This window comes from Sphingomonas naasensis, assembly GCF_004792695.1.
In the GTDB taxonomy this organism is placed as follows: domain Bacteria; phylum Pseudomonadota; class Alphaproteobacteria; order Sphingomonadales; family Sphingomonadaceae; genus Sphingomonas; species Sphingomonas naasensis.
This window is the reverse complement of the sequence record NZ_SRXU01000004.1, coordinates 280,248-394,456: the sequence shown is the minus strand read 5'-3', so window position 1 is coordinate 394,456 and position 114,209 is coordinate 280,248. Positions and strand designations below refer to the sequence as shown.

The following is a 114,209-nucleotide window of genomic DNA, read 5'->3' as shown; positions in this document are numbered from 1 at the left end:
TTGTTGGTTCGCGCCTCGCCTGACACGAAAACTGGATCATTTAGCCCGGTGGTCAGGCGGCGGAGGCGGATGCCCTCACGATCGTTCGTGACCGTGACCTGGAGATTGAGAGTCGCCGACAGGCTGGCGTCGCTGACGCGGAGCTGGACCAGATAGACATTGTCGCGATTGGCATCGCCCGGCAGCTCGAAATCGGGCTTGGCGACGAAAGTCAGGGCGCCTGCGGCGGTGATGGCGAAGCGCGCGGCATCGTCGCCGCCGGCAATCGAGAAGGTCAGCGGGTCGCCGTTCGGATCGGTGGCAGTGGCCTGGTAGATCGTGGTGGCGACCGCGCTGTTCTCGGCCACGGCTGCGGCGGCGGCGGAAGTGAAGCTCGGTGCCGCATTGGGGGGGGCCGGCGTGGGCGTCGGCGTAGGTGTGCCTCCCCCGCCGCTGTCACAGCCGGAAAGGAACAGCAACGTGGCAAGAGCGGCGCGCCGCATGAACCGTCTCCTTTATTTCTTCTGTGTTTAGCTGCGCGATCTTTGTGACGCGTGCAAGAAGCGAGGTGCGTGTTCTACCACCCAACGCACCCCCGCGGGCGTGCCGCTCCAACCGCGCACTGCCGATGCGCCTCCCCTTCCCCTCCCCCGCCCCCCTTGCTAAGGGCCCCCTCGAATCTCGCATTCGCACACTCCGGCGCGCCCGCGCGGTCTTTGTGACCTGCGTCCCCCGAGCGCCCGGGCCGGACAGTAAGAAAGGACCCCGCGCCCCATGACCGCCATCGGCAACGATACGCTCGGCACTCGCGATACGCTCACCGTCGGCGCGCGCAGCTATGATTTCTACTCGCTGCCCAAGGCGGCGAAGAAGCTCGGCGACATCAGCCGCCTGCCGTTCTCGATGAAGGTGCTGCTCGAGAACATGCTGCGCTTCGAGGACGGCAAGACCGTGACGAAGGACGATGCCCAGGCGATCGTCGATTGGCAGAAGGACGCGCGCTCGAACCGCGAGATCCAGTATCGCCCCGCGCGCGTGCTGATGCAGGATTTCACCGGCGTGCCCTGCGTCGTCGATCTCGCCGCGATGCGCGACGCGATCACCAAGCTCGGCGGCGATCCCGCCAAGATCAATCCGCAGGTCCCCGTCCATCTCGTCATCGATCACTCGGTGATGGTCGACGAGTTCGGCACGCCCAAGGCGTTCGAGGACAATGTCGTCCTCGAATATGAGCGCAATTCGGAGCGCTACGAGTTCCTGAAATGGGGCTCGAAGGCGCTCGACAATTTCTCGGTGGTCCCGCCGGGCACCGGCATCTGCCACCAGGTCAATCTCGAATATATCTCGCAGTCGATCTGGTCGTCGGCGGCCACGGACGGCAAGACGATCGCCTATCCCGATACGCTGGTCGGCACCGACAGCCACACCACGATGGTCAACGGCCTCGGCGTGCTCGGCTGGGGCGTCGGCGGGATCGAGGCCGAGGCCGCGATGCTCGGCCAGCCGGTGTCGATGCTCATCCCCGAAGTCGTCGGCTTCAAGCTGACCGGCGCGCTGCAGGAAGGCATCACCGCCACCGATCTCGTGCTCACCGTCACCCAGATGCTCCGCGCCAAGGGCGTGGTCGGCCGCTTCGTCGAATTCTACGGCCCCGGCCTCCACGCGATGACGCTCGCCGATCGCGCGACCATCGCCAACATGGCGCCCGAATATGGCGCGACCTGCGGCTTCTTCCCGATCGACGACAAGACGCTCGATTACATGCGCCTCACCGGCCGCCCGGACGAGACCGTCGCGCTGGTCGAGGCCTATGCCAGGGCGCAGGGCATGTGGCACGATGTCGACAGCGCCGAGCCGGTGTTCACCGACACGCTCGAGCTCGACATGTCGAGCGTGCGCCCGTCGCTCGCCGGCCCCAAGCGCCCGCAGGACCGCGTCAGCCTCGACAGCGTCGACGAAGTGTTCAACGCCGATCTGCAGAAGGTCTATCACAAGGACCGTCCGGAGCGCGCCGCGGTCGAGGGTGCCGAGCACGGCATCGGCGACGGCGACGTGGTGATCGCCGCGATCACCTCGTGCACCAACACCTCGAACCCGTCGGTGCTGATCGCCGCCGGCCTCGTCGCGCGCAAGGCGCGCGCGCTCGGCCTGACCCGCAAGCCGTGGGTCAAGACCTCGCTCGCGCCGGGATCGCAGGTCGTCACCGACTATCTCAACAAGGCCGGTCTCTCGGAGGATCTCGACGCGATCGGGTTCAACCTCGTCGGCTATGGTTGCACCACCTGCATCGGCAATTCGGGCCCGCTCGCCGAGCCGATCAGCCAGGCGATCAACGGCAACGACATCGTCGCCGCCTCCGTCCTCTCGGGCAACCGCAACTTCGAGGGGCGGGTGAGCCCCGACGTCCGCGCCAACTTCCTCGCCTCGCCGCCGCTCGTCGTCGCCTATGCGCTCAAGGGCACGGTGACCGAGGACATGTACGAGACGCCGATCGGCGAGGGCACCAACGGCCCGGTGTTCCTCAAGGACATCTGGCCCTCGAACGAGGAAGTCGCCGGGCTGATCGCCGCCAATATCGACGACGACATGTTCCGCGCGCGCTACGGCAATGTCTATCAGGGCGACCGGCACTGGCAGGGCATCACCGTCGAGGGTTCGGACACCTATCGCTGGCCCGCCGGCAGCACCTATATCCACAACCCGCCCTATTTCGAGGGCATGACGATGACTCCCGCCCCGGTGCAGGACATCATCGACGCCAAGCCGCTGGCGATCCTCGGCGATTCGATCACCACCGATCACATCTCGCCGGCCGGCTCGATCAAGGCGGACAGCCCGGCCGGAAAATTCCTTCAGGAACATCAGGTTAGCAAGAAGGACTTCAACAGCTACGGCGCGCGCCGCGGCAACGACGAAGTCATGGTCCGCGGCACCTTCGCCAACATCCGCATCAAGAACGAGATGGTCCCCGGAATCGAGGGCGGCATGACCAAATATCATGATCAGGTCATGCCGATCTACGACGCCGCGATGCGCCACAAGGCCGATGGCACGCCGCTGGTCGTGATCGCCGGCAAGGAATATGGCACCGGCTCGTCGCGCGACTGGGCGGCGAAGGGCACCAATTTGCTCGGCGTCCGCGCGGTGATCACCGAGAGCTTCGAGCGCATCCACCGCTCGAACCTCGTCGGCATGGGCATCGTCCCGCTCCAGTTCGCCGAAGGCGTGACGCGCGAGACGCTCAAGCTCGATGGCTCGGAGACCTTCACGATCACCGGCGTCGGCAATCTGCGCCCGCGTCAGGATGTCGAGGTCACGCTGACCCGCAAGGACGGCAAGACCGAGACCTTCCAGACCCGCTGCCGCATCGACACGGTCAACGAGCTCGAATATTTCCTCAACGGCGGCATCCTGCACTACGTGCTGCGCAAGCTCGCCGCATAAGAGGCGCCTTCGGGACAAAGCAAAAGGCCGCGGTGGCATCCCACCGCGGCCTTTTTTGCTGTGCGCTCGACGCGCGTGCCCTTCAGATTCCTCTCCCTGCCAGGGAGAGGCAAGGGGTGGGTTAGCGAAAGGCGAGGCCCGATGCCTCGCCTTTCGCTGCGGTGCCTGGCAAATGAGCCTTTGGGCGCGCAGACGCGCGCGCCCACCCCCTTCCCCTCCCTGCGAGCAGGGAGGGAGAGATAAATTACTGCCCCTCGATCCCCAGCAATTCGATCTTGAACAGCAGCGTCGCTCCGCCCGGGATCGGGCCCTTGCCCTCGGGGCCATAAGCGAGGTCGGAGGGCGAGGCGATCTCGATCGTGTCGCCCACGCCCATCATCGGCACCGCCAGCTGCCACGCCGGAATCAGCGCGCCGAGCGGGAAGCTCGCCGGCTCGCCGCGCGCGAACGAGCTGTCGAACTCGGTCCCGTCGATCAACGATCCGGCATAGTGGATCTTGACCACGTCCTGCACAGTCGGGTGCTTGCCGCGGCCGTCGCCCTTGATCCGCCGCCAGCGCAGCCCGCCGGGCAGCGATTGCCAGCCATCGGCCGGCTTCAATTGCGCCAGCGCCAGCATCTGCCGGTTATGCCAGGCGGTATCCTGCGAATGATCCTCGCCGCCGCCGACCTGCATCGCCACCGCCGCGGTGCACACGAATGCCGCGGCGATGCCGAACCCGATCCATTGCATCTTCTTCAAGCTGATCTCCGTCCCGAAAGCTTCGGGGCAGCGCATAGCGTGAAGCGCGGCTAGTTGAACAGCGCCTGCAGCATCGCCTTGCCGCCCTTGTCGCTTCCCCGGCTCAGGAACAAATCGATCGTCTCGCGCGACGGATGGGTGACCGCATAGGTCAGCTGGCCGGCGGGCGCGGCGCGCGTGTCGGTCTCGAACCACAGCGTGAAGGGCTGGAAGCGCGCGAGTTCGGCGGGGCGCTTCGGATCGCTGGCGGGGCGTACCACCGCGGAGAGCCTCGCGACGACCTTGCCCGCCTCGCCGGCGATCAGGAAGCTGGCGCCGACCTGGCGTTCCCATTCGGCGACTTCGCCGCGCGTGCCGATCGCAGGCGCGCCGCCTTCGCGCGCGGGACCTGCCTCGTGCCGGGATTGCGCCACTGCCAGCGGCGCGATGCAGGCGGCCGCGGTCCCGCCCAGAACGAACGCACGCCGCGAACTGCGACTCGAATCTGCCATGATGATTTCCCCCCGATCGGCGAAAGCTACCGCGATCGACGTCATGGCGCCAGAATCTTATCCGTTATGGAGCTTCCCGATCTCGAACACCTCAGCCCAGCGCGCGCCCCGCGACCGCGTCGAGCTTCGCCAGCAACGCCGGGTCGCGCGCCGCGGGTGCGGTGATCAGCGCGGTATCGAGGCAGGTGTCGATCGGCGAAGCTGCGCGCTCGGCGGGCAGGTTGCGCAGCAGATGCATCACCAGCCTGCGCGCCTTGGCCGCGTTGGCCGAGAGCTGCGCGATCACCTGCGCGACATCGACCGCGGCTTCGTCCTCGCGCCAGCAATCATAATCGGTGACCATGCCGACCAGCGCATAGGGAAGCTCGGCCTCGCGTGCGAGTTTCGCCTCGGGCATCCCGGTCATGCCGATGATCTGGCAGCCCCAGCTGCGATAGAGATGGCTCTCGGCGCGCGTCGAGAATTGCGGCCCTTCCATCGCCAGATAGGTGCCGCCAACCTGCGTGTCCGCGCCCGCCGCCCGCGCCGCCTCGGCCGCGAGGCCCGACAGGCGCGGGCAGACCGGATCGGCCATCGAGACATGCGCCACCAGCCCGCTGCCGAAAAAGCTCGACGGCCGCCCCTTGGTGCGATCGATGAATTGGTCGACCACGGTGAAGCTCCCCGGCGGCCGATCCTCGACAAGGCTGCCGACCGACGAGATCGCGAGCACATCGGTGACGCCGAGCCGCTTGAGCACGTCGATATTGGCGCGCGCATTGAGCTCGGACGGGCTGATCCGGTGCCCGCGCCCGTGCCGCGGCAGGAACACGACCCGGACATGCCCGACCCGGCCGACGAAGCAGGCGTCCGACGGGGCGCCCCACGGGCTCGCCATCTCGATCCATTCGCCGTCCTCGATCCCTTCGACGTCGTACAGCCCCGAGCCGCCGATGATCCCGATCGTCCAACCGTTCACATTGCCACCTTGTCCGCGTTGCGCCGCGCCCAGCCGAAATAGAGCAGCAGCCCGATCAGGTTCCATGCCCCGAACAACAGCTGGGTCTGATGCGGCAGGCTTATGAAAAGATAGAGACAGCCGAACGCCGCGCCGAGCCCGACCAGCCACACCGCCGGCGCGCGGAACGGCCGCACCGCGTCGGGCGCGCGCCGGCGCATCACCAGCATGCAGATGCCCACCGCCGCGAACGCGGTCAGCGTGCCGGCATTGGCCAGCGCGGCGATCTGGTCGATCGGGAAGAAGGCCGCGAAGAAGCTCACCACCGAAGCGGTGAAGATCGTGATCCGCACCGGCGTGCCGCGCCGCGACACGGTGGCGAGCTCGGCGGGCAGCAGATGGTCGCGCGCCATCACGAAGAAGATGCGGCTCTGGCCGTACAGAAAGGCGAGGATCACCGTCGGCAGCGCGATGATCGCACTCCCGGCGAGGAACGCCGCCACGCCGGGCCGGCCGATCTCGCGCAGGATCAGCGCCAGCGGCTCGGGGCTGTCGGCGAAGCGCGAATAATGAAGCGCCCCCACCGCGGCGATCGCGACGATCATGTAGATCGCGACGCAGACCACCATCGATCCGACGATACCGATCGCAAGATCGCGGCCGGGATTCTTCGCCTCTTCCGCCGCGGTCGAGATCGCGTCGAAGCCGTAAAAGGCGAAGAAGATGATCGCCGCCGCGGCCATCACGCCACGCTCGACGCCGTCGGCGCTCATGTGCTTGGCGAAGCCGAACGGCGCGAACGGCTCGAGATTGGCGTTGTTGAAATAGGGCAGCGCCACCGCGACGAACACCGCGAGCGCGATCAGCTTCACCACCACGAGGATTGCGTTGAGCGTCGCGCTCTCGCGCGTGCCGAGGATCAGCAGCCCGGCGACGAGCCAGACGACGAACAGCGCGGGCACGTTGACGCCCCATTGCACGACCTGCCAGCCGTCCATCTGCGGGCCGTGGGTCAGCATGCCCGGCACGCCCATCCCGGTCAGGAACGGCGTCGCATAGCCCGACCAGCCGACCGCGACCGTGCCGACGACGAGGGTGTACTCGGCGAGCAGGCTCCAGCCGATCACCCAGGCGACGATCTCGCCGAGCACGACATAGCTATAGGTATAGGCGCTGCCCGAGGCGGGGATCATCGTTGCCATCTCGGCATAAGCGAGCGCGGCGCAGGCGCAGATCGCTCCCGCGACGACGAAGGACAGGATCACCGCGGGCCCGGCGCGATCGGCGCCCACGCCGATCAGGGTGAGGATCCCGGTGCCGACGATCGCGCCGACGCCGAGCGCGACGAGATGCGGCCACGACAGCGTGCGCTGGAGGCGGTGGCTCTCCGGCCGATCCTCCTCCGCGACGATCCGCTTCAGGCGAAACAGGCTGGCCATGGAATCTCCCCTCTTGTTGGGAAGCGGTGATAGCGCCGCCGGTGACGCGCGCAAACGCGTTCATCGCCCGTGCAGGGCCGATGCACGACGCTGTGCACCAATCCTCCCCCGCGAAGCGGGGGAGGGGGACCACGAAGTGGTGGAGGGGCGTCTCCGCAGACGCGTCGCTTGCGGCCAAGCCCCCTCCGTCACGCTACGCGTGCCACCTCCCCCGCTTCGCGAGGGAGGATTTGATGGATATGAAGGAGTATCCCATGCTGCTCCCCGCCCTCGCCCTGCTCTTCGCTGCCCCAGAGGATCGCGCCCCCAATCCGCAGATCGACTATGCCGGCTTCGCCACGCTCACCGGCGACGTTCGCTCGGTGCGCGCGCGGAGACTGCTCGATCTCGCCGCGTTCACGGCCAAGGCCGGGGAGAAGGGCGCGCTGATCCTCGACGCGCGCTCGGCGGACAAGTTCGCCGCCGGCCATATCGACGGCGCAGTCAACCTGCCGCTCACCGACTTCACCGCCGAGGCGCTCGCCGCCGCGATCGGCCCGAATCGCGACCGCCCGATCCTGATCTACTGCAACAATAATTTCTCGAACCACCGCGCCCCGGTGCCGCTCAAGAACCCCGCGCTCGCGCTCAACATCCAGACCTTCATCAACCTTGTCGGCTATGGCTATCCGAACGTCTGGGAGCTGCGCGACGTGGTGGATTTCAACGATCCGCGGGTCGGCTGGACGGCGGGCGCTAGCTCAGCGGGTCGTACATGAACGCGCGCAGCTCCTGCGCGCAGCGGCAGGCGACCGCGATCTTGCGCGCCCATTCGACCGCGTCCTCGCGGGTCGGCAATTCGAGCACGGTGAACCCGCCGTCGAGCCGGCTGCCCGGATAGATTTCGGCCGCGACCGCTCCGTCGGCCGAGACGAGTACCGGATCGACTCCCTCGTGGATGCCGCCGGCGAAGACATAGACGCCGGCCGCCTTGGCTTCGACGATCACCGCACGCGCCGCGTCGCCGACCGCCGGCAGTTCCTCGGGCGTGACCATCATCGCTTCGCTCGGAAAGGAGATGAGGTATTTGGTCATGCCGCGATGTTGCCGCGTCGGTCCGCAATCGGCAAGTCGCAGGCGCGCCGAGGCCGCGGATGGCTTTCGGCATTCGCCGAGCGACCCTATAGGTGCCTGACACGCCACCCGCGCTCGCTCCGGGCGCAATCTCCGCGGATCCGATGCAGAACATCCTCCCGATCATTCTCGCGCTCATCGCCGGCCTGTGCGTCGCGGTTCAGACCCCGAGCAACGCGATGCTGGCGCGCAGCACCGGGTCGCTGTGGCTGGCGGCCTCGATCTCGTTCCTCGGCGGCACCGCGGTGGTCCTCACGACATGGCTGCTGATCGATCGCACGCCGCTCGCCACGGTGCGTCAGGCCCCGCCCTGGGCGTGGATCGGCGGCCTGTACGGCGCCTTCTTCGTCGCCGCGGTCGCCTTCGCCGCGCCGCGGCTGGGGCTGGCGCTCACCCTCACCCTGACGATCGGCGCGCAGCTGACCACTGCGGTGATTCTCGATCATTTCGGGCTGCTCGGCCTCGATCGCTCCCCGATCACCCTCGCACGCGTGGCGGGCGTGAGCTGCATTCTGCTCGGCGTGTTGCTGGTCCGCCGCTGATCGGGGCAAGCTGCCCGGATGCCGGCACTCTCTCTGTGGCGGCTACGGCGCGCGCTGAAGCAACATGCCGTCAAAGAATGCGACGCAGGCGATCGAGTAATTCCGACGTTTGCGCATCGCTCCCATCCCGTTCCCCCAGCATGGCGCCTGCTGCTTCCTTGAGGTCGAAGTCCTCCGGATTGGCTTCCAGCATGGTTATGAGGGGCGACAGCGCTCGCCTGTCCAGCTTGAGTGCGAGGCCGCAGGTCGCCTCATGGCGGACCACGTCATCGTGATCGTCGAGCCGCGCGGCGAGCGCGTCTCTGATCTCGGATGTGTCAGCGTTCGACTGGCGACCAATGCCAAAGACCGCCCAGTCACGGACGACATCGTCCGGATCATTCGTGAGCTGCACCAGCGCTTCGAGTGCTTGCGGGTTCGTGGCTACGCCCAGCACCATTGCAATGCCAAGGCGAATTCGCGCATCCGCATGGGTTCGCAACAGAGCGACGTATCCGGCAGCTCGATCCCGATCGAGGTGGCCCAATGCGGAGATCGCGGCATCGACGACGGCAAGGTCGCAATCTTCGAGCAAGGGCAGGACCGCCCCGAAGCATTCAGCCGGGAAGGTTCTTCCCGGGCACCCGAGCTGGCCGAGAATATCTGCGCCGCGCATACGCAGGAAAGCGTCGTCGGAATGGGTCAAGCTCACCGCTCGATCGAATACCTCCTTCGACCCTCGCCGATGAAGCTCTGGAATAGCGCTCCATGCCGCGTCGTCATCGGCTTGAAGCGCCAGCTCGAACAGGTCAGGTGTCGAGCGCGGATCGTTCGCGGGACTTGCCATATTTCTCAGCTCAAATGGTGGCTACCGACGTCCGCCATCGGGCATTCCCGCTTTCACGCCGACGTCCACACAAGGCCGGAGCCGCCAGCAACCCGCTTATCCCGCCGGGCACTTCGCCCCGCTCGCCACCCAGGCACGGGTCAGCTCGCCGAACTGCGCCTGCGTCCCCGGCACCGGGGTGCGTCCCGGCCCGGGGTTCCAGCCCCAGCCGACCAGCGAATCATGCGCGTTGTGCTCGGCGATCTGGTCGAGGCTCTTGCCGCCGTTGCGCTTGCGGTCCTTGATCTGCTGGCAGATCTGGCCGAGCGTCTTGCCTTCCCACGCCATCGCGATCGGCGCGGCATGCCATTCGGGATGGCCGGGAACGCTTCCCTTGCCGTTGGCGAAGGCGACGTTGCGCGGCCCGTGGCAGGTGCCGCATTCGAGCCCCGCCATCCCGCGATCGGCGGGCCCGCGCGACACCGGCGGATCGTGCGGCAGCTGCGCGTCGCCCTGCAGCGGGCGATCGGTGCGCGGATGGCAGTTCACGCAGCGCGGATGCTGGATCACCTTGCCCATCTCGGTAAAGATCGCGACCGAGCGCGCGCCCGGATCGGCGATGCCGGCAAAGGCGCTGACCGGCCTGAGCCCTTCCACCTTCTGCTCGCGCGCCTGTCCGGCGATGGCGATCCCGAGCGTCAGCGCCGCCGCGCCCAGCGCGAGCGCACCCGCCTTCATGCCCGGCCTCCCACTGCGAAGGGCAATCGCCGCACCGCCTTGCCGGTGAGCTTGCGCCACGCATTGGCGACCGCGGGCGCGATCGGCGGCAGGCCCGGCTCGCCCACCCCGGTCGGGTTCGCGTCCGAAGCGAGGATCGCCACCTCGACCGCAGGCATCTCGGCGATGCGCAGCGAGCGATAGGAGTCGAAATTCTCCTGCTTGACGATCCCGCCCTCGCCGAGCTCGACTTCCGAATAGAGCGCATGGCCGAGGCCGTAGCCGATCCCGCTCTCCATCTGCGCACGGATCACATTGGGATTGACTGCGATCCCGCAATCCACCGCCACCCAGACCTTGTGCACTTTGGGCAGCCCGTCGGCGCCCTTCGACACCTCGGCGACCTGCGCGACATAGGAGCCGAAGCTCTTCCACGCCGCAACGCCGCGCGCGCGGCCGGCGGGCGGCTTGCTGCCCCAGCCGGCGATCTCGGCGGCCCTGGCGAGCACGGCTCTGGTCCGCGGGTCCTCCATCAGTTCGAGCCGCCCCGCGACCGGATCCTTGCCCGCCATCTCGAGCAGCTGATCGACGAACGTCTCGACCGCATAGGCGGTATGGGTGTTGCCCACCGATCGCCACCACAAGGTCGGCACCCCGGCCTCCATGATGTGCTGGCCGACATAATGGTTCGCGAATTTGTAGCTCTCGGCGATGCCCTCGGTGAGCGCATCGTCGATACCCTTGTTCTTGAGCTCGGGCCCCTCCATCGGGGTGCCCTTCATGAAGCTCTGCGCCGCGACGACCTGATCCCAGGCGACGATCTTGCCCGAAGGATCGAGCCCGCCGCGCACGACATGCACCGCGAGCGGACGATAGCGCCCGCCGCGGATGTCGTTCTCGCGCGTCCAGACATGCTTGACCGGGCCCTTGCCCCACGCCTTGAACGCCAGCGCCGCCTCGACTGCGAACTCCATCGCCGGAGTCACCCGCCGCCCGAAGCTGCCCCCGGCGAATTGCTGGTGCAGCGTCGCCTTCTCGAACGGCACGCCGAGCGTCGCGGCGATCGCGGTGAGCTCGCCGACCTGAAACTGGCTGCCCAGCCACACGTCGAGCCGGTCGCCGTTCATCTCGAGCACCGCGTCGAGCGGCTCCATCGGCGCGTGGGCGAGATAGGGGAATTGATACACCGCCTCGAGCTTCTTCGCCGCGCCGCGCAGCGCCGCGGCGGTGTCGCCGGTCTTCTCGACCGGCTTGCCCGGGGTCTCGGCCGCCTCGGCGAACTGCGCATAGAGTTCTTCGGTCGTGCGCTTCTCGGCTTTGGACAGATCCCAGGTCACGTCGAGCGCGGCGACACCCTTGCGCGCGGCATAGCTGTCGCGGGCATAGACCACGACGCCGTGCGGGATCGTCTTGACCGCCAGCACGCCGGGCACCGCGAGCGCGGCGCTGTCGATCACCGATTTGACCGTGCCGCCGAACGCCGGCGGATGCGCGATCGCGCTGTGCACCATGCCCGGGCGCTGGATGTCCATCGTGAACATCGCGGTGCCGTTGGTCTTGGCGACGCTGTCGACCCTGGGGGTGTCGCGGCCGATCAGGGTGAACTGATCGGGAGTCTTGAGCACCGGCTTCTCGGGCGGCTTGAGCTGCGCCGCGTCAGCGGCCAGTTCGCCGAAGCTCGCCTTGCGCCTCCCACTCGACACCACGCCCTTCGACACCTTGATCGACGCCGCCGGCACGCCCCAGCGCTTCGCCGCCGCCTCGACCAGCATCGCTTTCGCCGAAGCCCCGGCGCTGCGCATCTGCAGCCAGCTATTGCCGATCGCAGTCGATCCGCCGGTGCCCATCGTCCCGAAAGCGAGGTTCTTGTAGAGCGGGTCGTTGGCCGGGGACATCTCGACGCGGATCTGGCTCCAGTCGGCGTCCATCTCGTCGGCGACGAGCGTGGCGAGCCCGGTCGCCGGCCCCTGGCCGAACTCGACATGCTTGATGATCACGGTGACGAGATTGTCGGGGCTCACCCGGACGAACGCATTGGGCGCGAAGGGCAGCCCGGATTGCGCAGGCGCGGCGCTCGCCGCCTTGCCCAGCGGCAGCGTCATGCCGAGCACGAGGCTCGCCGACTGGAGGAAATTGCGGCGGGTGGGCGTGATCGCGTTCATCGCTCAGGCCTCCAGCGCATGCGCGGCGTCGTGGATCGCCTGGCGGATCCGCACATAGGTGGCGCAGCGGCAGATATTCCCCGCCATCGCCGCGTCGATGTCCGAATCGCTCGGCTTCTTCTTGATCCTGAGCAGCCCGATCGCCGACATCACCTGCCCCGATTGGCAGAAGCCGCATTGCGGCACGTCGATCGCCACCCATGCGTTGTGCACCGCCTCGGCTTCCTTGCCCGCGACGCCCTCGATCGTGGTGACCTGGCGGCCCGAGACCATCGACACCGGCGTCACGCACGAGCGCCGGTTCTTGCCGTCGAGATGCACCGTGCACGCGCCGCACTGGGCGATGCCGCAGCCATATTTGGTGCCGGTCAGCCCGAGATGGTCGCGCAGCACATAGAGCAAGGGGGTTTCGGGATCGCCGTCGAACGATGCGGGCTTGCCGTTGAGCGTGAAATCGGTGGCCATGATCCCTCCGTTGCCCTCGCTGCGGAGTGGATCATAGGCACGTTTCCGAAACGGAATCTACGGTGCCCGATCAGATCCTCCCCCGGAGGGGGAGGGGGACCGCGTAGCGGTGGAGGGGTAGGTGCCGCGAGCGACGTCGCCCGAGGAGAATACCCCTCCGTCAGCCTGCGGCTGCCACCTCCCCCTCCGGGGGAGGATCTTGCTATTTCACCGCCTTGAACCGGATCGCCACGCCGCCGCCCGGTGCCAGCCGCAGCGTCATCGCGTCGGCGGCCGTCACGCGCCGCTTCTCGATCATGATCGCGTGCCGCTTCTCGGTGCGATAGTCGGCATCGTCGCCGTCGCGATAGATCTGCGCCTCATAGGCCTTGCCCGGCGCGAGGAAGTCGAGCTTCACCTCCATCGACCGCGCCTGCTCGTCGCCGACCGCGCCGAGATACCAGTCCTGCCCGCCGCGCTGCTTGCGCGCGAAGGTGACGTAATCGCCGACTTCGCCGTTCAGCACCCGCGTGTCCTCCCAGTCGGTCGGCACGTCCTTGATGAACTGGAACGCCGCCATGTGCTTCGCGTAATTCTCGGGCAGGTCGGCCGCCATCTGCACCGGCGAATAGAGCACGACATAGAGCGCCAGCTGCTTGGCCTCGGTCGACAGGATCGGCGTGCCGCCCTTGCCGGTCAGGCTCAGCACGCCCGGGGTGAAGTCCATCGGCCCCGCGAGCATCCGGGTGAACACCATGTTCGCCTCGTGCTCGGGCGCGTTCTTGGGCTCGCCCCATGCGTTGTATTCCTGTCCGCGCGCGCCTTCGCGGCTCACCCAGTTCGGATAAGTGCGCCGCAACCCGGTGTCCTTGATCGGCTCGTGCGCGTCGATCGCGATCCGGTATTTGTGCGCCATCTCGAGCACGCGCAGGTGATGCTGCGCCGAGAATTGCCCGTCATGCCATTCGCGCAGCGGCTCGCCGTTCGGCCCGACGCGCTCGAGCTGCCCGGCATCGGTGACATAGCCGGTCTTGACCACGCTCTCGCCGTGCGCCGCGGCGAAGGCCATGCCGCGCTCGAGCTGATCCTCATAATGGCTCGGCGAGCCGCCGGTCTCGTGATGTCCGATGATCTGGACGCCCTTGTTCTTCGCATAGGCGGCGAGCGCCTCGGCATCGAACCACGGCGCCGGCGTGTCGAACTGGAAGCCCTTGCCGTTGGCGAACCATTCGGTGTCCCAGCCGACATTCCAGCCTTCGACCAGCACGCCGGGAAAGCCGTGCTTCGCGGCGAAGTCGATATAGCGCTTCACATTGGCGGTCGCCGCGCCGGGCTTCGGCGTCGAGCCCCAGCCCGCGGTGCCGAGGTGCATCTCCCACCACACGCCGACATATTTGGACGGCTTGAAATAGCTGACGTCGCCGAGCTTGTTGGGTTCGTTCAGATTGAGCTCGATGTGCGACATATAAAGCCCGGGCGCGTCGTCGCTGAGGATCATCGTCCGCCACGGCGTCACGAACGGCGTGCCGCGCACCACCTTGGCCCCGCCGGCACTCGGGATCAGCACCGTCTTGAACTTCGTCCCCTCGACCCGCTGGAGCCACGTCCCCGAATAATCGACCAACGCCGCCTCGTGGAACGCGATATGGGTGCCGTCCTTCAGCTTCACCGTCAGCGGGGTGTGCGCGAGCGGCACCGACGAGATCGGCGTGCGGTTCCACTGATATTCGTCGCGGTTCCATTCGGAGCCGGGGATCCACCACGCCTCGCCGTCCTGCGTCAGCGCGAACTCGGTCATCTCGTCGGCGATGTGCGCGGTCTTGAGATTGGGCTGCTCGGGCAGCTCGTAGCGGAAGCCGACGCCGTCGTCGAAGACACGGAACACCACGTCCATCACCCGGCCGAGATCTTTGCTCTCCTTGAACCGCACGCGCAGCTCGTTGTGGCGATCGCGGATCGTCTTCCATTCGCCCCAAGGCTGCTCCCAGCTGGTGTCGACGCTGCTGCTGGCCTTGCTTTCGATCCGGAAATTGCGCTGCATCTTCGCCGCGTCGGTGAACAGGAAACCGAGCGCCGAGGGGGCGATGATCTGCTTGCCGCCGCGGCTGACCGAATAGAGCGGCCGCCCGTCACCGTCGGTGGTGACCGAGACGCTGATCCGCCCGTCGGGAGAGGCGATCGTCGGCGCATTGGCGTCGGCGCGCGCGGTCGTCGATTGCTCGACCTGCGCTGCGGCCGGAACCGCAACCAGCAGAGCGCACAGCGCCCATAGCCCACGCAGCATGATACTCTCCCGCAAATCGACTCTGTAACCGTTTACAGACTACGATAGCGGCAGGCCGCGCAGCCTGACAAGCAAAGCCGCCGCCGCGCCGTTACGAATACGAATGCAGCGCCCGAATCAGCCGAGCAGCGCGTCGGTCACCCGGCTTGCGAGGGTCTGCAGCTCGGTGCGCGCCTGGGGGAGCAGCTGCGCGCGCGGCAGCGTATCGATCGCGCACAGCGCGCCCAGCACCTCGCCGGTCGGCGCGATCAGCGGCGCGCCGACATAGAAGGCGATCCTCGGCTCCCCGCGCACCAGCGGGTTTCCCGCGAAGCGGCGGTCGAGCCCGGCGTTGAAGATCACCATGACATTGTCGGGGTTGAGGATCGTGTGCCCGCAAAACGAGATCGCCCGATCGATTTCGTCGAGGTCGCTGCGATAGCGCGAAGTGACGATCATCTTCTCGCGATCGATGATCGTGGCGATGCCGAACTTGGCGTCGAACAGCGTCGCCGCCTCGGCGACCAGCGCATCGGCGGCGCGCGAGCGCTTCTTCGCCGCGCCATAGCGGTCGACCGCTGCCTGGCGCTCGGCCTCGTTCGCGGGGTTGGCAGGCCTCAGGAAGGACAACACGTTGAAAATTCCAGATTTCTGATCGTACTCCGCGCTAGGCGAAAGACTCCCAAGAAATCGTAACGCGCGCCCTACGCGAAAGAACCGCTCGCCGCCGCATCGGTTCAGCGACGGCGAGCAGGATCGTCAGAAACGCAGCCGCCCGCCGAGCGACAGCACGAACGCATGCGCGTCCTGCAGCTCGCCCGAAGTCAGGATCGGGGTCTGCGCCGCCGTGCCAGCATAGGCCGCGGTGACGCGATCGATCGTCGCATCCTTGAAGTCGACATAGTTGGCGCCGGCATCGAGCGTGAAGCCCGGGGTCAGCGCATAGGAGGCGCCGACGCCGTAGTTCCAGCGGTCCGAATCGGGCACGCGCGCGTCGCGCTCGCCGTCGCGGGTCGGGGTCTGGGCGTGCTGGACGCCGGCGCGCAGCGTCAGCTTCTGCGACGCCGCATAGTCGAAGCCCGTCGCGAGGCTCCAGCTGTCGCGATAATTCTGCGGCAGCGCGGCGTTGACCGGCGCGCCGAGGCGGATCGCGTCGAACTTGTTCCAGCCATAATGGACGACCTGACCGTTGAGCGTGAACCGATCGGTCAGGCGGAAGCGCGCGCCGACGATCACCTGCGCCGGCGTGTAGAAATTCGCCTCGATGTCCGACAGCGACATGTTCGAGCCGGCGAGCGGGCCGACCAGCCCGCTGACCTCGAGGTCGCCCTTGAGGTTGTGCTTGATCGCCGATTTATAGGTCACGCCGATCGTGGCGAACGCGTTGTGCATCTGGAAGCCGGCGCTCCAGCCCAGATCCCAGCCATTGCCCTTCAGCTCCTGCCGCCCGTCGGGCAGCGCCGCACTGACGTTGGGCAGCGCGTTGGCGAGGCTGGCATCGGTATATTCGACGTTCACGCCCGCGCCGACGCGCAGCCAGTCGGTCACCGCCACCGCCAGCGTCGGCTGGATGTCGATCGTGCGCAGGCTGGTCTTGAGCGCGCTGTAGCGCGCCCAGCTCGTATCGGGATAGTCGGTGGTGAAGCTGTAGGGCGAGGTCACCGACAGGCCGACCGCGACGCGGTCGCCGAGCGGGATCGCGATCGCGCCCGAAGGGAGCACGCCGTTGTTGATCGGGTTGCGCGTCGCCGCGTCGCCGCCGACCGGCGCGAAGGTGCCGCCCGGACGGCGGATCAGCGTGCCGGTATCGGCGACTTCGCCGCGCGGCAGGATCAGCGAGGCATTCACAGTCGCCTCGGCGTCGGTCATTCCGGCGATCGCAGCGGGGTTCCACCACAAGGACGCGGCGCCGGTATCGGCGGCTTCGCCCGAAAAGGCGCGGCCGGCGGCGCGGGCGGACTGTTCCTGGAGGTAGAAGGCCTGGGCATTGGCCGAGGCGGCGAATCCGAACGCGCTCCCCAGCGCGGTTGCGGCGACGAGCGAAAGCTTGAGATACGACATTTTGGGGTCCTTGTACGCAGATACTGAAAAGCAGCGGGGCGCGCGCGGGTCAGCGCACGCGGGTCCAGGTCTGGGTCTTGCAGAACGGCTTGAACACGCAGCCGCGGACCTTGAGCGTGTCGGGGCCCGCGGGGGTCACGTCGGCGCCATAGGTCTTGCCGTCCTCGGCATTGTAGATCTTGCCGCCGGTCCAGCCATCGCCGCTGCGGGTGAAGCCGGCGAGGATCTGGAGCCCGCGCAGCGGCCGGCCGCGCAGCGCGGCATTGCTGTTGTTGGCGTCCTTCAGGTTGGGATCGGTGCGGATCTTGTCCGAGGTGAGCAGCCGTCCGCAGATCGAGGCGCCGCAGCGCTGGATCTCGACGATGCCGCCGCGCGTCTCGGTGCGCCAGCGGCCGATCGCGGAGTCGGTCGATTGCGGGGCAGCCGCCGCGATCGACAGGCCAACCAGGGTAAGCAACATATACGTCCTCTCGAAACGCCTCCGGGCTTTAGCCCTGTGAGGACTGGAGTGCAGCCGGGTGAAACCCGGACCCGCACGCGCAACCGCGGGCGGAGCGCGCTGGTTCCAAAGGAAACCGACCGCATTATGTCCTTTTGTGTCCGGAAAGTTGCGCCCGCGGCCGCTCAGTCGCCCGCGAAACCGAAGGGCGTGACGCCGCTCTCGCGTTCGTTGAGCAGCAGCGCGCGCCCCGCCGGCGGGGCCGATCGCTGCGGACAATCGGGGCGCGTGCACGCCCGGCAGCCGAGCCCGGCGGGCACCGCCCGACCGGCGAGGTCCTGCCCGGACGCTACGGCAAGCCCGCCCGCATTGTCCGCCGCCAATCCGAGCCCGATCGCGAAGCGCGCGTGCAGCCCGCTGCGATCGCCCTGCGGCCGGACCGCGTGCGCCAGCGTGAACCAGCGGCTGCCATCCTCGAGTTCGAGCAGCTGGACCAGCAGTTCGTCGGGACGCGCAAAGCCCGCAAAAATATTCCACAGCGGACAGATTCCCGGCCCCTCGACCAGCGGCGAACCGCTCGCGCCCGCATATCGTTTCGATACCTGCCCCGCGCGATCGACTCGAATCAGGAAGAAAGGCAGCCCGCGCGCGCCGACGCGCTGGAGCGTAGTCAGCCGGTGCGCGACCTGGCTGAAGCTCGCCCCGAAGCGGCGCTGGAGCAGTTCGAGATCATAGCCGCTCGCCTCGCATGCGCGCAGGAAGCGTGCATAGGGCATCATCACCGCCGCGGCGAAATAGCCGGTGAGGTGCCGCCGGTAGAGCCGCTCGGCAGCGCGATCGAGCCCGGCCCCCTTGGCCAGCGCATCGATCTCGCCGCGCGCTTCCTCGGCGAGCCGCCCCGCCAGCGCGAAGCTGCGCGCCGATGCGTCGAGCAACTCCGACAGCTGGATCTGGCGCGCGTGGAGGTCGAGCCGCAGCGTCCGGTCGGGCATCACATCGGCGGGGAGGATGCGCACCGAGAGCTGGTGCCGCACCCGCAGCCGCTCGGCCATCGCGCCGTAGAGATCGCCCGCCGCCAGCCGCAATTCGTCGGCCAGCGCCTCGGCCGCCGCGTCGAGATCGGCGAAATGGTTGCGCCAGCGCTCGATCTCGCGGCGCACCTGCCGCCCCGCATCGTCGGGCTCGGTCTCCGCCGCCCCGCCCCCGCCGATCCGGTCATAGGCGCGCGCGAACGCCTCGGCGCCGCCCGGCGCGCCGGCCAGCCATTCCTCCATCTGGTGCCGGTCGATCTCGAGATCGGCGAAGATCGGATCGGCGAGCCGCCGCCGGATCGCCTCGGCGCCACCGCCGGGCTCGCTCGCCGCCAGCGCGCGGGGATCGAAATCATAGGTCTCGACCAGCCGCAGCAGGAGCGTCGCCGAGACCGGCCGCTGGTTGCGCTCGACGAGATTGAGATAGCTGGCCGAGACGTCGAGCGCCTCGGCCATCGCCGCCTGGGTGAGCCCGAGCTGGCGGCGCAGCCTGCGCACCGCGTGCCCGGCGAAGAGCTTGGCATCGGCCATGCGCCAAGTTTGTATGATTCTTTACAGCCACACAAGCCGAACTTGGCCTGAGGAGCACCTGAACACGCCAAAATAGGCGTTTTGGCCTCACCTTCCCGCACTTTCCGCGCCAAACAGATTGCATCCGCTGCCGCTTGTGAAGGATCACACAGATGACCACGCCGTTCGACGATCTCGTTTCCGCCCCCGCCGGCCGGTTCGACGGCATCGTCCGCCCCTATTCGGCCGACGACGTGACCCGGCTGCGCGGCTCGCTGCCGATCGAGCACAGCCTCGCCCGCCGCGGCGCGCTCAAGCTGTGGGAGCTGCTCAAGAGCGAGGACTATATCCACGCGCTCGGCGCGCTGTCGGGCAACCAGGCGATGCAGATGGTCCGCGCCGGGCTGAAGGCGATCTACCTCTCGGGCTGGCAAGTCGCCGCCGACGCCAACACCGCCGGCCAGATGTATCCCGATCAGTCGCTCTACCCGGCCAATGCCGGCCCCGAGCTGGCGCGCAAGATCAACGCCACGCTCCAGCGCGCCGACCAGATCGAGCATATGGAAGGCGGCGCCACCCGCGACTGGTTCGCCCCGATCGTCGCCGATGCCGAGGCCGGCTTCGGCGGGCCGCTCAACTGCTTCGAGATCATGAAAGCCTATATCGCCGCAGGCACCGCCGGGGTGCATTATGAAGACCAGCTCGCATCGGAGAAGAAATGCGGGCACCTCGGCGGCAAGGTGCTGATCCCCACCCAGGCGCATATCCGCAATCTCGACGCGGCGCGCCTCGCCGCGGATGTCTGCGGCGTGCCGACGGTGATCTGCGCCCGCACCGATGCGGAGTCGGCTCGGCTGATCACCTCGGACGTCGACCAACGCGACCACGAATTCCTCACCGGCGAGCGCACCGCCGAGGGATTCTTCCGGCTGAAGGAAGGCACCGGCGTCGATCACTGCATCCAGCGCGGGCTCGCCTTCGCCGCCCATGCCGATCTGCTGTGGTGGGAGACCTCGAAGCCCAATCTCGACGATGCCCGCCGCTTCGCCGAGGCGATCCGGCGCGCGCATCCGAACAAGATGCTCGCCTATAATTGCTCGCCGAGCTTCAACTGGGAGAAGAATCTCGACCGCGACGACATCGCCCGTTTCCAGCGCGAGCTGGGCGCGATGGGCTACAAGTTCCAGTTCGTCACGCTCGCCGGCTTCCACCAGCTCAACTACGGCATGTTCGAGCTCGCCCGCGGCTATCGTGACAGGGGCATGGCCGCCTATTCGGAGCTCCAGCAGGCCGAGTTCGCCGCCGAGGCGAACGGCTACACCGCGACGCGCCACCAGCGCGAGGTCGGCACCGGCTATTTCGACGCGATCGCCCAGGCCGTGGCCGGCGGCGCCAGCTCGACCACCGCGCTCGCCGAGAGCACCGAGACCGCCCAGTTCAACCAGCAAGCTGCCTGAAAGGAGGCACGACCATGACCGAACCCCAACGCAGCCGCGCCGTCTTCTCGACCGAGGATTTCCGCCTGCTCCGCGAAGCCGTCGGCACGCATCTCCACCAGATCAAGGATCGGCCGGAATCGACCAAATACGCCAATCTCTATCACCGCCTCGGCCGCGTCGCCTGAGGCCAGACTTTCCTGGGGAGGAAAGGATGCTCGCCGGGGTTCCGCCCCCGGCGGGCATTTCCTGCACCCCGTGCTGCGGACCCCGAACGCCCCTTCGCGCTGGGGCGACTATCCTTGCGACGCCAGCCGCGCGACCCGCGCGAGATGCTCGTCCTTGCCGAACGGGAAGCGCCGGTAGAAGAACGCCGCCGCGAAGCCGAGCCCGAGATAGAGCCCGGCGAACAGGATCGTCAGCCGATCGACCGTCGCCACCGGCACGCTCCCCGGCTTCGCCGCCTCGGGAAAGCCGGCGATCGCGAGGATCGAGCCCGCGACGAAGATGCCGAGCCCGCTGGTGCATTTCTGGATGAAGAACGCGCCGGCGAAGAACACGCCCTCCGAGCGCCGCCCAGTCTCGACTTCCGAATGCTCGACGACATCGGCCATCATCGACGCGCCGAGGATCGTCGACGAAACCGAGCAGGTCGCATTGATCGTGAAGATCGACAGCAGCAGCGGCACGAGGATCGGGTTGCCCGGGGTGGGAAACACCCCGGCGAGCCGCAGCCAATAGGGCAGCGTCAGCAGCAGCGCCGCGGCGAGCATGAACCCCATCGCCGCCACCGGCTTGCCGGTCCGCTTCGCCACCCGCGGCGCGATCAGGAAGGCGCCCACCACGCCGAGCAGCAGGATCACCCCGAGCCACTGGAAGTCGGCGCCGCGAAATCCCCAGACATGCGCGTAGAGATAGTTGGACAGCGCGTAGCTGATCCCCTGCGCCGAATAATAGCAGATCCCCGCCGCCATCAGGATCAGGAAGGCGCGGTTGCGCACGCTCTCGCGCAGCTCGCGGAAATTGGCGCCGAGCGACTGACGCGCGATCTCGGGGCGCGGCAGCCGCCCGATCTCGCGGTGCGTGCCCAGCGCCGAGACGAGGATCGCGACGAACATCGCCGCCGCCCCGGCAAAGGCGAAGCCGACATAGCCCTGGCGGTTGAGCAGCCCGGTCACCTGTCCCGGCTCGGGGGCGAGGAAATAGCTGTACGACGCGATCAGCATCGCCATCCCCCCGGCCCAGCCGAACAGGTAGCGATAGGCCATGATCCGGGTGCGCTCGTCATAATCGGCCGAGAGTTCGGGGCTCAGCGCCTGCGACGGCACCTCATAGGCCGAGACCGCGGTGCGCACGAGCACCGCGCTCGCGAACACCCAGACCAGCATCGCCCCCTGCGACCAGGCCGGCGGGTTCCATAGCAGCAGCCAGCCCAGCGCGATCGGCGCGGCGGAGGCGTACATCCACGGATGCCGCCGCCCCCAGCGACTGCGGGTGCGATCCGACAGGAAGCCGATCGCCGGGTCGATGAACGCATCGAGCAGCAGCGCGCACATGATCGCGAAGCCGACCTGCGCCGAGGGCAGCTTGAGCACCTGATTGTAGAAGAGCAGCAGGAAGGTGGAGAAGCAGAAGTCCTTCACCCCATAGGCGACCGCGCCGAAGCCATAGGCGAGCATCGTGCCCTGCCGCACCCGACGCACCGGCGGGATCGCCGCGGCACCGCTGCTCGCTTGCTCTGCCGCCATCGGACGATCCTCTCACGCTCACGATTGCACCGACCAGCATAGGTGGTGTCCTAGCCCAGTCAATCACGCGTATTGGAATATTCGGTACGGCTTGCAGCATACGAATAGGGAGCTATAGCTTTCGCCTTCGAACAGCAGGAACGCTTCACGATGGCGCTCGACCCCGAAATCTTCGACACGCTGATCGACACGATCCGCCGCTTCGTGAGCGAGCGGCTGCGCCCGCTCGAAGGCGAGGTCGAGGCCGCCGATGCGATCCCCGACGCGATCGTCGAAGAGATGCGCGGCCTCGGCCTGTTCGGCCTGTCGATCGCCGAGGAATATGGCGGGCTCGGGCTGACGATGGTCGAGGAATGCAAGGTCGCGATCGAGCTCGGACGCACCACCCCCGCCTTCCGCTCGACCTTCGGCACCAATGTCGGGATCGGCAGCCAGGGGCTGGTGATGGCCGGCAGCCCCGCGCAGAAAGCCGAATGGCTGCCGCGCATCGCCAGCGGCGAGGTGATCACCAGCTTCGCGCTCACCGAGCCCGATGTCGGCTCCGATTCGGGCGCGGTGAAGACCCGCGCCGTCCGCGACGGCGATGTCTATCGCCTGTCGGGCACCAAGCGCTTCATCACCAATGCCGACAAGGCGCAGCTGTTCACCGTGATGGCGCGCACCGGCGACGAGCCCGGCGGGCGCGGCGTCTCGGCCTTCCTCGTCCCGCGCGATCTGCCCGGCCTGTCGATCGGCGAGCCCGAGAAGAAGATGGGGCAGAAGGGCGCGCGCGTCGCCGATGTCGTGTTCGACGATACGCCGGTCCCCGTCGCCAACCGGCTCGGCGAGGAGGGCCAGGGCTTCAAGATCGCGATGCAGGTGCTCGATCGCGGACGGCTGCACATCTCGGCGGTGTGCGTCGGCGTCGCCGAGCGGCTGATCGCCGATTGCGTCGCCTATGCCAGCGAGCGGAAACAGTTCGGCAAGCCGATCGCCGAGCACCAGCTGATCCAGGCGCTGATCGCCGATTCGAAGACCGAGGCGATGGCCGCGCGCGCGCTGATGCTCGAGACCGCCGCGAGGAAGGACGCCGGCGAGAACACCACGATGGAAGCCGCCGCCACCAAATATTTCGCCAGCGAGATGGTTGGCCGCGTCGCCGATCGCGCGGTGCAGATCTTCGGCGGCGCGGGCTATATCGCCGATTACGGCATCGAGCGGCTCTATCGCGACGTCCGGCTGTTCCGGATCTACGAAGGCACCAGCCAGATCCAGCAGCTGATCATCGCGCGGGAAGTGCTGAAGCGCGGCGGCTAGAGCCGCATCCATTCCCCCTCCCGCTCGCGGGAGGGGTCAGGGGAGGGTTCAGCGCAATGCACTCTCGAACCGCATCCCGCTGAACCCTCACCCCGACCCTCTCCCGCAAGCGGGAGAGGGAGAAAAAACAGGAGAGATCAATATGGACACCACCAACCTGTTCCGCCTCGATGGCCGCGTCGCTCTGGTCACTGGCGGATCGCGCGGGATCGGGCGGATGATCGCCACCGGCTTCGTCGCGCAGGGGGCGAAGGTCTATGTCTCGTCGCGCAAGCCCGAGGCGTGCGAAGAGACCGCCGCCGCGCTCGGCGCGAATTGTATCGCGCTGCCACACGACATCGCCACCGTCGAGGGGTGCCGCGCGCTCGCCGCCGACCTCGCCGGGCGCGAGCAGCGGCTCGATATCCTCGTCAACAATGCCGGCGCGGCGTGGGGCGAGGATTTCGATACCTTCCCCGAAAGCGGCTGGGACAAGGTGATGAACCTCAACGTCAAGTCGCCCTTCTTCCTGACGCAGGCGCTGCACGATCTGCTCAGGGCGGGCGCCGCTGCCGGCCGCCCCGCCAAGGTGATCAACATCACCTCGATCGACGGCCAGCGGGTCAATCCGTGGGAAACCTACAGCTATCAGGCGTCCAAGGCGGCGCTGATCCACTTGACCCGGCGCATGGCCGCGCGGCTGATCCGCGACCATATCGTCGTCTCCTCGCTCGCGCCCGGCGCGTTCCCGAGCGACATGAACAAGGCCGCGCGCGATCACGGCGATGGCGTCGCCAGGCGCATCCCCGCGGGCCGGATCGGCGTCGACGAGGATATGGCCGGCGCGGCGATCTATCTCGCCAGCCGCGCCGGCGACTATGTCGTCGGCGAGACGCTCACCGTCGATGGCGGGCTCGTCAACGCCTCGCTCGGCGGCAGCATCGACGGCTAGAGCCGCCGGCCCGACACGCCGGCCTCGCGCAGCGCCTGCCGATAGGCATTGCGCACCGCGCGCGGCATGTCGGCGACCAGCGTCGAGCGGACCTGCTCGAAGCAATAGAAGCGATCGCTCTGCAGCAGCTGCGGCGTCACGTCGTCCTCGTGCTGCCGGCAGAAGCCGCGCGCGGCGGTCGCCACCCGGCCGCGCAGCTCGGCCCGGCCGGCGGCATCGTCGAGCGCCAGGTCGCCATAAGCGAGACGCGCCGTCGGCTCGAGCGGCTGCGCCGATGCGCCGGACGCGCAGGCGCCGAGCAGCGCGAACGGCAGGAAGATCAGAGTCCGCATGGCAAGTCTCCTTGATCGCCGGGCAAGCCGGCTCCGTGGCGCGAAATCGCGCGGTTGCTTTCGGTCCTCGCTTGAAGTGGGCGGGCGTCAGATCCCGCTGAGCTTGCGCCTCGCCTGTCTGTCGAGCCGCTCCGCCTGGCTGCGCAACGAGCCCGCCGCCCGCGCGTGCGCGAGGCGGATCTCGTTCGCGACATCGCCGTCGGCGGCGACGCGCTCGAGTTCCTGCGCTCGCAGGCGCAGCCCCTTCGCCGCCTCGGTCATCCCGCCGGCGACGACGCGCGCCTCATCCGCGTCGGTCCAGCCCGAAGACCGCGGAGGGTGCGGTGCGATGGCGCGCGCGCGGCGCGGTGCCGGCGGCTTGTAGTTCCCCGCGAGCGCCGCCTGCCACGCCGCAGCCTCGCTGTCGGGTGCCGGTGGAGTGGGACTCGCATGTCCGGCGTGCAGCTGCAGCACGAGGCTCGGGGCCACGGGCGCCTCGCGCGCCGGCGCCGCTGCCACCGGCCGAACCGGGCGCGGCGCGGCCGGCCGGCGCACCGCGGCGCGCGGTTGCCGCAGCGCGGGCACCGCCGCCGCCGGCGCGGTCGGGAGAAAGCTCGCCGGCGCGGGCGCGGCCACAGAGGTCGCCGGCGGCGCCGCCACCGCAGGTGCCGGCACGGTCGCGGGCACCAGCTGCATCGCGGCGAGCGGCGCCGCGGCAAGCGGTGCGGCGATCAGCATCGTCGCGCAGACCCATCGGCGCGCCGGCCGCGCCGCGCCCGCCTCGAGCACGCAGCAGATCCGCCGCCCCAGCGCGCTGTGCCCGATCGACATGCCGCACGCCGATCGATGCGCCGTGCCGCCGGCCAGCGCGAGCAGCGTCTGGGCATAGTCGGCGCGGCCGACATGCCCGAGCGCCTCGGCATCCGCCGCCAGCTCGGTCTGCCGCGCCAGCTCGCGGCCGAGCAGCCACACCAAAGGATTGAACCAGAAGACGAGCGTCGCCAGCTGCGCCGCGATCAGCACCGGCCAGTCGAAGCGGCGGATATGCGCCAGCTCGTGCGCGATCACCGCCTCGGCCTGCCCCGCCGCGCGCTCGGTGGCGGGGCTGATCAGCACCCAGGCCGGCGAGATCCCCCAGCTCACCGGCGCGGCGACGCGCGGGGTGACCAGCAGCCGCGCCGGCCGGCGCAGCCGCGCGGCGCGCATCGCGGCAAGCCAGCGCGCGTCGCTGGCCGGCACTGCCGCGCGCGTCCAGCGCCACAAGGTGCCCAGCCCGGCGGCGAGGCGCAGCAGCAACAGCCCCGCGCCCGCCGCATAGAGCGCGGCCAGCCAGTCGAAGGACGCCACCGGCGTCGCGTCGACCATCACTCCTGTCGCGGGAAGCGCCAGCGCCACCGGCGCCGCTTCGATCGCCGGGAGCACCGCGAGCTCGAGCTCGGGCCCGGCGAGCGCCAGCACGGGAAGCAGCAGCAACGCCGCCAGCGCCGCGCGGAGCAGCGCCACGCGCTCCCCCGCCGGGCGCCGGCGCAGCAGCCGGTTGGCGAGCAGGGCGAGCGCGGCGATCAGTCCCGACTTCCAGCCGAGATCGAGGAGCAGCTCGAGCATCACTCGGCCTCCTTCCGCGCCTTGTCGATCGCGCGCTGGAGCATGTCGATCTCCTGCGCGTCGAGCCCCGGCTCCATGCCGAGCAGCGCCGTCGCCGCCTGCGCCGCCGATCCCTGGAAGAAGGTCTGCACCAGCCGCTGCAGCGCGGTCTCGGCGACCTCCCCGGCCTGCGCGACCGGCGCATAGACATAGGCCTGGTTGACCGTGCGATGCGCGACCAGTCCCTTGGCCGCCAGCCGCGACAACAAAGTCCGCACCGCCGAGTCGCTCGGCGGCTCGGCCAGCGCGCCGCGCACCGCCGCGGCGGTGCCCTCGCCGAGGCTGCACAATATTTCGAATACCTCGCGCTCGCGGCGCGGCAGCGACTCGATCACCCGGACCCTCCTGCGACTGATATCCCAGCCTGCTACATTTGTAGCATGCTACATTTGTAGCAGCAAGCGGCGATTATGGTCCGGGCTTGCGCCGTCGGGCGCGGCCCGTCAGCGCGCGATCCCGCCCGCCGCCAGCACCGCCAGCGTCACCAGCTCGCTCGCGCTGGCGGTCATCGGCGCGATCTGGACCGGCTTCTCCATCCCGATCAGCATCGGCCCGATCGTCGAGTCGCCGCCGAGCTCGCGGAGCAGCTTGGCCGAGATGTTGGCCGATTGGAGCCCCGGCATGATCAGCACGTTGGCCGGGCCCGACAGGCGGCAGAACGGATAGTTCGCCATCTGGCGCGGATTGAGCGCGACGTCGGGCGACATCTCGCCTTCATATTCGAACTCGACCGTGCGCCCGTCGAGCACCTTGATCGCGCCGCGGACATTGTCGAGCCACTGCCCCTCGGGATTGCCAAAGTTCGAATAGCTGAGGAACGCCACGCGCGGCTCGTGCCCCATCCGCCGCGCGACCTGCGCCGCGCCCTCGGCGATGTCGGCGAGCTCCTCGGCATTGGGGCGCTCGTTGACCGTGGTGTCGGCGATGAACACGGTGTGCGACTGGCCGACCAGCACGTGCATCCCGAACGGCGTGCGCGCCGGCTGCGGATCGATCACGCGCTTCACCTGCCGCATCGATTCGGCCCAGGTGCGCGTCACGCCGGTGATCATCGCATCGGCCTTGCCGAGCTGAAGCAGCAGCCCGCCGAAGATGTTGCGGTCGCGATTGACCATGCGCTCGGCGTCGCGGCGCAGATAGCCGCGGCGCTGGAGCCGCGTGTAGAGGAACTCGACCATCTCGGGCACCAACGGCGAATTGACGCTGTTGTGCAGCTCGAACTCGTCCGGGTTGGCGCCGAGCGCGCGCAGCCGATCGTGCACCGATTCGCGCCCGACCAACACCGGCGTGCCATAGCCGCCTTCCTTGAACGCGATCGCCGCGCGCAGCACCACTTCCTCCTCGGCCTCGGCGAAGATCACCCGCTTCGGATTGGCGCGCGCGCCTTCATAGGCGAGCGTGAGCACCGAGGTGGTCGGGTTGAGCCGGGCGCGAAGCGACTGGCGATAGGCAGCGAAATCCTCGATCGGCTTGGTCGCCACCCCCGAATCCATCGCCGCCTGCGCCACTGCGGCGGGGACGATCTCCATCAGCCGCGGATCGAACGGCGCGGGGATGATATAGTCGGGGCCGAAGCTGTGCTGGACGCCATAGGCGAGCGCGACTTCCTCGGGCACCTGCTGGCGCGCCAGCTCGGCGAGCGCGCGCGCCGCGGCGATCTTCATCGCGTCGTTGATCGTCGTCGCACGCACGTCGAGCGCGCCGCGGAAGATGAACGGGAAGCCGAGCACGTTGTTGACCTGGTTCGGATAGTCCGAACGCCCGGTCGCGATGATCGCGTCGGGGCGCGCCGCCTTGGCGAGCGGCGGGCTGATCTCGGGATCGGGATTGGCCATCGCGAAGATGATCGGGTTGGGCGCCATCGTCTTGAGCAGCTCGGCGGGCAGCGAATTGGCCGAGGCGAGCCCGAAGAACACGTCGGCGCCGTCGAGGGCATCCGCCAGCGTGCGCTTGTCGGTGGCGACGGCATGCGCCGACTTCCACTGGTTCATGCTCTCCTGCCGGCCCTGATAGATCACCCCGGTCAGATCGAGCATCAGCAGATTGTCGTGCGGCAAGCCCATTGCCTTGATCAGCTCGGCGCAGGCGATCGCCGCCGCGCCGGCGCCGAGCATCACGCACTTCGCATTCTTGATGTCGCGCCCGGTCAGATGGAGCGCGTTGATCAGCCCCGCCGCGGCGATGATCGCGGTGCCGTGCTGGTCGTCATGGAACACCGGGATGTTCATGCGCTCGCGCAGCGTCTGCTCGATCACGAAGCATTCGGGCGACTTGATGTCCTCGAGGTTGATCCCGCCGAAGCTCGGCTCCATCAGCTCGACGGCGTCGATGAAGCGGTCGACATCCTCGGTCTTGAGCTCGAGATCGATCGAATCGACATCGGCGAAGCGCTTGAACAGCACCGCCTTGCCTTCCATCACCGGCTTGGAGGCGAGCGCGCCGAGATTGCCGAGGCCGAGGATCGCGGTCCCGTTGGAGATCACCGCGACCAGATTGCCCTTGGCGGTATAGTCATAGGCGAGCGCCGGATCCTCGGCGATCGCGCGCACCGGCACCGCGACGCCGGGCGAATAGGCCAGCGCGAGATCGCGCTGGGTCGCCATCGGCTTCGAGGCGATGATCTCGATTTTCCCCGGCCGGCCTTCGGAATGATAGAGAAGCGCCTCGCGCTCCGAAAACTGGACGTTCGATTCCTCAGCCATGCACCTCTCCTGATACCATTCCTTTAGGAGCGGCATCCGGGGGCCGCAACTCGTCCGGAAACCGGCGTATACGAAAATATGATAGCGCTACCAGCTTCTCCTTGCCCCTCCCTGCCAGGAAGGGGTAGCGGGTGGGTGCGAGCCGAAGACGCGCCCGCCGGGATGCCATCGAGGTTCGGTCCCGCCCGACCAGATCCGTCATCCCGGAAGTTAGGCTTTCCCGGAAAACCGCCAGGTTTTACGCTGGAAAGCCTTACTGTCCGGGATCCACCGCTCCACCAGCCATTGCCTCCCGGTGGATCCCGGACAGCGCAATTTGCTGGCCAAATCGGAGATTTGGCGAAAATTGGCTTCCGGGATGACGTGATCAGAGACAGGCTTCGGTCGCAGCCTTCCCCTTTGTCCCCAGGAAATCCACCGCACGGGTGTTGATCGCCCGGCCGCTTCGGCTAACCCGGGGCCGCATGTCCTCCGCGGCTCCCACTCCGATGATGGCGCAATATCTCGGTCTCAAGGCCGAGGCCGGCGACTGCCTGCTCTTCTATCGGATGGGCGATTTCTTCGAGCTGTTCTTCGACGACGCCAGGATCGCCAGCGCGGTGCTCGACATCGCGCTCACCGCGCGCGGCGAGCATGACGGCGAGCGCATCCCGATGTGCGGCGTGCCGGTCCATGCGATGGACGGCTATCTCGCCCGGCTGATCAAGGCCGGGCACCGCGTCGCGGTCGCCGAGCAGACCGAGACGCCCGAGGCCGCGCGCAAGCGGATGGGCTCCAAGGCGCTGGTCAACCGCGCGATCGTCCGCGTCGTCACCGCCGGCACGCTCACCGAGGAGGCGTTGCTCGACAGCCGCAGCGCCAATTGGTGCGCCGCGATCGGCGAGGCGGCGACCGGGGTGGCGATCGCCTGCGCCGATATCTCGACCGGCCGGTTCGAAGTGATCGAGACCAGTCCCGATCGCGTCTCCGCCGAGCTCGCCCGGCTCAACCCCGCCGAGACGATCGCCTGCGACGGCACCGGCTTCGCCGAGCTCGCCACCGCGACGCGGCCGAAGCCCGATTTCGACAGCGCCGGGGGCGAGGCGCGATTGGAGCGGCTGTTCGGCGTCGCCACGCTCGACGGGTTCGGCGGCTTCTCGCGCGCGGCGCTCGCCGCGGCGGGCGGGCTGGTCGCCTATCTCGACCACACCGCCAAGGGATCGCTCCCGTTCCTGCGCCCGCCGCGCCTCAGCCGCACCGACGCGGCGATGGCGATCGACGCCGCCACCCGCGAGAGCCTCGAGCTCAGCCTCAGCCAGGCCGGCACGCGCAAGGGCAGCCTGCTCGACGCAGTCGACCGCACCGTCACCGGCGCCGGCGCGCGGCTGCTCGGCCTCGACATCGCCGCGCCGCTGATGGACCGCGCCGCGATCGAGACCCGGCTCGATCTGGTCCAACGCCTCCACGACGATTCGGGGCTGCGCGATCTCGTCCGCGGCGCTTTGCGCGCGCTTCCCGATATCGGCCGCGCGCTCGGCCGGCTCGCCGCCGGGCGCGGATCCCCCCGAGATCTCGGCCAGCTGCGCGACGGGCTCGACGGCGCGTGGCGGCTGGGCGAGCGGCTCGACGCGATCGCCGAGCCTCCGCGCCTCCTCGCCGAACTGGCGCCGCAGCTGCGCGGGCACGGCGCGCTGATCGACCTGCTCTCACGCGCGCTCGTCCCCGAGCCGCCGATCGACGCATCCAATGGCGGCTATATCGCCGAAGGCTATGACGCCGCGCTCGACGATCTGCGCGATGCCGGCGCCGGCGGCCGCCGCGCGATCGCCGCGCTCGAGGCCGAATACCGCGCGCGCACCGGCATCGCCGCTCTCAAGATCCGCCACAACGGCGTGCTCGGCTATCATATCGAGGTTCCGGCCCGCGCCGCCGATCCGCTGATGAGGCCTGAGAGCGGCTTCACCCATCGCCAGACACTCGCCGGCGTGGTGCGCTTCAACGCCCCCGATCTCCACGACGTCGCGCTCAAGGTGACGCAGGCCGGCGCGCATGCGCTCACCGCGGAGGCGGCGCATCTCGAGGATCTCACCGCCAAAGCGCTCGAACGCCGCGAGGCGATCGCTGCCACCGCCGACGCGCTCGCCCGGATCGACGTCTCTGCCGGCCTCGCCGAGCGCGCCGCCGAGGGCGGCTGGGCACGTCCGGCGCTGGTCGATCATGGCTGTTTCGAGATCGAGGGCGGGCGCCACCCGGTGGTCGAGGAAGCGATCGCGCGCACCGGCGGGCGCTTCGTCGCCAATGACTGCAAGCTCTCCGAGGAGTCGCGGCTCTGGCTGGTCACCGGCCCGAACATGGGCGGCAAGTCGACCTTCCTGCGCCAGAACGCGCTGATCGCGGTGCTCGCCCAGGCCGGCAGCTATGTCCCCGCCGCTTCGGCGACGCTCGGGCTGGTCGACCGGCTGTTCAGCCGCGTCGGCGCGTCGGACAATCTCGCGCGCGGCCGCTCGACCTTCATGGTCGAGATGGTCGAGACCGCCGCGATCCTCGCCCAGGCGACGCCGCGCAGCTTCGTCATCCTCGACGAGGTCGGCCGCGGCACCTCGACTTATGACGGGCTCGCCATCGCCTGGGCGGTGGTCGAGGCGATCCACGAGGACAATCGCTGCCGCTGCCTGTTCGCGACCCATTATCACGAGCTCACCCGCCTCGCCGAGCGCTGCGACGCGCTGACGCTGCACCATGTCCGCGCGCGCGAATGGAAGGGCGATCTCGTCCTGCTCCACGAAGTCGCCGAGGGCCCGGCCGATCGCAGCTACGGCCTCGCCGTCGCCCGCCTCGCCGGGTTGCCGCCGCTCACGATCAAGCGCGCCAAGGCCGTGCTCGACAAGCTCGAGGCCGGCCGCGCGAAGACCGGCGGCATCGCCGCGGGGCTCGACGATCTGCCGCTGTTCGCCGCAGCGGCGGAGGCCGAGGAGGAAAAGGTCGACGCGCTGCGCACCGAGCTCGACGGCCTCGACATCGACGCGCTCAGCCCGCGCGAGGCGCTCGAGACGCTGTACCGGTTGAAGGGGCTGGCGGCGGACGGGGCGTGAGGGCCGCTCCCGCGCGCGGCGGGGTGACGAACGCGAACTGTCCTACACGCGCGGCCGATGTCACAATCCCGTCGGCTCTTTGACATCGTCGATCCGTTTTGTTGGATTTTCCGACGCAACAATATTTCCAATCCGCGCAACGCAAGAGTCGTTTGATCGCGACTCTTGCGACTCCAGGCCCCGCAAATCCTACGCGACTCGCGCAGCGGCGTAGGATTTCGGTCCGGCGCATCCTATAGCCGCCCGCGATGACCGACCCGATGACCCGCATCGCCGAAGCGCTCGAGCGCCTCGCCCCGCCGCCCGCGCCGCCTGCCGATCCGCTCGCCCATCCCGCCTATGTCTGGCGCGGGCACAGCCTCGCCGCCGCCCGCGCCTTCGCGCCGCTGCCGCTCGCGATGCTCCGCGGCATGACGCCGCAGCGCGATGCGCTGGTCGCCAACCTCGGGCGCCTGGCCGGGGGGCATGCCGCGCAGGACGTGCTGCTCTGGGGCGCGCGCGGCACGGGCAAGTCGGCCCTGGTCAAGAGCGCGGTCGCCGCAGTCCAGGCGGCGGGCGGCAATCTCGCATTGGTCGAGGCGGTCACCCAGCATCTCGACGCGCTGCCCGAATTGTTCGCGCTGCTCGCCGCATCGGCGCGGCCGTTCGTGATCTTCCTCGACGATCTCGGCTTCGACGCCGCCGGCGACGCCCGCGCACTACGCTCGCTGCTCGAGGGCGGGGCCGAGGCGCGGCCGGCCAATACAAGGCTGATCGTCACCTCGAACCGCCGCCATCTGATCCCGCGCGACATCGCCGAGCAGGCGAGCGCGATCAATCCGCGCGATTCGGTCGACGACAGCCTCGCGCTTGCCGACCGCTTCGGGTTGAGCCTCGGCTTCCACGCGATCGATCAGGACATCTATGTCGACATCGTCCGCGGCTATGCCGAAGCGCACGGCCTCGAATTCGATCCGGCCGAGGCGATCAATTGGGCAACGCGACGCGGGAGTCGGTCCGGGCGGGTCGCATGGCAATATGTTGTCGATCTCGCCGGAAGATCGGGCAAATCGCTGTAAAAATATTGATGGAGATCAACTTCGCCGTCACCGATGCTTGACTTGCCGCCCGCGCAGCCGCCTCATCCCGCGACTATGGGGCGCCTCGGAGAACTTGATCTGCCCGACTGGCTGGCGCCCTGGGTGCCGCGCTGGGTCACGTCGATCGCGATCGGGCTGCTCGCCACCGCCTGCGCCGCGCTGATCCGCTCGCTGCTCGACGCGCTGGTGCCCGGCGCCGCGATCTTCACGCTCATCTTCCCCGCGGCGATGATCGCCACGCTGTTCGCGCGCGGGCTCGCCGGGGTGACGACGAGCGCGGTATCGATCGGGTTCGGCTGGTATTATCTCTATCCGATCAAGGGCGCGTTCCGCTTCGAGAATCCCGAACAGGCCGTGACACTGGCCTCGGTGGTGATCTCGGCCGCGATCACCGTGGCGCTCGCCGAGATGTTCCGCCGCTCGGTCCGCCGCGCCGCGCACGAGCGCGACCGCCAGATCGCCGATCGCGAGCTGTTTCTCGAGGAGTTCGACCACCGGGTGAAGAACAACTTCACGCTCGTCGCCTCGCTGCTCGACATGCAGCGCCGCCGCGCCGGCGACGGCGAGACCGCCGATGCGCTGGGCAGCGCGCTCGCCCGGGTCGAGAGCATCGCCCGGGCGCACCGCCATCTCTATCGCGGCGGCGCGACGCCCGGGGCGGTCGACATGGCGACCTATCTCCACGAGCTGTGCGCCGCGCTGTCGGAGGCGCTGTTCCTGCGCGGGGCGATCACGCTCGACTGCGCTTCGGATCACGGCGCGCTGCCGCGCGACCGCGCGGTCTCGATCGGGCTGGTCGTCAACGAGCTCGTCACCAACGCCGCCAAGCATGCCTTTGGCGGGCGCGAGGGCGGCCTGATCGAGGTGCGCTTTGCCGCGCAGGCGCCGGGCTGGCGGCTGACGGTGACCGACAACGGCATCGGGATGAGCGCGGAAACCCGCACCAGGGGCCGGGCCGGCGGGCTCGGCCAGCGGCTGATCGACGGCTTCGTCCGCCAGGCGCGCGGCACGATGCGAGTAGAGACCGGGCCCGAAGGGACCACGGTCACCGTCGATCTCGAGGCCTAGCCCAGCGCCTCGACCTGCTCGGCCAGCTCGAGCCAGCGCAGCTCGGCGGCGTCCTTCTCGTCGCGCAGCTTGCCGATCGCGTCGCCCAGCTTCGCGAACCTGCCGGGATCGCGCGTGTAGAGATCGGGATCGGCGAGCGCGGCTTCGTCCTTCGCGATCTGCGCCTCGATTTCCTCGATCCGCTTCGGCAGCAGATCATAGTCGCGCTGATCCTTGTAGCTGAGCTTGGTCGCCTTCGCCTTCGGCGCCTCGGCTGGGGGCTTGGGCGCCGTCGCCTTTTTCGGCTCCACGCGCTGCGTGCGGCGCGCCTCCCAATCGGCATAGCCGCCCGCGACGACATCGACCTTGCCGCTGCCGTCGAGCCCGAGCGTCACCGTCACCGTGCGGTCGAGAAAGTCGCGGTCGTGGCTGACGATCAGCACGGTGCCTTCATAGTCGGCGATCACTTCCTGGAGCAGATCGAGCGTCTCGAGGTCGAGATCGTTGGTCGGCTCATCGAGCACCAGCAGGTTCGAAGGCCGCGCGAACTCGCGCGCGAGCAGCAGCCGCGAGCGCTCGCCGCCCGAGAGCGTGCCGATCTTCGCGTCGGCGAGATTGGGCTCGAACAGGAACTCCTTGAGATAGCCGTGGATGTGCTTCTTGACCCCGAGCACCTCGATCCACTCGCCGCCTTGGGTCAGCACGTCGCGCACCGACTTCGTCGGGTCCATCAGGCTGCGCTGCTGGTCGATGATCACTTCGTCGAGCGTCTTGGCCAGCCGCACGCTGCCTTCGTCGGGGGCGAGCTCGCCGGTGAGCAGCCTGAGCAGCGTCGTCTTGCCCGCGCCGTTCCTGCCGACCACGCCGATCCGGTCGCCCTTCGTGACCCGCAGCGTCAGATCCTTGATGATCGTGCGGTCCCCGAAGCGCTTGGTGATGTTCTTGGCGTCGATCACCACCTTGGTCTGGGCATCGTCGGAACCGATCGCGAGCTTGGCGGCGCCCTGCGGCCCCATCATCGCGGCGCGCTCGGCGCGCATTTCCTTGAGCTTGGAGAGCCGGCCCTGGTTGCGCCGGCGGCGGCCGGTGACGCCGCGAAGCAGCCAATGCTCCTCGATCTTGAGCTTGGCGTCGAGCCGCTGGGCGTTGCGCTCCTCCTCGGCATAGACCTGATCGGTCCACGCCTCGAACCCGCCGAACCCGATCTCGGCGCGGCGGATCGTCCCGCGGTCGAGCCACAAAGTCTGTTTGGTCAGCCGGGTAAGGAAGGTGCGATCGTGGCTGATCGCGATGAACGCGCCGTTGTAGCGGCTCAGCCAGCTCTCGAGCCAGTCGATCGCGGCGATGTCGAGATGGTTGGTCGGCTCGTCCATCAGCAGCACGTCGGGGTTCTGCGCCAGCGCGCGCGCGATTGCGGCGCGGCGGCGCTCGCCGCCCGAGGCGGTGGCCGCCTCGCGCCCGAGATCGATGCCGAGCTGGCCGGCGATCGCCTCTGCCTCGTGACGTTCGGGGGCGTCGTCGCCGGCAAGGACGAAATCGAGCAAGGTGGCGAAGCCGGTGACCTGCGGATCCTGCTCGAGCAGCACGACATGCGTCCCCGGCTGGATCGTGCGGCGGCCCTCGTCGCAATCGATCCGCCCGGCGATCAGCCGGAGCAGGGTCGACTTGCCCGCGCCGTTGCGCCCGATCAGCGCCAGCCGGTCGCGCGCGCCGATATAGAGGTCGAGCCCGCGGAACAGCCAGCCCGAGCCCTGGATCAGCCCGAGGCCCTCATATGCAAGTACAGGTGCAGCCATGGCGGGCCACCTAGGGCGCGGGCCGATGCACCGCAAGTTACAGTCGGCTGACACCGGCGTTCAGGGGCTATTCAATGGCCGGACCCTATGCCATGCGGATGAAGATGCTGGTTAAGCCCGTTTTCTGCGCGTGCCTGGCAGCCCTCTCGCTGGTCGGGGGTGCCGACGCGCGCGTGCCGCCCGAGGGGCAGGACAGCAACCAGCAAGCCGCGAGCCAGCGCCGCCTCAAGGGCCAGAATTTGCCGGTGCGCGAGATCGAGCGCCGCGTCGTCCCCCGCATGCCGGGGGCGCAGTATCTCGGATTCGACTATGATCCGGCCACGGACATTTACACGCTCAAGTTCCTGCGCAATGGATCGGTGATCTGGGTCGACGCGGACGGGCGGACGGGGAACATCATCCGGCGCACGGGCGATTGAGCGCGGGAAGACGCGCGAGGGAGCAGGAACTAGAATGCGGCTATTGATCGTCGAGGACGAACCCAATCTCGGACAGCAGCTTCGCAACGCGCTCGAGGGCGCGGGCTATGCGGTCGATCTCGCCACCGATGGCGAGGAGGGGCATTTCCTCGGCTCGACCGAGCAATATGACGCCGTGATCCTCGATCTCGGCCTGCCCGAGATCGACGGGCTCACCGTGCTCGACCGCTGGCGCAAGGAAGGCAAGACCACGCCCGTGCTGGTGCTGACCGCGCGCGACAGCTGGTCGGACAAGGTCGCCGGGCTCGATGCAGGCGCCGACGACTATGTCGCCAAGCCCTTCCAGACCGAGGAGCTGATCGCCCGCCTCCGCGCGCTGATCCGCCGCGCCTCGGGCAATGCCTCGGCCGAGCTCATGGCGGGCGACATCCGGCTCGACACCCGCTCGGGCAAGGTCACCAAGGCGGGCGAGCCGATCAAGCTCACCGCGCAGGAATACAAGCTGCTCAGCTACCTGCTCCACCACAAGGGCAAGGTGGTCAGCCGCACCGAGCTGATCGAGCATATCTACGATCAGGATTTCGATCGCGATTCGAACACGATCGAAGTCTTCGTCACGCGGATCCGCAAGAAGCTCGGGCCCGATGTGATCACCACCATCCGGGGCCTCGGCTACAGCCTCGAGGAACCCGCGGGCGCCTGACATGGCCGAAGCCGGGGACAGCGTCCCGTCCCCCGACCATGACGCGGTGACCGAGCCGCCGCCGCGGCACTATGCCCCGCGCGCGACCGGCTCGGTGAGCCGGCGGATGATCGTCATCGCCGCGGCGTGGATCATGATCCTGCTGGTTGGCGGCGGCGTCGGACTCAACCGCATCCTTACCGACGCACTCGAACGCAATTTCGACGAGCAGCTCGAATATTTGCTCAACTCGATGATCGTCACCGCCGAGCTGGGTCCGGACGGCGAGGTGGTGAACAACCGCGAGCTCGCCGATCAGCGCTTCCTCGAGCCCGGATCGGGTGCCTATTGGCAGATCAGCGGCGAGGGGTTCGAACCCTATAAGTCGCGCTCGCTCTGGGACCGCAGGCTGCGCGTCAACCAGCGCCACGACGACCGCGACCTCCACATCTACAACAGCGACGAGTTCGTCGACAAAACCGCACGCGCCGACCGCGAGAGCGACGATTCGGGCAACCAGATGCTGCGCATTGCCGAGCGCGACCTCAAGCTCCCCGGCTCGGCGGTGCGCTGGCGGTTCCAGATCGCCCAGAGCCGCGACGGGCTCGACGCGCAGATCGCCACGCTGCGGCGGACGCTGGTGCGCAGCTTCGTGCTGCTCGGGCTCGGGCTGATCGTGATGGTCGGCCTGCAGACCTGGTACGGCCTCCTGCCGCTGCGCAAGGTCCGCAAGGAGATCGCCCGGCTGCGCGCCGGCAAGGCCAAGCGGATCGAGGACCGGATGCCCGCCGAGATCGCTCCGATGGTCGAGGAATTGAACGCGCTGGTCGAGCACAACGACCGCCAGGCCGAGGAGGCACGCCGCCACGCCGGCAACCTCGCGCACGCGCTCAAGACCCCGCTCAGCGTGATCATGAACGCCGCGGCGGCGGCGCAGGAAGACCTCGCCCCCACCGTGCTGCGCGAGGCGCGGACGATGCGCCGCCAGATCGACCACCATCTCGCCCGCGCCCGCGCGGTCGGCCGGCGCGGCAGCGCGCACAGCCGCGCGATGGTCTGGCCGTCGATCGAGGCAGTCGAGCGCGCGGTGGCGCGGCTCTACCCGGCGGTGCGGATCGACATCGACGGGCAGAAGGATCTCGTCGCGCATATCGAGCGGCAGGACCTCGACGATCTGCTCGGCAACCTCGTCGAGAACGCGGCCAAATATGGCGGCGGCAGCGTGTTCATCACCGCACGGATCGAAGCGGGATTCGTCGAGATCCTCGTCGAGGATGACGGCCGGGGCATTCCCGATGCCGATCGAATCCGCATCTTCGATCGCGGGGTGCGGCTCGACAGCGGCAAGCCGGGTACGGGGCTCGGGCTCGCGATCGTCCGCGACGTCGCCGAAATCTATGACGGCACCGTCAGCCTCGAGGAGAGCGAGGATCTCGGCGGGTTGCTCGTCCGGCTGCGGCTGCCCGCCGCGAGCTGAACCTAGAGCGCGCCGGCGAGCAGCGCGACCACCCGCCGCTCGCCATCCTCGCCCAGATCGGGCAGCCGCCCGTCGAGCGCCAGCATCGCCAGCCCGTGCACCGTCGCCCAGCTGAGCGTCGTCGCCGCCTGCGGATCGCGCGCACCGAGACTGGCGACCCGATCGGCGAGCGTCGCGAAGGCACCCGAATCGTCGCCGAGCGTGAGCGCGAAATCGCTCGCGAACATCAGCCGGAACAGCGCCGGCCGCGCCCGCGCGAACGCGATATAGGCGAGCCCCTGCCCGATCAGCGCCGCGCGGGGATCGGTATCGACGTCCGCGGCGACCAGCGCCACCGCCAGTGCGGCGAAGCCCTGTTCGGCGACCGCCGAGAGCAGTGCCGCCTTGTCGGCGAAGTGCCGGTACGGCGCCATCGCCGAGACGCCGGCGGCCCGCGCGACTGCGCGCAGGCTGGGCTCTTCGCCCTGCTCGAGCATATCCAGCGCCGCCTTGACCAACGCATCCCGCAGCATGTTTACACCGTAAGCAGCTTCCGCTAATGTTTACACAGTAAACAAGCGGAGACATGCAATGCAAGCCAAGGTGGAGCGGCGGTCGGTCGATCTTTCGGGCTATCCGGATCTGGTGATGGTGCTGCTCGGCCTGCGCATCCGCAGCGTGCGCGGCCTCTTCTCGGTGCTGCGGATCGGCCGGGGCCTTACGCAAATTCAGCGCGACCCGCCCGAGGGGCTGCTCGGCCACGACAATTTCCTGTGGAGCCTCAACCATGTCGGCATCCGGCAATATTGGCGCGACCTCGAGAGCCTCGAGGCGTTCACGCGCAGCGCGCCGCATTCGGGCTGGTGGAAGAGCTTCCTCGCCGACAATGGCGGCGCGGGCTTCTGGCACGAGGCCTATTCGCGAAACGGGATCGAGGCGGTCTATCTCGACATGCCGCCGGTCGGGTTGGCGCGCTTCGCGTCCGAACGCACGCCGGTGGGGCCGTTCATGAGCACGCGCGAACGCATCGACCGCGATCGCGAGGCGATGCAGCCCGTCTGATCCTCCCTCGCGAAGCGGGGGAGGGGGACCGCCGCGGAGCGGTGGTGGAGGGGGCACTTCCGCGGGCGACGTCGCGGGGAGAGGCCCCCTCCGTCGCGCTGCGCGCGCCACCTCCCCCGCTGCGCGAGGGAGGAGCTTATAGAGACTGCATCGCCTCCGCGGCGATCGTCAGGCTCTTCTTGCGCGCGGCATGATCGAACATCGCGCTGGTGAGGATCAGCTCGTCGGCGCCGGTGCGCGCGATGAAGGCGGCGAGCTGGTCGCGGATCGTGTCGAGGCTACCGATCGCGCTCGCCGAGAGCACCTGATCGAGCATCGCATTGCCCTGCGCGCCGAGGCTCTCGCGATAGCCGGGCACCGGCGGCGGCAGCTGGATGCCGCGCCCGGTGGTGCGGATCGCGACGAACGCCTGCTGCTGCGAGCTGGCGAGGAGCTCGGCCTCCGCATCGCTATCCGCGGCGAAGACATTGAAGCCGAGCGCCAGATAGGGCTGGTCGAGCACCGCCGAGGGGCGGAAATTGCGGCGATAGACCGAGATCGCCTCGTCGAGCAGCCCCGGCGCGAAATGCGAGGCGAAGGCATAGGGCAGGCCGAGCGCGGCGGCGAGCTGCGCGCCGAACAGGCTCGACCCGAGGATCCAGATCTTCACGTCCGCCCCCGCCCCCGGGGTCGCGCGGATGCCGGTCTGGCCGTCATCGGCGAAATAGCTCTGCAACTCGACGACGTCCTGCGGGAAATCATTGCCGTCGCCGCCATAGCCGCGGCGGATCGCGGCGGCGACGCGCTGATCGGATCCCGGCGCGCGCCCCAGCCCGAGATCGACCCGACCCGGGAAGAGCGCGTCGAGCGTGCCGAACTGCTCGGCGACCTGCAGCGGGGCGTGATTGGGCAGCATGATCCCGCCCGAGCCGATGCGGATCGTCGCCGTGGCGGCGCCGACATGCGCGATCACCACCGCAGTGGCGGCGCTGGCGATCCCTTCCATGCCATGATGCTCGGCGACCCAATAGCGGGTGAAACCGAGCGCCTCGGCATGGCGCGCGAGATCGGCGGCATTGGCGAGCGCCTGCGCGGCGCTGCCGCCCTGGACGATGGGAACGAGGTCGAGCAGCGAATAGGCGGTCATGGCAGGCAGATGGGTGGCGCCCTGCCCAAGCGCCACCCGAAGCTTTGCTTTGCGGCCGACAAGCCGGACTGACTTGGCGCCCCTACCAGCCCAAAGTGAGCCGCACCGCGCCGCCCTTGTCGCTCGGGAAGGAGGCGAAATTGCCCGGGTTGCGGCGCAGGAACAGATTGCTGCTGAGCATGCCGCCGGCGAGCGGCCACGCATAGCGCAGCTCGTAATCGAGCTCGCGGCCCTGCGGCGTGAGGTTGATGAAGCCGCGATCCCACGCGCTCACCGCCATGGTCGCGTAATCCCAATCGGCGGGCAGCGCGATGCCGATGCCGCCGCTGGCGACGCGTAGCGGCTGGGCGATGCGGAAGCCGAAGCTGTCGGCCGGCGCGAAGATACCGTCCTTGCCGATGTCCGCGGCGAAACCGTTGGTGCGGATCACGCCCCCGCCCTCGACGCCGCTGCGCAGCGTGGCGTGGGTCCAGCCCTGCCGCATCGCACCGCCGAGCGACCAGCCTTCGCCGAGGTCGTAGCGCAGCCCGAGATCGACGAAATTGCTGTCCGCGCGCGCGGCCCCGAGCCCGCCGCTGAAGCGCGCGCCGAGCACGGTGTCGCGCTCGCTGAGCCGGGTGAAGGACAGGCCGGCGCGAAGCCCGCCAAAGCGCCGGTCGATCCCCAGCGTGGTGCGCCAATAGCCCGAGCGCTGCGCGTCCCAGCGGAGCGCGGCGAATTGCGTGTCGCGCCGGCTGAGCACCTGCCCCTGCTCCTGCGCGAGCGTGACGCCCCAGCGGCCGAGCGACTGGCGGACCGCGACCGATCCGCGCACATCGACATCGAAGCCGGCGCTGTGCAGCGGATCGCGCGCGACGAGGAAGGCAGGCTCATCGCGGCCGGCGAGCCGCGCGGTGAGCGTGTTGCCGCTCTCCGACGCGCCGATCGCGAACTGCGCCTTGCTGCCGAGCCGGCCGCTGACGGTCGCGGCGAGCATCCGCGCGACATTGGCGTCGCGCGTGCCGATGCCGAGCCGCTCGATGCGGATCGTGTCGCGCGCGGGGATCAGCGAGACCGCGACGCTCAGGTCGCGCACCCCGGCCGAGAAGCTGCGCTGGCGCGTCGCCATCAGCGCGGGGAGCCGACGCGCGGGCCCCTGACGGACGATCGTCCGCGCGAGCTCGGTCGCGAAGGCACGATCGAACGAATCGAGCACGACCGCGCCGAGCGGCCCTTGGCTGGCATCGCCCATCGGCGCCGACAGCGCGCCGTTGACGCCGCTCGACACCACGCCCGTCGAGCCCGCCAGCGAGGTGGTGCCGACCGGCTGGAACGCGCGCGTGAGATCGAGCACGCCGCGGCCATAGACCGGGTCGACTCCGGCGGCGCCGACGTCGCGCGCGGTGGCGTAGAGCAGCTGGACGATCTGCGCGCCGCTGAGATTGGGAAAGGCCTGCGCCAGCAGCGCGACCGCCCCGGCGATCTGCGGCGCCGAGAAGGACGTCCCCGACCAAAGCAGCGGCGTGTTGGTCTGATCGGGCGCGCGTACGCGCTCGCCGACCGCGGCGAGATAGGTGCTGGCGCCGGTGCCGGCGCGATTGCTGAAATCCGAGATCGTATCGGCGGTGTTGACCGAGCCGGCGATGATCACCAGCCCGCGCGCGCCGGCGCTCGCGGCCGCACCGCCGGCGAACGGATCGGGATTGACGCCCTCGGGCTCTTCGCCGTCGTTACCGGCGGAGATCACGATGACGATCCCGGCCGCGGTCGCGTTGCCGATCGCCTGGAGCAGCCGGGCATTGGGCGCGTCGCCGCCGAGCGAGATGTTGACCACCCGCGCGCCGCCCGTCCGCGCCGCGTCGAGCCCCGCGGCGATGGCATTGTCGCCGAAGCTGCAGCCGCTGTCGGGATCGCTCGGGGTCTCGGTGGCGCAGCTGCCCGGGCTGTCGGCACGCGCGACGATCAATTGCGCGTCGAAGGCGACGCCGTGGGTGCCCGCGTCGTTGCGCCGGCCGGCAATGGTGAACGCGACCGCGGTGCCATGGCCGCCTTCGTCATCGAGCGTGCCGTTGCCGGCGGTATCGCGCGACGCAGCGAGGATGCGGCAGGAGCCGGTGCCGATCCCGCCCGAGCAATCGCCGAACTCGGCGCTCTGCAAGTCGATCCCGCTGTCGATCACGCCGACCCGGATGCCGGCGCCGGTGCCGCCATGGGTATAGGCGATAAGCGCGTTCATCGAGATCGCGCCGATCGTCGCGCGATATTCGGCGGTGTCATAGCTGGCGGACGGCGTTGGAGTGGGCGTCGGCACCGGAGTCGGCGTCGGCGTCGGGACCGGCGTGGGAGTGGGTGTCGGAACGGGCGCGGGGGTCGGCACCGGCGCGGGCATCGGCGCCGGCCTGCTGCTGCCACCGCCGCACGCCGTGAGCGCAAGCAACCCGCCGATCGCGGCGCCCTGCATCAATCGCGCGTGGAAAACCGCCCGCATACCGCTCACCTCTGCTGAAACCGCCCGGCAGCGCGTATAGAATGTGCAGCCTTTACCGTGCGTTAACTGTAATCCTCCCTGCCGCCTTGCGGCTGTGGCGTCCACTCCGTAGAGCCCCGGTCCGATGCTTCCCGAGCTTAGCCATATCCGCAACTGGATCTTCGATCTGGACAACACGCTCTACCCGGTGAGCGCGAATCTGTTCGCGATGATAGACGCGCGGATCGGCGAATATGTCCGCGCGTTGCTGAACTGCTCGCCCGAGGAAGCGCATCGCATCCAGAAGGGCTATTTCCACGCCCATGGCACGACGCTGTCGGGGCTGATGGCCGAGCATGGCGTCGACCCGCATCACTATCTCGCCGACGTCCACGACATCGACATGAGCGTGCTCGATCGCAACGAGGCGCTGATCGAGGCGCTGGCGCGGCTGCCCGGCCGCAAGCTGGTCTTCACCAATGGCGACGCGCCCTATGCAGCGAAGGTGCTCGACAAGCTCGGCCTCGCCGAAACGTTCGAGGCGATCCACGACGTCCATGCGACGCAATACCGCCCCAAGCCCGATCCGCTCGCCTATCAGGGCCTGTGCGAGGCCTATGGACTCGATCCCGCCCAATCGCTGTTCGTCGAGGACATGGCCCGCAACCTCAAGCCGGCCAAGGCGATCGGCATGACCACGGTCTGGATCGACAATGGCTCCGAGCAGGCGCCCGACCACGACCGCAGCTTCATCGACTATACCGTGACCGACCTTGGAGCCTGGCTCCATGCGATATTGGAGGATTGACGTGACCGACCTCGCCGCAACCATCGACGCCGCCTGGGAAGACCGGGCCAATCTCGGTTTCGCGACGGAAGGCGCGGTGCGCGAAGCCGTCGCCGAGGCGCTCAACCTGCTCGATCGCGGCGCAGCGCGGGTGGCCGAGCCGACCGCCGAGGGCGGCTGGCAGGTCAACCAGTGGCTGAAAAAGGCGGTGCTGCTCAGCTTCCGGCTCAACGACAATGTCGTGATGGAGGGCCCCGGCGGCGCCAACTGGTTCGACAAGGTGCCGTCCAAGTTCGCCGGCTGGGGCGAGACCGCCTTCCGCGAGGCGGGCTTCCGCGCGGTGCCGGGCAGCATCGTCCGCCACGGCGCGCATATCAGCAGGGGCGCGGTGCTGATGCCGAGCTTCGTCAATATCGGCGCCTATGTCGGCGAAGGCTCGATGGTCGATGGCTGGGCGACGGTCGGCAGCTGCGCGCAGATCGGCAAGAACGTCCACCTCTCGGGCGGCGTCGGCATCGGCGGCGTGCTCGAGCCGCTCCAGGCCGATCCGGTGATCATCGGCGACGGCGCGTTCATCGGCGCGCGCGCCGAAGTCGCGGAGGGCGTCCGCGTCGGCGAGGGCGCGGTGCTGTCGATGGGCGTCTATCTCGGCGCCTCGACCAAGATCATCGACCGCGCCACCGGCGAAGTGCATCGCGGGCACGTGCCGCCTTATTCGGTGGTGGTCCCCGGCACGATCGGCGGCGGCGACGGCAAGCCGGCGCTCTACTGCGCGGTGATCGTCAAGACCGTCGACGCGCAGACGCGCAGCAAGACCGGGATCAACGAGCTGCTGCGCGACTGAGATAGTTTCGCGCGTTACGGCTTTCGTAGCGGTGGCGGGATGACGTAGGAGCGGTTCATGACCGAACCCATGACCTATGGGCGCTATCTCGCGCTCGACCAGCTGCTCGCCGCGCAGCATCCGCTGTCGGACCGCGACGACGAATTGCTGTTCATCATCATCCACCAGACCAAGGAGCTGTGGCTCAAGCAGATCCTCGCCGAGCTGCTGCCGGCCAAGGCGCTGGTCCGCGAGGGCCGGCTGATCGAGGCGTACAAGAATCTCGCGCGGATCAGCCGGATTCAGGCGGTGATGACGCTGAGCTGGGACGTGCTCGCGACGATGACGCCGAGCGACTATACGCGCTTCCGCGAGGTGCTCGGCCCCAGCTCGGGCTTCCAGTCGGATCAGTTCCGCGCGGTCGAGACCTTGCTGGGCGTGCGCGGCGGCGGCGCGCCCGGAACGCTCACCCAGCTTTATGCCGCCGGGCCGAGCCTGTGGGACGACGCCAATGCCGCGCTCGCCGCAGCCGGGTTCGCCGTGCCCGCCGCGGCGCTCGACCGGGACTGGCCCCAGCCCTATGCGCCGAGCCAGGGCGTCGAGGACGCCTGGGGGCAGGTCTATCGCGACCCGCACACCCATTGGGATCTCTACCAGCTCGCCGAGAAGCTGGTCGATATCGACGACGCGATGGCGACGTGGCGGCACAAGCACGTGCTCACCGTGAGCCGGGTGATCGGGATGAAGCAGGGCACCGGCGGCACGCCCGGCGTGCCCTATCTCGAATCGACGCTCAAGAAGCGCGCTTTTCCCGAGCTGTGGTCGCTGCGGACGCAATTGTGACCGTCAGCTACAAGCGCCTGTTCCAGCGCGCGATCGCCGCGGCGCCCGAGCGGCTCCACTTCGCCGCGCACAGCCATCATCTCTGGCCCGACGCCTCCTATGTCGGCCAGCTTGCCGCATGGGAGGACGGGGTGCGCCTCGCCGACCGCAAATGGGAACGGGTGATGGGCGAGATCTGGCCCGCCGCGCAGGCCCATGTCGCGAACGAGCTGCGGCTTCCCGATCCCTCCACCGTGGTGTTTGCGCCCAACACGCACGAACTGCTGCTGCGCATCGCCTCGGCGCTGCCGAAGCGGCCGCTGCGCATCCTTGCCAGCGACGGCGAGTTCCACAGCTTCCGGCGGCAGAGCGCGCGCTGGGAGGAAGCGGGCACGGCGCGCGTCCATCGCGTTCCGCTCGACGCGCTGGTGGAGACCGCGCGCATGGGCGCGCACGATCTGATCTTCGTGAGCCAGGTCCAGTTCGGCACCGGCCATGTGTTCGAGCGGATCGCCGAGCTCGCGGCGCTGGCGCGGCCCGACGGGCCCTGGGTGGTGATCGACGGCTATCACGGCTTCATGGCGCTCGAGACCGATCTGTCGGCAGTCGCCGATCGGATCTTCTACCTCGCCGGGGGCTACAAATATGCGATGGCAGGCGAAGGATGCGCCTTTCTCCACGCGCCGCCGGGCTATGGACCGCGCCCCGAAGTCACGGGCTGGTATGCTGAATTCGACGATCTTTCGTTGCCGCCGGGCAGCGTGGGCTACGCGCCCGATGCGCGGCGGTTTCTGGGGGCGACCTTCGATCCCTCCGGGATCTACCGATTCGTCGCGGTGCGCGACATGCTGCGGCAGGAGGGATTGACCACCGCGGACGTCGCCGCGCATGCGGCGGGGTTGCGCGACGCGCTGCTCGCCGCGCTGCCGATCGAGGCCGAATTGCTCAATCCGGGATCGCCGGCGCGGTTTCTGGCGCTGCGATCGCCGCATGCGGCGCGGTGGAAGGCGCAGCTCGAGGCCGAGGATGTGATCGTCGATGTCCGCGGCGACGTGCTGCGAATCGGATTCGGGCTGTACCAGGACGCGCGCGACCTCGAGGCGCTGATCGGGGTGCTGGGGCGGCTCTGATCCTCCCTCGCGCAGCGGGGGAGGTGGCGCCGAAGGCGACGGAGGGGGACTCTCCACGAGAACGTCGCGCGCGGAGGCGCCCCCTCCACCACTTCGTGGTCCCCCTCCCCCGCTGCGCGAGGGAGGATTTTTTGGGCTAGTGTGCCCCGCCGACGCGCGGCACGCCCAGTCGCGGAATGTCGATCTTGGGGCAGCGATCCATCACCACCTTGAGCCCGGCGGCTTCGGCGCGCGCGGCCGCCTCCGCGTTGATCACGCCGATCTGCAGCCAGACCGACTTCGCACCCGCGGCGATCGCCTCGTCGACGGCCTCGCCCGCCGCGATCGGGCGGCGGAAGATGTCGACCATGTCGATCGGCTCGCCGATCTGGGCGAGCTCGCGGAACACGAACTCGCCATGGATATGCTCGCCGGTGATCTGCGGATTGACCGGAATCACCCGGTAGCCGCGGCTCTGGAGATAGGCCATCACGCCATAGCTCGGCCGATCGGGCCGGTCCGACGCGCCGATCATCGCGATCGTCCGCGTCTCCTCGAGCAATTGGCGAATATCCTCGTCGCGCGTGAGCGGCATCGTCAGCCTCCGTTTCGGGCGAGCCAGTCATCCAGCCGCGCCGCCAATGCGGCGAACGTCTCCGCCTGCGGCCCGTTCCCGGCGGCGGGCGGATCGCCGGCATCCGACGCGGTGCGGATCGCCAGCTCGAGCGGCACCCGGCCGAGGAACGGCAGCCCCATCTTCGCCGCCGCCGCCTCGGCGCCGCCGCTGCCGAACGGATCCGAAACCTCGCCGCAATGCGGGCAGGCATAGCCCGCCATGTTCTCGATCACTCCGACGATCGGCACGTTGACCTTGTTGAACAGGTCGATCGCGCGGGTGGCGTCGATCAGCGCGAGATCCTGCGGCGTCGACACGATGATCGCGCCCGCGGGCTTGTGCTTCTGGACCATGGTGAGCTGGAGATCGCCGGTGCCGGGCGGCAGATCGAGGATGAGCACCTCCGCGTCGCCCCAATCGCCATCGACCATCTGGCCGAGCGCGCCGCCGGCCATCGAACCGCGCCACGCGATCGCCTGTCCCTCGACGACCAGCCCGCCCATCGAGAGCAAGGGCACGCCGAATTTGGTCTGGACCGGAATGAGGGTCTTCTCACGCGCGTCGGGCCGGATGCCGTCGACGCCGAGCAGCCGGGTCTGCGACGGCCCGTAGATATCGGCATCGACCAGCCCGACCCGCCGCCCGCGCCTCGCCAGCGCGATCGCGAGATTCGCGGCAACAGTGGACTTGCCCACCCCGCCCTTGCCGCTCGCTACCGCGATCAGCCGCCGCGTGCGCCGCTCGCTGGTGAGCAGCACGCGCACTTCCGCCACGCCCGGAACCGCCTCGGCGACACGGCGCACATCGGCTTCCAGCTCCTCGCCGGCCGCCTTGCCGAGCCCGGTGACGTCGAGGACGATGCTCGCCCTTCCCGCCTCGATCCGGACGGTGGCGCGGCCCGCGGCGATCGGCGTCAGCGCGGCTTTCAAACTCTCTTGGTCAGTCATTACGCGCCAGATAGGCGCACAATCGGCGGCTGCCACTGTAAATCCGCGTAGGCGCACTTATAAAGGCAGGCATGGTGAACCTATCGGGCTGGCGCGGACTGGCCGGCATCTTCAAGAACGAAGCCCCCAAGAGTCCGTGGGGCAGCGGCGGCGGAAGCGGCGGCGGCTCCGGCAATGGCGGCGGCTCGGGCAATGGCGGCGGCGGCGGTGGCCCGCGCAATCCCTGGTCGTTCCCACCCGACGGCAAGCGCCCCCGCCCCGGCGCGACCAGCCTCGACGAGTTGCTGCGACGCGCGCGCGGCGGTGGTGGCGGGCCGGGCGTTCCGGGCTTTCCCACCGGCAGCCGGCTGTGGATGCTGGTCATCGGCGCGCTGCTGCTGATCTGGGTTCTCTACACCAGCATCCATCCGATCGGCCCTCGCGAGCGCGGCGTGGTGACCACGCTCGGAAGCTATTCGAGCACGCTCACTCCCGGCGTGCGGCTGACGCTCCCCGCGCCGCTCCAGCTGGTCGATGTCGTCGACGTGGCGAACATCCGCAGCGAAAGCTTTCCGCCGAGCGGCGAGAATCTGATGCTCACCGGCGACCAGAACATCGTCGACCTCGCTTATTCGGTGCGCTGGGACATCGCGAGCGCGGTCGACTATAAATTCCAGATCGCCAAGCCCGAAGACACGGTGCGCGCCACCGCGGAGAGCGCGATGCGCGCGGTGATCGCGACGACCACGCTCAACGAAGCGATCGGCAATGGCCGCGCCCGCATCGAAGGCGAGGTGCAGACCAAGATCCAGGACATACTCAACCAGTATCGCTCGGGTATCCGCATCCAGGGCGTGGCGATCCAGAAGGCCGCCGCGCCGCAGGCCGTGGACGAGGACTTCAAGCAAGTCACCGCCGCGCAGCAGGAAGCGCAGGCCAACAAGAACAACGCCAACGCCTATGCCCAGCAGGTGCTGGCGCAGGCGCAGGGCGAAGCCGCGGAGTTCGACAAGATCTATGAACAATACAAGCTCGCGCCCGAAGTGACGCGCCGCCGCATGTATTACGAGACGATGGAACAGGTTCTCTCGCGTACCAACAAGACGATCGTCGAGGCGCCCGGCATCTCGCCCTTCCTCCCGCTTCCCGCGCTGCGCGGCGGCGGCGGCACGCCCCCCGCGGACGCCACCGTCCGGGCCACGCCGCAGGGAGGAGCAGCGCGATGACCGCCAGCTGGTTCCGCAGCCCGATCGGCATCGCGATCGGCGTCATCCTCGTGCTCGTGGTGATCATGAGCACGATCGCGATCGTCCCCGAGAGCAAGCAGGTCGTGATCCTCCGCCTCGAGCAGCCGCTCCGGACGATCAACGCCTATCGGCCCGACGAGCAATTCGGCCATACCCAGGCCGGGCCGATCTTCCGCATCCCGTTCGTCGATCGTGTAGTGTGGGTCGACAAGCGGATGCTCGACATCGATCTGCCCAACCAGCAGGTCCTCTCGACCGATCAGCTCCGCCTCGAGGTCGACGCCTATGCGCGCTTCCGCGTGGTCGATCCGCTGCGGATGGTGGTCACCGTCGGAAATGAGGAGCGGGTGCGCGATCAGCTCCAGCCTCTGTTCGGCTCGTCGCTGCGCAACGAGCTCGGCAAGCGCACCTCGGCGACCCTGCTCAGCCCCGAGCGGGGCGAGGTGATGGACAACATCCAGGCCGCGCTCCAGCGGCTCGCCAGCCAATATGGCGTCGAGATCGTCGACGTGCGCATCAAGCAGACCGAGCTGCCGAGCGGATCGCCGCTCGACAGCGCGCTCAATCGCATGGCGACGGCGCGCCGGCAGGAAGCGGCGACGATCAAGGCACAGGGCCTGAAGGAAGCGCAGATCATCCGCGCCACCGCGCAGGCGCAGGCCGCGCAGGTCTATGCCGCGGCGTTCAACAAGGATCCGGCCTTTTACGACTTCTACCGCGCGATGCAGTCGTACCGGACGACCTTCCTCGCCCAGGGCGAGGGCAAGGGCGACACTGCGATCGTCCTGTCGCCCCAGAACAGCTATCTGCGCGAGTTCATGGGGCAACGATGATCCTGCATCTTCGTTCATATTCAATCGGCGTTCAGCAATCGGGCGCGACAAGCTGAGCCGAATGCTACCCCGTTCCCTGAGAGGATTCGTCCACGTGCGTTACGTCTACGCTCTTACCACTGCCCTTGCCCTGGGTGGCGCCGCCACCGCCATGACGCTGCACCAGCCCGCCGGCGCGCAAACCGCGCAGAACGAGCCGGGAGCGATCCAGGCAAGCGCCCCCCGTGCCGGCGCGCCGATGAGCTTCGCCGACATGGTCGCCAAGCTCCAGCCCGCGGTGGTCAACATCTCGACCACGCAGCGCGTGCAGGTGAACACCAATCCGTTCGCGGGCACCCCGTTCGAGGGCCTCGTCCCCGGCCAGCAGGGCGGCCAGCCGGTGACCCGCCAGGCCGAATCGCTCGGCTCGGGCTTCGTGATCTCGGCCGACGGCTATGTCGTCACCAACAATCACGTGATCTCCGCCGGCCAGCGCGGCGCGGTGGTCGAATCGATCACCGTCACCTTCCCCGATCGCCGCGAGTTCAAGGCCAAGCTGATCGGCCGCGACGTCCAGTCGGACCTCGCCGTGCTCAAGATCGAAGGCAACAACCTGCCCTTCGTCCGCTTCGGCGATTCGCGCGAGGCGCGCGTCGGCGATTGGGTGGTCGCGATCGGTAATCCGTTCGGCCTCGGCGGCTCGGTGACCGCCGGGATCATCTCGGCGACGCACCGCGTCACCGGGCAGGGCGGCGCCTATGACCGCTTCCTGCAGACCGACGCCTCGATCAATCGCGGCAATTCGGGCGGCCCGATGTTCGACCTCAAGGGCAACGTCATCGGCATCAACTCGCAGATCCTGTCGCCCACCGGCGGCAATGTCGGCATCGGTTTCGCGATCCCCGCCGAGCAGGCCAAGCCGATCGTCGAGACGCTGATGAAGGGCAGTTCGATCACCCGCGGCTATCTGGGCATCCAGATGCAGGACCTGACCGCCGACCTCGCCGAATCGTTCGGCGTGCCGAAGAACACCGGCACGATCGTCGCGCGCGTCGAGCCGGGCCAGGCTGCCGAGAAGGCCGGCATCCGCCAGGGCGACGTGATCGTCCGGGTGAACAACCAGGATGTGACGCCCGATCAGACGCTGAGCTATCTCGTCGCCAATGTCTCGCCGGGCGCGCGCATTCCGATCGACCTGATCCGCGACGGCAAGCGCCAGACGGTTACCGTCACCGTGGGCACCCGTCCGCCCGAGGAGCAGCTCGCGCAGCAGTTCGACCTCGAGGACAATGACGCCAATCCGCAGGATCAGGAGACGATGGGCGCGGCGTCGCTCGGCATCGCGGTCACCCCGCTGACGCCGCAGATCGCACGCACCATCGGCGCCGATGCCAATGCGCAGGGCGTTGTCGTGCTCGGCGTCGACGCGAGCAGCGACGCTGCCGGCAAGGGCCTGACCCGCGGCGACCTCATCACCACGGCGAACCGCGTACCGGTGCGCACCGCCGCGGATCTGGCGCGGATCGTCGGTCAGGCGAAGAGCGGCGGCAGCAAGCAAGTTTTGCTGTTCGTCCAGCGCCGCGGGCTCGGCCGCTATGTGACGGTGCAAATTCCCGGCTGATCGACAGCCTTGAACGGCTGACTAATGCCCGTTTCTTTCGTAGAACCGGCCTTCTGAGAAGGAGTTCGGTATGGCGGGAGAGACGGGCATTTTCGTGGGCACGGCAGGCGGCGCCCGGCAGGAGCTGGTCCTGCGCCGCGCCAATCGCCACGGGCTGATCGCCGGCGCCACCGGCACCGGCAAGACCGTGACGCTGCAGGTGCTGGCCGAGGGCTTCTCGGCCGCCGGCGTGCCGGTGTTCGTTTCCGACGTGAAAGGCGATCTTTCGGGGCTCGGCATGGCCGGATCGCCGACCGCGAAGACACACGATATCTTCGCCAGGCGCGCACAGGAAATCGGTGACGCCGAATGGCGCTACGACGCGCTGCCGGTGCAGCTCTGGGATCTGTTCGGCGAGAAGGGCCACCCGATCCGCGCCACCGTCTCCGAAATGGGCCCGCTGCTGCTCGCGCGGCTGCTCGATCTCAACGAGACGCAGGAAGGCGTGCTCACCGTTGCCTTCCATGTCGCCGACGAGGAAGGGCTGCTGCTGCTCGACCTCGACGATCTCCAGGCGATGCTCGCGCATTGCGCCGAGCGTGCCGCCGAGCTGTCGACCAAGTTCGGCAATATCACCAAGGCGAGCGTCGGGACGATCCAGCGCCAGCTGCTCCAGCTGCGCACGCAGGGCGCCGAACATTTCTTCGGCGAGCCGGCGCTCGACATCAGCGAGTTCATCCGCACCGACGAGCGCGGGCGCGGGGTGGTCAACATCCTCGCCGCCGACAAGCTGATGGCGAGCCCGCGCCTCTATGGCAGCTTCCTGCTGTGGATGCTGTCCGAGCTGTTCGAGACGCTTCCCGAGATCGGCGACCCCGACAAGCCGAAGCTGGTCTTCTTCTTCGACGAGGCGCATCTGCTGTTCGACGGCGCGCCCGAGGCGCTGCTCCAGAAGATCGAGCAGGTCGTGCGGCTGATCCGCTCGAAGGGCGTCGGCGTCTATTTCGTCACCCAGAACCCGATCGACATCCCCGAGGACGTCGCCGGCCAGCTCGGCAACCGGGTGCAGCATGCGCTACGCGCGTTCACGCCCAAGGACGCCAAGGCGGTGCGCTCGGCAGCGGAGACCTTCCGCGCCAACCCGGATGTCGACGTCGCGACGGCGATCACCGAGCTGAAGGTCGGCGAGGCGCTGGTGTCGGTGCTGCAGGAGGACGGCTCGCCCTCGCCGGTCGAGCGCACGCTGATCCGCGCTCCGGGCACGCGGGTCGGGCCGCTCACTCCGGACGAGCGGGCCACGCTGGTGGCCACCGATGCGGTCGGCGAGAAATACGACGCCGTGATCGACCGCGAATCGGCCGAGGAGATCCTCAAGGCCAAGGCAGACGAAGCCGTAGCCGCGGCCGCCGAGGCGCAGGCCGAGAGCGAGGCCGACAAGGCCGAGGCGGCGCGGCTCAAGGAGGAAGCGCGGCTCGCCAAGGAGGCCGAGCGCACCCGCCTCGCCACCGAACGCGCGCAGGCGACCGCGACCTCGCCCTGGACCAAGGCGGCGACCTCGGCCGGGCGCGCGGCGGCCTCGTCGCTCGGGCGGCAGGTCGCCAACGAGGTCGGGCGCGAGATCTTCGGCGGGCGCGGGCGGCGCTCGCAGGGAATCGGCGCGCAGCTGGTCCGCGGCATCCTCGGCGGGCTGTTCCGCGGCTGACCCGCAGCGGCACGCCAGGGCTTCCGCAATAAAATTGCCGAAGCCTGTAACTTGTGCCTAAGCTCCCGGAAAAATAGCTTCCGAGGAGCGCCGCATGGCCACAGCCCCCCGCCCGCTATCCGAACTGACGCTGCGCGGCGTGGTTCTGGGCGCGCTGATCACGATCCTGTTCACCGCCGCCAATGTCTATGCCGGATTGAAGGTCGGCCTGACCTTCGCCACCTCGATCCCCGCCGCGGTGGTCTCGATGGCGATCCTGCGCGCGTTCAAGGGCGCCAATATCCTCGAGAACAATATCGTCCAGACGATCGCCAGCGCTGCGGGAACACTCGCCGCGATCGTGTTCGTGCTGCCGGGGCTGATCATGGTCGGCTGGTGGACGGGCTTCCCCTACTGGACCACGGTGGCGGTGTGCATCACCGGTGGCGTGCTCGGGGTGATGTTCTCGGTGCCGCTGCGCCGGGCGCTCGTCACCGGTTCGACGCTGCCTTATCCCGAAGGCGTCGCCGCCGCCGAAGTGCTCAAGGTCGGCACCAACTCCGCCGAGGGCGATGTCGAGAATGCCCGGGGCTTGCGCATCCTGATCCTCGGATCGCTGTTCTCGGGCGTGTTCGCGCTGCTCGGCAAGATGAAGGTCGTCGCCGAGGAGGCCGGCAAGAATTTCGCGATCGGCAACACGGCCACCGGCTTCTCGACCAGCTGGTCGATGCTGCTGATCGGCGTCGGCCATCTCGTCGGCCTGTCGGTCGGCGCGGCGATGTTCTTCGGCATGCTGATCTCGTGGACGACGCTGGTGCCATATTTCGCCGCGGGCGGCGACTTGTCCGGGGGCGTCGACGCGCTGGTCGGCGGTACCTTCCGTGGCGAAGTGCGCTTCGTCGGCGCGGGCACGATCGGCGTCGCGGCGATCTGGTCGCTGCTCAAGATCATCGGCCCGATCGTCTCGGGCCTCCGCTCGGCGCTCGCCGCATCGCGCGCGCGCACCGCAGGCGAGACGCTCGAGCTGACCGAGCGCGACTTGCCGATCGGCATCGTCGCGCTGGTTACCCTGCTCACGCTCGCCCCGATCGCGTGGCTGCTCTGGGACTTCTCCGCCGGCGGCCCGGTGCACGATCATCCATTCGCCGTGATCGGCGGTTCGCTGGTCTATCTGCTCGTCGTGGGCGTGCTGATCGCGGCGATCTGCGGCTATATGGCCGGGTTGATCGGCGCCTCCAACTCGCCGGTCTCCGGCGTCGGCATCCTCGCTGTGCTCGGCGCTTCGCTGCTACTCGTGCTGATCTTCGGGCACGAGGCCGATCCGACGCGGACCAACGCGCTGATCGCCTATGCGCTGTTCACCACCGCGATCATCTTCTCGATCGCGACGATCTCGAACGACAATCTGCAGGATCTCAAGACCGGCCAGCTGGTCGGCGCGACGCCATGGAAGCAGCAGGTCGCGCTGGTCCTCGGCGTGATCTTCGGCAGCCTCGCGATCCCGCTGGTGCTCGACTTGCTCAAGGACACGCTCGGTTTCGTCGGCATGCCCGGCGCGGGGCCCAACGCGCTCGCGGCACCGCAGGCAGCGTTGATCTCGTCGATCGCCAAAGGCGTGCTCGGCGGCGACATCGATTGGGGGCTGATCGGCCTCGGCGCGGTGATCGGCGGCGTCGTGATTGCGATCGACGAGGCGCTCGGCAAGGCGGGCCGGATGCGGCTTCCGCCGCTCGCGGTGGGCATGGGCATCTATCTGCCGATGGCGCTCACCTTGCTGATCCCGGTCGGCGCGCTGATCGGCCATTTCTATGATCGCTGGGCCAAGCGCCGGCCCAATGCCGAATTCGCCGAACGGATGGGCGTGCTAGCCGCGACCGGGCTGATCGTCGGCGAGAGCCTGTTCGGGGTGGCATTCGCCGGCATCCTCGCCTGGGCCAACCGTAACTCGCCGATCCCGCCCAACGACGCGCCGCTTGCCGTAATGGGCGGAAGCTTCGAGCATATCGCGCTGTGGCTCGCGCCTTTCCTGTTCTTCGGCTTCATCGCGATCGCCTATGTGACCACGCGACGGCTGGTCCGCACCGCGCCGCCGGCGAGCGAGCCGCCGACGGATCAGGAGATCGCGAACTATCGGTGAGCCATGCAGCGCGTCGAGAAGCTGCCGCCCGCCTTCAAACGCTTTCGCAGGGCGGGCGGCGCTTTCCTCTTCGCGGCTTTCGACGGCGCGGAGGAGAGTGAGGCCGCTGCCCTCAACGCGATTGGCGCGCTGCTGAACGGCGATCTCGACGTCGAGAAGCTGCGCGCGATCGGACATCGGAAGGTCACCGAGACGGAGTTTCTCGGCGCGCATTGCGAAGCTGGAAGTCGGACTATTGTCCAACGCGGCAGTTGGGAAACCGGTGACGGCAGGAGATTGGTCGATCCGCCGTTGAAGAAGCTGGATGGCGTACGCATCCGATCCGGCGGATACGGCATGGCTGATCCGGGCGAAGGGGGTCAGTTCGCCCGCGCCTTCGCCTTTCCGCCCTATGGCCTCCACGCGCGTCCCGGCGAGATCCAGTCGCTGTTCGACGAGATTCTCGACTTCCTGCTGCCTCCCGGAACCGAGTCGCACATTCTTGATTGGACAAGTCCGAGGCTAGGCGAAGTTTCGCCGTGGTTTGACGCCGGAATGGAGTGGTGGGGCGCTTTCCTCTTCACGATCCATCAGCCACCGTCCGGCCGGCTGATCGCGATGGCAGCTTCGACGACGGACTGAGGTCAGTCCATCGCCTCGAGCAGCGACTTGATCGGGACGAAGGCGAACGCCACCGAGCTATCCGCCACCCCGTACGGGATGAAGATCTTGTCGCCGTGGCGGATCGCGCCGCAGGTGTAGACGACGTTGGGGACATAGCCCTCGCGGTCCTGGTCGGCGGCGGCGAGCAGCGGCTCCTTCGAGCGGGCGAGCACCTTCGAGGGATCGTTCTTGTCGAGCAAAGCCGCACCGATCGCATATTTGCGCATCGCGCCGACGCCATGGGTGAGCACCAGCCAGCCCTCGGCGACTTCGATGGGCGGGCCGCAATTGCCCATCTGGACGAGCTCCCACGGATATTGCGGCTTGATCAGCAGCTCGCCGCCTTCCCAATGGGTGATGTCGTCGGACGAATGCAGGAAGATGTTCTCGCCGTCCTGCCGGCCGAGCATCATGTATTTGCCGTCGATCTTGCGCGGGAACAGCGCCATCCCCTTGTTGCGCGAGGCGCCGCCGCTCATCGGCACGAGATCGATCGCGCGCCAGTCGCGCGTGCGTAGCAGCTCGGACTGGATCACCGAGCCGTTATAGGCGGTGTAGGTGCCGATCCATTCCTCGCTGCCGTCGTCATGGGTGAAGTGGCAGATGCGCAGATCCTCGAGCCCGTTCGACTGCGCCTTGGTGATCGGGAAGATCACCGTGCCCGACAGCGTCGAGTCCCTGTGCCGGTACACCGTCACCGGCCCCTCGGGCATCGTCGTCTCTTCCTCCTCGCGCGCGTCGGCGGCGGTGGCGAAGGGCGGCTCGGGCGCGAGGCTGAGTTCGTTCTTGTCGGTGATGATGCCCTCGCGAAAGGCGACCGAGGAGATGTGCCCCTCGCCCACCGCGCGCAGCGACATCAGAATCCGCATGCTCCCCTTGGGCATGCCCGACTGATCGTAATGCGGCACGGCGCTGGGATTCATCAGCGCGGCGGCGGCATAGCTGTATTCGTGGCAGAAATAAGCGCCGAGCAGCTGGCGCTTCTCGTCGCCGATATTGCTGCCGTCGAGGCTCAGCATCTCCTCGATCTCGTCGTAGCGCGTCATGAACACCCGGCGCGTCTGCCAGTGGCGCGCCTCGAAATCCTTGAGCACGATCTCGAGCTGCACGCGCGCCTCGCCCGGCGACATCGCCAGCACCTCGCCGACGATGCGCTCCGACCGGCTCGGCCCCGAGCCGTTATGCGCCCAGGCGATATGGAACGGGCGAACCACCACGCGCGAGGGATCGGCGCGGAGCCGAAGCGAGTGATTGAACAGTTCCTGCATTAGCCCCCCGTAGCGTCCCGATAAACCGGCGCGCAGGGTTCACGCGACGGCAGTGCGCGGGGTGCTTGACACGTTTTCGACGGGCTTTGAAAGTCCGGAAATGGCGCAATTGGCCAGTTGGAGCGCCAGAATCGACTCAGCACCCTGATTCCGGTTCAAGCCGGTGGGCATCAGCCCGTCGAAGCAGCCGCCGTCCTGCGCCGTCGCCAGCGGCATCTCGAGATCATTGGCACCGAGATACCAGCGATAGGCGCGCATCGCCTCTTCGTACCAGCGCGCGTCGGCGGTGACTTCGTAGGCGGCGACACAGGCATCGACGGTGGCTTGCGCCTCGAGCGGCTGCTGATCGAAGGGAAGCGGATCGGCATAGGGCCGGCCGAAGCTCTCGGTACCGACCGCGCGGAAGCGACCTTCGGGTGAGGTCTGGCGTTCGGTGATCCAGCCGAGCGTTTCGAGCCCCACCTCGACAAAGTCGCGGCGGCCAAGCACCTTGCCGGCGCGCAGCAGGGCTTCGGGCAGACGGGCATTGTCATAGGCGAGGACGATCTCGAACCATTGCCATTCAGGCCGGCGCGCCGCGTCGAGCAAGCCGATCAGCTCTTCGCCGTAGCGCTTCAGGATCGTGCGCGAGAGCGCATGGCCGGGATGCGCCTCGATCATCGCCGCCGCACCGAGCATCGCGAAGGCGTGCGCGCGCGGCGCCTGCAGCTCGAGCGCGATCGAGGCGGTGTTGTCGAACAGCACCGAGGCCCAGTCGCGATGCTTCTGCGCACGCGCGTCGCGCGCGGTGACGCCGAGCGCCCAGATCGCGCGGCCGTTCGAATCTTCCGAGCCGACGTCCTCGCACCAGCTGCGGTCGAAGTTCATGAAATTGCGGAAGCGGCGCTGGTCGGGATTCCACGCATATTGGACGAACCCGCCATAGATGGTCGTCCATTTGTCGCGCACCGCCTCGTCGATCCCGTCGATCTTGCACATCAGGATGAGCGCGCGGGCATTGTCGTCGATGCAATAGCCGTAGCGGCGATCGGGCACCGAATAGATCGAATGCTGGAGCATGCCGGTCGAATCGCTCATCCGTTCGACCGCGGCGATGTCGGGCTCGAGCGTCGCCAGCTCGGCGGGCGCGCGCGCGAAGCGGCGGGGCTTGGCGGCGATGATCGCCGCGAGCTCGGCCACCGCGGTCTCGGCGAGGCGCGACCAGATCATGGTGCGGCCGCGGGCATAGGCGCGCTGCGCCAGCGCCAGCCGATCGGAATCGTCCGCCAGCAACCGGCCGATCTCGCGGGCGAACGCGCTGCTGTCGCCGAAATCGACGAGAACGCCATGATCCTCGGCGAGGATCTCGGTGGCATGGACATAGGGGGTCGAGATCACCGGCTTGCCGACGCCGACCGCGTAGGAAAGCGTGCCCGAAGTGATCTGGGCGGGATTGGAATAGGGCGTGACGTAGAGATCGGCGGCCTGGAGATAATCGAGCAGTTCGTCATGTTCGACGAATGCGTCGATGAACTGGACATGCGCGGCGACGCCCTGCTCGGCGGCGAGCGCCTTCAGGCGGTCGCGATAGGCCTCGCCTTCGTGCGCGACGAGGTTCGGGTGCGTCGCGCCGAGGATGACGTAGAGCGCCTGTGGGTGACGGGCGACGACCTGCGGCAGCGCCGAGATCATCGTCTCGATGCCCTTGTTGGGCGCGAGCAGCCCGAAGGTGAGGATGACCTCGCGCCCCGCCCAGCCGAATTCCGGCTTGAGGCTGTCCGGATCGACGAACGGCCGATCGGGAACGCCGTGCGGGATCATCACGATGCTCTTGTCGTCGGCACCGTGGACACGCTTGAGGATGTCGCGGCCCTTCTCGGCCATCACCACGATCCGCGACGAGCGGCGCAGCAGCGCCTCCATCACCCGCCGCTCGTCGGCGCTGGGGCGCTCGAGCACGGTGTGGAGCGTGGTGATCACCGGGATCGACAGCCGGTCGATCAATGCGATCAGAAATTCGCCGGCGGGACCGCCATAGATGCCATATTCGTGCTGGATCCACAGCGCCTGCGCCCCGCTCGCCTCGATCGCGCGCGCGGCGTCGAGATAGGCGGCGCGCTCGTGTTGCGGGATCGCGCGCGTGACGGCTTCGGGATAGTCGTAAAGGCCGGGATGGTCGTCCATCGCATAGACGTCGACCCGGATCTCGGGATAGCGCTGGCGCAGCGCGTTGTAAGTGTCGGTGGTGTAGGTTGCGAGACCGCATTTGCGGGGAAGGAAATTGCCGATGAGGGCGAGGTGCCTGATCCCCGTATCGAGCATGAACGGCGCCATCCCATGTCCTTCGCTACTGCAACAAATCAGCAGCCTGAGCCGCTGGTCCTCCCCTCAACTCCCGCTAAGCAATATGGTTTCACTATTGTTGCAATGCAACATAAATGAATCCGCCGAATCGTGCCGTAAATCTGGCGTTCAGCCGCGACCGCGATAGCCCGGCACCTCCTGAGAGGGAATCCAGACGCCCGCGGGCGGCTCGCCCGACTGCCAGAACACGTCGATCGGAATCCCGCCGCGCGGATACCAATAGCCGCCGATCCGCAGCCATTCGGGCTTCATCTCACCGAACAGCCGCTCGCCGATACCGACGGTGCAATCCTCGTGAAACGCGCCGTGGTTGCGGAAGCTGCCGAGAAACAGCTTGAGCGACTTGGACTCGACGATCGTCTCCCCGGGGACATAGTCGATCACGAGATGCGCGAAATCGGGCTGGCCGGTGATCGGGCAGAGCGAGGTGAATTCGGGCGCGGCGAAGCGGATCATGTAGCGGCTGCCGGGGCGCGGATTGGGGACGTAATCGAGCTCCGCTTCTTCCGGCGTGGCGGGGAGGCTGGAGGCCTGTCCGAGATGCTTGGGTTCCATGCCCCGCATGTAGTGGTTTGCGATGCGCTTTGCATCCTTCTAGGAGCGAAGGCGATGGACGCACTCGTAACGACCGAATGGCTGGCGGAGGCGCTGGGCGCCGATGGCCTCGTGGTGCTCGACGCCACCTACACCTCGACGCTCCCCGGATCGGCGAAGCAAGACCCGGCGGGCGAATATGCCGCGGGGCATGTCCCGGGCGCGCGGCTGCTCGATCTCGACACCCTCATCGATAGCGCGGACCCGCTGCCGTCGATGCTGCCGCCGCGCGCCCTGTTCGAGGCGCGGATGGCGGCGCTGGGAGTCACTGCGGAGAGCCGGGTGGTGCTCTACGACAACAGCCCGCATCATACCGCCTGCCGGGCATGGTGGATACTCGGGCGTTTCGGAGTCGACGCGGCGCTGCTCGACGGCGGGATCGCCAAATGGAAGGCCGAGGGGCGGCCGACGGAGCAAACGACGCCGGGATCGGCGCGCGCCAGCTTCGAGGCGGGGATGCCGCGGACACAGGTGCGCAGCCTCGCCGAGATGCAGGTGACCGACGAGCAGATCGTCGACGCGCGCTCGGCGGCACGCTTCACGGGCGAGGAGCCCGATCCCCGCGCGGAATGCGCACCGGGCCATATCCCGGGATCGAGGAACATTCCCTATGGCCGCTTCTTCGAAGCCGACGGGACGTGGAAATCGCCCGCGGCGATCCGCGGAGTGTTCGCGGAGGCGGGGCTCGATCTCGACAAGCCGCTGGTCGCGACCTGCGGATCGGGAATCACCGCCTCGGTGATCGCCTTCGCGGCGCACCTGATCGGGCGCGACGTGCCGGTCTATGACGGCAGCTGGTCCGAATGGGGCGCGCACCCCGCCACCCCCAAGGCGCTGGGGCCGGCATGAGCGACGAGAGGGACGCCACCAAGGTCGTTCAGGCCGGGCGCAAGCCCGAATGGACGCAGGGCATCGTCAATCCGCCGGTATGGCGCGCCTCGACGATTCTTTATGATTCGGTCGCCGAACTGCGCGCGCGCGGCGCGGCGGACACGCATCACAAGCTGTTCTACGGCCGCCGCGGCACGCCGACGCAATGGTCGCTCGCCGACGCGCTGACCGAGCTCGAGCCGGGCGCGGAGGCGACCTTGCTCTACCCGTCGGGCGTCGCGGCGATCGCCGCTGCTCTGCTCGCGGTGCTCGCGCCGGGCGACCAATTGCTGCTCGCCGACAACGCCTATGATCCGACGCGCAACCTCGCGAACGGCTTGCTGAAACGCTTCGGGATCGAGACGGTGTTCTACGATCCGCTGATCGGCGCGGGCATCGCCGGGCTGTGCACCGAGCGGACCAGGGCGATCTTCATGGAGAGCCCGGGCAGCCTGACCTTCGAGGTGCAGGACATTCCGGCGATCGTCGCGGTGGCGAAGGCCCGCGGAATCACCACCCTGCTCGACAATACCTGGGCGACGCCGCTGCTGCTGCCGGCGATTCCGCTGGGGATCGACTATTCGATCCTCGCCTGCACCAAATATGTCGTCGGCCATTCGGACGTGATGCTCGGATCGGTCACTGCGGCGGCAGGGCAGTATCAGCGGCTGCGCGCGACGACCTATCAGCTCGGCCAGACCGCGAGCCCCGACGATGCCTGGCTGGGCGCGCGCGGGCTGCGGACGATGGCGGTGCGGCTCGACCAGCATGGCCGTTCGGCGCGCAAGATCGCCGAATGGCTCACGGGCAGGCCCGAAGTGGCGCGCGTGCTCCACCCGGCGCTGCCCGATTGCCCGGGGCATGAAACCTTCGTGCGCGATTTCCGCGGCGCCTCCGGGCTGTTCTCGTTCGTGCTCAACGGCGGCGACGAGGCGGCGCGCGCGGCGCTGATCGACGGCCTGCAACATTTCGGGATCGGCTATAGCTGGGGCGGCTATGAGAGCCTTGCCATCCCGGTCGACCCGCAGCACCACCGCACCGCGACCAAATGGGAAGCGGAGGGGCCGCTCGTCCGATTGCAGATCGGCCTCGAGGATGCCGACGATCTGATCGCCGACCTCGAAGCCGGGCTCGCCCGCTTCGCCAAGGCGCGCGGCTGATGGAGCGGCTCGGCGCCTGGCTGGCGGGTCACAACCTGCCGGGCACCGCCGAGCTGACCGAGGCCGCGATCGCCACCGGGCTGGCCGCGCTGGCGCTGTTCCTCGGCTGGCTGGCCGGGCGGCATATCGGCGCGCGGATCGCCGCCGCCTGGGCCGAACATGTCAACGGCAATGCCGCCACTTTCCACCTGCGCGTCTGCGCGATCGTCCGCTGGGGCGTGGTCGCGATCCTGCTCGCGCTCGCTGCGGTGAGCTGGCCGTGGATGGCGCTGCCGGCGCTGGTGATCGGCCTCGTCGAAGGACTGGCCGGGGCAATGCTGGTCGCCGCGCTGCTGCGCGGGCTCAATTTGCCGCGCTGGGCCGCCTGGACGCTCGGCGCGCTCGCTTTCACTGCCATCCTCAGCCACGCGATCGGCGGCTTCTCGGTGATCGAGGTCACGCTCGACCGTGTCGGCATCCAGGTCGGTCAACGGCGCTTCTCGCTCCTCTCGGCGCTGACCATCGGGATCACGGTGCTGCTGCTTTTCGCGGGCGTGCGGCTGACCAACAAGCTGCTCGGGCATTCGATCGGCAATGCCCGCGGCTTCGATCCGACCCAGAAGCTGCTGGTCCAGAAGCTGGCCGGCATCGCGGTGGTGATTCTCGCCTTCTTCATCGGCGTCGACCTGCTCGAGATCGACCTGACCGCGTTCGCGGTGTTCTCCGGCGCGTTCGGCCTCGCGATCGGCTTCGGCCTCCAAAAGACGATCGGCAATCTGATCGCGGGAATCATCCTGCTGATGGACCGCTCGATCAAGCCGGGTGACGTGATCGTCGTCGGCGACAGCTTCGGCTGGGTCAACAAGATCGGCGTGCGCGCGGTCTCGGTGGTCACGCGTGACGGCAAGGAGCATCTGATTCCGAACGAGAATCTGATGACGCAGGAAGTGGAGAACTGGTCGTACACCGATCGCAACGTCCGCGTGCGGATCCCGGTGACCGTAGCCTATGACTGCGATCTCAAGCTCGCGCAGGAGCTGATGCTGCGCGCGGCGGCCGAGAGCCCGCGCGTGCTGAACAATCCCAAGACCAATGTCTGGCTGATGGCCTTCGGGCAGACCGGCGTCGAGCACGAAATCCTCGCTTGGATCAGCGATCCGGAAAGCGGCGTCGGCAATGTCCGCAGCGACGTGCTCAACCGGCTGTGGCTGCTGTTCAAGGAGCACGGCATCGCAGTGCCCTATCCGGTGCGCGACGTGCGGGTCAGGGAATGGCCGACGACCGGAGGCTGACCCGCGACGCGGCGATTCAGCTCTCGTCCTTCTCGTCGGCTTCGGTGCAGCCAGCCGCGATCCGCCTCGCCTTGTAGCGGATGTTGATCGCCTGCTTCTCGCCGCCGTTGTCGTAGGTCATGCTCGACTCGCCCTGATAGGCCGTCTGGCCATAGGTGCCGGTTTCGACCATTCGCGCGTCGGACGGACCGACCGCCTCGACCTCGAAGCGCCCGCCCGACATGCTGTTCCTGACGAAATGCCACCCCTTTTGCAGATCGTCCTCGCCGACGAGCCGGCTCTTGGCGAGCTGCTCCGCCGAGAGGCATTGCTTGATGGTGATGTCGACATCGCCGGTCTGCACGATCTCGTAGAGGCCGGGCTCGAGCTTGCTGCCGATGCCTGCCACTGCCGCGGCTTCCTCCGCGCTCGCACCATTGGCGGGCGCATCGCCTTTGCTGCACCCGACGATCAACAGCGTGAGCAGCAAAGGCGCCAACGGCGCCGCAGGGAAGCGGATCGAATTCACGTCAATTTCCTCGCGAGATCGGAAGAGCGTTCCAGGGAGGCGTGTGCGTCAAAGCGGTCCGGATTCATGCGATTCGCGACGAACCCGCCGAATGATCGCGACGAATGCGGATCTGCGTTGCACGAAAGGTCGCAATGCGCCTCTCCCCTCCTCGCGCCCGCGCCCCTATCTTGCGGCTGTGAGTTCGCAGCCGATTACCGCCCGCATCGCCAACGGCGTCACCGCGATCCCCCGGGCGGAGTGGGATTCGTGCGCCGGACAGGGCAATCCGTTCGTCCGCCACAGCTTTTTGTCGATCCTCGAGCGTTCGGGCTCGGCGACCGCGCGCGCCGGCTGGCAGCCGCTGCCGATCGTGATCGACGGCGCCGACGGCTGCGCGGCAGGGATCGCGCCCGCATATGTGAAATCGCACAGCCAGGGCGAATATGTCTTCGATCATGGCTGGGCCGATGCGTGGGAGCAGGCCGGCGGGAGCTATTATCCCAAGCTGCAGATCGCAGTGCCGTTCACCCCGGTGCCCGGCCCCAGGCTGCTGCTGCGCGATCAAAGCGCGGCGCCGTCGCTGATCGCGGCGATCGAGGCGGTGACCGACCAGAACGGCCTCTCCTCCGCGCACGTTACCTTCGTCGACGAGGCGCAGTTGCCATGGTTCGACAGCGCGGGGTGGCTGACGCGCGCGGGCACGCAATTCCACTGGCAGAACCACGGCTATGCCGGGTTCGACGATTTCCTCGCCGCGCTGTCGAGCCGCAAGCGCAAGGCGATCCGCAAGGAGCGCGCCGCGGCGCTGGAGGGATTGACCGTCCGCCATCTCACCGGAAGCGAGATCACCGAGGCGCATTGGGACGCCTTCTGGACCTTCTATCAGGATACCGGATCGCGCAAATGGGGGCGCCCCTATCTGACCCGCGCCTTCTTTTCGCTGCTCGGCGCCGAGATGGCGGGCGAGGTGCTGCTGATCCTCGCCGAGCGCGACGGCGTGCCGATCGCGGGCGCGCTCAATCTGATCGGCGGCGACGCGCTGTACGGGCGCTATTGGGGCGCGATCGAGGAAGTGCCCTTCCTCCATTTCGAGCTCTGCTATTATCAGGCGATCGACGCCGCGATCGCGCGCGGGCTGGCGCGGGTCGAGGCCGGCGCGCAGGGCGAGCACAAGCTCGCACGCGGCTATGCGCCGGTGACGACCTGGTCGGCGCACTACATCCCCAATGCCGGTTTCCGCCGCGCGGTCGCCGATTTCCTGCGTCGCGAGCAGGAAGCGGTGGCGCACGAGCAGCAATGGCTCGGCGCGATGATGCCGTTCAGGCGCGGGGACTGAGGCCGGTGGTCAGCGCGTGGCGTTGCCGAACACATTGTCGAAGGGCGAGCTCGACGCCTCGGGTTCGGGCAGATTGCTGGTATATTGGCGGCCGTCGTTGAGGATGATCTGCCGCTCCCATTTGGGCAGCGGCAGCTCGCCCGGCGCGATGACCGGCGCCGGCACATTGTGGTCGACGCGGTAGAGACCGCTCGGTCCGTCGACATAGACGGGGACGAGGCCCTGCATGAACTTCGCCGGGAACTGCGGCGGGCGGATCATCCAGACATAGTCGAACGCATCGCGCGGGAAGCGCGCCAGCGCCCAGGGGACCGGGCGCCACCATTCGCGCGGGCATTGCACGTCGGTGACGATCTGCGAGGGATCGTGCGCGAAGCGCTTCGCGTCGCGGTAGCGCACGGTGAGCAGCTGCGCGCCGGGCATTGACCATTGATCGTTGGTATAGGCGAGCTTGCGCTCGAGCGCGAGCGCAGGGACGTGCTGGAGGCGCGTCATCTTCCACTCGTTGTAGCAGGTCTCGCCGACGAAGCTGACCAGCCGCGCGCCCTGCGGAAGATGATCGAGCGCCTTCAATTCGCGATCATAGGACCGGTCGTAGAGGAAGAAGCTCCACGTCGTCGCCGCGATCCGCGCCGTGAAGAACGCCATGCCGAGCGCCGCGACCGTCGCCGCGCCGCGCATCGACATGCCGGGCTTGGGCCGGATCGCGAGGATGCCGATCGCCATCAGGAACGGCACCAGCCGCATATCGGCATAGGCCGATCCGAACACGATCCGCGGCAGCAGGACATAGACCGCGGCGAGGAACAGGAACGACAGGCTCAGATTGCGCGAATATTGGAGATTGGGGTCGCGGATCGCCTTGAACAGCAGCAAGAACAGCACGCCCACCGAGGCGATGTCGAACAGCTGCCAGCGATCGCGGAACACCTGGACGATCCACATCATCTTGGCGCGCCAGTTGAACCAATCGCCGGTCTGGCCGGTGACGTGGCCGCCGCTGCGCCACATCAGCATCAGCAGCGCGGGCGGCGCCAGCACGAGGCACTGCAGGCCCGCCTTGAACCATGGAAGCAGCCATGCGCGAACGAAGCCCTGCCCGCGATGCGCGTCGTGGTGGCGGATCAGCTCGGCCGAGAAGGCGAGCACGCCGAGCACGCCCCAGCCGAAAGTATGGGTGATCCAGATCAGCACCGAGATCGGCAGGAACACGAGGCTGCGGAACTGATATTTGCCGAGCCGCGCGAGGCGCAGCCACCAGCCGAAGGCGAGCAGCGCCATCCCCATCGACAGCGCGAAATTGACGAAGCCGAAATGGAAGGGGAAGGCATAGGCGAGCGGCAGCGCGAACAAGGCCGTCGCGGGGATGCGGCCATGCACCTCGCGCGCGATCATCAGCATCCCGGCGACGGTCATCGCGGGGATGGTCATGACGATCAGCTTGACCGCGAGCTCGAGCCCGAAGAGCTTCGACAAGGGGATGACCAGCAGGTCGACCCCGAGATTGCCCATCAGGCTCCAGTTGAAATTATACCAGTCGTGCAGGTGCGCGAACTGGTCATAATCGAGCTGGACACGGTAGCGCCCCATATGCCCGGGCAAGTCCACCAGCGGCGGGATCTCGGGCCATAGCAACGGCACGATCGCCATGAACGTGGCAAGCGCCACGAACCACCGCGTTTGCCACCAGTGCAGCCTTTCGCCCCGATCCATCGCGCGGCTTTAGGCGCTGTTGGGTTCGACCTGCAAGCGGCGCCGCGCGCGATGCGGTTCATTGCTGGACGCGGTAGAAACGCAGCGCGGTCGCTTCGAGCGGCAGCCGCTCGAATCCGGGGGGCGCACGGCCGGCACGGAGCATCGCCGCGACGCTGTGCGGGAAGCGGCGATCGACCTCCATCTCGGCAAAGTCGTCGGGGCAGAACAGCACGTAGCGGACCTGCCAGGCGCGCGCGATCGCCGCTGCCTGTGCGGGACTGCCGAGGAAGAAGCGATACATCGCCATGTTGCCGCGATTGTTGCGGTGATAGCTCGCGCCGACCGTCGACATGCGGGTTGCGCCGATCACGTGCGCCGACAGCGTCGCCGGCGCCATCGTCACGCCGGGCGGATGGCGATCGATCTGCTGCCACACGTCGCCGTGGAGGCAATCGCCGAGCGCGGCACTGGCGAACACCGGGGGTGCCGGGCTGTCGAAGAGGCGGAGCACCGCGCCGGGCAGCTCGTGATAGGCGATCCCGGCCGATACCAGCCACGCCGCAACGAGCGCGGGCAGCCGCCAACGGCGCGCTCCCCGCGCGGCGAGGACGAGGCCGGCGAGCACGGGCACCGCCGCCGGCGCCCCGAGATAGGTGCCGCGGACCTGCGCGGTCGCGACGAGCAGCGACACTGCGATCACCGCGACGATCGGGAGCATCGTCGCCCAGCTTCGCGGGCGTCGGGCGATCATCCAGACCGAGGCCGCGCCGCCCGCCAGCAGCAGTCCGGCGACCGAGCAGGCCTGGCGGAAGGGCAGCGCGAACACGCTGTTCGCCTCGACGATGTGCGGCATGAACTCGCGGAGCAGGAACGGATCCATCCTGCCATACGGTCCCGTGACGCAGGCCGGGAAAGCCGCGAGCGTGCCGCCGATCACCAGCACGCCGGCAAGCCCGCCGATCGCGAGCCGCCACCGCCAATCGGGCAGGCGCGGCGTCGCGCGCGCGAGCGCGAGCAGGGCGATGCTCCCCGCGAGCGTGCCGGTGGTGGAAGCGGGGGTGAACGCGTCGCATAATCCGGCGCTCCACAGCGTCGGGCGGAGAAAGACGAGGAAGAGAGAGGTGATCGCGGCGAGGCTTATTGCGAAACCCTGCAAACGCGCGCGCTCGGCGAGACCGCCGACCACCCAGAATGCGAACAGCACCGCGATCAGCGCCGCGACCTGCGGGGCGGTCTCGAGCCCGATCACGAGGCTGAGCGCCAGCGCGAGCCCGGCCAGCGCACCGCCGGTAGAATCCGCCGGGCGCATCAGCGCGCGCACCGCGGCGAGCATCAGGACGATCTGGAGCCCGTGATGATCGATCCGGCCGGGGACGAAGAGCGTGGTGCCGGGAAAGGCCAGCGCCGCCAGGATCGCCGCGACGAGCGCCGCCTGGGCGCCCCACAGCCGGCGCGCGATTCGGGCGGTCAGGAAGATGGCGCAGGCGAAGAGCAGCGCGGGATAGAGCAGCACCGCGCCGAGCTCGGCCGCGTGCCGGCCGATAAACGGGGTGAGCGCGCCGATGATCGCCGCGGGACCGAGATCGTTGACGCGCGACCAATGCATCGGCGCCCCGACGGGCGGCGCGAGGCGGTATTGCGTCCAGTCATTGATCCCCTGCCCGGCCAGCCAGTCGCGCACCTGGGCGAGCCGCATCATGTCGTCGGGATCGGGGAGCACCAGCCGGGCGAGCTGGTTCCAGTCGGCGATCGCCCAGCAGAGCGTGAGCAGCGCCGCGATCGCCAGCGCGACGAGCGCGTCGGTGCGCAGGGCGCGATCGGCGCGCGGGCTGGTGGCAATCTCGTCCTGCTGCATCGACGCGGGCTTCCTCCGGAAAAGCCCGTCTAGCAGCCAATGCTTAACCATCTTTTCAGCCCTGCGCCGCTAGCGTCGCGCTTCGATCAGGAGGGCCGAGCATTGCCGACATCGCCAGCGTATCAGCCGGCTGTGCCCGAACCGGCGGGCGTGCCCGCGACCGGCGGGGAGATCGAGCTCTCGATTCTGATGCCGTGCCTCAACGAGGCCGAGACGCTGGCGCTGTGCATCCGCAAGGCGCAGGCCTATCTCGCGCGCGCCGGGATCGTCGGCGAGGTGCTGATCGCCGACAATGGCTCGACCGATGGCTCGCTGCAGATCGCCAACGCGCTCGGCGCGCGACTGATCGGCGTCGAGCGGCGCGGCTATGGCGCGGCGCTGCTCGGCGGGATCGCCGCCGCGCGCGGGCGCTATGTGATCATGGGCGACGCCGACGACAGCTATGATTTCTCCGCGCTCGACGCGTACGTCGCGGCGCTGCGCGCCGGCGGCGAGCTGGTGATGGGCAATCGCTTCCTCGGCGGGATCGATCGCGGCGCGATGCCGCCGCTGCACCGCTATCTCGGCAACCCCGTTCTGAGCTATCTCGGCCGCCGCTTCTTCAATTCTGGCGTGGGCGATTTCCATTGCGGGCTGCGCGGCTTCCGCCGCGACGCGATCCTATCGCTCGGGCTGCGCGCGCCTGGCATGGAGTTCGCCAGCGAGATGGTGGTCAAGTCGGTGCTGCATCGGCTCGACGTGCGCGAGGTGCCGACGACGCTGGCGCGCGACGGCCGCAGCCGGCCGCCGCATCTGCGCACCTGGCGCGACGGCTGGCGGCATCTGCGCTTCCTGCTGACTTATGCGCCGCGCTATCTGTTCCTCTATCCGGGGCTCGCTCTGGCCGTGCCGGGGACGCTCGGCGTCGGGGTGCTGTCCACCGGGAGCGTCGGCATCGCCGGCATCGAGCTCAGCGCGACGACGATGCTGTTCGCGGCGATGGCGGTATTGCTCGGCAGCCAGCTGATCGGCTTCGGAGTGGTCGCGCGGCTTTATGGCGTGGCGAGCAATTTGTGGCCTTCGAGCGCCTCGGTCGAGCGGTTTCGCACGCGCTTCAGCGTCGAGCGGGGCTGCATCTTCGGCGGCCTGCTGGTCGCGCTCGGGCTGGGCGGAACCGGCGCGGCGCTGGTGCAATGGGGTGATGCAGGGTTCGGCGCGATGGAGCCGGTCCAGCTGATGCGGCTGGCGATTCCGGCGATGCTGGCGACGGTGCTCGGGCTGCAGACGATATTCACCAGCTTCCTGATCGGGCTGATCGACGGCCGCCAGGGCTGACCGCCCGCGCGCTCAGCGCGAGAGGATCGCCACGAAATGCAGCTCGCGATCGAACAGCCATGAGAAGGGCCGCGGATAGAGCGCCAGCCGCGTGACGAAAGCGCTGGCGCCGAGCCCGAGCCGATCCCACGCCGCCTGCCACTGGCGGCGCGAGAGATAATTGTACGGCAGCCGCACGCCGTGCGCGGCATTGCCCACCCAATCCATGAAGCGCAGCGTCGCATTGGCGGCGATTCCGTCGCGAAGATGATCCTTGATCACCACGATCGGCGCAACGCGCGCGATCTCGCCGAGCACCGCCTCGGGATCGTCGGTATGATGGAGCACGTCGACGACGATCGCCGCATCGAACGCGCCATCCTCGAACGGGATATGGCTGCCGTCATAGGCGCGGACCGGAATCGCGGTATCCGGACGGACGAGCACGTCGATGCCCTCGATCCGCACATCGGGCCGCAGCCGCATGATCAGCGCGGCGAGATCGCCGCTGCCGCAGCCGACATCGAGCACGCGCGCATCGGCGGGCAACCGCTCGGCCAGCGCCGCGGCCAGCGTGCGGACGCGGCGCCCAAAGACCAGCTTTTCGTGAACCGCGCCGAGCATGTCCGAACCCCTGCAATTGCAGGGCCGGTCATGCGGCTACAGGATTGAAAGTCTGGTTAACCCGCGGTGAAAACGCGCCGCTCAGCCCTCGCGGCGGCCGAGCAGGCGGAGCCGCAGCGCGTTGAGCTTGATGAAGCCCGCGGCGTCGCGCTGGTCATAGGCGCCCTGATCGTCCTCGAACGTCACGACCTTCTCGCTGTACAGCGAGTAAGGCGACTTGCGGCCGGTGACGATGACGCTGCCCTTGTAGAGCTTGAGGCGCACGGTGCCGGTCACCTTCTCCTGGCTATAGTCGATCGCCGCCTGCAGCATCTCGCGCTCGGGCGCGAACCAGAAGCCGTTGTAGATCAGCTCGGCGTAGCGCGGGGCGAGCTCGTCCTTGAGATGCGCGGCGCCGCGATCGAGGGTGATCTGCTCGATCCCGCGGTGCGCGAGATGATAGATGGTGCCGCCCGGCGTTTCGTACATGCCGCGCGACTTCATGCCGACGAAGCGGTTCTCGACGAGATCGAGCCGGCCGATGCCGTGCTTGCGGCCGAGCTCGTTGAGCGCGGTCAGCAGCGTCGCGGGCGACATCGCCTCGCCGTTGAGCGCAACGCCGTCACCGCGCTCGAAATCGATCGTGATCGTCTCGGGCGTGTCGGGCGCGTCCTCGGGATTGACCGTGCGCGAATAGACGTAATCGGGCACTTCCTCCCACGGATCCTCGAGCACCTTGCCCTCGGACGAAGTGTGGAGAAGGTTGGCGTCGGTCGAGAACGGCGATTCCCCGCGCTTGTCCTTGGCGACCGGGATCTGGTGCGCCTCGGCGAACTCGATCAGCCGGGTGCGGCTGGTCAGGTCCCATTCGCGCCACGGCGCGATCACCTTGATGTCGGGGTTGAGCGCGTAATAGCCGAGCTCGAAGCGGACCTGGTCGTTGCCCTTGCCGGTGGCGCCGTGGCTCACCGCGTCGGCATTGACCAGCTTGGCAATCTCGATCTGGCGCTTGGCGATCAGCGGCCGCGCGATCGAGGTGCCGAGCAGATAGAGGCCCTCGTAAAGCGCGTTGGCGCGCATCATCGGGAAGACGAAATCCTTGACGAACTCTTCGCGCAGATCGTCGATGAAGATGTGCTCGGGCTTGACCCCGGCCATCTCCGCCTTGCGCCGCGCCGGCTCGAGCTCCTCGCCCTGGCCGAGATCGGCGGTGAAGGTGACCACCTCGCACTGATATTCCTGCTGGAGCCACTTCAGGATCACGCTCGTGTCCAGCCCGCCAGAATAGGCGAGGACGACGCGGTTGATCTTGTCGGACATGAAACGACTCCGGAGGGTGCAGGAAACGGGGGCGCTCTAGGGTTCCTGCCCTCGCGGCGCAACCATGCTATGCTGCCGGCGCGGAGGATCACCATGGCCGAAACCAGGACCAGGCCGACCGAAATGCGGGTCACCGACTTCATCGAGGCCGCCCCGGACGCGGTACGCCGCGAGGATGCGAAGACGCTGGTCGAATTGATGTCGCGTATCTCGGGAGAGGAACCGCGAATGTGGGGGCCGTCGATCATCGGCTTCGGCAGCTATCATTATCGTTACGAGAGCGGCCATGAAGGCGATGCCTGCCGGCTGGGGTTCAGCCCGCGCAAGACCGAGCTGGTGCTCTATGTGCTCAACGGCTCGTCCGCGCAGGAAGCGCTGCTCGCCCGGCTGGGCAAGCACAAGACCGGCAAGGCGTGCCTCTACATCAAGAAGCTCGCCGATGTGGACATGGGCGTGCTCGAGGAACTGGTGCGCGACGCGCTCGCCGCGATGGACGCGCGCTATCCGCGCTGATTCAGCCACCCTCAGGCCGACAGCCGCTCCGACACCGTGGAATCGTCGCGCAGCGCCTGCTCGCGCTCCAGCATATAGTCGCGCGTGATCGGCAGCGCCGTGCGCGAGCGCGAGAGCTGGAGCTGGTAATTGACCAGCCCGCCGTTGAGAAAGGCGACGTACGAGCCGGCAAGATAGAAGGTCCACATCCGGAAGAAGCGCTCGTCGTAGAGCGCGACGATCTCGTCCTTCGCCGCGACGGTGCGCGCGTACCAGGCCTTGAGCGTGTGCGCATAATGGAGCCGCAGCACTTCCACATCGGTGGGAAAAATCCGCAACCCCTCATAGCCGCGGACGATCTCCGACAGCGCCGGGATATAGCCGCCGGGGAAGATATATTTCAGCGTGAAAGCGTCGGTGACGCCGGGCGCGCCGGCGCGGCCGATCGTGTGGAGCAGCATCACGCCCTCGGGGGTCAGCAGTTCGCGGACCTTGCGGAAGAAAGTGCGGTATTGCGGCGTGCCGACATGCTCGAACATCCCGACCGAGACGATCCGATCGAACTGGCCGGTGACCGCGCGATAGTCGATAAGCTCGAAGCGTACCTTGCCGTGGACACCGCGCTCGGCGGCGCGCTCGCGGGCGACCTTGAGCTGCTCTTCCGACAGCGTGACGCCGACGACTTCGGCGCCGGTCTTCTCGTGGATGTAGAGCGCCAGCCCGCCCCAGCCGCAGCCGATGTCGAGCACGCGCATGCCGGGCTCGATCGCCAGCTTGGCGACGATATGCGCCTTCTTGTCGCGCTGCGCCTGTTCGAGGCTGTTGTCCGGATCGGTGTAATAGGCACAGCTATATTGGCGATCGGCGTCGAGGAAGAGATCGTAGAGCCGCCGCGAGAGATCATAATGATGCGCGACGTTGCGCTTGGCCTTGCGCGCCATGTTGTAGCGGCCGATCCGGTGCGCGATCGCGTTGGCGAGCCGCGCGATCGGCTTGGGATCCAGCGCCGCCGTCGCGTCTTCCCAGCGATTGTTGCTCGTCATCAGCATCAGCAGGTCGAGAATGTCGCCCTGCTCGATCGTCAGCCTACCATCCATGAAGCATTCGGCGGCGCCCAGCGAGGGGTTGCGCACGATCGCCGCGGCGGCGCCGGGGCCGAAGCGGATCGTCACCTCTTTGAGCTCTGGATCGGCGCTGCCGAAACTGCGGCTGGTGCCGTCGGGATGGAGCACAGTGAGCTGCCCGCGCTTCACTGCGCGCGCGAAGAAACTATCGATCAACGCCATAGACCGTCCTACGCAACAGTCCCCGCCCGCTCCTTAAACTAGGAGCGTAACGACTTTTCGCAATGCGGAATATGTTTCCGGTTAGATTCCGGCATACCATTCATAGCCGTTCGAATCCTCCCAATACCCCCCTTTCCCCGCACCGATGGCGGCAAGGCTGGAGACCGCCTCGATGCGCATGATGTACTTGGCCTGCTTGTAGCCGAGCTGGCGCTCGACCCGCAGGCGGACGGGGGCGCCATGGCCGACCGAGAGATAGGCGTCGTTCATCGCCCAGGCGAGGAGCGTCTGCGGATGGAAGGCGTCGACCAGATCGATCGACTCGTAATAGGCTTGGCTGCCGAACCGGTCGGCGCAGTGAAAGACGATGTAGCGCGCGTCTTCGCGGATGCCCGCGAGGCGGAGCACCGTCTCGAGCCGCGGCCCCTGCCATTTGCCGATCGCGCTCCAGCCTTCGACGCAATCGTGCCGGGTGATCTGAGCGCGTTGCGGCAGCGACTGGATCTGCGCGAGGCTGAGATTGAGCGGGCGCGCCACCAGCCCGTCGACGCGCAGCCGCCAGTCGGCGAAGCGGTTGGCGGCGAGCGCGTTATATTCGGGCGTGTTGGGGTTGGCGGTGCCGTTGACGCGGAAGAACGGGCTGCGCTGCTCGGCGCGGAATTCGCGGGCGAGCGCGGCGCGGCCGTTGATCGAGCGCTGGAGAAACCGATGGGCGTTCTCCGCGCTCATCAGCGCAGGGCTGTCGGTGAGCGAATCGCAGCCCGCGAGCAAGGTCGCGCCGGTGCCGACGATCAGGGTGCGCCGGGTGATCATTCGGCCTCCTCGGGCACGCGCCACCAGCCGGTGATCATCGAGCGCACTTCGTTGATCGGGCCGGCGAGGATCACCAGCGTCAGATGGACAATGATGAACAGCGTCATGCACGCCATCGCGATGAAGTGAACCGAACGCGCCGATTGGCGCCCGCCGAACAGGTCGGCGAGCCATGGCCACATGCCCGGCGAGATCGCGAGCCCCGAGGCGATGAGCAGCGGGAGCAGCACGAAGACCACCCCGGCATAGCTGAGCTTCTGGAAGATGTTGTAGGCACCGGGACGCGCGGGATCGTGGAAGCGCAGCGCGAGATGCGCCGTGAAATCGTCGGCGAGGTGGCGGGGCGCCAGCTCCGCCGCGCGAATGCGCAGATCACGCTGCAAGTGGCGATTGATCAGCCCGATGATCATGTACGCCAGCAATCCGAAGCCGAGCACCAGCGCGAAGAACAGATGCCAGTGCCGCGCGCCGGCAAGGCTGTAATGGCTCGGGATCGTCGCCCAGCCGGGGAAGCGCGGCAGCTCGAGCCAGGCATGGTCGAAATTCGCGCCATAATGCCCCCAATAGAGCCGCGGATGCGCGTTGAAGATCATCAGTCCGCTGGGGATCAGGATGAGGATCGCGAGGGCGTTGACCCAGTGCCAGAGCCGCGTGAACAGCCGGTGGCGATAGACGCTGCGGGGCTCGGGCGCGGGCTCCATGCGCGATCCTTAGCCTATCCGCCGTAGGCGCGCACGAAGAAGACGATGGTGATCGCCCCGGTGACCAGCAAGGTCCAGGCGCGCACCATGGCCGGCGAGAGCCGCTTGCCGAGCAGCGCGCCGAGCCAGCCGCCGAGAATCGATCCGGCCAGCATCGGCAGGCACGCCCACCACCAGACCATCGCGAAGCCGATGAAGACGAACGCCGCGGCGAGATTTGCCATGGCGAGCATCAGCGTGCGGATCGCGAACAGCTCGCGCGGGCGGATATTGGCGAGCAGGCCATAGACCGCAGTGGTGATCAGCCCGACGCCGCCGCCGAAATAGCCGCCATAGATCCCAAGGAACGCCTGGGTGACGAGCAGGGTCGGCCGGCCGATCGTGACGCGGGCATGGAGCCAGTCGGCGGCGCGCTTGCCGAACACCATCACCGCGAAGGCAAAGAGCAGCAGCCATGGGATGAGGAGGTCGAAGGTCCGCGTCGGCGTGAGTACGAGCAGCATGCTGCCGACCAGCCCGAAGGCGAAGGTGATCGCCCCGAGCAACCGCACCGAGAGCCCCGCCACCGGACCGAGCTCGTCCCGATAGGCCCAGGCGCTGGTTCCCGCACCGGGGAGCAACGCGACATTCGACGTGGCATTGGCGATGTTGGCGGGCAGGCCGAGCGCAATCAGCGCCGGCAGCGTCGCGAAGGTGCCCCCGCCCGCGAGCGCGTTCATCACGCCGCCGACAATGCCTGCTGCGACGGCGAGAAGAAGACCGGACACGCTCATCGAAACGCCCTATGCCGTAATGCGCGGCACGCTCAATGTCGCGCGGCAAGTTTCGACGGGGAGAAACGCGGATGGACGAGGTGCTCGCCGACTATGCCGCATCGGCGACTCCCGAGCTGATCGCCGGATACGACTCGCTTTCGCCCGAGCAGATCTATGCGGCCGTGCGCGACTTCCTGCCGCGAACCCCCGTCCGGATCGCCGATATCGGCGCGGGCACCGGGCGCGACGCGGCGTGGTTCGCCGGGCAAGGGCATCGCGTGCTGGCAGTCGAGCCGGTGCAGGCGTTCCGCGCGGCAGGCGCCGCGCTCCATGGCGATCGGGTCACCTGGCTGGACGACCAGCTTCCCAGGCTCGCCGGTCTGCCGCCCCACGCGCCGTTCGAACTGGTGCTGCTGTGCGCGGTCTGGCACCATCTCGATCCGGCCGGCCGCGCATGTGCGATGCCGGTCCTCGCAGGGGTCCTGACCCCTGGCGGCCGATTGATCCTGTCGCTGCGCCACGACCCGAATGCGGACGGTCGCCTGACCTTCCCCGCGCCGTCCGAAGAGGCGATCGCCCTCGCACGCGAGGCGGGGCTCGATGTGACGCATCAGGCCGAAGCCGAATCGGTGCACGCCGAAAGCCGGGCGAACGGCGTGCGCTGGACCTGGCTGGTACTGACGAAGCGCGGTTAGCCCAGCGCCGCCTGCTTCTCTTCGGCGAGCCGATCGAGCTCGGCGCGGCTCTTCTTCTCGGCAGCGGTCTTGAGCTGGCCGCAGGCGGCGTCGATGTCGCGGCCGCGCGGGGTGCGCACCGGCGCCGAGAAGCCCGCCTCGAAGATGATGTTCGAAAAGGCGCGGATCCGCTCGGGCGCCGAGCATTCGTACGGCGCGCCGGGCCAAGGGTTGAACGGGATCAGGTTCACCTTGGCGGGGAGCTTGTACCTTTTGATCAGCCGGACGAGCTCGTGCGCGTCGGCGTCGCTGTCGTTCTTGTCCTTGAGCATCACATATTCGAAGGTGATGCGGCGGGCATTGTTGGCGCCAGGATAGGCGGCGCAGGCCTCGAGCAGTTCCTCGATGCCGTATTTGCGGTTGAGCGGCACGATCTCGTCGCGCACTTCCTTGGTCACCGCGTGGAGCGACACCGCGAGGTTGACGCCGATCTCCTCGCCGGCGCGCGCCATCATCGGCACCACGCCCGAAGTCGACAGCGTGATGCGGCGCTTGGAGAGCGCCAGGCCATCGCCGTCCATGACGATCTTCAGCGCATCGCGGACATGGTCGAAATTATAGAGCGGCTCGCCCATGCCCATCATCACGATGTTGGTGAGCATCCGCCCCTCGGGCTGCGACGGCCATTCGCCGAGCGAATCGCGCGCGAGCATCACCTGGCCGACGATCTCGCCAGGATTGAGGTTGCGCACCAGCCGCATCGTGCCGGTGTGGCAGAAGCGGCAATTGAGCGTGCAGCCGACCTGCGACGAGACGCAGAGCGTGCCGCGGTCCGCATCGGGGATGAAGACCATCTCATAATCCTGGCCGTCGTCCGAACGGAGCAGCCATTTGCGCGTGCCGTCGGTCGAGACCTGCGCCTCGACGACTTCGGGGCGCGAGATCACGAAACGCTGCTCGAGCCAGGGCTGCATCGCCTTGGAGATGTCCGTCATCAGCGCGAAATCGGTGACGCCGCGATTGTAGATCCAGTGCCAGAGCTGCTTGGCGCGGAGCTTGGCCTGCTTCGGTTCGAGCTGCGCGGTCTCCAGCGCCATGCGCAGATCGGCTTTAGACAGGCCGAGCAAGTCGATGCGGCCGTCGGCGCGCGGCGCGAACGACCGGGGCACGGGCACGGGATCGATGTGCCCCGGAATGGGCATGAGGGCGGCCGACTCTGTCTGCATGCGCGCCATGTAGTCGAATTAGCGCCGCTTTTCCACTCCCGCGGTCCGTCGCGCAATTCGGGCGACTCCGCTGTCCCTGTCCCGCGAATGGAACGTCGCATCGCTGAGCGGGTTGCCACTTGTGCCCTGGGCTGACCAGCTTGTGGGCAACAGGGGCACCCCCAACTGGAGTGACGTATGAAGTTTCGCAATTCCACGCTGATCGCCGCCGCGGCGCTGCTCGCCGCGCCGGCAGCCTTTGCGCAGACCGCCCAGACCAGCCCGGCTCCCCCCGCCACCCCGCAAACCGCGCCGGCACCCGCGCCCGGCACTTCGGGCGCCGGCACCGCCGCGACCGCTACCGTCTCCGAGGGCGAGGTCACCCAGTTCGCCACTGCGGCGCTGGCAGTCTCGAAGATCCGTCAGGACGCCGCGGTTCCCGACGCCGACAAGAACGCCAAATCGGTCTCGGCGATCACCGCGACCGGACTCACCGCCGCCCGCTTCAACGAGATCGCCCAGGCGATGCAGGGCGATCCGGTGCTCAACAAGCGGATCCAGGACGCCGCCGCCAAGCAGGCACCGCCGGCAGCTGCCGCGCCCGCGCAGCGCTGAGGCCATTCGGGCGGCGGTGCGATCGCCGCCCGGTCCCTCAGGGGTTGCCCCAATTCCCGGTTCCCGCCGTCCGCGATATGGACGCGGGAGCAGGGAGACGAGTCATGCGCTGGATCATTGCACCGATGCTGATCGCCGCGACCGCGGCGTGCAGCCCATCGACGACGCCGGCCGACAACGTGGAAGCGCCCATCGCCAACGGCATCTTGCCGGCAGGACCGGTAACCAACACCACACACCTGGCCCCCGATGCGCTCGCCCCCGAACTGGTCGCGCTGATCGAGCGGAGCGTTCCCGGCATGGTCATCGGCGATGTCGAGCGTAAGGAGCGCGAGGGCCGCATCTATCTCGATGTCGAAGGCAAGCGCCCCGATGGCAGCGATGTCGAGCTCGACGTGCTGCAGGAAGGGGCGAATTGGCGCCTCGTCGAGATCCAGCGCGACATCGCATGGGATCACGCGCCGGCTGCCGTGACGGCCGCCGCGCGGGCTGCGCCCGGCGCCTTCGTGCCCGAGCGCGTGATCGAGAGCACGCAAACCGACGGTTCGGTGATCTACGAGTTGTTCGCCCCGGGCCATGCCGACGAGCCAATGATGGAAGTGCGGCTGCGGGGCGGCAAGGCCGAGGTGCTGGACGCGCGCTCGCCGCATTAGTCGGCAACACGGGCACGGCTATCGCCCGGCGCACCCCAGCGCTGCCGCATCGATCGCCGTCGCCGCGCCCTTGAGCGCATAGCTGTCGGCAAAGGCCGCGCCATTGGCGGCGATCGTCTCGACGCTCATGCTGCGCCCCTCGCGCATCGCGGCGACCACCGCCGCGTCGGTGCGCGAATCGGGCGCCCAGGCGTCGGCGTCGCCAGCACGCAGCTCGAAGCGGCGCTCGCCTATCGCCAGCGTTACCCGCGCATTGGCCGCCCGCGCGCGGCTGAGGCGGATATGGAGCTGGTTGCGGATCCCCTGCCCTGGCCAGTTGGCAATGCTCGCAAAGGGCTGGCCGCGGCGGTTGCGCTCGACCGGCTCGGCGATCGCGAAGCAGCGCAGCGGCGAGGGATCGCGAAACGCGCCCCAGCTGCCATAGGTGCCGAGCGCGTCACGCGGGAGCACCAGCAGAAGCAGAGCGAGCGCGATCATGCCGGCGCCGCACCGCGGCCGGTGCCGCGATGGACGACCTGCTCGACGCCGTGGTCGATGAGCACGATCGAGCCTTGGGGCAGATCGGGCGCCACCGGCGCGCCGAATTGCGGCATCACGTCCTGCCCGGTCATCACGCCACGCAGAATCCGGCTCGACATGCCGTGCATGATCACCAGCCGGTCGCCGGGATCGTCGTCGGTGTCGGCCAGCCACGACGAGACGCGCGCGGCGATCGCGTCATACCATTCGCCGCCTTCTGGCGGGCGCGTATAGAGACCGTGCTCGAGATCGAGAAACGGCCCGATCTCCTTGTGCAGATCGGCATAATAGCGCCCGCTCCACTGGCCCATGCCGATCTCGACGAGGCGATCATCAGTCTTCACCTGATGCCAGTCGAGCTCGAGATGCTCGGCGATGATCGCCAGCGTCTGGAGCGCCCGCCCGGCGCTCGACGACCATAGGGTCAGCTTCGGCTCAGGCCCGAGAAGGTCGCGCAGCGCGGCGCCCATCGCATCGGCCTGGGCAAAGCCCGCACGGGTGAGCGGGGTGTGCGGATGATCGCCCTGCATCCGCCGCGCGATGTTGAAGACGGTCTCGCCATGACGGGCGATGAAATCGCGGCCCTTGCGGTGGCTGGCTGGCATGCCCCTTCCTCAGCGCCTCCGCGCGGCAAAGGCAATGGCCGAATTGCGGCAAGCCCCGATTCCGCCTCGTTTCGTTCAGGCAACGAACAGCGTCGTTACGCCATCAGCGCGGCAGCGAGGAGCTAAAGCAAGGGAGTATCAGTATGCGTACGCTTACCCTCATCACGCTCGCAGCATCGGCCGCGGCGAGCCCCGCTTTCGCGCAGGACGCGCCGTTCAACGGACCACGCGTGGAAATCATCGCCGGTTGGGACCATAGCAACCTGCCCACGGCGGACATGAGCGACGGCCTGACCTATGGCGGCGCGATCGGCTACGACGTGCAGCGCGGGAACACCGTGTTCGGCGTCGAGAGCGAGATCACCGGCTCCACCATCGATCGCGGGCACCAGATCACGCCCGACACTTCCATTCGCGGCGCCATCGGCCGCGACCTTTATGTCGGCGGACGTGTGGGCGTTGCCGTCGCGCCCAACACGTTGATCTACGCCAAGGGCGGCTACACGAACGTGCGGAGTTATCTCGACTATCACTCGCCGACCTTCAACCAGGACGGAAGCGGCATTCAGGGAGGCTATCGCGTGGGCGCCGGCGCCGAGGTCAAGCTGACCGAGAAGACATATATCAGGAGCGAGTACCGCTACAGCGACTATGGCGGCAATGATCGCCACCAGGTCGTCGGCGGCGTCGGCATCCGCTTCTAGGGCTCACCTGCCTCCCCCGCCCGACGGGGGACGGCTTCATATCTCCGCATTCACGCAGATGTTGCCCTTAAGTCACGGTTTTTCTTGTTTATCTGAGGTTCATGCAACCGGGGACTCGGCTCCCCAGTTATGCCCCGGCTCGCTCACCAGGTGGGCCGGTTACCCAAGGAGTAGTTATGCGTAAGCTTGTTTTCGTCGCCGCCCTCGTCGCTTCGTCGGCGCTGGCCGCCCCTGCCTTCGCGCAGGATTCGGCCCCCAGCGGCTTCCGTGTCGGCGTGATCGGCGGGCTCGACATCGTCCGTCCGGGCAGCTCCGAGGATTCCGACGTCTCGGGTGACGACCAGAGCGCCGAGGGTTTCCTCTACGGCGTCGAGGCGGGCTATGACATTCCGCTCGGCGGCGCGGTGGTCGGCGTCGAGGCCGAACTCAGCGACTCGACCGGCAAGACCCGCGTCAATCGCGCCGATCCCAACACCTTCGGCTATGGCTCGGTCACCGCGGGTCGCGACATCTATGTCGGCGCGCGCGTCGGCTTCGAGGCGAGCCCCGGCACGCTGGTCTATGCCAAGGGCGGTTACACCAATGCCCGCCTCAACGCACTCGCCAGCGACGGTTCGACCGAGCTCGAGGACCAGAATTTCCAGCTCGACGGCTGGCGTCTGGGCGCGGGCGTCGAGAAGTCGATCGGCCGCAACACCTACGCCAAGGTCGAATATCGCTATTCGAACTACACCAAGGGCGACTTCCAATATTCGAACGGCACCACCACCGACACCTTCTCGGTCGACACCGACCGGCACCAGATCGTGGCGGGCGTGGGCTTCCGCTTCTGAGCCAAATCGCAGCATTTTGCTGTGCACGAGAGGGTCGGGGCGCTTGCCCCGGCCCTTTTTGCCGTTAGAGATTAACACCGAGCCAATTCGCCAGCGCCCGGATTCGTGCGCGGCACCGGGGGTTTTGAGTGATGAAGGCGACGATCGAACGCGCAACTCTGTTGAGGGGCCTCAGCCACGTCCAGTCGGTGGTCGAGCGGCGTAACACGATCCCGATCCTCTCCAACGTGCTGATCGAGGCGCAGAGCGGCGGGACGATGCGGCTGATGGCGACCGATCTCGATCTGCAGATCGACGAGACCATCCCCGCCGCGGTCGACCAGCCCGGCGCGATCACCGTCTCGGCGCACACGCTGTTCGACATCGTGCGCAAGCTGCCCGAAGGCGCGCAGGTCGAGCTCGCCGCCGCCGAGGGCCGGATCACGGTCAATGCCGGCCGCGCCAAGTTCACGCTGGCAACGCTGCCGCGCGACGATTTCCCGATGATCGCCGAGGGCGAGCTGCCGACCACGTTCGAGCTCCCCGCCGAGACGCTCAAGCAGATCATCGACAAGACCCGCTTCGCGATCTCGACCGAGGAGACGCGCTATTATCTGAACGGCATCTTCCTGCACGTCACCGATGAGGCGACCCCGCTGCTCAAGGCCGCGGCAACCGACGGCCACCGCCTCGCCCGCGTCACCGTGGCGCGCCCCGACGGCGCCGACGGCATGCCCGACGTGATCGTGCCGCGTAAGTGCGTCGCAGAGCTCCGCAAGCTGCTCGACGAAGTCGACGGTTCGGTCGGCGTTTCGCTGTCGGGCTCGAAGATCCGCTTCGATCTCGGCCAAGCGATCCTGACCTCGAAGCTGATCGACGGCACCTTCCCCGATTACAGCCGCGTCATCCCGACCGCGAACGACAAGATCCTCAAGATCGACCCGAAGAGCTTCATGCAGGGCGTCGACCGCGTCTCGACGATCGCCACCGAGAAGACCCGCGCGGTCAAGATGGCGCTCGACCGGGACAAGATCACCCTGTCGGTCACCAGCCCCGAAAACGGCGCCGCCGCCGAAGAGGTGCCCGGCGACTATGCCGCGATGCCGTTCGAGATCGGCTTCAACAGCCGCTATCTGATGGACATTCTGGGCCAGATCGAAGGCGATCTCGTCGAGGTTCACCTTGCCGACGCCGCCGCGCCGACGCTGATCCGCGAGAATGACAGCGCGCCGGCGCTCTATGTTCTGATGCCGATGCGGGTGTGAATCGCGGCGAGCCGAGCCGCGAGTTATCCACGTAATTCCGCGAGTCGCATCAATACGTAGGATTTTGTTTCCACCTGCCGTGTTACAGCGTTGTCATGCACGGACTTGAGGCCCTGGTATCGTTCAACGACCGCCGCGCACGCGAAGAGCGCGAGCGGGCGGAGTGCGCTGCCAATTCGCGCGACCGTGCGCTGCACCTCGAAATGGCGTCGATCTTCCAGCGCCGCGCCGAGGTTCGGAAGCGCCTGCTTCAGTAATCCCGCTATTGCGCCTTGATCGCGCTGACGTCGGCACGGGCGCGATCATTGACTGCGCGCACCCGGGCATCGGCGTGACGCTCTACGATCCGCGCTTCCTTGCGCAAGGCTTCGGCGCGGGTCTTGAGCCGTTCGGCGTCGAAGGCATTGGCGAGCCCGGCCTGGCCGACGATGGTGTCGGCCTCGGCGCGCATCGCCGCGGACTCGTTGCTGGCGGCCGAGCGGATCGAGTCGGCTTCGTTGCGCGCGGCATCCTGGATATTGGCAATCTGCGCCTGCTCCGGCGTTTGCGGACCACAGCCGACGAGCGAGAGGCCCGCAAGGGTTGCGAAAGTGATGCGGCGCATCGGTTTCTCCCTGTTCGCGGAATCAACGCTGGACCGAATTGAACTTTCCGGCAAGCTTTGTTATTTACATCAGTGTCAGTAGTTTGATCAGGGCAGATTATGGCGACGCAGGCACAAGAGCCGTTCAATCCCGGCATCCCGATGAAGCGCGAATGGGGCACCGCGCTCTTGGCGCTGCGCCGGCTGCTGTCGAACGGCGACGACACCGAGCAGGTGTTCCGCATCATGCGCGCGCTCAACGGCGACGTCACCCAGAAAAATTACCGCAAGCTGCTCACCGTGCCCGGCGGCGGCAAGCTCGCCTATCGCCGGCTCGAGCTCGCCGAGCGGCTCTCGGACCGCACCTGGATCGACGGCTTCGCCGAAGGCACCGTCGGCGCCACCTATCGCGCCTTTCTCGACGCGACCGGCTATTCGGCCAAGGGGCTCGAGCAAGTCAGCATGAACGCGATCGGCGTCGAGGCGTTCAACATCGAGCATCCCTATGCGTGGATGGGCCGCCGCGAACGCGACATCCACGATCTCTGGCACGTGCTGACCGGCTACAAGGCCGACGAGCATCTCGGCGAGGCGTGCCTCGTCGCCTTCTCCTATGCGCAGACCGGCGGGCTCGGCTGGGCGTTCATCGCGGCCGGCGCGGCGCTCAAGAGCATCCGCATCACCGGCAAGCTCGATTTCATCCGCGCGGTGCGCGAGGGCTATCGCAACGGCAAGAAGGCCGGCTGGCTGCACGGCGAGGATTACGAGGCGCTGCTCGCCGAGCCGCTCGAATCGGTGCGCCGTCGGCTCAACATCGCCGAGCCCAAGGCGTATCGCGTCGCGCAGGCGAGCCTCGCCGCAGCGGGACTCACCGGGATCTGAGGCTTCAGGGCCGCGGCGGCGGCGGTGGCGTCGGGACGACGACCGTCGCGGTCGTCCGCTTGCTCGACAGCTTCGAATCCAGAGTCGATGCGTCGATCACCGGTCCGGGCAGCGCGAAGCGGGCGGCGTCGATCGCAGTGGTGCTCACCGATTTGAGCCGCACCTCCGCCATCAGCACGAACCGCAAAGGCGTGCCCTTGGCGAATAGCTCGCGCATCGTGTCGCCAAGATTTGCCATCGGGAGCACGTCGCCAAAAGCACGCAGGGCAGAATCGACGGTGCCCGCGAGGATCTTGCCGACCGGCGCGAGATCGGGATCGGCGCTCATCACCGCTTCGATCTTGTTCGCGCCGGGCTTGTCGATACCGGCCGTCCACAAAGTGCCGCGCCGTCCGCCAACCGCTTCGTCGCCGACCTTGGCGAGCGCCAGGTTCTGCTGGGTCGCCAGGCTGCGCGGCGTATCGCTGCGCAACTTGGCCGCGACAAGGTCGAGAAACGCCTGCCGTTCGACGACGCAGGGTTCGGACTGCTGAAAGATCACGACATATTCGGCGCCGGCGCGTCGCAGCAGCATGAACTGGCCCGCGAGCTCGACGCGATAGTCGCCGCCGTCGTCGACCTCGACGGAAAGCTCTTCGCTTCCGAGCTGGTAGCGCGCGGTTACATCGGCCGCCGCCGGCAGGGGCGCGCACAAGAGCGCCCCTGCCAAGACAGCACGCCAGTGCATCACTTCTTCCGCGGTGCCGGTGCCGCGGCCTTGGGCGCGGGCGCGGGAGCCGCTTCGCCCGGCGGCATCGCGATCGGCGGCTGGCCAGTCGGTGCCGCCGCCTGCGCGGCGCGCATGCGATCGCGCTCCTCGGTCAGCCGCTTCTTGAGCGCCGCCTTGTCGAGCACCGCCGGCAACGCGAAGGTCTTGGCATCGATCGGCCCCTTTTCGAGCTTGTCGAGCTTGAGCGTGTTGTCGAAGCGCAGCACCATGCCCTTGTCGAGCATCTCCTGGATCAGCTTGTCGAAGCTGCCGCTGCCGCCCTGAAGCTGCTGCATCGCGGCACCGAGCCGGGTCTGCATCGACAGCGCCTTGCCGACATGGGCGAAGGCCGGATCGCTGTTGATCACCGCGTCAGAGGTCTGGCCCGCGGGCGCTTTCGTCGGATCCTTGGGCGTGATTCGCCAGATCTCGCCCTTGATCCCGGCGACCGTATCGGTGCCGGTCTTGGTGAGCTCGAAGTCGCCCTGCGCCGGAGGCGTTTGCGGCTTCGCGCCGTCCTCACGCATCAACTCGCCGATCACCGCGAGGAAATCGGTCATGTTCGCCGCAACCGATCCCTTGCTGTCGGTGATCAGCATATAGTCGACGCCGCCCTTGTGGACGAGCGCCTGCTGCCCGCTTTCGAGGCGCGCATCGCCATTGGCGGCCGCCTTGACGATGACCGTGCCGGCCCCGCCACCCACGGCATAATGCGCAGTGACATCCTCGGGCGCTTTGGAACAGGCGGCGAGAGCGAGCGCCGCGACGGCGGCGATGCAGAAACGGATCATGGATTCTCCTTTGCGCGCCTTCATCGGCGAAGCGCTGTCCGGCGGCAAGTGGTTGCGCTAGAGAAGTCGCGCAAATGGCCGTTTCGCGACTTGTCCTCACCGATTTCCGCAACCATCGCGACGCCGTGCTCGCGCCCGGCGCCGGCTTCGTCGTGCTCACCGGCGAAAATGGCGCGGGCAAGACCAATGTGCTCGAGGCAGTATCGCTGCTCGCGCCCGGCCGTGGCCTGCGCCGCGCACCGCTTTCGGAAATGGCGTGCCAAGGCGCGAGCGGCGGCTTCGGCGTCGCGGCGACGCTCGGCGATGTCGAGATCGGCACCGGCACCCAGCCCGACGCGCCCGAGCGCCGGCTGGTGCGGATCAACGGCGCGCCCGCCGCGGCGACCGCGCTCGCCGAATGGGTGACGGTGCTCTGGCTGACCCCGGCGATGGATCGGCTGTTCGTCGAGGGGCCGGGCGAACGCCGCCGCTTCCTCGACCGGCTGACGCTCGCGCTGGCGCCGGGCCATGCCCATCATGCGACGCGCTACGAAGCCGCGATGCGCCAGCGCAACCGGCTGCTTGCCGACGAAGCGCCCGCCGATCCCGAATGGCTGACCGCGCTCGAGGCGCGGATGGCGGAGCATGGCGCCGCGATCGACGCCGCGCGGCGCGAGACCGTCACGGCGCTCGCCGATCGGATCGCCGTCCAACCGCAAAGCCTGTTCGCGCGCGCCGGGCTCGACATCGAGGGCTGGCAGGGCGATGCCGGCGCTCTCGTCCGCGCGCTCGCCGAGGGCCGCCGCCGCGATGCCGCCGCGGGCCGCACGCTGGCCGGGCCGCACCGCGCCGATCTGCTCGTCACGCATCTGGGCAAGGGCCAGCCCGCCCATCTCTGCTCGACCGGCGAGCAGAAGGCGCTGCTGCTCGGCCTCGTCCTCGCGCATGCCGAGCTCGTCGCCGAGCGCGTCGGCCGCGCGCCGATCCTGCTGCTCGACGAAGTCGCCGCGCATCTCGATCCGGGCCGCCGCGCCGCCTTGTTCGATCGGCTCGCGGGGAACGGCCAGGTATGGATGACCGGCACCGAGCCGGGGCTCTTCGAAGCAGTGCCCGGCAAGGCGACCCGCTACGAAGTGGCGGGAGGCGCCATCATGCTGCGCGAAGGATGAAGCGCTTCATCGGCAAGAAGAAACGCTGAGGAACGGCGAAACGCCCGCGCGCCGGCGCCATTTTGCTTCCGTTTCGTGACGCCCAACCCTATATGCTCGGCATGGCAAATACCGACGACCAGACTCCCGAAAACCTTCCCAACGCGAACGCCTACGGCGCAGACTCGATCAAGGTCCTCAAGGGCCTCGATGCGGTGCGCAAGCGCCCCGGCATGTACATCGGCGACACCGACGACGGCTCGGGCCTCCACCACATGGTGTTCGAGGTCTCGGACAATGCGATCGACGAGGCGTTGGCCGGGCATTGCGACAAGATCATCATCCAGCTCAATCCGGACGGGTCGGTCTCGGTCGAGGATAACGGCCGCGGGATTCCCACCGGCATCCACTCCGAGGAGGGCGTCTCGGCGGCCGAGGTCATCATGACCCAGCTCCACGCCGGCGGTAAGTTCGAGAACACGTCGGACGACAATGCCTACAAGGTGTCGGGCGGACTCCACGGCGTCGGCGTGTCGGTGGTCAACGCGCTCAGCGAATGGCTCGATCTCAACATCTGGCGCGACGGCGAGGAGCATTACATGCGCTTCGCCTATGGCGACGCCACCGCGCCGCTCAAGGTGATCGGCACCGCGCCCGAGGGCAAGAAGGGCACGCGCGTGACCTTCCTCGCCTCGACCGAGAAGGTCCCCGGCGATGGCGGCACCTTCAAGAACCAGATCGAGTATGATTTCGAGAAGCTCGAGCACCGCTATCGCGAGCTCGCCTTCCTCAATTCGGGCGTGCGGCTGTTCCTGCGCGACGCGCGGCACGAGGATGTGAAGGAAGTCGAACTCTATTACGAGGGCGGCATCGCCGCTTTCGTGAAGTATCTCGATCGCAACAAGACGCCGCTGATGCCCGATCCCGTGGCGATCGCCGGCACCCGCGACGACGTGACGATCGACGTCGCGCTCGAGTGGAACGACAGCTATTACGAGAACGTCCTCTGCTTCACCAACAACATCCCCCAGCGTGACGGCGGCACCCATCTCGCCGCGTTCCGCGCGGCGCTGACCCGCACGATCAACAGCTATGCCGACAAGTCGGGCATGCTGAAGAAAGAGAAGGTGACGCTCACGGGCGACGACATGCGCGAGGGACTCACTGCGATCGTCTCGGTCAAGCTGCCCGATCCGAAGTTCAGCTCGCAGACCAAGGACAAGCTGGTCTCGTCCGAAGTGCGCCAGCCGCTCGAGGCGCTGATGGCCGACAAGCTCGCCGAATGGCTCGAGGAAAATCCCGCGGTCGCGCGCCAGATCATCCAGAAGGTGATCGATGCCGCCGCCGCCCGCGAGGCGGCCAAAAAGGCGCGCGAGCTCACCCGCCGCAAGGGCGTGATGGACATCGCCTCGCTCCCCGGCAAGCTCGCCGACTGCCAGGAGCGCGATCCCGCCAAGTCCGAGCTGTTCCTCGTCGAGGGTGATTCGGCCGGCGGCTCGGCCAAGCAGGGCCGCGACCGCCATTTCCAGGCGATCCTTCCGTTGCGCGGCAAGATCCTCAACGTCGAGCGCGCGCGCTTCGACCGGATGCTGTCGAGCCGCGAGATCGGCACGCTGATCCAGGCGATGGGCACCGGCATCGGCCGCGATGACTTCAACCTCGAGAAGCTGCGCTACCACAAGATCGTCATCATGACCGACGCAGACGTCGACGGCGCGCATATCCGCACACTGCTGCTGACCTTCTTCTATCGTCAGATGCCCGAGATCATCGAGGCCGGGCACCTCTTCATTGCCCAGCCGCCGCTCTACAAGGCGACGCGCGGACGCTCGGAAGTCTATCTCAAGGACGATAGCGCGCTCGACCAGTATCTGGTCGATGCCGGGGTCGGCGCCAATGTGCTCGAGGCTTCGGGCGGCGCGCGCAGCGGCGACGATCTGCGCGAGCTGGTCGAGCATGCCCGCCGCATGCGCACGCTGATGCGCTATGTGCCGCGGCGCTACGATCCGATGATCATCGAGGCGCTGGCGCTGGGCGGCGCGTTCGATCCTGCCGCCTCGCGCGAGCAGCATGCCGAGAGCCTGAAGTCGGTGGTGACGCGGCTCGACGCCGCCGATGCCGATGCGCGCTGGACCGCGCGCGTCACCGAAGACGGCGGCTATCATTTCGAACGGCTGTGGCGCGGCGTGACCGATCACCACATCGTCGAGGCGGCGTTCCTCGTCTCGGCCGAGGCGCGCAAGCTCCACGCGCTCGCGGCCGAGCAGGCGCCGAGCTATCTCGTCCCGTCCAAGCTGGTGCCGTCCCGCGCGATCGCGGCGAACGAGATCGAAGCGGCGCAGGCGCTCGAAGCGGAGGAGAATGGCGAGGCCGTCACCGTCGCCAAGGGCGAGGCGCTGGTCTCGCGGCCGAGCCAGTTGCTCGACGCGATCCTCGCCGCGGGTCGCAAGGGTCTGGCGATCCAGCGCTACAAGGGCCTCGGCGAGATGAATGCCGAGCAGCTCTGGGAAACCACGCTCGATCCGACGAACCGCTCGATGCTGGTCGTCCAGGTCGATCAGGCCGACGTCGCCGATGCGATCTTCACCCAGCTGATGGGCGACGTGGTCGAGCCGCGGCGCGAGTTCATCCAGGAGAATGCGCTGAGCGTCGCCAATCTAGACGTGTGATCGGCTTTCTCAAATCGGTGGCAATGCCCGCGCCGCCGATTTCTGAATGCGCTTCTTCGCGGCGCGGTCAGGCGTCGGCCCAGCTCCGCAGGAGGTTGTGGTACACGCCGGTCAGCTCGATCACCGAGCGATCGCCGCCGCCGAGTTGCCCGGTCAGCCGCTGCACCGTTTGGTCGAGCTCGAACAGGATGCGGCGATTGCCGGCGTCGCGGACCATCGACTGGAGCCAGAAGAACGACGCCACCCGCGTCCCGCGCGTCACCGAGGTGACATGGTGCAGGCTCGACGAGGGATAGAGCACCGCGTGCCCCGCGGGCAGCTTGACCCGCTGCTCGCCGAAATGGCTCTCTACCACGAGCTCGCCGCCGTCATAGGCGGCAGGGTCCTCGAGGAAGACGGTCATCGACAGATCGCTGCGCACGCGGAACTCGCTACCGCGCTGGATGCGGATGGCATTGTCGACATGCGTGTCGAACGCCTGCCCCGCGCCATAGCGGTTGAACAGGGGCGGAAAGACCTTGAGCGGCAGCGCCGCCGCGAAGAACAGCGGCGAATTCCCCAGCGCATCGAGGATGAGCGCGCCGGCGTCGCGATGCGCCGCGCTGCCCTCGGGCAATTGCTCGTTGCGCTTGGCGAGCGCGGATTGCGCGCCCGACGTGACGTTGCCGTCGATCCATTCGGCGCCGTCGATGATCGCCCGGAGCCGCGCAACCCGATCGGCATCGAGCAGTTCGGGAATCGCGATCAGCACAATGCTTCCTCCAGCTCCGGCCAGCGCGAGGCGCGCAGCCATGCCCGAACCTTGTCGGCAAAGGCCGGCGTCGCCGCCTCACGGCACCGCAGGAGCCAGCCGCGCGCGGCCTCGACGTCGCCGGCGCCGAGCAGCATCCGGGCGTGGTTGAACGCGCCGCGAAAGTCGCCGCCTTCGGCCGCCTGTCGATAGCATATCGCCGCCTTCGCCATGTCGCGCCCGACCACCCAGCCATCCTCGTGGAAGCTGCCGACATAGTTGATCGCCTTGGCGTTGCCCATCTCCGCCGCCTTCCCGAACCAGCCGAGCGCCGCTGCCTTGTCTTCCGTCACGCCCTCACCGAGCGTCAGCGCGGTAGCGTAATTGTACATCCCCCAGTCGAGCCCGCGCTCCGCCGCGATGCGAAAACACTCGGCGGCGCGATCCTTGTTCACCGGGGTGCCCCAGCCGAGATCGTAGCACCGCCCGACCATGTTGAGCGCCATCAGATGGCCCTGCGCGGCCGCCTTGTTGAACCACGCGAAGCCCGCACGTGGATCGTCGCCGTCGAGCAGCATCTGGCCATAGACGGCCTGCGCCTCGGCCACCCCGGCCTCGGCCCCCTCGCGGATCAGCGCCGCCCGCTCCTCCGGCGAACCGAAAAGGCGAGCGGCGATCTCCTCGGGGGAGACAGAGTCGAGGCGCGTCGTCAGAACTTGATTCCGACCGTCGCGAAGGCCGAGCGACCGGGCGCGATCGTCGCATAGTGCGACGAATAGACCTGACTGAAATAGGCCTTGTCGGTGAGGTTGTTGACGTTGACGCTGACGTCGACATGCGCGTTGACCTGATAGGCAAGCCGGGCATCGAAGCGCCAATAGCCGGGGATGGTGCGCGACAGGACCTTGGTAGCCGGGTTCACGGTCACCACGCCCGCGGCGGTCTGGGTCGCGCTGCGATTGTCCTGATAGCCGCCGAACTGGCGCCCCGAGTAGAAGGCGCCGCCGCCGATGCTGAGGCCGCCGGCGGGCTTGACCGTCGCCCAGAGCGTGAAGCTGTCCTTCGCGGTCTGGGTGGCCTGACGGCCGGTGGTGACCGCGGGGACGAGCACCGTCTTGGCCGCCTGGATGGTGGTCGTCACCCCACCCGCGGTCCGGGTGATCGCTGGCGCGGTCAGGACCGTGAAGCCGCCATCGACGATCTTTGGATCGAGCCGGGTGTAGCCGCCGAACAGCGCGAGCCACGAGGTGACGTTGCCGTTGAACGTCGCCTCGACGCCACGGATGCGGCGCTTGCCGATGAACTCGACGGCGCCGGTCGGCCCGGTGGCGCGGGCATTGTCGGTGTCGGTCTGGAACGCGGCGATGCCGAGCGCGAGCTGCTCGTCGAACACGCTCGCCTTGGCCCCGACCTCGTAACTCCTGGTCTTCTCGACCTTGAGACCGTCGAGCAGCGCCAGCGCCGCCGCGGTGTTGGTGGTGCCGAGGCTGTTGGGCTCCTGGCCCTCGCCGAGCAGACTGTTGGGTGGCGTCGCCGCGGTCGCATAGCTCGCATAGAGGCTGGTGTTGCGCGTCGGCTTGAACACGAGACCGGCCTGCCAGTTGAACAGATCGTCGGTGCGCTCGAGCGTGAAGGCGCTGGTCTGCCCCGCCGCGAAAGCCGGCGTGACCTTCGAGGTAAAGTGATCGAAGCGCGCGCCGAGGTTGAGGATCAGCGACGGCAGCAGGGTGATCGAATCGAACGCATAGGCCGAGAGCGTCTTGGCCTCGTTCTGCGTTTCCGACGTGGTCGGCCCCTTCGCGATCGGAGTCTGCACCGTCGAGGTATCGCTGGCGTAGTTGACCCAGGGATCGTCGGGGTTCGGGTTGAACAGGCTGGCGCAATAGTAGCGCGCGATCGTGGAGGCGTTGCAGCGCGGGCTGACCGTCGAGCCGCTCGCCGAGACGAAGGCGCCGCGCCGCGCTTTCTCCCAGCTCACTTCAGCGCCGACCGCGAAGCTGTGCTTGATCGCGCCGGTGTCGAACCCGCCGAACAGATCGAGCTGGTCGGTCAGTGCTTCGGTATAGCCGTAGCGCGTATTGCCGCGCCGCCACACATAGCCCCCGGTGAGCACGTCGCCGCGCGCCCCCGCCGCGCCGGTGGTCGGGTTGGTCGCGGCCGTGCCGAAGACATTGCCCTGGCTGTCGTCCGGCAGCAGGAAGATATAATCCTGCTGGTTGTGCGAATAGCGCGCGGTGTTGCGGAGCGTGATCCCCCCGAAATCATGCTCGAAGCGTAGCGATGCCTGATGCGTGGTCGCATCGCGGAAATCGCGCGCCTTGAGGCCGTAAAAAGTATCGCGCTCAACCTTGCCGACGGTGCCGCCCGCGGTGCGGATCGTGCCGAGCGCGGGAGTGGTCCAGATCTCGCCAGTGCCGGGCGCGTTGGCGAGCGTATAGAGGAACGGCAGGCCGCTGTCGGGCAGCTCGTGGCTCTCGAGATAATAATAAGACGCGGTCAGGCGCGTGTCGGTGCCGAGCCCGATCGTGAACGACGGCGCAATGCCCCAGCGGCGCTGCCAGATCGCGTCGCGGCCCGCGACGTCCTGATCATGCCACATCGCCGCGATCCGCACCCCGATGCCGTCGCCGAGATATTGGTTCACGTCGATCGCCGCATGCTTGTAGTCGGCCGTTCCGAAGCTCGCGGTGGCGCGGACGAAATCGGTCAGCTGCGGAACCTTGGTGATGATGTTGATCGAGCCGCCGGCGCTGCCGCGACCGCCCAGCGTCGAATCCGAACCGCGCACGACTTGCACCTGCTCGACCGCGAAGACGTCCCGGGTCTGGGCCGCACTGTCGCGCACGCCATCGACAAAGGTCGAGCCCTGGCTGTCGAAGCCGCGGATGAAGGGGCGGTCGCCGACCGGGTTGCCGCCCTCGGCCGCGCCGAAGGTGATGCCGGGTACCGTGCGCAGCGCATCGGCCAACGTCGTCGAGCCGGTCTGCTCGATCACGTCCTTGGGGAGGATGACGACCGAGCGGGGGGTATTCTCCACCGTTGCCGTTGCCTTGGCGCCCTGCAGCTCGCGGCGCTCACCGGTAACGACGACCTGATCGCTGTCCTCGGCGGTGCGATCCTGGCCGTCGCTATCGATGTCCGCGGGCACCGGATCCTTGTCAGCGGCATGCGCAGCCGGGCCGGTGGCGATGAATCCCACGCATGCGAGCGCAAGGAATGCCGGGGATGCGGCGGTGTTCGAACGACTCACGGAAAGGCCCCTTTGCTTTTTGCAGCGTGTTGAGCCGAGCAGCTATTGCGATTGCGTCACGACGTCAATGCTATTGCGACTAAATCTCAACATCAATTGGCGGCGAACCGCGGACGAGGGGACACCGGGAGGGCGCTCCCGCTATCGGACTCGGCCGCGCGACCGGCCCGCCGGGACCAGGGCCGCAGGCGCTGGCCCGCACCCGCGCGCGCTCTGCGGGCGGCGGAAACAACGTTGCCGCGAGGTTGCCGGGATAGGGTGCGAATTTGCGTTTACGCGCCCGGCGCAGGCGATCGACTTATGGCGAGCCCTGGGGACCGGCCGTCGGCAGACGATCGAGCATCTTGTCGAGCGTGACCGGATAGTCGCGCACGCGCACGCCGGTGGCGTTGTAGGCGGCGTTGGCGACCGCTGCCGCGACCCCGCAGATGCCGAGCTCGCCGACGCCCTTCGCCTTCATCGGCGACGAGATCGGATCGACCTCGTCGAGGAAGATCACTTCCTGGTGCGGGATGTCGGCATGCACCGGAACCTCGTAGCCGGCGAGATCGTGATTGACGAAAAACCCGAAGCGCTTGTCGATCGCGAGCTCCTCCATCAGCGCCGCGCCCGCCGCCATCGTCATCGCCCCGATCACCTGGCTGCGTGCGGACTTGGGATTGAGGATCCGTCCCGCCGCGCACACCGCGAGCATGCGGCGGATGCGGGTCTCGCCGGTATAGCCATGCACCGCGACCTCGACGAAGTGGCCGGCAAAGGTCGATTGCTGGTAGCGCTTGGCGAGGTCGCCAAACTCGATCGAGTCCTCGACGACGATCTCGCCGCCGGCCGCCGCGCGGGCGAGCGGCGCGCTGCGATTGCCCGAACGGACCTTGCCGCCGGTAAACACGGCATCGGCCGAATTGAAGCCGAGTTTCTGGGCAACCGCCTCGCGCAGCTTGACGCAGGCGGCATAGACGCCCGAGGTCGCGCTGTTCGCGCCCCATTGCCCGCCCGAGCCCGCCGAGACCGGGAAGCTCGAATCGCCGAGCTTCACGTCGACCCGATCGAGCGGAACGCCCATCATCTCGGCCGCGGTCTGGGCGATGATCGTATAGCTGCCGGTGCCGATATCGGTCATGTCGGTCTCGACGATGATCCGGCCGGCGGGGCTCAACCGGACGCGCGCGCCCGATTTGGTCACCAGATTGTTGCGGAACCCCGCCGCCACGCCCATCCCGATCAGCCACACGCCGTCGCGCACGGCAGCGGGGGTGGCGCTGCGCCGGCTCCAGCCGAAACGCTCTGCGCCGCGCTGCAGGCATTCGATCAGCTGACGTTGCGAGAAAGGCCGTTCGGGCTTCTCGGGATCGACCTGGGTGTCGTTGAGGATACGGAACTGGATCGGGTCCATCCCGAGCTTTTCGGCCATCTCGTCGATCGCGATCTCCAGCGCCATCAGCCCCGGCGCCTCGCCCGGCGCGCGCATGGCGTTGCCCTCGGGCAGGTCGAGCGTCGCCAGCCGCGCGGTGATCAGCCGATTGGGACCCGCATAGAGCAGCCTGGTCTGCTGGACGGCATTCTCGATGCCGCCGCCGGGCAGATCGCCCGACCAGCTCTCGTGGCCGATCGCGGTGATCTTGCCCTCACGCGTCGCGCCGATGCGGATCCGCTGGAGCGTCGCCGGCCGGTGCGTGGTGTTGTTGAACATCAGCGGCCGCTGCAGGGCGACCTTGACCGGACGGCCCGCCGCCTTCGCGCCCAGCGCCGCGAGGATGGCGTCGGCACGGACGAACAGCTTCCCCCCGAACCCGCCGCCGATATAGGGCGAGATCAGCCGCACCTTGTCCTTCGGGATGCCGAGCGTCCTGGCGACGTCGCCCCGGCCCCAGTTGATCATCTGGTTTGCGGTCCACAGGGTCAGCTGGTCGCCTTCCCATGCCGCGATCGAGGCGTGCGGCTCCATCATCGCATGCGCCTGATCGGGCGTATGATAGGTCGCGTCGATCGTCACCGGCGCCGCGGCAAAGGCCGCCGCGAAATCGCCGACCTTGATGTCCTTCTGATCCTTCGACGGCTGCGCGCTCTCCTTCGCCGCATGCAGATCGAAGGCGCCCTTGCCGCGCGCATAGTCGATCCGGACCAGCGCCGCGGCGGCGCGCGCCTGCTCGAAGCTCTCCGCCACGACCAGCGCCACGGCCTGGTGATAATGCTCGATCTCGGGCCCGCCGAGCAGATTGGCGGTGTTGAAATCGCCTTTGGTCAGCTTGCCGGCCGTGTCAGCGGTGAGGATCGCGAGCACCCCGGGCGCGCCCTTCGCGGCGCCCGGATCGATCGACGCGATCCGGCCCTTGGCGATCGCGGCGCCGACGACATAGCCATAGGCCGCGTTCGGCGCCGGGTTCTCATACGCATAGGGCGCGGTGCCCGTGGTCTTGAAGCGGCCGTCGATCCGGTCGGTCGGCCGGCCGACCACCTTGAGCTGGTCGATCGGATTGGTCCCGGCTGGGGTGTCGAACTTCATGGCGATCAGCCCCTGGTCTGCGCCAGCACCGCGCCGAGCGTGCGCTCGACCAATGTCAGCTTGAACGCGTTGTCGCCGGTCGGCTTCGCGCCGGCGAGCAATCCCTCCGCCACGGCTTTGGCGCCACGCGGTAGCGCTGCCTCTGCGGCCTCAACTCGCCAAGGCTTGGGCGCGATGCCGCCCAGCGCGACCCGGCCGCTGCCGTCGCGCTGGACGATCGCGCCCACCGAGACGAGCGCGAAGGCATAGGAGGCGCGGTCGCGCACCTTGTGATAGACATGCGTGCCGCCCACCGGTGCCGGCAGCGTCGCCGCGGTGATCAGCTCGCCTGGCTCGAGCACGGTGTCGATGTGCGGCGTGTCGCCGGGCAGGCGATGAAAATCGGCGATCGGGATCGCGCGCGTGCTGCCGTCGGGCTTCACCGTCTCGACGGTCGCGTCGAGCGCGCGCAGCGCGACCGCCATGTCGCCCGGATAGGTGGCGATGCACGCCTCGCTCGTCCCGATCACGCCGAGCTGGCGGCTATAGCCGCCGATCGCCGCGCAGCCGCTGCCGGGCTTGCGCTTGTTGCACGGCTGGTTGGTGTCGTAAAAATAGGGGCAGCGCGTGCGCTGGAGCAGATTGCCCGCGGTCGTCGCCTTGTTGCGCAGCTGGCCGGAGGCGCCGGCGAGCAGCGCGCGCGAGAGCAGCGCATAGTCCTTGCGCACCCGCTTGTCGGCGGCGAGATCGGTGTTGCGCACCAGCGCGCCGATGCGCAGCCCACCCTCGGGCGTGGGCTCGATCCGGTCGAGCCCGATGCCGTTGACGTCGATCAGATGCGTCGGCGCCTCGATCTCGAGCTTCATCAGGTCGAGCAGGTTGGTCCCGCCCGCGATGAACTTCGCGCCCTGGGTCCGCGCCGCAGCGCTGGCCGCCTCCGCGGGCGTGGCGACGCGCTCATAGCTGAACGGCCTCATCCGCGCCTCCCGGCGATTTCGGTCATCGCCTCGAGGATGTTCGAATAGGCGCCGCAGCGACAAATATTGCCGCTCATCCGCTCGCGCATCTCGTCATTTGTCGCGCGCGGGCGGGCGTTGAGATCGCGCGTGACATGGCTGGGCACGCCCCGGCGGATCTCGTCGAGCACCGCGACCGCCGAGCATATCTGGCCGGGCGTGCAATAGCCGCATTGATAGCCGTCATGCTTGACGAACGCCGCCTGCATCGGGTGGAGCTTTTCCGGCGTGCCGAGGCCCTCGATCGTGGTCACCTCGTCGCCCTCGTGCATCACTGCGAGGCTCAGACAAGAATTGATCCGCCGGCCATCGACGATGACCGTGCAGGCGCCGCACTGGCCGTGATCGCAGCCCTTCTTGGTGCCGGTCAGATGGAGATGCTCGCGCAGCGCGTCGAGCAAGGTCGTGCGGGTATCGACCTCGAGCTCGCGCTTCTTGCCATTGACCGTCAGCGCGACCTTCATCGCGGCAGGCATCGGTTGCGATGCAGGCGCGATCTCGGCGCGCGCCGGCGGAATGCTTGCGATCGCGAACGAAGCGCCGCCGCTGGCCAGAACGCCGCGCCGGGTGATGCCGAAATCGTCATCCTTCATATCGTCCTGGCTCCCGTACCGCAGCGAACGCGTATCGCGACGCTGCGGTTCAACGACCTCGACGATATCGCGTCCGGCGCCGCGGCTCCAGCCGCCTCGCGCCGCCGCGGGATGCCTTTTGCACACGCGAGACCGCGGCGCCTTTGCGCGCGCCGCGGCTGCGGAGCGATCAGAACAAGCTGTCGAAGTGATGCTCGAACAGTTTGAAATGGAGCGGCGATATCTCGCCCCACTCGCCCGGTTGCGACGCGAATGCGGTCGTCTCGGCGGCACCCGGCACATGCTGCTCGCCGGGGGCGAGGAAGCCGTGCATCACGTCGCTGCTTCCCGTCGAATAGTCATCGTCGAGCCCCGCCACATGGCCGAGTTCGTGCGCCACCACCGTCAGCAGATCGATACCGCCGGTCGGCGCCGCGTCACCGGACCATCCAAAGCCCGCCGCATTGGCGTCGATCAGCACGCCTTGGCTGGTGTGCAGCCCGAGATCGAGCCCCGCCAGTTTGGAGACCGCTACCGCCGTGCCGCGCATCGCGGCGATCTGGTCGGCGCTCGCGCCGGCATCGGCCCAGAGCTGGATCGCCGCGGCGACGGCCGCATCGAGCTGCGCCTGCCCGAGCAGGGTGCCGGCCATGGCACCCTGCGCCACGAAGGCAGCCATCAACGGGCTGGGGTTGTCCGGCGTCTGCACGACGCCGCCCGCGGGCGCGGTCGCGGTTCCGGTCTGGGTGACGACGATATTCGTCGCGGTCGCCGTCGGCGTGTTGCCATTGGCGTTCCACGTCGCCGCCGCATCGTCGTCGAGCCCCGGCCCGCCCTCGACAAACCCGCCGAGGAAGATCCGCGGATCGGTGGTGGCGTCGAGGTCCGAGGTGCGCAGGCGCAGAAGGTTGGTCGGCCCGCCAGCGACCACGTCGTTGTTGATGATGTTGACATAGACCTGGTTGGTCTCGCCCGCCGTCGACGAGCCCGCGGTGATGTTGATGTCGGCGAGCGCGGTGGTGTTCGAATCGAGGGTGTTGTTGTCGAGCGTCAGATCGAGCCGGGCGTCGCCGAAGCGCGCCTGGGCGTCGATCGCCGAGCTGCCATTTCCGGCGCCCATCGTGATGCTGTTGTCGCGCACCTCGACGATCGCCGTGGTGCCGGTGTCCTGCGGCAGGACGCGCACGCCCGCACCGCTGGCATTGGCGGTGATGTTGTTGTCGTTGATCCGCCCCTCTACGTCCGCACCGGTCGACGCCGTGACGTTGACCGCATTGCCGCCGCGGCTCTGGATCGTGTTGCCGATGACGTTGAACGCGAATTGCGCGCCGTCGCTGGCGTTGAGATCGACGCCGGTGCCGATCGCCGCCTCGCTGTCGATCAGGTTGTTGACGATATCGACGGTGACCACCGAGTCGTCGTCGGCGATGACCTGGATCGCCTGGGTCCGCAGCCGCACGAAATCGCTGTCGACGATGTCGATATTGGTGGCAGGCGCGCCAGGCGCACTGCTGAAGCTGCGGAACTGCAACCCGCCATCGCCATTGCCGTTCGCCGGGCCGCCCAGCGAGACGGTCTGGCTGTCGCGGATGGTGACGTTGTCGAGCACCAGATTGAGACCGACATCGGTGTTTACGATGTCGAGCCCGTTGGTCTCGGAGAAGGAGATGTCGGTGTTCGAGATCGACGAATCGCCCGAGAGGTTGCTGAACTCGAGCCCGCTCTCGTTCAGGGCGTTGCCGGCCTGGGTGATCGTGCTGTTGTTCATCACGAAATCGGCGACGTTGATGCCGACGACGCCACTGTCGGCCGCGCCGTTGATATCGACATTGTCGAACGACGCGCCGTTGACACCGCTCAGATAGATCGCGCCGTTCGAGTTGCTCACGTCGAGATCGGTCGAGGTGCCGTTGGTCAGATTGGCGTTGGTGAGCGCGACATTGGCGATGCTCACCCCGGCGGTGTTGACCAGCTCGATTCCGCGCACGCCGATATTCTGGATCGTGCCGCCCGAACCATCAGCGCCGGTGCCGGTGATGTGCAGCCCGCCCGCCGATCCGGTGCCGTTGAGCCGGATCGCATAGGCGCCGCCATCCGCCGAGACGCTCTCGAACGTCAGATCGGCCGCACCGATCGCAGTGCCGCTGACCGAGACCGCGACCCCGGTGGTCGAAGTCACGCTGTTGCCCGCGCCGGTTGCGCTCACCGCGCCACCGCCGCTGACGTTCAGCCCCGCGCCGCTGGTGGTGACGATGTCGAGTCCGCCGCCCAGCGCCAGCGCACCGCTGTTGCCGACGAAGTTCACCGCGGTGGTCGTCCCGGTCGAGACCGTACCGCCGCCGGCGAAGCTTGCGCTGAGCGACGACCCGGTGATGTCGATCCCGCCGCCGCCATGCGTGCCGGTGATCGACGTCGCGCCGGTGACGGTGAAGCTGCCGCCGACACCGGCGAGGTCGATCGCGCCGCCACTCGAGCCGGTCGACGCCGCGTCGTTGAGCGTGACGTCGAGCGTGCCGCCCTGATCGATGTCGACGATCTGGCCGGCGCCCGATTTGCCGACATCGCTGATCGTCAGGCTGCCGACGGTGCCGCCGCCATCGGCGATGCCCGCGCCGGTGGTGTCGCCGATGTCGAGCCCCGAGACGTGGTTGTTCTGGGCGAGGTCGATGCCGTTGTTGGTGCCGCCGGTGGTGATGATCGTCGGGCGGCCCGTGCCTTGCTCGATCGTCTCGGCGCCGATCACCAGATCCTGCCCGCCGCCGACCAGCGTCTGGCCGTTCAGCAAATTGATCCCGTCGGCCTCGGAATAGGTGCCGGTGCCTTCGCGCAGATAGACGGTGTCGCCGGTGCCGGGGCCGTCGGGCGTGCCCTGCGCCGCGTTGAACGCCGCGATCGAGGTGAACGGATCGGCCTGGGTGCCCAGATTGGCGCTGCCGGTCGCGGCATTGTCGATGAACCAGACCTGCGTCGCCGCGACATTGACGGTCACCGTCGCGGTGTCGGTCGCGCCGTCGGCGTCGGTGAGCGTGTAGGTGAAGCTGTCGGCACCGCTGAAGCCGACCGGTGCCTCGTAGCTGAACGAGCCGTCGGGGTTGACCGTCACCGTCGCGCCGTTCGCCGAGGTCGCGTCGAACGCGGTGACCGATGCCTGCCCCGGACCGGTGCCGACCCCGCCATCGTCGGTGTCGTTGGCGAGCACGCCTTCGCTGGCATCGACGGTGAGCGTGACGTTGCCGGGCACCGAATAGCTGTCGTCGACCGCGTCGGGCGGGAGATTGTCGGCCTCGCCGGTGATGGTGACGGTGACGTCCTGCGTTGCCGTGCCGCCATGCCCGTCATCGACCGTCACGCTATAGGTCTGGGTGAGCGTCTCGCCTTCGTCGAGGAAATCGATCGCGCTGTCCTCGACCTCGAAATGCCAGCCGACATTGTCGCCGGCCTGGTTGACCGGATCGAGGCTGAAGCTGCCGAGATAGCCGCTTCCCTGGGCTACGAAGCTGGCGCTGTGGGTATCGCTCACATCCGCGTCGTCGAACGCGATCGTGCCGCTGTCGGCGTGGGTGAAGGCGTTCTCGTTGGGATCGCCATTGGGCAGCTCGGTGACCGAACCGCTGGCATCGGTGCCGCCGGCGTCGATCACCGGCGCGTCATTGGTGCCCGTGACCGTGACGGCGATCGTCGAGGCAGCGGTCGCGCCATGCTCATCGGCGATCGAATAGCTCACGCTGACCACCGTGCTCTCGCCCGCCGCGAGATAGTCGAAGTCGGTGCCGGGGACGAACTGCACCTGATTGGCGACAACCGAGGCGCTGCCCTGTCCCGCCGGCGCCGACGCGGTCGTGACGGTGAGCACCGCACCATCGTCGGCGTCGCTGTCGTTGGCCAGCACGTCGATCGTGACGCCGGCATTCTCGCTGGTCGTCGCGCTGTCAGGATTGGCGACCGGGCCGTCATTGGTCCCGGTCACGGTGACCGCGAGAGTCGAGGACGACGTCGCGCCATGCTCGTCCGAAATCGAATAGCTGACCGTCACCACCTGGCTGGCGCCGACCGCGAGATGATCGAAATCGCTGCCAGGATCGAACTGGACCTGGTTGGCGACCACCGCCGCACTGCCCTGCCCCGCGGGAGCCGAAGCGGTGGTGACGGTGAGCACCGCGCCATCGTCGGCGTCGCTGTCATTGGCGAGCACGTTGACGAGGACCGCCGCATTCTCGCTCGTCGTCGCGCTGTCCGGGCTGGCGATCGGACCATCGTTGGTGCCGGTCACCGTGACCGCGATCGTCGAGGCGGCGGCCGCGCCATGCTCGTCCGAAATCGAATAGCTCACCGTTACCACCTGGCTGGCGCCGACCGCGAGATGATCGAAGTCGCTGCCCGGATTGAACTGGACCTGGTTGGCGACCACCGCCGCGCTACCCTGCCCCGCCGGTGCCGAGGCGGTCGTCACGGTGAGCACCGCACCATCGTCGGCGTCGCTGTCATTGGCGAGCACGTTGATCAGCACACTGGAATTCTCGCCGGTCGTCGCGGCATCGGGATTGGCGACCGGGCCGTCATTGGTGCCGGTCACCGTGACCGACACGGTCGAGGCCGAAGCCGCGCCGAACTGGTCCTGGATCGTATAGCTGAGCGTCACCGTCGCGGTCGCTCCGACTGCGAGATGATCGAAATCCGAGCCGGGGTTGAACTGGACCTGGTTGGCAACCACCGCCGCGCTGCCCTGCCCCGCGGGGGCCGACGCCCCGGTGACCGTGAGCACCGCGCCATTGTCGACATCGGTGTCGTTGGCGAGCACGTTGATCAGCACGCTGGCATTCTCGCTGGTCGCCGCCGCATCGGGATTGGCGACCGGGGCGTCGTTGAGACCGGTGATGTTGAAGGTCAGGCTCGCCGTGTCGGACGCGCTGCCGTCGGACACGGTATAGGTGAAGCTGTCCTGCGCCACCTGGCCCTGCGCCAGCGTCTGCGCCGTGGCGTTGAGCACATAATTATAGGTGCCGTTGGCGTTGAGCGTCAGCGTGCCATAGGTGCCGTTGAACACCCCCGGCGCGACGGTCAGCGGATCGCCGTCGAAATCATAGTCATTGTCGAGCACGCTCGCGCTGCCGCTGCTGTAGCTGCCGGCATTTTCGGTGAGCGCCGCGCTGTCATTGGCCGCGATCGGTGCGTTGTTGCCAGTGAGATCGATCGTCACGTCGGCGAATTGCAGCCGCTCGACGCCGAGCAGCAGATCGACGCCGTCGGCGCCCGAGCCGGCCCCGCCCGGGCCGTTGTGCACCACGCTGGCGATCGGGCCGAAGCGATAGATCGAATATTCGAACAGCGAGCCCGAATAGACCGCGGTGTCAGTGCCCGAACCGCCGTCGAGATAGTCGAGCCCGCCGCCGCCGGTCAGCCGATCGTTGCCGTTGCCGCCATAGAGCGCGTCGTTGCCGTTACCGCCCGAGAGAATATCGTCATTGTCGTCGCCCGACAGCTGGTCATTGCCTTCGCCGCCGCTGAGATTGTCATTGCCGGTACCGCCCGAAAGCTCGTCGTCGCCGTCGCCGCCGTCGAGCGTGTCGGTGCCGTTGCCGCCGAACAGCTGGTCGAGCCCGGTGCCGCCATGAAGATAGTCATTGCCGTCATCGCCCCAGAGCGTGTCGTTGTCGGCGCCGCCCGAAAGATTGTCGTTGCCGGTGCCGCCATGGAGCGCGTCGTTGCCGGCGTCGCCATTGAGCGTGTCGTCATTGGCGTCGCCATAGAGTTCGTCCGCGCCCGCGCCGCCGCTCAATACGTCGTTGCCATTTCCTCCCGAGATATCGTCGTCGCCGTCTTCGCCGTAGAGCGAGTCATTGCCGTCGCCGCCTTCGATATCGTCGTTGCCGCTGCCGCCATAGATCGTGTCGTTGCCGCCCCGGCCGTTGAGATGATCGTTGCCGCCAAGGCCGTAGATCGTATCGTCGCCGTTGGAGCCGTTGATGGTGTTGTTGCCGTTATTGCCGGTATAGGTAGCCACATCCGTCTCCTCTTGTTGGCGCGCAACAGGCAAGCAGTTAACGCCGAAAGGAGCGAGGAATCGCAGGTGCAAACATCCGTCCGGCGCAAGCCGCATTTTCCGGAAATATTGCTGTTATCCCAATCCCCCGTCCGATCGCGCCGCTCGACAAGTCGAACGAAACTTTGCCCCGCGCGACTCGATCTTGTTTCGTATCGGAACATGGACAGGTTACTCGCCGATGACTTCGAGTCCATAGAAAATCATCTAAAACGGATCATCACCGGAACGATCTGATTCTGGGCGGAATATTCCCCTCGTCGGCAAGCAGCTGCCGCGGGGCCGGACGCGATCGCGGACGCGACTTGGCGCTTTCCCTCCCGCGCCGCGGCGCTACAGTCAGCTCGGGGGGCACATGCGAACAAAGAACCAATCGACGACAGACTGGGCATCGCTGGCACTGGTGGTACCGCCCGTGCTGATATTCATCGGATCGGATTTGCTGCTCGCCTGGTTCGGCTGGTACGGGCTGGCCCCGCTGCCCTCGCTCGCGCCGCAGCCCCATGCCGATGCTGCCGGCCGGCTCTACATTCTTTCGGCGCTGCTCGCCGCGTGTGGAGTCTCATTCCTGACGTTGGTGCTGTTCGCACGCGATCTTGTCGCCGAATTCGACGCGCGGATGCGCCGGCTGCTGCTCCTCACTTTGCTGACGGGGCTCGTCGTCGGCTCGCTCTGGATGACGCTTTCGGGGCGATATTTTGCCGTGCTTGCGAATCCGCTCGGTATCGACGTGGTCGGCAAGGCCACGGAACTGTTCGGCAGCGTCACGGACGGGGATCGCGACGCGAAAATCGTCGCAACGCGGCTCGATACGCTGATCTTTGTCGCGCGCGCGGGGCTGATGATCGGTGCGGCGCTGACGATCGTCGGCGCGGTATCCTGCCTCGTCCGCCCGCTCCCGCCCCCGGCTGCCAAGGCGCGTGCCTTCCTGCTCCGCCAGCGGCTGCGGCTGCGGCTCTATGTCAACGCCGCCGCGGCGTTGATGGTGGCCTCGATCGTTTTCCAGCTGGCGTGGACGCGCTGGCCGCAGGCGCTGTTCGAGCCGGCGGCGGCCAAGGCCTTTTCGGCGCATGTCGATGCCTTCGCGCTCTATTCCGGAGTGACGTCGTCGCTGGTGATCGCGAGTTTCGCGGTTCCGGTGGTCGCAGGGCTGCGGGCCCGCGCGGCGGCGCTGACCGAGGAAGGCGAGGATGCGGAGGCGCCGGTGCTGCTGGATGCGGGGCTGATGGACGGGCTTGGAAAAATCCTCGTCGTGCTGGCGCCGGCGCTCGCCGGCATCCTTCCAACGATCGCCGATCTGCTCCAGCTGCGCAGCTAGCCGCGAAACGCCCAGCGTATCGTCCGTGCGATCCCGCCGGTGCCGAGCCGGACCAGCGGGGTGGAGAGGCCAGGGCGCGGAAATCCATGCATCCGCCGCGCCCAATCGGGAAGCAGGTCGACCGCCGCCTCGAAGGTCATCGCCTGGAACGGTTTCATCGCCAGATTGGGCGCCGGCTGGGAGAGCACCAGCCGCGCGACTTCGCGGGTACGCGCGTCGACGGCCAGCTCGCGGCGCATCGTGGCGATCAGCGCATCGGCCTCGCCGCGGCTGCGCGGCACCGGATCGGTCCCCAGCGCCTCGGCTATCCGTGCGAACTCCGCGAAATAGCGGTCCTGCTCGGCCATCGCCATGCCCGGCTCGGCGTAGCGGATCCATGCATCGAGAAAGCTCACCGCCTCGGTGACGTGCACCCAGGCGAGCAGACGGGGATCGTCGGCGGCATAGGGGGTGCCGTCGGGAAGAATGCCCTTCACCCGGGTGTGGACCTCGCGCACCTTCGCGATCGCCGCCTCGGCCTCTTCGTCGGAGCCATAGCTGGTCACCGCGATGAAGCGCGCGGTGCGCCGCAGCCGGCCGATCATGTCGCCGCGGAAGCTCGAATGGTCCCACACCCCGGCGAGCACCGCGGGATGGAGCATCTGGAGAAGCAGCGCGGCGACGCCGCCGACCATCATCGTGGTGACGTCGCCATGTACGCGCCAGACCACCGACCCCGGCCCGAACAGGCTCGCCTCGGGCTGGCGCTGGATCGGCTTCTCGCCCTTGGCGGAATCGTTGAACACTGCGCGCACCTGGCCGATCAGGGCGCGCTTGAGCGATCGGGCGACGGGGGCGGCGGGAGTCATCGGCGCCAAGCTAGGGTGTCGCGACGCCCCCGCAACCCCGCAAAAGGATCGTTTCGCACCCGGCGCTTCGCTGGTAGGTCTGATCAGCCATGTCGGGGGATCGCCGTTCTTGCTGAGCCTCAGGCCCGCCTGCGCGCTGGCGCTCGCCGTTGCTGCCTTGCTGGCCGGAGACGCGGGCGGGGCCGCGGTGTCGGCATCGGCGCAAAACCCGTTGCTCGTCGTGGTCGACGTCCGCAGCCAGCGGCTCGTCGCCTATCGCGACGGCGTCGCGGTGGCGGCATCGCCGGTATCCACCGGCAAGCCCGGCTACGGCACTCCGGCGGGCGTGTTCACCATCCTCCAGAAGAAAAGCTTCCACCGCTCGAACCAGTACAGCAATGCGCCGATGCCGTTCATGCAGCGGCTGACCTGGCAGGGCGTGGCGCTGCACGCCGGCGCGCTGCCGGGCTATCCGGCCTCGCATGGCTGCATCCGGCTGCCCCATGATTTCGCCCGGCAATTGTTCGCCGAGACGCGAACCGGGATGACCGTGCTGGTGACCGGCGGCGGGCAGACGACGCGCGGCCGGCCCGTCGCGGGGCCGGCATGGTGGCGTCCCGGGCTGGCGAGCCGGGGGCCGGTCACGATCGTGGTCAGCGGGGTGGACCGCCGGATGACCGTGCTGCGCGAGGGCGTGCAGATCGGTTCGGCGCCGGTGGCGTTCGACGGGACGATCGAGCGCGCCCAGGCGTGGGTGTGGCGGGACGATCGCGGCTGGACCCGGGTGGCGCTCCCGGGCGAGACGCCGGCGACGGAGGTGCGCGCCGCGCTCCCCACGGCCGGAACGACGTCGATCGACCCCTTCCAGCGCGCGCTTGGTGGGGCACTCGGCCCCGGCGCGACGATGCTCGTCGTTCCCGACAGTCTCGCTGCCGGCATCGGCGCGATGCCGGTGCCGGCCCAGCTGTTCGGCGACGAGGAATTGATCGAGGAATGGCTTGCCGACGATATGGTGCGCGGAGGGCGTTGACCCCGCGCCTTTTGCGGTGCAGCAACACGCGCCATGGCTAGCCTGGCGATCGCAAACAATCCCGACATCCGCTTTCTGGGACGCCTGCTCGGCGACGTGATCCGCGCTTATGGCGGTGAGGAGCTGTTCAAGCGCATCGAATATATCCGCGCCACCTCGGTCGACCGCCATCGCGGCGTCGCCGGCGCCGGCGCGATCGATTCGGGGCTCGACCGCCTCAGCCTCGACGAGACGCTCGATTTCGTCCGCGGCTTCATGCTGTTCTCGATGCTCGCCAACCTCGCCGAGGACCGGCAGGGCGTCGCCACCGAAGAGGATGCCGATCTCGCTTCGGCGCTCGAGCGGCTCAAGGCGCACGGCATCGGCCATGACGCGGTGATGGCGCTGCTCGATCACGCGCTGGTCGTGCCGGTGCTCACCGCGCACCCCACCGAAGTCCGCCGCAAGTCGATGATCGATCACAAGAACCGGATCGCCGAGCTGATGGCGCTCAAGGACATGGGGATCGAGGAGACCGAGGACGGCGACAAGATCGACGAGGCGATCCTGCGCCAGATCGCCCTGCTCTGGCAGACGCGCGTGCTGCGCCGCGAAAAGCTCGGCGTCGCCGACGAGGTCGAGACCGCGCTCTCCTATCTGCGCGACGTGTTCCTGCCCGTGCTGCCCGCGCTCTATGCGCGCTGGGACCGTGCGCTCGGCGACCGTTCGCCGTCCTTCCTTCGCGCCGGCACCTGGATCGGCGGCGACCGCGACGGCAATCCCTTCGTCACCGCCGACTCGCTCCGCTTCGCGCTGGCGCGCTCGGCCGAAGCGGCGCTCGGCTATTATCTCGACGCGATCCATGCGCTCGGCGCCGAGCTGTCGATCTCGACCGAGCATGCCCAGGTCAATGCCGAAGTGCTCAAGCTCGCCGAGGCCAGCCACGACACCGGCCGCAGCCGCGCCGACGAGCCCTATCGCCGCGCGCTCACCGGCATCTATGCCCGCGTCGCCGCGACCTATCAGAAGCTCACCGGCAAGGCGCCGCCGCGCGCTGCTCCGCTCGCCGGCGAATCCTATGCCCAGCCCGGCGAGCTGCGCGAGGAACTGGTCGCGATCGCGCATGGGCTGGCCGACGAAGGCCAAGGGCCGCTCGCCAGCGGCGGCGCGCTCGGCCGGCTGATCCGCGCGGTCGAGACCTTCGGCTTCCATCTCGCCACGCTCGACATGCGCCAGAACAGCGCGATCCATGAGCGCGTCGTTGCCGAGCTGCTCAAGGCCGGCGGCGTCTGCGACGATTATGCCGCGCTGGGCGAGGACGAGCGCGTCGCGCTGCTCCGCCGCGAGCTGGAAAGCCCGCGCCCGCTCACCAGCCCCTATGCCGATTATTCGGAGGAGACAGCGTCCGAGCTCGCGATCGTGCGCGCCGCGGCCGAGGCGCATGGCAAATATGGGCGCCAGTGCATCACCCATTACATCGTCTCGATGGCGCAATCGGTGTCGGACCTGCTCGAGGTCCATGTGCTGCTCAAGGAAGCCGGGCTCTACATCCCTGGCGCAGAGCCGCAGGCGCACATCATGGCGATCCCGCTGTTCGAGACGATCGCCGATCTCGAAGGCGCGCCGGCGATCATGGAGAAGTGGCTCGCGCTGCCCGAGGTAGCGGCGATCGCCGCGGGGCGCGGGCATCAGGAAGTGATGATCGGCTATTCGGATTCGAACAAGGACGGCGGCTACCTCACCTCGACATGGCAGCTGTCGCGCGGCTCGACGGCGCTCAAGCCGGTGTTCGAGAAGGCCGATCTCGCGATGCAGCTGTTCCACGGCCGCGGCGGCGCGGTCGGGCGCGGCGGCGGATCGAGCTTCTCGGCGATCCTCGCCCAGCCGCCGGGAACGGTGCAGGGCCGCATCCGCATCACCGAGCAGGGCGAAGTGATCGCCGCCAAATATGGCAGCCGCGCCAGCGCGATGACCAATCTCGAGGCGATGGCCTCGGCGACCTTGCTCGCCAGCCTCGAGCCCGAGCAGCTCGCCCCGGCGGACGCCGAACGTTTCGCCGCGGCGATGGACGCGCTCTCGGCGACGGCATTCAAGGCCTATCGCGGGCTGGTCTACGAGACCGACGGTTTCACCAGCTATTTCCGCCAGGCGACGCCGATCGCCGAGATCGCCGGCCTCAAGATCGGTTCGCGCCCGGCGAGCCGGAAGAAGTCCGACGCGATCGAGGATCTGCGCGCCATCCCCTGGGTATTCAGCTGGGCGCAGGCACGCGTGATGCTGCCGGGCTGGTATGGCGTCGGCCAGGCGATCGATGCCTTCGCCGACAAGGGACTGCTGCGCGAGATGGCGGCCGGCTGGCCGCTCTTCGCCTCGACGCTCGCCAACATGGAGATGGTGCTCGCCAAGTCCGATATGGACGTGGCGGCGCATTATGCGGCGCTGGTCGAGGACGAGACGCTGCGCGGCGGGATCTTCGGCCGCATCCGCGACGGCTGGCACCAGACGCATGACGGGCTGCTCACCGTGACCCGCCAGACCCGGCTGCTCGAAAAGCACCCCGGACTCGAAACCTCGATCCGCCTGCGCCTGCCCTATATCGAGCCGCTGAACCTGCTTCAGGTCGAACTGCTCAAGCGCCATCGCCGCGGCGAGGAAGACGCGCGGATCGGCGAGGGCATCCTGCTCTCGATCAACGCGATCGCGACGGCGCTGCGCAACAGCGGCTGATCGTCAAAATCCTCCCTCGCGCAGCGGGGGAGGTGGCGCCGAAGGCGACGGAGGGGGTCTCTCCGCGAGTACGTAGCTTGCGGAGGCGCCCCCTCCGTCAGCTTCGCTGCCACCTCCCCCGGTTCCCGGGGGAGGATTTGGATCAAGCCAGAAACGGCGCCGCCACTTCGGCCGGCACGCGCACCAGCCGCCCGGTGGCGCGGTCCAATATCGCCCACGTCGTCTTCGCCTCGACGCGCACCTTCCCGTCGGCGCCGGTGAACTTCATGTAACGATCGAACCGCGCGCCCTTGGGCGGTTCGGGCACCCACGTCTCGGCGGTCACCGTCTCGCCTTCGACCACGCTGCCGCGATAGTCGATCTCGTGCCGGGTCACGACCCAGATATAGGCGTCGTGATGCTCGGGCGCCGCGATCGCGTGCCAATGCGCCACCGCCACGTCCTGAATCCATTTGACCCAAACCGCGTTGTTGACGTGGCCGAGAATGTCGATGTCCTCCGGCCCGGCGGTGATCTTGGTGGTGTAGGATGCCATGCCCCAAAACTAGCTTAACCAGTCATCGAAGGTCAGCCTTCATTTGTCGCGGCTATGATGGCCGCATGGTTCCGCTACGTCCCGCTCGCCTTTTCCGTAGTCGCTGGGCAGCGCTGCTCTGGGCTGCCGGCGTGATCTTCACCGCGGTGAGCTTCATCGGCCTCGGCGACTCGGAGAGCCACGCGGTCGAATCGAAGCTGGTCGACGCCACCGGCGTCGACGTCAGCAACGCCGATCTCGCGGTGCTCGCGAACGCCCTCAGCGAATGACCGTGCAGGCGACCGGCGGCAGGCCGGGCGCCGTGAAGGTCATCGCCTCGCCCTTGCCGCGCAGCTCGTAGCCGTTGGCGGCATAGCGGATACCCGAGGCGACGCGCTGGCCCGGCAGCGTGGCGAACGGCTTGCCGCCGCGCGAGACCGCAACGCGATTGTTGTCCGGATCGAAGCGCACGACGAGGCGCGATCCATCCATGCAGCGATAGCGCGCGGTCGAGCGGTTGTCCTCGGTCGGCCGGGGGGACGGCGTCGCCTCGCCCGGACGCGGCTTGATGTCACTGCTGCGGATCCGCCAGCGGCGCTGTTCGGCGGTGGCACCGTCGATAGCGCCGGCGCGGTGGAGCGTGACCGAGCCGCGCATGTTGAACGGTCGCCCGCCCTGCCTGAGCCGGCCATAGACCTGCACCGGCACCGTCACGTAGCGCTGACCGGCGCCGGCATCGATCCGTCCCGGCGCGCCGATATTGGCGTGATATTCGGAATAGCGGCCGAAGCTCGCTGCGAAGGCGCCGGGAGTCATCCCGGCCGCGCCCGGCTCCCAGAGCCGATAGGCCTCGCCATATTTGCCGGCCTCGAGCAGCGCATAATAGGTCTGCACGACATTGGCGGCGCCCTGCGCGCTCGCTTCGGTGAACGGTGCCTCGCTGACCGGGGTGCGATCATCGTCGAGCCCGCCCGGCTGCCCGGGCGCCGGCGGCGCGAGCGGCGCGAGCGGCGCGGGTGTCGCCGGTGTCGCCGGTGTCGCGGGCGTCACCGCGGCCGTGGAGGAGGGAGTGTCCGAAGGCTCGGGACTTGCCATTCCGACGGGCACCGACGCGACGTCGTTGTCGGTCGCGGTGCTGTTTTGCGTGGGTTGGGTGGAACAGGCTGCGAGCGTGAAAAGCAACGGCAAGGACAGGCGCATAGAATAATCCAGGTTGGACAGCGGACGACGAACGCGCCCGCCGTCGCACCTGTTCCGCATCAATCGGGAAGCGGCTGGTTCCCGACAAAGCCCAACTTCTCGACGCCCGCGCGCTTGACCACCGCGAGCACCGCGTCGAACCGATCGTAGCGCGCATCGGGATCGGTCTGCATATGGAGCACGCCGGCGGCGTCGGCGCGTAGCGCGGTCAGCCGCGCGGGCAATTCGGCGTCGGAGATCCGGCCGCCATCCCAGAACAACGCGCCCGCGCTGTCGATCGCGAGCTTGTGCGGCTGCTCAGGCTCCGTCGCCCCGCCGTCGACCGGGAGCGTGATCGGCACCTTGTGCGTCGCGTTCGGGATGCTGAGGATCATCACGATCAGCAGCACCAGCATCACGTCGATGAACGGCGTGACGTTGATCGCGCTGAACGGGACGGGCTCGGAAATGCGTGCGGCCTTGACCATGACAGCTTTCCTCCTTGTTGATGATGTAACGTATCATGTGAGGATGAAGGCGCAAGTCGCGAAAATTCCTCCCTCGCGCAACGGGGGCGGTGGCGACGAAGGCGACGGAGGGGGCTTGGCCGCGGGCGACGTCGCCTGCCGAGAGGCCCCCTCCACCAGCCTGCGGCTGGTCCCCCTCCCCCGCTGCGCGAGGGAGGAATTTATGGGCGGCTGATCGGCCGGGGGTGCACTCAGCAGTTCTCATATTTCCAGTTGCGCCGTTTCCCCTCGCGTATCCATGCGACGGCTTCGGCAACCCGCTTGGCCTTGGTCTCGGGCCGCTTGGCCTCGGCGATCCACTCGCAATATTCGCGACGGCAGCCGGGCGGGAAGCCCTCGAAGGTGGCTGCCGCTTTGGCGTCCCCGGCGAGCCCCTCGGCGAGCTCGGGCGGCACTTCCGCCTCGGGCTTGGGCGGCTTGGCCGCGCGCGCCGGCTTCTCACCGGAATCGATCCGCGCCGCAGCCTCGCGAATCTGCGCCTCGAAGGCGTCGGCGGTGGGCAAGTCCGCGAGCGTTTCGATCCGGCCATATTGGCCCATCGCCTCGCCTTCCCTGCCGGTCGCCATCGCATCGCGATACCAGAAGCCGAAGGTCGCATGCGCCTTGAACGCGGCCATATTGGCGAGCGGCCGGCCCTTGTAGGTGAAGGCGGGCATCGACCATTTGATCGATTCCGTGATGTCGGGACAGGCGGCATGCACACGCTCGCGGAGCCAGGCGAGGATCGGCTGGGCGAATTCGGCCCGGCCGGCGATATAGCTGTCGACGCGCGAGTCGCGTGGCATGGCGTCCCCCTCCAGTGGCGCGGCGGCATGCTGGGTTCGCGCCGCCGCCGCGTCAAGCATGCTCAGGGTGCGAGCGCGGTATCGTCGCCGTCGTCGAGCTCCTCGTCGAGATCCGCTTCCTCGACATCCTCGTCGTCTAGATCGGCCTGGATCTCGTCCTCGCGCAGATCTTCGCCGTCGAGATCGACCTCGTCGTCCTCCTCGCCCAGCTCGTCGTCGACCATGCGCAGCTCGTCGGTGTCGTCGTCGTCGCCATCTTCGCCGAGATCGATCGGGATATCGGTCAGGATGTTGCCGTCGCTGGGCGCATCGTTGGTCGCCTCGATGATCTCGGCGCGCTGGCTCTCATCATAGCCATCGTCGTCAAACCCGTCGTCGCCCGGACCTTGAATCGGAACCTGATGACCGCCCATCGCCTGTCCTTTTTTGCTGTGGAGGGCGAAAACTCCCCCCGTCCGATGTGCGAACGGAAAGCGAGGCGTTTCCGTTCCGTGGAGAGGGCGGGAAGCCGCTCAGCTCGGGCGAAAAAGCCGCCCGCGCTCGGCAACCGCGATCGCAGCGAAGGCAAGCACGCCCATGCCAAGGAATCCGGCATAGAGCGGCACGGTGGTGCCGTTGAACGATTGGCCGATCTGCGCGCCGATCAGCGCCCCGCCCAAGGTC

101 protein-coding genes (2 of these 101 cut by a window edge) are annotated in these 114,209 nt (G+C 68.1%); 43 read left to right on the top strand and 58 right to left on the bottom strand.

The features are described from left to right. Positions 1–482, bottom strand: partial view of a PQQ-dependent sugar dehydrogenase gene (locus E5A74_RS11820; RefSeq protein ID WP_135985103.1) — the 5' end (the start) only. It extends 991 nt beyond the left edge of the window; the window shows 482 of its 1,473 coding nt (coding positions 1–482); the start codon lies at positions 480–482; its stop codon lies off the left edge, out of view. 271 nt (positions 483–753) lie between these two features. Here E5A74_RS11820 and acnA point away from each other — a divergent pair, with 271 nt between their 5' ends. Beyond that, positions 754–3,423 (top strand): aconitate hydratase AcnA, encoded by a 2,670-nt coding sequence (gene acnA, locus E5A74_RS11815; RefSeq protein ID WP_135985101.1) that lies wholly within the window; start codon positions 754–756, stop codon positions 3,421–3,423. A 244-nt stretch (positions 3,424–3,667) separates the two neighbouring features. Here acnA and E5A74_RS11810 read toward each other — a convergent pair whose 3' ends face one another. The 4 genes from E5A74_RS11810 to E5A74_RS11795 form a co-directional block, all read right to left on the bottom strand. Further along, a complete protein-coding gene (locus E5A74_RS11810) occupies positions 3,668–4,156 on the bottom strand; it encodes an FKBP-type peptidyl-prolyl cis-trans isomerase (protein WP_135985197.1) in 489 nt (162 codons plus the stop codon). A gap of 59 nt (positions 4,157–4,215) precedes the next feature. Then, the gene (locus E5A74_RS11805; RefSeq protein WP_135985099.1) at positions 4,216–4,656 is read right to left on the bottom strand and encodes a DUF6916 family protein; all 441 of its coding nucleotides are present in this window, start codon (positions 4,654–4,656) and stop codon (positions 4,216–4,218) included. A 91-nt stretch (positions 4,657–4,747) separates the two neighbouring features. Further along, positions 4,748–5,614 carry an S-methyl-5'-thioadenosine phosphorylase gene (locus E5A74_RS11800; RefSeq protein ID WP_135985096.1) on the bottom strand — a complete coding sequence of 289 codons (867 nt, stop codon included), beginning with the start codon at positions 5,612–5,614 and terminating at the stop codon, positions 4,748–4,750. Then, complete coding sequence (locus tag E5A74_RS11795; protein WP_135985094.1) at positions 5,611–7,032, bottom strand: amino acid permease; 1,422 nt, start codon at positions 7,030–7,032, stop codon at positions 5,611–5,613. Before E5A74_RS11795 ends, E5A74_RS11800 begins: the two co-directional genes overlap by 4 nt. A 254-nt stretch (positions 7,033–7,286) precedes the next feature. Between E5A74_RS11795 and E5A74_RS11790 the strand changes: the two genes are divergently transcribed. Next, complete coding sequence (locus E5A74_RS11790) at positions 7,287–7,790, top strand: rhodanese-like domain-containing protein (RefSeq protein ID WP_166745771.1); 504 nt, start codon at positions 7,287–7,289, stop codon at positions 7,788–7,790. Here the strand turns inward: E5A74_RS11790 and E5A74_RS11785 are convergent. Further along, on the bottom strand, positions 7,768–8,106 hold the full coding sequence (locus tag E5A74_RS11785; protein ID WP_135985090.1) for a YciI family protein: 339 nt from the start codon (positions 8,104–8,106) through the stop codon (positions 7,768–7,770). The genes E5A74_RS11790 and E5A74_RS11785 overlap by 23 nt on opposite strands. Positions 8,107–8,249: 143 nt before the next feature. Here E5A74_RS11785 and E5A74_RS11780 point away from each other — a divergent pair, with 143 nt between their 5' ends. Continuing rightward, positions 8,250–8,687, top strand: a complete 438-nt coding sequence (locus tag E5A74_RS11780) for a DMT family transporter (RefSeq protein ID WP_135985088.1) — start codon at positions 8,250–8,252, stop codon at positions 8,685–8,687. A gap of 70 nt (positions 8,688–8,757) precedes the next feature. On the opposite strand, the gene E5A74_RS11775 is transcribed toward E5A74_RS11780, so the two are convergent. The 9 genes from E5A74_RS11775 to E5A74_RS11735 form a co-directional block, all read right to left on the bottom strand. After that, positions 8,758–9,513 carry a HEAT repeat domain-containing protein gene (locus E5A74_RS11775; RefSeq protein WP_135985086.1) on the bottom strand — a complete coding sequence of 252 codons (756 nt, stop codon included), beginning with the start codon at positions 9,511–9,513 and terminating at the stop codon, positions 8,758–8,760. A gap of 96 nt (positions 9,514–9,609) precedes the next feature. Continuing rightward, on the bottom strand, positions 9,610–10,230 hold the full coding sequence (locus tag E5A74_RS11770) for an Isoquinoline 1-oxidoreductase subunit (protein WP_135985084.1): 621 nt from the start codon (positions 10,228–10,230) through the stop codon (positions 9,610–9,612). After that, positions 10,227–12,371, bottom strand: a complete 2,145-nt coding sequence (locus tag E5A74_RS11765; RefSeq protein ID WP_135985081.1) for a xanthine dehydrogenase family protein molybdopterin-binding subunit — start codon at positions 12,369–12,371, stop codon at positions 10,227–10,229. Before E5A74_RS11765 ends, E5A74_RS11770 begins: the two co-directional genes overlap by 4 nt. 3 nt (positions 12,372–12,374) lie before the next feature. After that, positions 12,375–12,836 carry a (2Fe-2S)-binding protein gene (locus E5A74_RS11760; RefSeq protein WP_135985079.1) on the bottom strand — a complete coding sequence of 154 codons (462 nt, stop codon included), beginning with the start codon at positions 12,834–12,836 and terminating at the stop codon, positions 12,375–12,377. A 202-nt stretch (positions 12,837–13,038) separates the two neighbouring features. Further along, complete coding sequence (locus E5A74_RS11755; protein WP_135985077.1) at positions 13,039–15,099, bottom strand: glycoside hydrolase family 97 protein; 2,061 nt, start codon at positions 15,097–15,099, stop codon at positions 13,039–13,041. Between the two features lie 117 nt (positions 15,100–15,216). Next, positions 15,217–15,708, bottom strand: a complete 492-nt coding sequence (locus tag E5A74_RS11750) for a GAF domain-containing protein (protein WP_166745772.1) — start codon at positions 15,706–15,708, stop codon at positions 15,217–15,219. A gap of 129 nt (positions 15,709–15,837) precedes the next feature. Further along, a complete protein-coding gene (locus E5A74_RS11745) occupies positions 15,838–17,139 on the bottom strand; it encodes an OmpP1/FadL family transporter (RefSeq protein ID WP_135985073.1) in 1,302 nt (433 codons plus the stop codon). Between the two features lie 49 nt (positions 17,140–17,188). Beyond that, positions 17,189–17,599, bottom strand: a complete 411-nt coding sequence (locus E5A74_RS11740) for a DUF2147 domain-containing protein (protein WP_135985071.1) — start codon at positions 17,597–17,599, stop codon at positions 17,189–17,191. A gap of 164 nt (positions 17,600–17,763) precedes the next feature. Further along, positions 17,764–19,140, bottom strand: coding sequence for a helix-turn-helix domain-containing protein (locus tag E5A74_RS11735; protein ID WP_135985069.1), 1,377 nt, complete (start codon positions 19,138–19,140; stop codon positions 17,764–17,766). A 152-nt stretch (positions 19,141–19,292) separates the two neighbouring features. On the opposite strand from E5A74_RS11735, the gene aceA reads away from it, so the two are divergent. After that, positions 19,293–20,576, top strand: a complete 1,284-nt coding sequence (aceA, locus tag E5A74_RS11730; protein ID WP_135985067.1) for an isocitrate lyase — start codon at positions 19,293–19,295, stop codon at positions 20,574–20,576. A gap of 14 nt (positions 20,577–20,590) precedes the next feature. After that, positions 20,591–20,743, top strand: a complete 153-nt coding sequence (locus E5A74_RS20930) for a hypothetical protein (RefSeq protein WP_166745773.1) — start codon at positions 20,591–20,593, stop codon at positions 20,741–20,743. A 108-nt stretch (positions 20,744–20,851) separates the two neighbouring features. Here the strand turns inward: E5A74_RS20930 and E5A74_RS11725 are convergent, their stop codons facing one another. After that, entirely contained in the window at positions 20,852–22,303 is a 1,452-nt protein-coding gene (locus E5A74_RS11725; RefSeq protein ID WP_240699775.1) for an MFS transporter, read from the bottom strand. A 150-nt stretch (positions 22,304–22,453) separates the two neighbouring features. On the opposite strand from E5A74_RS11725, the gene E5A74_RS11720 reads away from it, so the two are divergent. Beyond that, positions 22,454–23,599 carry an acyl-CoA dehydrogenase family protein gene (locus tag E5A74_RS11720; protein ID WP_135985065.1) on the top strand — a complete coding sequence of 382 codons (1,146 nt, stop codon included), beginning with the start codon at positions 22,454–22,456 and terminating at the stop codon, positions 23,597–23,599. Positions 23,600–23,741: 142 nt separating this feature from the next. Beyond that, positions 23,742–24,530 (top strand): SDR family oxidoreductase, encoded by a 789-nt coding sequence (locus tag E5A74_RS11715; protein WP_135985063.1) that lies wholly within the window; start codon positions 23,742–23,744, stop codon positions 24,528–24,530. Here E5A74_RS11715 and E5A74_RS11710 read toward each other — a convergent pair. The 4 genes from E5A74_RS11710 to E5A74_RS11695 form a co-directional block, all read right to left on the bottom strand. After that, positions 24,527–24,862 carry a UrcA family protein gene (locus tag E5A74_RS11710; RefSeq protein ID WP_135985061.1) on the bottom strand — a complete coding sequence of 112 codons (336 nt, stop codon included), beginning with the start codon at positions 24,860–24,862 and terminating at the stop codon, positions 24,527–24,529. The two genes, E5A74_RS11715 and E5A74_RS11710, sit on opposite strands and share 4 nt — an antisense overlap. An 87-nt stretch (positions 24,863–24,949) precedes the next feature. Then, a complete protein-coding gene (locus E5A74_RS11705) occupies positions 24,950–26,446 on the bottom strand; it encodes a M56 family metallopeptidase (RefSeq protein ID WP_135985059.1) in 1,497 nt (498 codons plus the stop codon). Further along, the gene (locus E5A74_RS11700; protein WP_135985057.1) at positions 26,446–26,820 is read right to left on the bottom strand and encodes a BlaI/MecI/CopY family transcriptional regulator; all 375 of its coding nucleotides are present in this window, start codon (positions 26,818–26,820) and stop codon (positions 26,446–26,448) included. The genes E5A74_RS11705 and E5A74_RS11700 overlap by 1 nt, the downstream gene beginning before the upstream one ends. Before the next feature lie 108 nt (positions 26,821–26,928). After that, positions 26,929–29,187, bottom strand: a complete 2,259-nt coding sequence (locus E5A74_RS11695; RefSeq protein ID WP_135985055.1) for an NADP-dependent malic enzyme — start codon at positions 29,185–29,187, stop codon at positions 26,929–26,931. Positions 29,188–29,675: 488 nt separating this feature from the next. Here E5A74_RS11695 and mutS point away from each other — a divergent pair, with 488 nt between their 5' ends. The 3 genes from mutS to E5A74_RS11680 all read left to right on the top strand — a co-directional run bounded on the left by mutS (position 29,676) and on the right by E5A74_RS11680 (position 34,405). Then, entirely contained in the window at positions 29,676–32,258 is a 2,583-nt protein-coding gene (mutS, locus tag E5A74_RS11690; protein ID WP_135985194.1) for a DNA mismatch repair protein MutS, read from the top strand. A 248-nt stretch (positions 32,259–32,506) separates the two neighbouring features. After that, complete coding sequence (locus tag E5A74_RS11685) at positions 32,507–33,316, top strand: DUF815 domain-containing protein (protein ID WP_135985053.1); 810 nt, start codon at positions 32,507–32,509, stop codon at positions 33,314–33,316. Positions 33,317–33,391: 75 nt separating this feature from the next. Then, complete coding sequence (locus E5A74_RS11680; protein WP_166745774.1) at positions 33,392–34,405, top strand: sensor histidine kinase; 1,014 nt, start codon at positions 33,392–33,394, stop codon at positions 34,403–34,405. On the opposite strand, the gene E5A74_RS11675 is transcribed toward E5A74_RS11680, so the two are convergent. Next, positions 34,402–36,180: an ABC-F family ATP-binding cassette domain-containing protein gene (locus tag E5A74_RS11675; RefSeq protein WP_135985049.1), complete on the bottom strand. Its 1,779-nt coding sequence runs from the start codon at positions 36,178–36,180 to the stop codon at positions 34,402–34,404. The two genes, E5A74_RS11680 and E5A74_RS11675, sit on opposite strands and share 4 nt — an antisense overlap. 98 nt (positions 36,181–36,278) lie before the next feature. Here E5A74_RS11675 and E5A74_RS11670 point away from each other — a divergent pair, with 98 nt between their 5' ends. From E5A74_RS11670 to E5A74_RS11660, 3 genes are read left to right on the top strand one after another with little or no spacing between them, the layout of a single operon-like run. After that, positions 36,279–36,599 (top strand): hypothetical protein, encoded by a 321-nt coding sequence (locus E5A74_RS11670; RefSeq protein ID WP_240699774.1) that lies wholly within the window; start codon positions 36,279–36,281, stop codon positions 36,597–36,599. Positions 36,600–36,633: 34 nt separating this feature from the next. After that, a complete protein-coding gene (locus tag E5A74_RS11665) occupies positions 36,634–37,302 on the top strand; it encodes a response regulator transcription factor (protein ID WP_135985045.1) in 669 nt (222 codons plus the stop codon). Between the two features lies 1 nt (position 37,303). Then, entirely contained in the window at positions 37,304–38,758 is a 1,455-nt protein-coding gene (locus tag E5A74_RS11660; RefSeq protein WP_135985043.1) for a sensor histidine kinase, read from the top strand. Positions 38,759–38,760: 2 nt separating this feature from the next. Here E5A74_RS11660 and E5A74_RS11655 read toward each other — a convergent pair whose 3' ends face one another. Continuing rightward, on the bottom strand, positions 38,761–39,270 hold the full coding sequence (locus tag E5A74_RS11655; protein ID WP_135985041.1) for a TetR/AcrR family transcriptional regulator: 510 nt from the start codon (positions 39,268–39,270) through the stop codon (positions 38,761–38,763). Positions 39,271–39,328: 58 nt separating this feature from the next. On the opposite strand from E5A74_RS11655, the gene E5A74_RS11650 reads away from it, so the two are divergent. Beyond that, a complete protein-coding gene (locus E5A74_RS11650) occupies positions 39,329–39,799 on the top strand; it encodes a monooxygenase family protein (protein WP_135985039.1) in 471 nt (156 codons plus the stop codon). Between the two features lie 136 nt (positions 39,800–39,935). Here E5A74_RS11650 and E5A74_RS11645 read toward each other — a convergent pair whose 3' ends face one another. Further along, positions 39,936–40,925, bottom strand: coding sequence for an LLM class flavin-dependent oxidoreductase (locus tag E5A74_RS11645; RefSeq protein WP_135985037.1), 990 nt, complete (start codon positions 40,923–40,925; stop codon positions 39,936–39,938). Between the two features lie 82 nt (positions 40,926–41,007). After that, positions 41,008–43,392 carry a S8 family peptidase gene (locus E5A74_RS11640; protein WP_240699773.1) on the bottom strand — a complete coding sequence of 795 codons (2,385 nt, stop codon included), beginning with the start codon at positions 43,390–43,392 and terminating at the stop codon, positions 41,008–41,010. A 124-nt stretch (positions 43,393–43,516) separates the two neighbouring features. On the opposite strand from E5A74_RS11640, the gene E5A74_RS11635 reads away from it, so the two are divergent. Genes E5A74_RS11635 through E5A74_RS11620 form a run of 4 tightly spaced genes read left to right on the top strand, consistent with a single transcriptional unit; the run spans position 43,517 to position 46,933 of the window. Beyond that, entirely contained in the window at positions 43,517–44,179 is a 663-nt protein-coding gene (locus tag E5A74_RS11635; RefSeq protein WP_135985035.1) for a pyrimidine 5'-nucleotidase, read from the top strand. A gap of 1 nt (position 44,180) precedes the next feature. Continuing rightward, positions 44,181–45,002: a 2,3,4,5-tetrahydropyridine-2,6-dicarboxylate N-succinyltransferase gene (gene dapD, locus E5A74_RS11630; protein WP_135985033.1), complete on the top strand. Its 822-nt coding sequence runs from the start codon at positions 44,181–44,183 to the stop codon at positions 45,000–45,002. A 57-nt stretch (positions 45,003–45,059) separates the two neighbouring features. Further along, complete coding sequence (locus E5A74_RS11625; RefSeq protein ID WP_135985031.1) at positions 45,060–45,824, top strand: tryptophan 2,3-dioxygenase; 765 nt, start codon at positions 45,060–45,062, stop codon at positions 45,822–45,824. Continuing rightward, positions 45,821–46,933 (top strand): aminotransferase class V-fold PLP-dependent enzyme, encoded by a 1,113-nt coding sequence (locus E5A74_RS11620; RefSeq protein ID WP_206365840.1) that lies wholly within the window; start codon positions 45,821–45,823, stop codon positions 46,931–46,933. Before E5A74_RS11625 ends, E5A74_RS11620 begins: the two co-directional genes overlap by 4 nt. Positions 46,934–47,069: 136 nt before the next feature. Here E5A74_RS11620 and E5A74_RS11615 read toward each other — a convergent pair whose 3' ends face one another. Together E5A74_RS11615 and E5A74_RS11610 are read right to left on the bottom strand one after the other, a co-directional pair. Then, complete coding sequence (locus tag E5A74_RS11615) at positions 47,070–47,507, bottom strand: CoA-binding protein (protein WP_135985026.1); 438 nt, start codon at positions 47,505–47,507, stop codon at positions 47,070–47,072. A gap of 2 nt (positions 47,508–47,509) precedes the next feature. Beyond that, positions 47,510–48,475 carry an Mrp/NBP35 family ATP-binding protein gene (locus tag E5A74_RS11610; protein ID WP_135985024.1) on the bottom strand — a complete coding sequence of 322 codons (966 nt, stop codon included), beginning with the start codon at positions 48,473–48,475 and terminating at the stop codon, positions 47,510–47,512. A 71-nt stretch (positions 48,476–48,546) separates the two neighbouring features. Between E5A74_RS11610 and hflK the strand changes: the two genes are divergently transcribed. The 6 genes from hflK to E5A74_RS11580 all read left to right on the top strand — a co-directional run bounded on the left by hflK (position 48,547) and on the right by E5A74_RS11580 (position 56,552). Further along, entirely contained in the window at positions 48,547–49,680 is a 1,134-nt protein-coding gene (hflK, locus tag E5A74_RS11605) for a protease modulator HflK (protein WP_135985022.1), read from the top strand. Further along, a complete protein-coding gene (gene hflC / locus E5A74_RS11600) occupies positions 49,677–50,534 on the top strand; it encodes a protease modulator HflC (protein WP_135985020.1) in 858 nt (285 codons plus the stop codon). Before hflK ends, hflC begins: the two co-directional genes overlap by 4 nt. A gap of 94 nt (positions 50,535–50,628) precedes the next feature. Then, positions 50,629–52,134 carry a Do family serine endopeptidase gene (locus E5A74_RS11595; RefSeq protein ID WP_135985018.1) on the top strand — a complete coding sequence of 502 codons (1,506 nt, stop codon included), beginning with the start codon at positions 50,629–50,631 and terminating at the stop codon, positions 52,132–52,134. 70 nt (positions 52,135–52,204) lie between these two features. Then, positions 52,205–53,815, top strand: coding sequence for a helicase HerA-like domain-containing protein (locus E5A74_RS11590; protein ID WP_135985016.1), 1,611 nt, complete (start codon positions 52,205–52,207; stop codon positions 53,813–53,815). A gap of 94 nt (positions 53,816–53,909) precedes the next feature. Beyond that, the gene (locus E5A74_RS11585) at positions 53,910–55,931 is read left to right on the top strand and encodes an OPT family oligopeptide transporter (protein WP_135985014.1); all 2,022 of its coding nucleotides are present in this window, start codon (positions 53,910–53,912) and stop codon (positions 55,929–55,931) included. A gap of 3 nt (positions 55,932–55,934) precedes the next feature. Next, a complete protein-coding gene (locus E5A74_RS11580; protein ID WP_135985013.1) occupies positions 55,935–56,552 on the top strand; it encodes a hypothetical protein in 618 nt (205 codons plus the stop codon). A gap of 2 nt (positions 56,553–56,554) precedes the next feature. On the opposite strand, the gene E5A74_RS11575 is transcribed toward E5A74_RS11580, so the two are convergent. The 3 genes from E5A74_RS11575 to queF form a co-directional block, all read right to left on the bottom strand. Then, complete coding sequence (locus E5A74_RS11575; RefSeq protein ID WP_135985010.1) at positions 56,555–57,841, bottom strand: glycoside hydrolase family 130 protein; 1,287 nt, start codon at positions 57,839–57,841, stop codon at positions 56,555–56,557. Between the two features lie 39 nt (positions 57,842–57,880). Further along, positions 57,881–60,154 (bottom strand): glycosyltransferase family 4 protein, encoded by a 2,274-nt coding sequence (locus E5A74_RS11570; RefSeq protein ID WP_135985008.1) that lies wholly within the window; start codon positions 60,152–60,154, stop codon positions 57,881–57,883. A 138-nt stretch (positions 60,155–60,292) separates the two neighbouring features. After that, positions 60,293–60,739 carry a preQ(1) synthase gene (queF, locus tag E5A74_RS11565; RefSeq protein ID WP_135985006.1) on the bottom strand — a complete coding sequence of 149 codons (447 nt, stop codon included), beginning with the start codon at positions 60,737–60,739 and terminating at the stop codon, positions 60,293–60,295. A gap of 54 nt (positions 60,740–60,793) precedes the next feature. On the opposite strand from queF, the gene E5A74_RS11560 reads away from it, so the two are divergent. Genes E5A74_RS11560 through E5A74_RS11550 form a run of 3 tightly spaced genes read left to right on the top strand, consistent with a single transcriptional unit; the run spans position 60,794 to position 64,079 of the window. Beyond that, positions 60,794–61,627, top strand: a complete 834-nt coding sequence (locus tag E5A74_RS11560; RefSeq protein ID WP_135985004.1) for a sulfurtransferase — start codon at positions 60,794–60,796, stop codon at positions 61,625–61,627. Then, positions 61,624–62,808, top strand: coding sequence for a cystathionine beta-lyase (gene metC, locus E5A74_RS11555; RefSeq protein ID WP_135985002.1), 1,185 nt, complete (start codon positions 61,624–61,626; stop codon positions 62,806–62,808). The genes E5A74_RS11560 and metC overlap by 4 nt, the downstream gene beginning before the upstream one ends. Further along, positions 62,808–64,079: a mechanosensitive ion channel family protein gene (locus E5A74_RS11550; RefSeq protein WP_135985000.1), complete on the top strand. Its 1,272-nt coding sequence runs from the start codon at positions 62,808–62,810 to the stop codon at positions 64,077–64,079. Before metC ends, E5A74_RS11550 begins: the two co-directional genes overlap by 1 nt. Before the next feature lie 16 nt (positions 64,080–64,095). Here the strand turns inward: E5A74_RS11550 and E5A74_RS11545 are convergent, their stop codons facing one another. Continuing rightward, positions 64,096–64,587: a DUF3617 domain-containing protein gene (locus E5A74_RS11545; RefSeq protein ID WP_166745776.1), complete on the bottom strand. Its 492-nt coding sequence runs from the start codon at positions 64,585–64,587 to the stop codon at positions 64,096–64,098. A gap of 178 nt (positions 64,588–64,765) precedes the next feature. On the opposite strand from E5A74_RS11545, the gene E5A74_RS11540 reads away from it, so the two are divergent. Then, positions 64,766–65,905, top strand: coding sequence for a GNAT family N-acetyltransferase (locus tag E5A74_RS11540; protein WP_135984995.1), 1,140 nt, complete (start codon positions 64,766–64,768; stop codon positions 65,903–65,905). 9 nt (positions 65,906–65,914) lie between these two features. On the opposite strand, the gene E5A74_RS11535 is transcribed toward E5A74_RS11540, so the two are convergent. Together E5A74_RS11535 and E5A74_RS11530 are read right to left on the bottom strand one after the other, a co-directional pair. Continuing rightward, the gene (locus E5A74_RS11535; RefSeq protein ID WP_240699772.1) at positions 65,915–67,618 is read right to left on the bottom strand and encodes a hypothetical protein; all 1,704 of its coding nucleotides are present in this window, start codon (positions 67,616–67,618) and stop codon (positions 65,915–65,917) included. 58 nt (positions 67,619–67,676) lie between these two features. After that, positions 67,677–69,455: a hypothetical protein gene (locus tag E5A74_RS11530; protein ID WP_135984993.1), complete on the bottom strand. Its 1,779-nt coding sequence runs from the start codon at positions 69,453–69,455 to the stop codon at positions 67,677–67,679. Positions 69,456–69,587: 132 nt separating this feature from the next. On the opposite strand from E5A74_RS11530, the gene E5A74_RS11525 reads away from it, so the two are divergent. Further along, positions 69,588–70,769 carry a glycosyltransferase family 2 protein gene (locus tag E5A74_RS11525; RefSeq protein ID WP_240699771.1) on the top strand — a complete coding sequence of 394 codons (1,182 nt, stop codon included), beginning with the start codon at positions 69,588–69,590 and terminating at the stop codon, positions 70,767–70,769. Positions 70,770–70,781: 12 nt separating this feature from the next. Here the strand turns inward: E5A74_RS11525 and E5A74_RS11520 are convergent, their stop codons facing one another. After that, positions 70,782–71,372, bottom strand: coding sequence for a class I SAM-dependent methyltransferase (locus tag E5A74_RS11520; RefSeq protein WP_135984989.1), 591 nt, complete (start codon positions 71,370–71,372; stop codon positions 70,782–70,784). Positions 71,373–71,453: 81 nt separating this feature from the next. After that, positions 71,454–72,671: an argininosuccinate synthase gene (locus tag E5A74_RS11515; RefSeq protein WP_135984987.1), complete on the bottom strand. Its 1,218-nt coding sequence runs from the start codon at positions 72,669–72,671 to the stop codon at positions 71,454–71,456. A 93-nt stretch (positions 72,672–72,764) separates the two neighbouring features. On the opposite strand from E5A74_RS11515, the gene E5A74_RS11510 reads away from it, so the two are divergent. Continuing rightward, a complete protein-coding gene (locus tag E5A74_RS11510; protein ID WP_135984985.1) occupies positions 72,765–73,184 on the top strand; it encodes a DUF1801 domain-containing protein in 420 nt (139 codons plus the stop codon). 11 nt (positions 73,185–73,195) lie between these two features. On the opposite strand, the gene E5A74_RS11505 is transcribed toward E5A74_RS11510, so the two are convergent. The 4 genes from E5A74_RS11505 to E5A74_RS11490 form a co-directional block, all read right to left on the bottom strand. Next, complete coding sequence (locus E5A74_RS11505) at positions 73,196–74,449, bottom strand: SAM-dependent methyltransferase (RefSeq protein WP_135984983.1); 1,254 nt, start codon at positions 74,447–74,449, stop codon at positions 73,196–73,198. A gap of 81 nt (positions 74,450–74,530) precedes the next feature. After that, positions 74,531–75,262, bottom strand: a complete 732-nt coding sequence (locus E5A74_RS11500) for a molybdopterin-binding protein (RefSeq protein WP_135984981.1) — start codon at positions 75,260–75,262, stop codon at positions 74,531–74,533. Then, the gene (locus E5A74_RS11495) at positions 75,259–75,963 is read right to left on the bottom strand and encodes a cytochrome b/b6 domain-containing protein (RefSeq protein WP_135984979.1); all 705 of its coding nucleotides are present in this window, start codon (positions 75,961–75,963) and stop codon (positions 75,259–75,261) included. The genes E5A74_RS11500 and E5A74_RS11495 overlap by 4 nt, the downstream gene beginning before the upstream one ends. 14 nt (positions 75,964–75,977) lie before the next feature. Continuing rightward, entirely contained in the window at positions 75,978–76,730 is a 753-nt protein-coding gene (locus E5A74_RS11490) for a sulfite exporter TauE/SafE family protein (protein WP_420822497.1), read from the bottom strand. A 77-nt stretch (positions 76,731–76,807) separates the two neighbouring features. Between E5A74_RS11490 and E5A74_RS11485 the strand changes: the two genes are divergently transcribed. After that, complete coding sequence (locus tag E5A74_RS11485; protein WP_135984975.1) at positions 76,808–77,413, top strand: class I SAM-dependent methyltransferase; 606 nt, start codon at positions 76,808–76,810, stop codon at positions 77,411–77,413. Here E5A74_RS11485 and rlmN read toward each other — a convergent pair. Next, positions 77,410–78,618 (bottom strand): dual-specificity RNA methyltransferase RlmN, encoded by a 1,209-nt coding sequence (gene rlmN / locus E5A74_RS11480; RefSeq protein WP_135984973.1) that lies wholly within the window; start codon positions 78,616–78,618, stop codon positions 77,410–77,412. The genes E5A74_RS11485 and rlmN overlap by 4 nt on opposite strands. Before the next feature lie 177 nt (positions 78,619–78,795). On the opposite strand from rlmN, the gene E5A74_RS11475 reads away from it, so the two are divergent. Together E5A74_RS11475 and E5A74_RS11470 are read left to right on the top strand one after the other, a co-directional pair. Continuing rightward, positions 78,796–79,212, top strand: coding sequence for a DUF4168 domain-containing protein (locus E5A74_RS11475; protein ID WP_135984971.1), 417 nt, complete (start codon positions 78,796–78,798; stop codon positions 79,210–79,212). A 104-nt stretch (positions 79,213–79,316) separates the two neighbouring features. Continuing rightward, positions 79,317–79,865: a hypothetical protein gene (locus E5A74_RS11470; protein ID WP_135984969.1), complete on the top strand. Its 549-nt coding sequence runs from the start codon at positions 79,317–79,319 to the stop codon at positions 79,863–79,865. 18 nt (positions 79,866–79,883) lie between these two features. Here the strand turns inward: E5A74_RS11470 and E5A74_RS11465 are convergent, their stop codons facing one another. Further along, positions 79,884–80,342: an invasion associated locus B family protein gene (locus E5A74_RS11465; protein WP_135984967.1), complete on the bottom strand. Its 459-nt coding sequence runs from the start codon at positions 80,340–80,342 to the stop codon at positions 79,884–79,886. Continuing rightward, positions 80,339–80,989, bottom strand: coding sequence for a histidine phosphatase family protein (locus E5A74_RS11460; protein ID WP_135984965.1), 651 nt, complete (start codon positions 80,987–80,989; stop codon positions 80,339–80,341). Before E5A74_RS11460 ends, E5A74_RS11465 begins: the two co-directional genes overlap by 4 nt. A gap of 143 nt (positions 80,990–81,132) precedes the next feature. Between E5A74_RS11460 and E5A74_RS11455 the strand changes: the two genes are divergently transcribed. From E5A74_RS11455 to dnaN, 3 genes are all read left to right on the top strand, one after another. Then, positions 81,133–81,693, top strand: a complete 561-nt coding sequence (locus E5A74_RS11455; protein ID WP_135984963.1) for an outer membrane protein — start codon at positions 81,133–81,135, stop codon at positions 81,691–81,693. A 176-nt stretch (positions 81,694–81,869) separates the two neighbouring features. Continuing rightward, positions 81,870–82,526: an outer membrane protein gene (locus tag E5A74_RS11450; RefSeq protein ID WP_135984961.1), complete on the top strand. Its 657-nt coding sequence runs from the start codon at positions 81,870–81,872 to the stop codon at positions 82,524–82,526. Positions 82,527–82,657: 131 nt separating this feature from the next. Next, the gene (gene dnaN / locus E5A74_RS11445) at positions 82,658–83,770 is read left to right on the top strand and encodes a DNA polymerase III subunit beta (protein ID WP_135984959.1); all 1,113 of its coding nucleotides are present in this window, start codon (positions 82,658–82,660) and stop codon (positions 83,768–83,770) included. Between the two features lie 262 nt (positions 83,771–84,032). Here the strand turns inward: dnaN and E5A74_RS11440 are convergent, their stop codons facing one another. Further along, positions 84,033–84,374 (bottom strand): hypothetical protein, encoded by a 342-nt coding sequence (locus E5A74_RS11440; protein WP_135984957.1) that lies wholly within the window; start codon positions 84,372–84,374, stop codon positions 84,033–84,035. Positions 84,375–84,473: 99 nt separating this feature from the next. Here E5A74_RS11440 and E5A74_RS11435 point away from each other — a divergent pair, with 99 nt between their 5' ends. Continuing rightward, positions 84,474–85,235 carry a Coq4 family protein gene (locus E5A74_RS11435; protein WP_135984955.1) on the top strand — a complete coding sequence of 254 codons (762 nt, stop codon included), beginning with the start codon at positions 84,474–84,476 and terminating at the stop codon, positions 85,233–85,235. Between the two features lie 4 nt (positions 85,236–85,239). On the opposite strand, the gene E5A74_RS11430 is transcribed toward E5A74_RS11435, so the two are convergent. Beyond that, positions 85,240–85,929, bottom strand: a complete 690-nt coding sequence (locus E5A74_RS11430; protein WP_135984953.1) for a hypothetical protein — start codon at positions 85,927–85,929, stop codon at positions 85,240–85,242. Positions 85,930–85,961: 32 nt separating this feature from the next. After that, a complete protein-coding gene (locus tag E5A74_RS11425) occupies positions 85,962–86,774 on the bottom strand; it encodes a hypothetical protein (RefSeq protein WP_135984951.1) in 813 nt (270 codons plus the stop codon). Positions 86,775–86,848: 74 nt separating this feature from the next. Between E5A74_RS11425 and recF the strand changes: the two genes are divergently transcribed. Further along, positions 86,849–87,922 carry a DNA replication/repair protein RecF gene (recF, locus tag E5A74_RS11420; RefSeq protein ID WP_135984949.1) on the top strand — a complete coding sequence of 358 codons (1,074 nt, stop codon included), beginning with the start codon at positions 86,849–86,851 and terminating at the stop codon, positions 87,920–87,922. Positions 87,923–88,014: 92 nt separating this feature from the next. Then, positions 88,015–90,570: a DNA topoisomerase (ATP-hydrolyzing) subunit B gene (gyrB, locus tag E5A74_RS11415; RefSeq protein ID WP_135984947.1), complete on the top strand. Its 2,556-nt coding sequence runs from the start codon at positions 88,015–88,017 to the stop codon at positions 90,568–90,570. Between the two features lie 67 nt (positions 90,571–90,637). Here the strand turns inward: gyrB and E5A74_RS11410 are convergent, their stop codons facing one another. The 7 genes from E5A74_RS11410 to E5A74_RS11380 all read right to left on the bottom strand — a co-directional run bounded on the left by E5A74_RS11410 (position 90,638) and on the right by E5A74_RS11380 (position 104,621). Then, positions 90,638–91,321, bottom strand: coding sequence for a Fe2+-dependent dioxygenase (locus E5A74_RS11410; protein ID WP_135984945.1), 684 nt, complete (start codon positions 91,319–91,321; stop codon positions 90,638–90,640). Further along, a complete protein-coding gene (locus E5A74_RS11405) occupies positions 91,315–92,013 on the bottom strand; it encodes a tetratricopeptide repeat protein (RefSeq protein WP_135985190.1) in 699 nt (232 codons plus the stop codon). Before E5A74_RS11405 ends, E5A74_RS11410 begins: the two co-directional genes overlap by 7 nt. Next, a complete protein-coding gene (locus E5A74_RS11400; RefSeq protein WP_240699769.1) occupies positions 92,010–94,499 on the bottom strand; it encodes a TonB-dependent receptor in 2,490 nt (829 codons plus the stop codon). The genes E5A74_RS11405 and E5A74_RS11400 overlap by 4 nt, the downstream gene beginning before the upstream one ends. Before the next feature lie 349 nt (positions 94,500–94,848). After that, positions 94,849–97,053, bottom strand: a complete 2,205-nt coding sequence (gene paoC / locus E5A74_RS11395) for an aldehyde oxidoreductase molybdenum-binding subunit PaoC (protein ID WP_135984941.1) — start codon at positions 97,051–97,053, stop codon at positions 94,849–94,851. A gap of 5 nt (positions 97,054–97,058) precedes the next feature. Continuing rightward, positions 97,059–98,009, bottom strand: coding sequence for an FAD binding domain-containing protein (locus E5A74_RS11390; RefSeq protein ID WP_135984939.1), 951 nt, complete (start codon positions 98,007–98,009; stop codon positions 97,059–97,061). After that, positions 98,006–98,641 carry an aldehyde dehydrogenase iron-sulfur subunit PaoA gene (paoA, locus tag E5A74_RS11385; RefSeq protein WP_135984937.1) on the bottom strand — a complete coding sequence of 212 codons (636 nt, stop codon included), beginning with the start codon at positions 98,639–98,641 and terminating at the stop codon, positions 98,006–98,008. Before paoA ends, E5A74_RS11390 begins: the two co-directional genes overlap by 4 nt. Before the next feature lie 169 nt (positions 98,642–98,810). Next, a complete protein-coding gene (locus tag E5A74_RS11380; RefSeq protein ID WP_166745778.1) occupies positions 98,811–104,621 on the bottom strand; it encodes an Ig-like domain-containing protein in 5,811 nt (1,936 codons plus the stop codon). A gap of 394 nt (positions 104,622–105,015) precedes the next feature. Here E5A74_RS11380 and E5A74_RS11375 point away from each other — a divergent pair, with 394 nt between their 5' ends. Continuing rightward, on the top strand, positions 105,016–105,978 hold the full coding sequence (locus E5A74_RS11375) for a hypothetical protein (protein ID WP_135984933.1): 963 nt from the start codon (positions 105,016–105,018) through the stop codon (positions 105,976–105,978). Here E5A74_RS11375 and E5A74_RS11370 read toward each other — a convergent pair. Further along, a complete protein-coding gene (locus E5A74_RS11370; RefSeq protein WP_135984931.1) occupies positions 105,975–106,826 on the bottom strand; it encodes an oxygenase MpaB family protein in 852 nt (283 codons plus the stop codon). The genes E5A74_RS11375 and E5A74_RS11370 overlap by 4 nt on opposite strands. 109 nt (positions 106,827–106,935) lie before the next feature. Here E5A74_RS11370 and E5A74_RS11365 point away from each other — a divergent pair, with 109 nt between their 5' ends. Then, complete coding sequence (locus E5A74_RS11365) at positions 106,936–107,835, top strand: L,D-transpeptidase family protein (RefSeq protein WP_240699768.1); 900 nt, start codon at positions 106,936–106,938, stop codon at positions 107,833–107,835. Positions 107,836–107,868: 33 nt separating this feature from the next. Continuing rightward, positions 107,869–110,541: a phosphoenolpyruvate carboxylase gene (ppc, locus tag E5A74_RS11360; protein ID WP_135984927.1), complete on the top strand. Its 2,673-nt coding sequence runs from the start codon at positions 107,869–107,871 to the stop codon at positions 110,539–110,541. Positions 110,542–110,683: 142 nt separating this feature from the next. Here ppc and E5A74_RS11355 read toward each other — a convergent pair whose 3' ends face one another. After that, positions 110,684–111,076, bottom strand: a complete 393-nt coding sequence (locus E5A74_RS11355) for an acyl-CoA thioesterase (protein WP_135984925.1) — start codon at positions 111,074–111,076, stop codon at positions 110,684–110,686. A 65-nt stretch (positions 111,077–111,141) separates the two neighbouring features. Between E5A74_RS11355 and E5A74_RS11350 the strand changes: the two genes are divergently transcribed. Then, positions 111,142–111,345 (top strand): hypothetical protein, encoded by a 204-nt coding sequence (locus E5A74_RS11350; RefSeq protein WP_135984923.1) that lies wholly within the window; start codon positions 111,142–111,144, stop codon positions 111,343–111,345. On the opposite strand, the gene E5A74_RS11345 is transcribed toward E5A74_RS11350, so the two are convergent. The 5 genes from E5A74_RS11345 to E5A74_RS11325 form a co-directional block, all read right to left on the bottom strand. After that, on the bottom strand, positions 111,335–112,150 hold the full coding sequence (locus E5A74_RS11345; RefSeq protein WP_240699767.1) for an MliC family protein: 816 nt from the start codon (positions 112,148–112,150) through the stop codon (positions 111,335–111,337). The genes E5A74_RS11350 and E5A74_RS11345 overlap by 11 nt on opposite strands. 164 nt (positions 112,151–112,314) lie before the next feature. After that, a complete protein-coding gene (locus E5A74_RS11340) occupies positions 112,315–112,722 on the bottom strand; it encodes an ExbD/TolR family protein (protein ID WP_135984921.1) in 408 nt (135 codons plus the stop codon). A 230-nt stretch (positions 112,723–112,952) separates the two neighbouring features. Continuing rightward, positions 112,953–113,546, bottom strand: coding sequence for a YdeI/OmpD-associated family protein (locus E5A74_RS11335; protein WP_135984919.1), 594 nt, complete (start codon positions 113,544–113,546; stop codon positions 112,953–112,955). A gap of 62 nt (positions 113,547–113,608) precedes the next feature. Continuing rightward, positions 113,609–113,959 (bottom strand): DNA primase, encoded by a 351-nt coding sequence (locus E5A74_RS11330; protein WP_135984917.1) that lies wholly within the window; start codon positions 113,957–113,959, stop codon positions 113,609–113,611. 99 nt (positions 113,960–114,058) lie between these two features. Continuing rightward, a protein-coding gene (locus tag E5A74_RS11325; RefSeq protein WP_240699766.1) for a multidrug effflux MFS transporter crosses the window boundary here: on the bottom strand, positions 114,059–114,209 show its final stretch. The gene runs 1,097 nt beyond the window's last position; 151 of the gene's 1,248 nt are visible here — the last part of the coding sequence; the start codon falls outside the window, past its right edge; it ends in the stop codon at positions 114,059–114,061.

Bases quoted from the DNA above. Each gene is read 5' to 3' on its own strand.
- acnA (WP_135985101.1), top strand. From the start codon at position 754: ATGACCGCCATCGGCAACGATACGCTCGGCACTCGCGATACGCTCACC.
- E5A74_RS11810 (WP_135985197.1), bottom strand. From the start codon at position 4,156: ATGCAATGGATCGGGTTCGGCATCGCCGCGGCATTCGTGTGCACCGCG.
- E5A74_RS11805 (WP_135985099.1), bottom strand. From the start codon at position 4,656: ATGGCAGATTCGAGTCGCAGTTCGCGGCGTGCGTTCGTTCTGGGCGGG.
- E5A74_RS11795 (WP_135985094.1), bottom strand. From the start codon at position 7,032: ATGGCCAGCCTGTTTCGCCTGAAGCGGATCGTCGCGGAGGAGGATCGG.
- E5A74_RS11790 (WP_166745771.1), top strand. From the start codon at position 7,287: ATGCTGCTCCCCGCCCTCGCCCTGCTCTTCGCTGCCCCAGAGGATCGC.
- E5A74_RS11785 (WP_135985090.1), bottom strand. From the start codon at position 8,106: ATGACCAAATACCTCATCTCCTTTCCGAGCGAAGCGATGATGGTCACG.
- E5A74_RS11780 (WP_135985088.1), top strand. From the start codon at position 8,250: ATGCAGAACATCCTCCCGATCATTCTCGCGCTCATCGCCGGCCTGTGC.
- E5A74_RS11775 (WP_135985086.1), bottom strand. From the start codon at position 9,513: ATGGCAAGTCCCGCGAACGATCCGCGCTCGACACCTGACCTGTTCGAG.
- E5A74_RS11770 (WP_135985084.1), bottom strand. From the start codon at position 10,230: ATGAAGGCGGGTGCGCTCGCGCTGGGCGCGGCGGCGCTGACGCTCGGG.
- E5A74_RS11765 (WP_135985081.1), bottom strand. From the start codon at position 12,371: ATGAACGCGATCACGCCCACCCGCCGCAATTTCCTCCAGTCGGCGAGC.
- E5A74_RS11760 (WP_135985079.1), bottom strand. From the start codon at position 12,836: ATGGCCACCGATTTCACGCTCAACGGCAAGCCCGCATCGTTCGACGGC.
- E5A74_RS11755 (WP_135985077.1), bottom strand. From the start codon at position 15,099: ATGCTGCGTGGGCTATGGGCGCTGTGCGCTCTGCTGGTTGCGGTTCCG.
- E5A74_RS11745 (WP_135985073.1), bottom strand. From the start codon at position 17,139: ATGTCGTATCTCAAGCTTTCGCTCGTCGCCGCAACCGCGCTGGGGAGC.
- E5A74_RS11740 (WP_135985071.1), bottom strand. From the start codon at position 17,599: ATGTTGCTTACCCTGGTTGGCCTGTCGATCGCGGCGGCTGCCCCGCAA.
- E5A74_RS11735 (WP_135985069.1), bottom strand. From the start codon at position 19,140: ATGGCCGATGCCAAGCTCTTCGCCGGGCACGCGGTGCGCAGGCTGCGC.
- aceA (WP_135985067.1), top strand. From the start codon at position 19,293: ATGACCACGCCGTTCGACGATCTCGTTTCCGCCCCCGCCGGCCGGTTC.
- E5A74_RS20930 (WP_166745773.1), top strand. From the start codon at position 20,591: ATGACCGAACCCCAACGCAGCCGCGCCGTCTTCTCGACCGAGGATTTC.
- E5A74_RS11725 (WP_240699775.1), bottom strand. From the start codon at position 22,303: ATGGCGGCAGAGCAAGCGAGCAGCGGTGCCGCGGCGATCCCGCCGGTG.
- E5A74_RS11720 (WP_135985065.1), top strand. From the start codon at position 22,454: ATGGCGCTCGACCCCGAAATCTTCGACACGCTGATCGACACGATCCGC.
- E5A74_RS11715 (WP_135985063.1), top strand. From the start codon at position 23,742: ATGGACACCACCAACCTGTTCCGCCTCGATGGCCGCGTCGCTCTGGTC.
- E5A74_RS11710 (WP_135985061.1), bottom strand. From the start codon at position 24,862: ATGCGGACTCTGATCTTCCTGCCGTTCGCGCTGCTCGGCGCCTGCGCG.
- E5A74_RS11705 (WP_135985059.1), bottom strand. From the start codon at position 26,446: ATGCTCGAGCTGCTCCTCGATCTCGGCTGGAAGTCGGGACTGATCGCC.
- E5A74_RS11695 (WP_135985055.1), bottom strand. From the start codon at position 29,187: ATGGCTGAGGAATCGAACGTCCAGTTTTCGGAGCGCGAGGCGCTTCTC.
- mutS (WP_135985194.1), top strand. From the start codon at position 29,676: ATGATGGCGCAATATCTCGGTCTCAAGGCCGAGGCCGGCGACTGCCTG.
- E5A74_RS11685 (WP_135985053.1), top strand. From the start codon at position 32,507: ATGACCGACCCGATGACCCGCATCGCCGAAGCGCTCGAGCGCCTCGCC.
- E5A74_RS11680 (WP_166745774.1), top strand. From the start codon at position 33,392: ATGGGGCGCCTCGGAGAACTTGATCTGCCCGACTGGCTGGCGCCCTGG.
- E5A74_RS11675 (WP_135985049.1), bottom strand. From the start codon at position 36,180: ATGGCTGCACCTGTACTTGCATATGAGGGCCTCGGGCTGATCCAGGGC.
- E5A74_RS11670 (WP_240699774.1), top strand. From the start codon at position 36,279: ATGAAGATGCTGGTTAAGCCCGTTTTCTGCGCGTGCCTGGCAGCCCTC.
- E5A74_RS11665 (WP_135985045.1), top strand. From the start codon at position 36,634: ATGCGGCTATTGATCGTCGAGGACGAACCCAATCTCGGACAGCAGCTT.
- E5A74_RS11660 (WP_135985043.1), top strand. From the start codon at position 37,304: ATGGCCGAAGCCGGGGACAGCGTCCCGTCCCCCGACCATGACGCGGTG.
- E5A74_RS11655 (WP_135985041.1), bottom strand. From the start codon at position 39,270: ATGCTGCGGGATGCGTTGGTCAAGGCGGCGCTGGATATGCTCGAGCAG.
- E5A74_RS11650 (WP_135985039.1), top strand. From the start codon at position 39,329: ATGCAAGCCAAGGTGGAGCGGCGGTCGGTCGATCTTTCGGGCTATCCG.
- E5A74_RS11645 (WP_135985037.1), bottom strand. From the start codon at position 40,925: ATGACCGCCTATTCGCTGCTCGACCTCGTTCCCATCGTCCAGGGCGGC.
- E5A74_RS11640 (WP_240699773.1), bottom strand. From the start codon at position 43,392: ATGCGGGCGGTTTTCCACGCGCGATTGATGCAGGGCGCCGCGATCGGC.
- E5A74_RS11635 (WP_135985035.1), top strand. From the start codon at position 43,517: ATGCTTCCCGAGCTTAGCCATATCCGCAACTGGATCTTCGATCTGGAC.
- E5A74_RS11625 (WP_135985031.1), top strand. From the start codon at position 45,060: ATGACCGAACCCATGACCTATGGGCGCTATCTCGCGCTCGACCAGCTG.
- E5A74_RS11615 (WP_135985026.1), bottom strand. From the start codon at position 47,507: ATGCCGCTCACGCGCGACGAGGATATTCGCCAATTGCTCGAGGAGACG.
- E5A74_RS11610 (WP_135985024.1), bottom strand. From the start codon at position 48,475: ATGACTGACCAAGAGAGTTTGAAAGCCGCGCTGACGCCGATCGCCGCG.
- hflK (WP_135985022.1), top strand. From the start codon at position 48,547: ATGGTGAACCTATCGGGCTGGCGCGGACTGGCCGGCATCTTCAAGAAC.
- hflC (WP_135985020.1), top strand. From the start codon at position 49,677: ATGACCGCCAGCTGGTTCCGCAGCCCGATCGGCATCGCGATCGGCGTC.
- E5A74_RS11590 (WP_135985016.1), top strand. From the start codon at position 52,205: ATGGCGGGAGAGACGGGCATTTTCGTGGGCACGGCAGGCGGCGCCCGG.
- E5A74_RS11585 (WP_135985014.1), top strand. From the start codon at position 53,910: ATGGCCACAGCCCCCCGCCCGCTATCCGAACTGACGCTGCGCGGCGTG.
- E5A74_RS11580 (WP_135985013.1), top strand. From the start codon at position 55,935: ATGCAGCGCGTCGAGAAGCTGCCGCCCGCCTTCAAACGCTTTCGCAGG.
- E5A74_RS11575 (WP_135985010.1), bottom strand. From the start codon at position 57,841: ATGCAGGAACTGTTCAATCACTCGCTTCGGCTCCGCGCCGATCCCTCG.
- E5A74_RS11570 (WP_135985008.1), bottom strand. From the start codon at position 60,154: ATGGCGCCGTTCATGCTCGATACGGGGATCAGGCACCTCGCCCTCATC.
- queF (WP_135985006.1), bottom strand. From the start codon at position 60,739: ATGGAACCCAAGCATCTCGGACAGGCCTCCAGCCTCCCCGCCACGCCG.
- E5A74_RS11560 (WP_135985004.1), top strand. From the start codon at position 60,794: ATGGACGCACTCGTAACGACCGAATGGCTGGCGGAGGCGCTGGGCGCC.
- metC (WP_135985002.1), top strand. From the start codon at position 61,624: ATGAGCGACGAGAGGGACGCCACCAAGGTCGTTCAGGCCGGGCGCAAG.
- E5A74_RS11550 (WP_135985000.1), top strand. From the start codon at position 62,808: ATGGAGCGGCTCGGCGCCTGGCTGGCGGGTCACAACCTGCCGGGCACC.
- E5A74_RS11535 (WP_240699772.1), bottom strand. From the start codon at position 67,618: ATGGATCGGGGCGAAAGGCTGCACTGGTGGCAAACGCGGTGGTTCGTG.
- E5A74_RS11530 (WP_135984993.1), bottom strand. From the start codon at position 69,455: ATGCAGCAGGACGAGATTGCCACCAGCCCGCGCGCCGATCGCGCCCTG.
- E5A74_RS11520 (WP_135984989.1), bottom strand. From the start codon at position 71,372: ATGCTCGGCGCGGTTCACGAAAAGCTGGTCTTTGGGCGCCGCGTCCGC.
- E5A74_RS11515 (WP_135984987.1), bottom strand. From the start codon at position 72,671: ATGTCCGACAAGATCAACCGCGTCGTCCTCGCCTATTCTGGCGGGCTG.
- E5A74_RS11510 (WP_135984985.1), top strand. From the start codon at position 72,765: ATGGCCGAAACCAGGACCAGGCCGACCGAAATGCGGGTCACCGACTTC.
- E5A74_RS11505 (WP_135984983.1), bottom strand. From the start codon at position 74,449: ATGGCGTTGATCGATAGTTTCTTCGCGCGCGCAGTGAAGCGCGGGCAG.
- E5A74_RS11500 (WP_135984981.1), bottom strand. From the start codon at position 75,262: ATGATCACCCGGCGCACCCTGATCGTCGGCACCGGCGCGACCTTGCTC.
- E5A74_RS11495 (WP_135984979.1), bottom strand. From the start codon at position 75,963: ATGGAGCCCGCGCCCGAGCCCCGCAGCGTCTATCGCCACCGGCTGTTC.
- E5A74_RS11485 (WP_135984975.1), top strand. From the start codon at position 76,808: ATGGACGAGGTGCTCGCCGACTATGCCGCATCGGCGACTCCCGAGCTG.
- rlmN (WP_135984973.1), bottom strand. From the start codon at position 78,618: ATGCAGACAGAGTCGGCCGCCCTCATGCCCATTCCGGGGCACATCGAT.
- E5A74_RS11475 (WP_135984971.1), top strand. From the start codon at position 78,796: ATGAAGTTTCGCAATTCCACGCTGATCGCCGCCGCGGCGCTGCTCGCC.
- E5A74_RS11470 (WP_135984969.1), top strand. From the start codon at position 79,317: ATGCGCTGGATCATTGCACCGATGCTGATCGCCGCGACCGCGGCGTGC.
- E5A74_RS11465 (WP_135984967.1), bottom strand. From the start codon at position 80,342: ATGATCGCGCTCGCTCTGCTTCTGCTGGTGCTCCCGCGTGACGCGCTC.
- E5A74_RS11460 (WP_135984965.1), bottom strand. From the start codon at position 80,989: ATGCCAGCCAGCCACCGCAAGGGCCGCGATTTCATCGCCCGTCATGGC.
- E5A74_RS11455 (WP_135984963.1), top strand. From the start codon at position 81,133: ATGCGTACGCTTACCCTCATCACGCTCGCAGCATCGGCCGCGGCGAGC.
- E5A74_RS11450 (WP_135984961.1), top strand. From the start codon at position 81,870: ATGCGTAAGCTTGTTTTCGTCGCCGCCCTCGTCGCTTCGTCGGCGCTG.
- dnaN (WP_135984959.1), top strand. From the start codon at position 82,658: ATGAAGGCGACGATCGAACGCGCAACTCTGTTGAGGGGCCTCAGCCAC.
- E5A74_RS11440 (WP_135984957.1), bottom strand. From the start codon at position 84,374: ATGCGCCGCATCACTTTCGCAACCCTTGCGGGCCTCTCGCTCGTCGGC.
- E5A74_RS11435 (WP_135984955.1), top strand. From the start codon at position 84,474: ATGGCGACGCAGGCACAAGAGCCGTTCAATCCCGGCATCCCGATGAAG.
- E5A74_RS11425 (WP_135984951.1), bottom strand. From the start codon at position 86,774: ATGATCCGTTTCTGCATCGCCGCCGTCGCGGCGCTCGCTCTCGCCGCC.
- recF (WP_135984949.1), top strand. From the start codon at position 86,849: ATGGCCGTTTCGCGACTTGTCCTCACCGATTTCCGCAACCATCGCGAC.
- gyrB (WP_135984947.1), top strand. From the start codon at position 88,015: ATGCTCGGCATGGCAAATACCGACGACCAGACTCCCGAAAACCTTCCC.
- paoC (WP_135984941.1), bottom strand. From the start codon at position 97,053: ATGAAGTTCGACACCCCAGCCGGGACCAATCCGATCGACCAGCTCAAG.
- E5A74_RS11390 (WP_135984939.1), bottom strand. From the start codon at position 98,009: ATGAGGCCGTTCAGCTATGAGCGCGTCGCCACGCCCGCGGAGGCGGCC.
- paoA (WP_135984937.1), bottom strand. From the start codon at position 98,641: ATGAAGGATGACGATTTCGGCATCACCCGGCGCGGCGTTCTGGCCAGC.
- E5A74_RS11375 (WP_135984933.1), top strand. From the start codon at position 105,016: ATGCGAACAAAGAACCAATCGACGACAGACTGGGCATCGCTGGCACTG.
- E5A74_RS11370 (WP_135984931.1), bottom strand. From the start codon at position 106,826: ATGACTCCCGCCGCCCCCGTCGCCCGATCGCTCAAGCGCGCCCTGATC.
- ppc (WP_135984927.1), top strand. From the start codon at position 107,869: ATGGCTAGCCTGGCGATCGCAAACAATCCCGACATCCGCTTTCTGGGA.
- E5A74_RS11355 (WP_135984925.1), bottom strand. From the start codon at position 111,076: ATGGCATCCTACACCACCAAGATCACCGCCGGGCCGGAGGACATCGAC.
- E5A74_RS11350 (WP_135984923.1), top strand. From the start codon at position 111,142: ATGGTTCCGCTACGTCCCGCTCGCCTTTTCCGTAGTCGCTGGGCAGCG.
- E5A74_RS11345 (WP_240699767.1), bottom strand. From the start codon at position 112,150: ATGGCAAGTCCCGAGCCTTCGGACACTCCCTCCTCCACGGCCGCGGTG.
- E5A74_RS11340 (WP_135984921.1), bottom strand. From the start codon at position 112,722: ATGGTCAAGGCCGCACGCATTTCCGAGCCCGTCCCGTTCAGCGCGATC.
- E5A74_RS11335 (WP_135984919.1), bottom strand. From the start codon at position 113,546: ATGCCACGCGACTCGCGCGTCGACAGCTATATCGCCGGCCGGGCCGAA.
- E5A74_RS11330 (WP_135984917.1), bottom strand. From the start codon at position 113,959: ATGGGCGGTCATCAGGTTCCGATTCAAGGTCCGGGCGACGACGGGTTT.